Annotated in this window: 99 protein-coding genes, 1 other RNA gene and 1 pseudogene (2 of these 101 only partly in view); 52 read left to right on the top strand and 49 right to left on the bottom strand. The window is 32.2% G+C overall.

Annotated features, from left to right (window positions below; translation table 11 throughout):
- The 4 genes in view from hemN to BLW23_RS08035 are tightly spaced (at most 16 nt apart) and all read right to left on the bottom strand, a layout consistent with a single transcriptional unit that may run on beyond the window.
- On the bottom strand, positions 1–982 hold the 5' portion of the coding sequence (gene hemN / locus BLW23_RS08020) for an oxygen-independent coproporphyrinogen III oxidase (RefSeq protein WP_093668725.1). It extends 380 nt beyond the left edge of the window; the window shows 982 of its 1362 coding nt (coding positions 1–982); it begins with the start codon at positions 980–982; the stop codon falls past the left edge of the window.
- Between the two features lie 16 nt (positions 983–998).
- The gene (deoD, locus tag BLW23_RS08025) at positions 999–1697 is read right to left on the bottom strand and encodes a purine-nucleoside phosphorylase (protein WP_093668726.1); all 699 of its coding nucleotides are present in this window, start codon (positions 1695–1697) and stop codon (positions 999–1001) included.
- Between the two features lie 15 nt (positions 1698–1712).
- Positions 1713–2378: a deoxyribose-phosphate aldolase gene (gene deoC / locus BLW23_RS08030; protein WP_093668727.1), complete on the bottom strand. Its 666-nt coding sequence runs from the start codon at positions 2376–2378 to the stop codon at positions 1713–1715.
- A gap of 7 nt (positions 2379–2385) precedes the next feature.
- Complete coding sequence (locus BLW23_RS08035) at positions 2386–4761, bottom strand: heavy metal translocating P-type ATPase (RefSeq protein ID WP_093668728.1); 2376 nt, start codon at positions 4759–4761, stop codon at positions 2386–2388.
- A 105-nt stretch (positions 4762–4866) separates the two neighbouring features.
- Between BLW23_RS08035 and BLW23_RS08040 the strand changes: the two genes are divergently transcribed.
- From BLW23_RS08040 to BLW23_RS08070, 7 genes are all read left to right on the top strand, one after another.
- Positions 4867–5559 (top strand): Crp/Fnr family transcriptional regulator, encoded by a 693-nt coding sequence (locus tag BLW23_RS08040; RefSeq protein WP_093668729.1) that lies wholly within the window; start codon positions 4867–4869, stop codon positions 5557–5559.
- A 201-nt stretch (positions 5560–5760) separates the two neighbouring features.
- Positions 5761–6321: an RNA polymerase sigma-70 factor gene (locus BLW23_RS08045; RefSeq protein ID WP_093668730.1), complete on the top strand. Its 561-nt coding sequence runs from the start codon at positions 5761–5763 to the stop codon at positions 6319–6321.
- Positions 6322–6402: 81 nt separating this feature from the next.
- On the top strand, positions 6403–7374 hold the full coding sequence (locus BLW23_RS08050) for a FecR family protein (protein WP_093668731.1): 972 nt from the start codon (positions 6403–6405) through the stop codon (positions 7372–7374).
- 89 nt (positions 7375–7463) lie between these two features.
- Positions 7464–10841 carry a TonB-dependent receptor gene (locus BLW23_RS08055; protein WP_093668732.1) on the top strand — a complete coding sequence of 1126 codons (3378 nt, stop codon included), beginning with the start codon at positions 7464–7466 and terminating at the stop codon, positions 10839–10841.
- A 13-nt stretch (positions 10842–10854) separates the two neighbouring features.
- Positions 10855–12234, top strand: coding sequence for a RagB/SusD family nutrient uptake outer membrane protein (locus BLW23_RS08060; protein WP_093668733.1), 1380 nt, complete (start codon positions 10855–10857; stop codon positions 12232–12234).
- Positions 12235–12326: 92 nt separating this feature from the next.
- A complete protein-coding gene (locus tag BLW23_RS08065) occupies positions 12327–13427 on the top strand; it encodes a hypothetical protein (RefSeq protein WP_143032127.1) in 1101 nt (366 codons plus the stop codon).
- Positions 13428–13601: 174 nt separating this feature from the next.
- Positions 13602–15452 (top strand): S8 family serine peptidase, encoded by a 1851-nt coding sequence (locus tag BLW23_RS08070; RefSeq protein WP_176829778.1) that lies wholly within the window; start codon positions 13602–13604, stop codon positions 15450–15452.
- Between the two features lie 122 nt (positions 15453–15574).
- On the opposite strand, the gene BLW23_RS08075 is transcribed toward BLW23_RS08070, so the two are convergent.
- The 13 genes from BLW23_RS08075 to BLW23_RS08130 all read right to left on the bottom strand — a co-directional run bounded on the left by BLW23_RS08075 (position 15575) and on the right by BLW23_RS08130 (position 28292).
- The gene (locus BLW23_RS08075; protein WP_093668736.1) at positions 15575–15871 is read right to left on the bottom strand and encodes an immunity protein Imm33 domain-containing protein; all 297 of its coding nucleotides are present in this window, start codon (positions 15869–15871) and stop codon (positions 15575–15577) included.
- A 202-nt stretch (positions 15872–16073) separates the two neighbouring features.
- Positions 16074–16454, bottom strand: a complete 381-nt coding sequence (locus BLW23_RS08080; protein WP_093668737.1) for a DUF7668 domain-containing protein — start codon at positions 16452–16454, stop codon at positions 16074–16076.
- Positions 16455–16486: 32 nt separating this feature from the next.
- Entirely contained in the window at positions 16487–16678 is a 192-nt protein-coding gene (locus tag BLW23_RS08085) for a hypothetical protein (RefSeq protein ID WP_093668738.1), read from the bottom strand.
- A gap of 41 nt (positions 16679–16719) precedes the next feature.
- Positions 16720–17112 (bottom strand): DUF2750 domain-containing protein, encoded by a 393-nt coding sequence (locus BLW23_RS08090; protein WP_093668739.1) that lies wholly within the window; start codon positions 17110–17112, stop codon positions 16720–16722.
- 128 nt (positions 17113–17240) lie between these two features.
- Positions 17241–18293 carry a PLP-dependent cysteine synthase family protein gene (locus tag BLW23_RS08095; protein WP_093668740.1) on the bottom strand — a complete coding sequence of 351 codons (1053 nt, stop codon included), beginning with the start codon at positions 18291–18293 and terminating at the stop codon, positions 17241–17243.
- A 457-nt stretch (positions 18294–18750) separates the two neighbouring features.
- Positions 18751–19887 (bottom strand): mycothiol transferase, encoded by a 1137-nt coding sequence (locus BLW23_RS08100; RefSeq protein WP_093668741.1) that lies wholly within the window; start codon positions 19885–19887, stop codon positions 18751–18753.
- 200 nt (positions 19888–20087) lie between these two features.
- On the bottom strand, positions 20088–20789 hold the full coding sequence (locus BLW23_RS08105) for a DUF4369 domain-containing protein (RefSeq protein WP_093668742.1): 702 nt from the start codon (positions 20787–20789) through the stop codon (positions 20088–20090).
- 272 nt (positions 20790–21061) lie between these two features.
- Complete coding sequence (locus tag BLW23_RS08110; protein ID WP_093668743.1) at positions 21062–22456, bottom strand: DUF819 family protein; 1395 nt, start codon at positions 22454–22456, stop codon at positions 21062–21064.
- 24 nt (positions 22457–22480) lie between these two features.
- Complete coding sequence (locus tag BLW23_RS08115; protein WP_093668744.1) at positions 22481–23134, bottom strand: DUF2490 domain-containing protein; 654 nt, start codon at positions 23132–23134, stop codon at positions 22481–22483.
- A gap of 130 nt (positions 23135–23264) precedes the next feature.
- Positions 23265–26492 carry a VPS10 domain-containing protein gene (locus tag BLW23_RS08120; RefSeq protein WP_093668745.1) on the bottom strand — a complete coding sequence of 1076 codons (3228 nt, stop codon included), beginning with the start codon at positions 26490–26492 and terminating at the stop codon, positions 23265–23267.
- 324 nt (positions 26493–26816) lie between these two features.
- The gene (locus BLW23_RS08125; protein WP_093668746.1) at positions 26817–26981 is read right to left on the bottom strand and encodes a type II toxin-antitoxin system antitoxin; all 165 of its coding nucleotides are present in this window, start codon (positions 26979–26981) and stop codon (positions 26817–26819) included.
- Positions 26982–27259: 278 nt separating this feature from the next.
- Positions 27260–27418: a DUF4177 domain-containing protein gene (locus BLW23_RS23170; RefSeq protein ID WP_176829779.1), complete on the bottom strand. Its 159-nt coding sequence runs from the start codon at positions 27416–27418 to the stop codon at positions 27260–27262.
- A 13-nt stretch (positions 27419–27431) separates the two neighbouring features.
- Positions 27432–28292 (bottom strand): SPFH domain-containing protein, encoded by an 861-nt coding sequence (locus tag BLW23_RS08130; protein ID WP_093668747.1) that lies wholly within the window; start codon positions 28290–28292, stop codon positions 27432–27434.
- 113 nt (positions 28293–28405) lie between these two features.
- Between BLW23_RS08130 and BLW23_RS08135 the strand changes: the two genes are divergently transcribed.
- The 3 genes from BLW23_RS08135 to BLW23_RS08145 all read left to right on the top strand — a co-directional run bounded on the left by BLW23_RS08135 (position 28406) and on the right by BLW23_RS08145 (position 30463).
- Positions 28406–29185 (top strand): S1/P1 nuclease, encoded by a 780-nt coding sequence (locus tag BLW23_RS08135; protein ID WP_093668748.1) that lies wholly within the window; start codon positions 28406–28408, stop codon positions 29183–29185.
- A 155-nt stretch (positions 29186–29340) separates the two neighbouring features.
- Entirely contained in the window at positions 29341–29844 is a 504-nt protein-coding gene (locus BLW23_RS08140) for a TlpA disulfide reductase family protein (RefSeq protein ID WP_093668749.1), read from the top strand.
- 4 nt (positions 29845–29848) lie between these two features.
- A complete protein-coding gene (locus BLW23_RS08145) occupies positions 29849–30463 on the top strand; it encodes a thioredoxin family protein (RefSeq protein ID WP_093668750.1) in 615 nt (204 codons plus the stop codon).
- 43 nt (positions 30464–30506) lie between these two features.
- On the opposite strand, the gene BLW23_RS08150 is transcribed toward BLW23_RS08145, so the two are convergent.
- Together BLW23_RS08150 and BLW23_RS08155 are read right to left on the bottom strand one after the other, a co-directional pair.
- Entirely contained in the window at positions 30507–31115 is a 609-nt protein-coding gene (locus BLW23_RS08150) for an aspartyl/asparaginyl beta-hydroxylase domain-containing protein (protein ID WP_093668751.1), read from the bottom strand.
- A gap of 79 nt (positions 31116–31194) precedes the next feature.
- Positions 31195–31953: a hypothetical protein gene (locus BLW23_RS08155; RefSeq protein WP_093668752.1), complete on the bottom strand. Its 759-nt coding sequence runs from the start codon at positions 31951–31953 to the stop codon at positions 31195–31197.
- A gap of 222 nt (positions 31954–32175) precedes the next feature.
- Between BLW23_RS08155 and BLW23_RS08160 the strand changes: the two genes are divergently transcribed.
- Both BLW23_RS08160 and BLW23_RS08165 read left to right on the top strand, forming a co-directional pair.
- Positions 32176–32670 carry a YybH family protein gene (locus BLW23_RS08160; protein ID WP_093668753.1) on the top strand — a complete coding sequence of 165 codons (495 nt, stop codon included), beginning with the start codon at positions 32176–32178 and terminating at the stop codon, positions 32668–32670.
- A gap of 51 nt (positions 32671–32721) precedes the next feature.
- Positions 32722–33516: an RNA polymerase sigma factor gene (locus tag BLW23_RS08165; RefSeq protein ID WP_093668754.1), complete on the top strand. Its 795-nt coding sequence runs from the start codon at positions 32722–32724 to the stop codon at positions 33514–33516.
- 22 nt (positions 33517–33538) lie between these two features.
- On the opposite strand, the gene BLW23_RS08170 is transcribed toward BLW23_RS08165, so the two are convergent.
- Genes BLW23_RS08170 through tsaD form a run of 3 tightly spaced genes read right to left on the bottom strand, consistent with a single transcriptional unit; the run spans position 33539 to position 35157 of the window.
- Positions 33539–33850: a Crp/Fnr family transcriptional regulator gene (locus BLW23_RS08170; RefSeq protein WP_093668755.1), complete on the bottom strand. Its 312-nt coding sequence runs from the start codon at positions 33848–33850 to the stop codon at positions 33539–33541.
- Positions 33851–33854: 4 nt separating this feature from the next.
- Positions 33855–34103: a cyclic nucleotide-binding domain-containing protein gene (locus BLW23_RS23895; RefSeq protein ID WP_410529749.1), complete on the bottom strand. Its 249-nt coding sequence runs from the start codon at positions 34101–34103 to the stop codon at positions 33855–33857.
- A 22-nt stretch (positions 34104–34125) separates the two neighbouring features.
- Positions 34126–35157, bottom strand: a complete 1032-nt coding sequence (gene tsaD / locus BLW23_RS08175; RefSeq protein WP_093668756.1) for a tRNA (adenosine(37)-N6)-threonylcarbamoyltransferase complex transferase subunit TsaD — start codon at positions 35155–35157, stop codon at positions 34126–34128.
- 116 nt (positions 35158–35273) lie between these two features.
- Here tsaD and BLW23_RS08180 point away from each other — a divergent pair, with 116 nt between their 5' ends.
- The 5 genes and pseudogenes from BLW23_RS08180 to BLW23_RS08200 all read left to right on the top strand — a co-directional run bounded on the left by BLW23_RS08180 (position 35274) and on the right by BLW23_RS08200 (position 44371).
- Positions 35274–39737 carry a translocation/assembly module TamB domain-containing protein gene (locus tag BLW23_RS08180; RefSeq protein WP_255362767.1) on the top strand — a complete coding sequence of 1488 codons (4464 nt, stop codon included), beginning with the start codon at positions 35274–35276 and terminating at the stop codon, positions 39735–39737.
- A gap of 12 nt (positions 39738–39749) precedes the next feature.
- Complete coding sequence (locus BLW23_RS08185; RefSeq protein ID WP_093668757.1) at positions 39750–40673, top strand: polyprenyl-phosphate transporter; 924 nt, start codon at positions 39750–39752, stop codon at positions 40671–40673.
- 33 nt (positions 40674–40706) lie between these two features.
- Positions 40707–41713 (top strand): annotated as a pseudogene (locus BLW23_RS08190) (DUF368 domain-containing protein).
- Positions 41694–42449 (top strand): shikimate dehydrogenase family protein, encoded by a 756-nt coding sequence (locus tag BLW23_RS08195; protein ID WP_093668758.1) that lies wholly within the window; start codon positions 41694–41696, stop codon positions 42447–42449. Before BLW23_RS08190 ends, BLW23_RS08195 begins: the two are co-directional and overlap by 20 nt.
- A gap of 86 nt (positions 42450–42535) precedes the next feature.
- On the top strand, positions 42536–44371 hold the full coding sequence (locus BLW23_RS08200) for a DUF349 domain-containing protein (RefSeq protein ID WP_093668759.1): 1836 nt from the start codon (positions 42536–42538) through the stop codon (positions 44369–44371).
- 57 nt (positions 44372–44428) lie between these two features.
- Here the strand turns inward: BLW23_RS08200 and BLW23_RS08205 are convergent, their stop codons facing one another.
- The 5 genes from BLW23_RS08205 to BLW23_RS08225 all read right to left on the bottom strand — a co-directional run bounded on the left by BLW23_RS08205 (position 44429) and on the right by BLW23_RS08225 (position 49426).
- Positions 44429–45649, bottom strand: coding sequence for an IS4 family transposase (locus tag BLW23_RS08205; RefSeq protein ID WP_093667314.1), 1221 nt, complete (start codon positions 45647–45649; stop codon positions 44429–44431).
- A 145-nt stretch (positions 45650–45794) separates the two neighbouring features.
- Positions 45795–46154 (bottom strand): TfoX/Sxy family protein, encoded by a 360-nt coding sequence (locus BLW23_RS08210; protein WP_093668760.1) that lies wholly within the window; start codon positions 46152–46154, stop codon positions 45795–45797.
- A gap of 5 nt (positions 46155–46159) precedes the next feature.
- The gene (locus tag BLW23_RS08215) at positions 46160–46675 is read right to left on the bottom strand and encodes a DUF4136 domain-containing protein (protein WP_093668761.1); all 516 of its coding nucleotides are present in this window, start codon (positions 46673–46675) and stop codon (positions 46160–46162) included.
- Between the two features lie 106 nt (positions 46676–46781).
- A complete protein-coding gene (locus BLW23_RS08220) occupies positions 46782–48254 on the bottom strand; it encodes a S8 family peptidase (protein WP_093668762.1) in 1473 nt (490 codons plus the stop codon).
- Positions 48255–48436: 182 nt separating this feature from the next.
- Entirely contained in the window at positions 48437–49426 is a 990-nt protein-coding gene (locus tag BLW23_RS08225) for a M28 family peptidase (RefSeq protein WP_093668763.1), read from the bottom strand.
- A gap of 74 nt (positions 49427–49500) precedes the next feature.
- Between BLW23_RS08225 and kdsA the strand changes: the two genes are divergently transcribed.
- The 9 genes from kdsA (at position 49501) to BLW23_RS08270 (ending at position 56317) form a co-directional block, all read left to right on the top strand.
- Positions 49501–50319, top strand: a complete 819-nt coding sequence (kdsA, locus tag BLW23_RS08230) for a 3-deoxy-8-phosphooctulonate synthase (RefSeq protein ID WP_093668764.1) — start codon at positions 49501–49503, stop codon at positions 50317–50319.
- A gap of 43 nt (positions 50320–50362) precedes the next feature.
- Positions 50363–51316 carry a transglutaminase domain-containing protein gene (locus tag BLW23_RS08235; protein WP_093668765.1) on the top strand — a complete coding sequence of 318 codons (954 nt, stop codon included), beginning with the start codon at positions 50363–50365 and terminating at the stop codon, positions 51314–51316.
- Positions 51317–51344: 28 nt separating this feature from the next.
- Positions 51345–52325: a transglutaminase domain-containing protein gene (locus BLW23_RS08240; protein ID WP_093668766.1), complete on the top strand. Its 981-nt coding sequence runs from the start codon at positions 51345–51347 to the stop codon at positions 52323–52325.
- Positions 52326–52409: 84 nt separating this feature from the next.
- Entirely contained in the window at positions 52410–53021 is a 612-nt protein-coding gene (locus tag BLW23_RS08245; protein ID WP_093668767.1) for a hypothetical protein, read from the top strand.
- A 9-nt stretch (positions 53022–53030) separates the two neighbouring features.
- Positions 53031–53327 (top strand): winged helix-turn-helix domain-containing protein, encoded by a 297-nt coding sequence (locus BLW23_RS08250; protein WP_093668768.1) that lies wholly within the window; start codon positions 53031–53033, stop codon positions 53325–53327.
- Positions 53328–53370: 43 nt separating this feature from the next.
- Positions 53371–53835 carry a Coq4 family protein gene (locus BLW23_RS08255; RefSeq protein WP_093668769.1) on the top strand — a complete coding sequence of 155 codons (465 nt, stop codon included), beginning with the start codon at positions 53371–53373 and terminating at the stop codon, positions 53833–53835.
- A gap of 83 nt (positions 53836–53918) precedes the next feature.
- A complete protein-coding gene (gene creD, locus BLW23_RS08260; RefSeq protein WP_093668770.1) occupies positions 53919–55304 on the top strand; it encodes a cell envelope integrity protein CreD in 1386 nt (461 codons plus the stop codon).
- Between the two features lie 10 nt (positions 55305–55314).
- Entirely contained in the window at positions 55315–55692 is a 378-nt protein-coding gene (locus tag BLW23_RS08265) for a ribosomal maturation YjgA family protein (RefSeq protein WP_093668771.1), read from the top strand.
- 265 nt (positions 55693–55957) lie between these two features.
- Entirely contained in the window at positions 55958–56317 is a 360-nt protein-coding gene (locus tag BLW23_RS08270; RefSeq protein ID WP_093668772.1) for a dihydroorotase, read from the top strand.
- Positions 56318–56556: 239 nt separating this feature from the next.
- Here the strand turns inward: BLW23_RS08270 and BLW23_RS08275 are convergent, their stop codons facing one another.
- Both BLW23_RS08275 and BLW23_RS08280 read right to left on the bottom strand, forming a co-directional pair.
- A complete protein-coding gene (locus tag BLW23_RS08275; RefSeq protein ID WP_093668773.1) occupies positions 56557–56772 on the bottom strand; it encodes a DUF3820 family protein in 216 nt (71 codons plus the stop codon).
- Between the two features lie 22 nt (positions 56773–56794).
- Positions 56795–58000 (bottom strand): NAD(P)-dependent oxidoreductase, encoded by a 1206-nt coding sequence (locus BLW23_RS08280; protein ID WP_093668774.1) that lies wholly within the window; start codon positions 57998–58000, stop codon positions 56795–56797.
- 386 nt (positions 58001–58386) lie between these two features.
- Here BLW23_RS08280 and ssrA point away from each other — a divergent pair.
- Positions 58387–58783: a transfer-messenger RNA gene (ssrA, locus tag BLW23_RS08285) on the top strand.
- A 315-nt stretch (positions 58784–59098) separates the two neighbouring features.
- On the opposite strand, the gene BLW23_RS08290 is transcribed toward ssrA, so the two are convergent.
- Positions 59099–59524 carry a hypothetical protein gene (locus BLW23_RS08290; RefSeq protein WP_143032128.1) on the bottom strand — a complete coding sequence of 142 codons (426 nt, stop codon included), beginning with the start codon at positions 59522–59524 and terminating at the stop codon, positions 59099–59101.
- A gap of 921 nt (positions 59525–60445) precedes the next feature.
- Here BLW23_RS08290 and BLW23_RS08295 point away from each other — a divergent pair.
- From BLW23_RS08295 to BLW23_RS08305, 3 genes are all read left to right on the top strand, one after another.
- Positions 60446–61207: a DUF481 domain-containing protein gene (locus BLW23_RS08295; RefSeq protein ID WP_093668776.1), complete on the top strand. Its 762-nt coding sequence runs from the start codon at positions 60446–60448 to the stop codon at positions 61205–61207.
- A gap of 516 nt (positions 61208–61723) precedes the next feature.
- On the top strand, positions 61724–62251 hold the full coding sequence (locus BLW23_RS08300; protein ID WP_143032129.1) for a hypothetical protein: 528 nt from the start codon (positions 61724–61726) through the stop codon (positions 62249–62251).
- Positions 62252–62344: 93 nt separating this feature from the next.
- Positions 62345–62836, top strand: a complete 492-nt coding sequence (locus BLW23_RS08305; protein WP_093668778.1) for a GNAT family N-acetyltransferase — start codon at positions 62345–62347, stop codon at positions 62834–62836.
- Between the two features lie 572 nt (positions 62837–63408).
- On the opposite strand, the gene BLW23_RS08310 is transcribed toward BLW23_RS08305, so the two are convergent.
- Complete coding sequence (locus BLW23_RS08310) at positions 63409–64173, bottom strand: hypothetical protein (RefSeq protein ID WP_093668779.1); 765 nt, start codon at positions 64171–64173, stop codon at positions 63409–63411.
- A 40-nt stretch (positions 64174–64213) separates the two neighbouring features.
- Entirely contained in the window at positions 64214–65281 is a 1068-nt protein-coding gene (locus BLW23_RS08315) for a hypothetical protein (protein ID WP_093668780.1), read from the bottom strand.
- A gap of 175 nt (positions 65282–65456) precedes the next feature.
- Between BLW23_RS08315 and BLW23_RS08320 the strand changes: the two genes are divergently transcribed.
- From BLW23_RS08320 to BLW23_RS08350, 7 genes are all read left to right on the top strand, one after another.
- Complete coding sequence (locus BLW23_RS08320) at positions 65457–65981, top strand: RNA polymerase sigma factor (protein ID WP_093668781.1); 525 nt, start codon at positions 65457–65459, stop codon at positions 65979–65981.
- A 58-nt stretch (positions 65982–66039) separates the two neighbouring features.
- Positions 66040–66945: a FecR family protein gene (locus tag BLW23_RS08325; RefSeq protein ID WP_093668782.1), complete on the top strand. Its 906-nt coding sequence runs from the start codon at positions 66040–66042 to the stop codon at positions 66943–66945.
- On the top strand, positions 66932–69541 hold the full coding sequence (locus BLW23_RS08330) for a TonB-dependent receptor (protein ID WP_093668783.1): 2610 nt from the start codon (positions 66932–66934) through the stop codon (positions 69539–69541). Before BLW23_RS08325 ends, BLW23_RS08330 begins: the two co-directional genes overlap by 14 nt.
- 310 nt (positions 69542–69851) lie before the next feature.
- Positions 69852–70526 (top strand): ArsR/SmtB family transcription factor, encoded by a 675-nt coding sequence (locus tag BLW23_RS08335; protein ID WP_093668784.1) that lies wholly within the window; start codon positions 69852–69854, stop codon positions 70524–70526.
- A 118-nt stretch (positions 70527–70644) separates the two neighbouring features.
- A complete protein-coding gene (locus BLW23_RS08340; RefSeq protein ID WP_093668785.1) occupies positions 70645–71760 on the top strand; it encodes an MBL fold metallo-hydrolase in 1116 nt (371 codons plus the stop codon).
- Positions 71761–71780: 20 nt separating this feature from the next.
- On the top strand, positions 71781–72980 hold the full coding sequence (locus BLW23_RS08345; RefSeq protein ID WP_093668786.1) for an MFS transporter: 1200 nt from the start codon (positions 71781–71783) through the stop codon (positions 72978–72980).
- Positions 72981–72983: 3 nt separating this feature from the next.
- Entirely contained in the window at positions 72984–74123 is a 1140-nt protein-coding gene (locus BLW23_RS08350) for a cysteine desulfurase family protein (protein WP_093668787.1), read from the top strand.
- Positions 74124–74180: 57 nt separating this feature from the next.
- Here the strand turns inward: BLW23_RS08350 and BLW23_RS08355 are convergent, their stop codons facing one another.
- From BLW23_RS08355 to BLW23_RS08375, 5 genes are all read right to left on the bottom strand, one after another.
- Entirely contained in the window at positions 74181–74654 is a 474-nt protein-coding gene (locus BLW23_RS08355; RefSeq protein ID WP_093668788.1) for a hypothetical protein, read from the bottom strand.
- A gap of 408 nt (positions 74655–75062) precedes the next feature.
- On the bottom strand, positions 75063–81425 hold the full coding sequence (locus BLW23_RS08360; RefSeq protein ID WP_255362768.1) for an alpha-2-macroglobulin family protein: 6363 nt from the start codon (positions 81423–81425) through the stop codon (positions 75063–75065).
- A gap of 186 nt (positions 81426–81611) precedes the next feature.
- Positions 81612–83669, bottom strand: a complete 2058-nt coding sequence (locus BLW23_RS08365; RefSeq protein WP_093669380.1) for an OmpA family protein — start codon at positions 83667–83669, stop codon at positions 81612–81614.
- A 13-nt stretch (positions 83670–83682) separates the two neighbouring features.
- Complete coding sequence (locus BLW23_RS08370; RefSeq protein WP_093668790.1) at positions 83683–84639, bottom strand: PorP/SprF family type IX secretion system membrane protein; 957 nt, start codon at positions 84637–84639, stop codon at positions 83683–83685.
- 1 nt (position 84640) lies between these two features.
- Positions 84641–88186 carry a gliding motility-associated C-terminal domain-containing protein gene (locus BLW23_RS08375; protein WP_093668791.1) on the bottom strand — a complete coding sequence of 1182 codons (3546 nt, stop codon included), beginning with the start codon at positions 88184–88186 and terminating at the stop codon, positions 84641–84643.
- A 223-nt stretch (positions 88187–88409) separates the two neighbouring features.
- On the opposite strand from BLW23_RS08375, the gene BLW23_RS08380 reads away from it, so the two are divergent.
- On the top strand, positions 88410–89762 hold the full coding sequence (locus tag BLW23_RS08380) for a UDP-N-acetylmuramate--L-alanine ligase (RefSeq protein ID WP_093668792.1): 1353 nt from the start codon (positions 88410–88412) through the stop codon (positions 89760–89762).
- On the opposite strand, the gene BLW23_RS08385 is transcribed toward BLW23_RS08380, so the two are convergent.
- The gene (locus tag BLW23_RS08385) at positions 89746–90816 is read right to left on the bottom strand and encodes a nucleotidyltransferase family protein (protein ID WP_093668793.1); all 1071 of its coding nucleotides are present in this window, start codon (positions 90814–90816) and stop codon (positions 89746–89748) included. The genes BLW23_RS08380 and BLW23_RS08385 overlap by 17 nt on opposite strands.
- A complete protein-coding gene (locus tag BLW23_RS08390) occupies positions 90806–91915 on the bottom strand; it encodes a hypothetical protein (RefSeq protein ID WP_093668794.1) in 1110 nt (369 codons plus the stop codon). Before BLW23_RS08390 ends, BLW23_RS08385 begins: the two co-directional genes overlap by 11 nt.
- 99 nt (positions 91916–92014) lie before the next feature.
- Between BLW23_RS08390 and BLW23_RS23175 the strand changes: the two genes are divergently transcribed.
- The 3 genes from BLW23_RS23175 (at position 92015) to BLW23_RS08400 (ending at position 93279) form a co-directional block, all read left to right on the top strand.
- Entirely contained in the window at positions 92015–92179 is a 165-nt protein-coding gene (locus BLW23_RS23175) for a DUF5522 domain-containing protein (RefSeq protein WP_176829780.1), read from the top strand.
- Positions 92180–92237: 58 nt separating this feature from the next.
- The gene (locus BLW23_RS08395; RefSeq protein WP_093669382.1) at positions 92238–92945 is read left to right on the top strand and encodes a DUF4197 domain-containing protein; all 708 of its coding nucleotides are present in this window, start codon (positions 92238–92240) and stop codon (positions 92943–92945) included.
- A gap of 136 nt (positions 92946–93081) precedes the next feature.
- On the top strand, positions 93082–93279 hold the full coding sequence (locus BLW23_RS08400) for a Lacal_2735 family protein (protein WP_093669384.1): 198 nt from the start codon (positions 93082–93084) through the stop codon (positions 93277–93279).
- Here BLW23_RS08400 and BLW23_RS08405 read toward each other — a convergent pair.
- Together BLW23_RS08405 and BLW23_RS08410 are read right to left on the bottom strand one after the other, a co-directional pair.
- Positions 93262–94056, bottom strand: a complete 795-nt coding sequence (locus BLW23_RS08405; RefSeq protein ID WP_093668795.1) for an ABC transporter substrate-binding protein — start codon at positions 94054–94056, stop codon at positions 93262–93264. The two genes, BLW23_RS08400 and BLW23_RS08405, sit on opposite strands and share 18 nt — an antisense overlap.
- Before the next feature lie 48 nt (positions 94057–94104).
- Positions 94105–94896, bottom strand: a complete 792-nt coding sequence (locus tag BLW23_RS08410) for a LytR/AlgR family response regulator transcription factor (protein WP_093668796.1) — start codon at positions 94894–94896, stop codon at positions 94105–94107.
- A gap of 403 nt (positions 94897–95299) precedes the next feature.
- Here BLW23_RS08410 and BLW23_RS08415 point away from each other — a divergent pair, with 403 nt between their 5' ends.
- Positions 95300–98521, top strand: coding sequence for a SusC/RagA family TonB-linked outer membrane protein (locus BLW23_RS08415; RefSeq protein WP_093668797.1), 3222 nt, complete (start codon positions 95300–95302; stop codon positions 98519–98521).
- Positions 98522–98538: 17 nt separating this feature from the next.
- On the top strand, positions 98539–100029 hold the full coding sequence (locus tag BLW23_RS08420; RefSeq protein WP_093668798.1) for a RagB/SusD family nutrient uptake outer membrane protein: 1491 nt from the start codon (positions 98539–98541) through the stop codon (positions 100027–100029).
- A gap of 298 nt (positions 100030–100327) precedes the next feature.
- On the opposite strand, the gene pyrF is transcribed toward BLW23_RS08420, so the two are convergent.
- Positions 100328–101140, bottom strand: a complete 813-nt coding sequence (gene pyrF, locus BLW23_RS08425) for an orotidine-5'-phosphate decarboxylase (RefSeq protein WP_093668799.1) — start codon at positions 101138–101140, stop codon at positions 100328–100330.
- Between the two features lie 63 nt (positions 101141–101203).
- Between pyrF and BLW23_RS08430 the strand changes: the two genes are divergently transcribed.
- The 7 genes from BLW23_RS08430 to BLW23_RS08460 all read left to right on the top strand — a co-directional run bounded on the left by BLW23_RS08430 (position 101204) and on the right by BLW23_RS08460 (position 105694).
- A complete protein-coding gene (locus BLW23_RS08430) occupies positions 101204–102280 on the top strand; it encodes an ABC transporter permease (RefSeq protein ID WP_093668800.1) in 1077 nt (358 codons plus the stop codon).
- A gap of 188 nt (positions 102281–102468) precedes the next feature.
- The gene (locus tag BLW23_RS08435) at positions 102469–102939 is read left to right on the top strand and encodes a TlpA family protein disulfide reductase (protein WP_093668801.1); all 471 of its coding nucleotides are present in this window, start codon (positions 102469–102471) and stop codon (positions 102937–102939) included.
- 16 nt (positions 102940–102955) lie between these two features.
- Positions 102956–103477, top strand: a complete 522-nt coding sequence (locus BLW23_RS08440; protein WP_093668802.1) for a TlpA family protein disulfide reductase — start codon at positions 102956–102958, stop codon at positions 103475–103477.
- Positions 103478–103527: 50 nt separating this feature from the next.
- Positions 103528–104286, top strand: a complete 759-nt coding sequence (gene tpiA / locus BLW23_RS08445; protein WP_093668803.1) for a triose-phosphate isomerase — start codon at positions 103528–103530, stop codon at positions 104284–104286.
- A 5-nt stretch (positions 104287–104291) separates the two neighbouring features.
- Positions 104292–105125 carry a 50S ribosomal protein L11 methyltransferase gene (gene prmA, locus BLW23_RS08450; protein ID WP_093668804.1) on the top strand — a complete coding sequence of 278 codons (834 nt, stop codon included), beginning with the start codon at positions 104292–104294 and terminating at the stop codon, positions 105123–105125.
- Positions 105126–105132: 7 nt separating this feature from the next.
- Positions 105133–105408 (top strand): ATP-dependent Clp protease adaptor ClpS, encoded by a 276-nt coding sequence (locus BLW23_RS08455; RefSeq protein WP_093668805.1) that lies wholly within the window; start codon positions 105133–105135, stop codon positions 105406–105408.
- Position 105409: 1 nt separating this feature from the next.
- Positions 105410–105694, top strand: a complete 285-nt coding sequence (locus tag BLW23_RS08460; RefSeq protein WP_093668806.1) for a hypothetical protein — start codon at positions 105410–105412, stop codon at positions 105692–105694.
- Between the two features lie 364 nt (positions 105695–106058).
- Here the strand turns inward: BLW23_RS08460 and BLW23_RS08465 are convergent, their stop codons facing one another.
- From BLW23_RS08465 to BLW23_RS08485, 5 genes are all read right to left on the bottom strand, one after another.
- A complete protein-coding gene (locus BLW23_RS08465; protein WP_093668807.1) occupies positions 106059–107450 on the bottom strand; it encodes a TolC family protein in 1392 nt (463 codons plus the stop codon).
- 38 nt (positions 107451–107488) lie between these two features.
- A complete protein-coding gene (locus BLW23_RS08470; protein WP_093668808.1) occupies positions 107489–108847 on the bottom strand; it encodes an HlyD family secretion protein in 1359 nt (452 codons plus the stop codon).
- Between the two features lie 11 nt (positions 108848–108858).
- On the bottom strand, positions 108859–110517 hold the full coding sequence (locus BLW23_RS08475; RefSeq protein ID WP_093668809.1) for a peptidase domain-containing ABC transporter: 1659 nt from the start codon (positions 110515–110517) through the stop codon (positions 108859–108861).
- Positions 110507–111187: a TetR/AcrR family transcriptional regulator gene (locus BLW23_RS08480; RefSeq protein ID WP_093668810.1), complete on the bottom strand. Its 681-nt coding sequence runs from the start codon at positions 111185–111187 to the stop codon at positions 110507–110509. The genes BLW23_RS08475 and BLW23_RS08480 overlap by 11 nt, the downstream gene beginning before the upstream one ends.
- A gap of 214 nt (positions 111188–111401) precedes the next feature.
- Positions 111402–111833 carry a DUF6265 family protein gene (locus BLW23_RS08485; RefSeq protein ID WP_093668811.1) on the bottom strand — a complete coding sequence of 144 codons (432 nt, stop codon included), beginning with the start codon at positions 111831–111833 and terminating at the stop codon, positions 111402–111404.
- A 79-nt stretch (positions 111834–111912) separates the two neighbouring features.
- On the opposite strand from BLW23_RS08485, the gene prfA reads away from it, so the two are divergent.
- Together prfA and rpsU are read left to right on the top strand one after the other, a co-directional pair.
- Positions 111913–112989 (top strand): peptide chain release factor 1, encoded by a 1077-nt coding sequence (gene prfA / locus BLW23_RS08490; protein WP_093668812.1) that lies wholly within the window; start codon positions 111913–111915, stop codon positions 112987–112989.
- Positions 112990–113296: 307 nt separating this feature from the next.
- Positions 113297–113485, top strand: coding sequence for a 30S ribosomal protein S21 (gene rpsU, locus BLW23_RS08495; RefSeq protein ID WP_093668813.1), 189 nt, complete (start codon positions 113297–113299; stop codon positions 113483–113485).
- A 67-nt stretch (positions 113486–113552) separates the two neighbouring features.
- Here rpsU and BLW23_RS08500 read toward each other — a convergent pair whose 3' ends face one another.
- Both BLW23_RS08500 and BLW23_RS08505 read right to left on the bottom strand, forming a co-directional pair.
- Positions 113553–114749 (bottom strand): IS256 family transposase, encoded by a 1197-nt coding sequence (locus tag BLW23_RS08500; protein ID WP_093667472.1) that lies wholly within the window; start codon positions 114747–114749, stop codon positions 113553–113555.
- A 165-nt stretch (positions 114750–114914) separates the two neighbouring features.
- A protein-coding gene (locus tag BLW23_RS08505) for a zinc ribbon domain-containing protein (protein ID WP_093668814.1) crosses the window boundary here: on the bottom strand, positions 114915–115343 show its 3' portion. The gene runs 342 nt beyond the window's last position; 429 of the gene's 771 nt are visible here — the last part of the coding sequence; the start codon falls outside the window, past its right edge; it ends in the stop codon at positions 114915–114917.

A 115343-nucleotide genomic window follows, 5' to 3' on the forward strand; every position in this document is an offset into this window, starting at 1 on the left:
ACGACATGCCCAAACCAATCATTAATTGAGTTTTATTAGCAGTATATCCCATAAAGTTTCGGTGAAGGGTTTTGTTTTCAGCGGCCTTATACAAAGTATCCGTTGGAAGCGCAAAATGATCCATACCAATTTCAGCATACCCCATTTCGGCAAACAATTGCTTGCCTAACTCATACAATTCACGTTTTTCTTCGTTTTTTGGAAGGTCCTTTTCATTGAAGCCTCGCTGTCCAACACCTTTAACCCATGGTACATGTGCATAACTGTAAAAGGATATGCGGTCAGGTTGTAACTCTTTTGTTTTATTAATTGTATGAATTACATTTTCTTTTGACTGAAATGGCAATCCAAAAACCAAATCATGACTGATGGATGTATAACCAATTTCACGAGCCCATTGGGTAACCTCCGCTACTTTTTCAAAAGGTTGAATTCGGTGAATAGCTTCTTGCACTTTAAGATTATAATCTTGAACACCATAGCTTACTCGAGTAAAACCCAAATCAAACAATGTTTGAAGTTGTTCTTTTGTGGTATTGTTAGGGTGTCCTTCAAAGCTAAATTCATGATTCGGATGCTTTTTTGCTTGTTTAAATAAACCATCTATTAACCTTTTTAACTCATTCTCTGCAAAAAAAGTTGGGGTTCCACCTCCTAAATGAATCTCTTTAATTATTGGAATTTCATCTACTAAATCAACATATAATTGCCACTCTTTTATTACAGTATCAATATAAGGTTGCTCTACCTCATGTCGTTTGGTAATGTGTTTATGGCAAGCGCAAAATGTGCATAAACTTTCACAATAAGGTAAATGAATATACAAACTAACACCTTCTTCTTGATTACTTTCTTTAAATGATTGTTTGAATGTTGAAAGCCATTTTTCTTCTGAAAAAGTTTCGTTATCCCAATACGGAACCGTTGGGTAGCTTGTGTATCGTGGTCCAGGTATGTTATACTTTTGAATAAGTGATGTCATTTTTAGTAGGTATAAATTAGGTAATGTTTAAAGCGATACGAACCATTTCTTTAAAGGTTTGTTCTCGTTCTTGAGCAGATGTTTTTTCTTTCGTAACTAGGCTGTCGGAAATTGTAAGAATAGATAGCGCATTTACATTATATTTTGCAGCTACCGTATACAGCCCAGCGGTCTCCATTTCGACACATAAAACTCCAAAATCAGCCCATTTCTTATAACTATTGAAGTCATCTGCATAAAACTCATCAGAACTTAAAACGTTTCCAGCTTTTATGGTTAGATTATTTTCTTGGGAATAGTTTAAAGCTTTTTGAAATAACTCGAAACTTGCAGTAGGAGCAAAATCAGCTCCGTTAAACCGAATTTTATTCAATCCAGAATTACTCGATGCGGCCATAGCAATTACAATATCTCTAATTTTAATATCTTTTTGATAAGATCCGGCAGAACCAACACGAATTAAATTTTTAACCCCAAACTCTTTAATCAACTCTGTTGTATAAATTAAACAAGAAGGAACTCCCATACCAGTTCCTTGAACAGAAATTCTCTTTCCGTTAAAAGTACCTGTAAAACCAAGCATTCCTCGTACTTCATTATAGCAAACTATATTTTTTAGGAAACACTCAGCAATCCATTTTGCTCTTAAAGGATCTCCAGGAAGTAATACAGTTTCGGCTATATCATCTTGTTTCGCATTAATATGTAAACTCATGCCTCAACATTTATATTAATATTCATTTTTAAAAGAAACACCTTCCGTGGCTAAAGCAACTCCAGAGGAGGTTCCAAGACGACTAGCCCCAAAATGAATAAACTTTTTAGCAGTTTTAAGATCCTTAATGCCACCGGCCGCTTTTATTTGAATTTGATTATCTACAATTTCTTTCATTAATAGAATATCTTCTGCGGTTGCTCCACCAGTTCCAAAACCTGTTGAGGTTTTAATAAAATCTGCTTTAGCATTTACTGCTAATTCACTTGCTTGCTTAATAAGTCCAGAAGTAAGATAACAGTTTTCTAAAATTACTTTAAGTACCTTGTTTCCAATAGCCTTTTTTATCTTAGAAATTTCGGTTTCAACATATTGATGGTTTCCTTCCAATAGTTTACCAATATGAATTACCATGTCTATTTCATCGGCTCCATCCATAACAGCCTGTTTCGCTTCAAATACTTTAGTTTCAGTGCTCATTGCTCCAAGAGGAAATCCAATGACTGCTGCTATTTTTACAGAAGTTGTTCCAAGAGACTTTTTTGCTGTTTTTACATGGCTTCCGTTAACGCAAACTGCATAAAAATTATGATCTTTTGCTTCGTTACATAATTTAATAATATCGTTTTTTGTAGCAGTAGGTTTTAGGTTCGTGTGATCGATGTATTGATTAATTTTCATAAGGCATCTATTTTACTTTTTTACCAAGTATATTGGTTGCAATGGTGGAAAATACCACAATACTAATTGAACTTAAAGGCATTAAAATTGCGGCAACAACAGGTGTTAATTGCCCGGTAACTGCAAAATATAATCCCACAACATTATAACAAAGTGATAGGATAAAACAGTATTTTATAATTTTGATAGCCACCTTTGAAACCTTTATATAGTTGGCTATTTCACTAAATTTTGAGGCATCTAAAATAGCATCACATGCTGGTGAAAATACATTAATATTTTCGGATATAGCAATACCGACATCACTTTGAGCTAAGGCTCCAGCATCATTTAAACCATCTCCAACCATCATAACATGTTTGTCATGTTGTTGTAAGTTTTCAACATAATGTAGTTTGTCTTCTGGTTTTTGATTGAATAGTAAAGCAGTAGAATCAGGTAATTCCTTTTTTAAATAAGATTTCTCCCCTTGATTATCTCCGGACACTATCGCTAAATCATAATTTTCATTTAAAGAGTTAAATACCTGTTTGACTTCTTTTCTGTAGGCATTTTTGAATACGAATTGCCCTTTGTAATTATCATTAATACTTATATGAACAGAGGTGTCTAAGTTGTTTACTTCGGACTGTTTTTTAACGAAAGAAGAAGAGCCAATTTTAAAATTGAGTTCTTTGAAATTGGTTTCAATTCCTTTACCAACAAATTCTTCATAAGTTTCTACTTGAACAGTGTTTTCTGTTGGCATTGAGTTGTAAAGCATTCTACTCAAAGGGTGATTTGATGAGCGTAATGATCCTTTTAAAATTGATTTTTGATTTTGGTTTAGGGCTTCACCATTGTATTGAATGGTGTTTTCTTTATTGGAGGTAAGAGTACCTGTTTTATCAAAAATGATACTATTAATAGTTGCTAGTTGTTCAATAACCGTTGCATTTTTTAAATAGAATTTTCGTTTTCCGAAAATTCTCAAAACATTACCTAATGTGAAAGGAGCTGCCAAGGCAATTGCGCAAGGACAAGCAATGATCAGTACAGCGGTGAATACGTTTAAAGCCTTTTCTGGTTGATATAAAAACCAAAATAAGCCGGCACCAAAGGCTATTGTTAAAACAGCAATCGTAAAGTTTCTGCCTATTTTATCCGTCAAGGTTTTGAAAGCAGAGGTTTTATCCTTTTTGAAAACGTCATTACTCCAAAGTTGGGTAAGGTAACTCTGGGAAACAGAATTTAAAACTTCCATTTCAATGCTACTTGATAATTGTTTACCTCCAGCATATATTTTATCTCCCGATTTTTTGCTCAAAGGATCAGCTTCCCCTGTAACAAAGCTATAATCTATTTGAGCATTTCCTTTTATAAGTATACCATCTACAGGAATTAACTCTTGATTTCTAATTAAGAGGCGATCCCCCTTTTTTATATCATATATTTGAACACTTTCTTCTTTATTTTCCTTTGATAACTTAGTAACTGCAATAGGGAAGTACGATTTGTAATCGCGTTCAAAAGATAAAAAGTTGTATGTTTTCTGTTGGAAGAATTTTCCTAATAACAAAAAGAAAACAAGTCCAGTTAAACTGTCAAAAAAACCAGTTCCTAAATCGAAAATGATTTCTGTAGAACTTCTAACAAATAAAACAAAAATACCTAAAGCAATAGGCACGTCAATATTTAATATTTTAGTCTTTAAACCTTTGTAAGCAGAGACAAAATAATCAGTACTTGCATAAAAAACAACAGGAAGAGAAAATATAAACATTAGCCATCGAAATAGTAGCTTATATTGTTCAAGCCAAAATTCTGAAACTTCAAAATACTCTGGAAACGATAAAAACATTACGTTACCATAGGCAAATCCAGCAATACCCAATTTATAAATTAAACTCCGGTTGACTTGCTTTTTACCAACTTCGTAATCTTCCAAACTAATATAAGGTTCATAGCCAATTGAACTTAAGAGAAGAACAATTTCTTTTAAATCGGTAAGAGTCGAGTTGTAGGTTACTCTTACCGATTTTTTCGGGAAATTTACTAAGGATGTTGAAATGTTTTTTTGAAGTTTATGCAGGTTTTCCAGAATCCAAATGCATGAACTACAATGAATATGAGGAATGTACAAATTAACTACTTGTACGTTGCCATCATTGAATTCAACTAGTTTTTCAATAATTTGTTCATTTTCCAAGAAGTCGTATTTTCCTTTGCTTTCCTCAGGAACCGCTCCAGGACTATTTTCAAAGTCGTAATAACAAGTTAAATCGTTCTCTGAAAAAATTTCATAAACGGTTTTACAACCATTGCAACAAAATGACTTATCATCGACTATTATGGTTTCTGTTTCACATTTATTGCCACAGTGAAAACAATTTGTATTTTCCATTTTTTTACTCGATTGCCTGTAGCAAAATTATAGGTATACGTTGTTTTAAAATATGATATTTGTCAGCTTTTTAGTATCTTTGATTAATCCCAAAAATGGCATGATATGAGCGGTAAATGTGAGCAATGTATTGTTCGGAAGTTCAATTCACTTAAAGCACTGACTAAAGATGAATTGGTTAGGGTTTCAAGTTGTAAAACCAGTAAGTATCTTAAAAAAGGAGATATGTTATTTGATGAGGGAGAGCATATTAATGGAGTATACTGCATTAAAAGCGGAGTTTGTAAGGTTTCTAAAATGAGCGATAATGGGAGAGATCAAATTGTAAACCTCGTAAAGCATGGTGATTTGATAGGAGAACGCAGTTTGGTAAATAATGAGGTCTCAAATTTAAAAGCGGTAGCTGTGAATGATATGGAGGTATGTTTTATACCTAAAGAAGAAGTGCTTAGAGATTTAGAGAAGAATCCTAATTTTACAATGTCGGTTTTGAAAAATATGGCAATATCATTAAAAAATGCAGATAATGTAATCGTTGATATGGCGCAGAAAACTGTAAAACAGCGTTTGGCCGCAACCTTATTGTTTTTAGAAGATCAGTTTGCAAGAGATGAAGAAGGTGATGTAATGGAAATGAATTTTTCTCGTGAAGATATTGCGAATATTATAGGTACAGCAACTGAATCTGCGATTCGATTATTATCGGAGTTCAAAAAGAAGAAACTCATTGAATTAAAAGGGAAAAAAATAAATGTCATAGACAGAAAGAGTCTGAGAGAATTAGCTGAAGGCTTTTAAAAAAAAATAAAAATATTTTATACCTGCTAGAAGCTCAATTTTATTGAGCTTTTTTTGTGAAATTGAAAATTTGAAAACATAAAAAATCCTATTTTATATATTAAAATCCACAACTACGCATTATTTTTTTTAACTTTATATTAACTTTTTGAGAAATTGTTTCTAAAAAGTTGGTGGAATGTTAACTAAATATAAGCTTCAATGGGGGATAATTTGCTTATAAATAGATTGAATATTGGTGATGCTGAAGACTCAAAAACCATTTTCAATTTATACTATCCAAGACTTTTGTTTTTTGCCAAGAGCTATGTAAAGCATCATGAAGATGCAGAAGAGCTTGTGCAAGATGTTTTTGTGAAATTATTTTCTAAAAAAGAACCAATTAAAGTCAAGAAAAATTTGAATGGATTGTTGTTTACAATGACGAGAAACTCTTGTTTGGACTTTTTAAGAAGAAAGAAACGAACACTTTATATTGATGATAACATTCTTCAAAAAGAATATGCTATTAATTACAAAGCAATAGGTGATGATGATAGTATGCGTATGATAGAAGAAGAGTTAGAAGATCAAATTCGTATAGCTATTGAACTACTTCCCGAAAAGTGTAGAAATGTATTTGTGAAAAGTCGCTTTGAAGGAGCTAAAAACAGAGAAATTTCTGAAGATTTGAACATTTCGATTAAAACCGTAGAAAACCATATAACAAGGGCCTTGAAACATATGAAAGAGAGGTTAGGAGATTATCTTTATTTCTTTTAGTTAAAAAAAAACAACTTTTTTTTAGGGGTAGGTTAAAAAATTAACGTCACTATTATAAGTATGTGAAATATTTAAATAGTAATGTTGAAAATTGATATCATTAAATATTTAGAAAATAAATGTTCAGAAGAAGAAAAAAGAGCAGTTATTAATTGGGTAGCATCGTCCGATGTAAATCAAAAGTCATTTAATAAAATTAAAGCTGAATATGTAGCTTCAAAATTAAAAGAAGTTTCAACTCATGGAAATAATTCAGTTTATACAAAAATATTCAAAAAGAGAAAGAAAATTTCTTACTATTTGGCGGGCACCGCTTCCGTCGTGATCCTGTTAATTTCTTTTGTCTACTTTAATCTACAACAACAGGGGAATCATATGAATACTGAATTCTCCGATCAAAGCATCAACAAAATAGCAACCAATAGAGGAGATCAATATAGTTTATTATTGCCCGACGGTACTACGGTAATATTAAACTCAGATAGTAAAATTTCCTATCCAAAACAGTTTTCAGGACCAATAAGAGAGGTTACATTACAAGGAGAAGCCTATTTTGATGTAATGCACAATCCAGACAAACCGTTTGTGGTTAAAACAAGCGATTTAGATATTCGAGTATTGGGGACTACCTTTAATATAAAATCCTACTCAGAGGATAAAACAATTCAGGCAACTTTGGTGTCAGGGAAAGTAGAAGTGTTTAAAAAGGAGAGTAGCTCGAAGTTAGTACTAAAACCATCGCAAAGAGCTACATTAAATAAAGATCAAAATAAAATTACACTTGATAAAGTGGTTGCAAAAGACATCATTTCTTGGAAGTCAGGAAGACTGGTGTTTAAGGAGGCATCATTGGAAGATGTATTGAAAGATATTGAACGAAAATACAATGTGTCTTTTGAGGTAAAATCAGATAGGCTGCTGAAATATAAATATACCGGAAGTTTTGATGATTTGAAGGTGGAAGAAATTATGGAAATTCTAGAAATTTCTTCACCAATCTATTTCGAGAAAAATATAAATAATCCTAAAATTAACATATTCATGAAAGAATAGCCTTTAAAAACAAAAGGAGAGTGCTGCAACACCCTCCTACATTGTAATCTTAATCAATTCAGTTAAAATAATTAAAATCACACAAAATTATGAAAAAAAACAACGTAACGTTTTTTTTAATAGGAAATTCATTTTTTAGAATAATGAAAATTTATACTTTACTTGTTAGTATAACCCTCATAAAGGTGATGGCATTGGATGGATATTCTCAGAAATTGAGTCTGCATCTAAAAGATGTTGAACTAAAAGAAGTCTTGAGTGCTATAGAAAACAAATCGGAGTATAAATTCTTCTATAATTCCTATTTAATTAATTCTTCAGAAAAAAGAGACATCAAGGTTAATAATGCTGAGGTAAAAGATGTCTTGGATGGACTTTTCAAAGGAACTGTTATAAATTATAAAGTTCTTGATAAACAAATAGTATTGTTTTCAAAGTCAAAGGAATACAAGAAAATATTAGATTCCTCCTTTTTTAGAGCCCGAGATTCTATTTTTCGTAGCAATATTCTTAATAATACCGCTATTAATAGTGTTGGCGTTGATGATTTATTCGATCAGGGCGTCAAAGTAAGTGGTGCGGTAAAGGACGAAGAAGGAAGTCCTTTTCCAGGAGTAACTGTTGTCGTTAAAGGAACTATTTTTGGAGTAGAAACGGACTATGATGGTAGGTTTGAAATAAATGCACAAAAAGGAAATATTCTGCTTTTTTCATTTACTGGGTACAAATCTCAAGAAGTAATATACAATGGTCAAAAAGAGATAAACATTACTCTTAAAGAAGAAGCAAACTTACTTGAAGAGGTAATTGTAACAGGATATGCTAAACAGCAAAAGGAACGAGTTACAGGTTCCGTAGAAACTATAAAAGTAGAAAACTTAATTAACAATCCTAGAACTACTATCCAAGAAAGTATTCAAGGTAATATCTCGGGAGTTCAGGTGGTTTCGAGCTCTGGGCAACCAGGAAGTACTCCCAACGTGCGTATTAGAGGTATTGGTTCTTTTGAATCAGCTTCACCGTTGTATGTGATCGATGGACTGCAAACTAAAAGTGCTTCCGTAATGACTACTTTGAATCCGAATGATATTGAAAACGTAACGGTTTTAAAAGATGCGTCAGCAACATCTATTTATGGAACAAGTGGATCGAATGGTGTTATCGTTGTAACAACAAAATCTGGAAAAAAAGGAAGAACAAGAATCAATGTAAGTTCTCAAACAGGTTTTTCAACACCTACTATTGCCGAAAAATTTAAACCCTTAAATACTACGGAGTTTCAAGAGTTATTTATTGAAGGGGTTAGAAATGCAAATTTAGCATCAACAAACAGTGAAGCTTTAACCTATTTAACAGATAGAGGCTTTAATCCAGAGGTAAACACTGATTGGTTAGATTTATTAACTCAAAACGCAACATTTCAACAACACAATGTATCCGTTAGTGGAGGAGGAGAAAAAACAAGCTATTATTTATCAGGAGGTTTCTATAAGCAAGAAGCTGTTATCTTGAATTCTAATTTAGAAAGATTTAATTTCTTGTTAAAAGGATCTCATGATATTAGCGATAAAGCAAAAGTATCGTCATCAATAAGTTTCAGTAAAAATACGTCAAACGTAAGACCCGATGCGGGAGCATTTGCAAATCCTGTAAGAGCTATATATAGATTGAGACCTGATATTTCACCGTACAATGAAGACGGAAGTTATAATCTTGGTTTTAACGGAACACATAATCCAGTAGCTCAGGCGGAAAACGAAATCAGAAAAAATATTCGAAATAGAGTAGCTGGTGTTTTGGATTTCTCTTATAAGTTCAATGATTATTTAACGTATGAAGGTAAGTTAACAGCGGGGTTTAATTTTACCGATAACTTTGAAAGATTACCTAGTGGATATGGTTCAGGAAGACATGTAAATGGTAGAGGAGATCAAGAAGGACAATACCTAACTCGTTACTTAATGAGAAACTTAATTCGTTTCGATTATAGTTTTGGAGAGAAGCACGATATTACATCTTTCGCTGGATATGAGGTGCAAAAGATTAACAGTAAATCCTACAATTTAAGAGTAGAGAATATTCCAGATGAGTTTGAAGATTTAGCGGCTGGAGCAACTCCTTCACAAGCCTCAGAAAGTAGATCAATTGAAGGGAAAAATTCGTTGTTTTTTAATACTGAATATGCTTATGATAAAAAGTATTTACTAAGCGGATCCATAAGAAGAGATGGTTCAAGTAAATTCGGTCCAAAGAATAAACATGGGGTTTTCTGGTCAATGGGATTGGGATGGAATATTTCCAAAGAATCATTCATGAATTCAGTGAATTTTGTAGATGATTTAAAATTGAGAGCTAGTTACGGTAAAATTGGGAATGATGGAATAGGGAACAATAGATTTATTACCATACTATCTTCAGGATCTGATTATAACGGTCAGGTGGCATCAGGTTTATCAATTGGAAATCCAGATATTAAATGGGAAGATAGTTTCCCTTTAGATATCGGTTTAGATTATTCACTCTTTAATGGTAGAATTTCAGGATCGTTTGATTGGTATAAAAGAGTTGGTGAAGACTTATTAATGTCAGCCCCCGTTTCAGGATTGAACGGAACGTACACACTAACGAGTAACGTAGCGAGCACAGAGAATAAAGGGTTCGAAATTACCTTAAATACAAGAAACGTAGAATCAAATACCAACGGGTTTTCGTGGAGAACAAATTTTACCTTCAGTAGAAATACAAACAAAGTAACCAAACTAATCAATAATAATGCTCCACAAGAAGGCAGCACTAGTATAAGAGCAGTAGGTGAAGATTTTTACACTTTTTATTTACCGATTTATGCAGGGGTAGATCCTTTAAATGGTGATGCTCTTTGGTATAAAGATGAAACAAAAAGTGAAGTAACTAATAATTATGGAGACGCGAAACAAGCTATTGTAGGAAAAGCAACCCCTGATTTTTATGCTGGGTTAAGAAATACTTTTTCTTATAAAAATATCTCTCTGAATGTTCAGTTTTACACATCTTGGGGAGGGAAAATTTATGATACTTGGTCAAGGTTTACCAATTCTGATGGGTCAAGGTCATTATCTACAAGTGGTAATGTAAGCAGAGGCACTTACGAAAGACGCTGGCAACAACCAGGAGATATTACAGATGTACCAAGGTTTGTATATGGAAATACACAGTCTGGGCGTTCATCAATGTCTTCGTCTAGATTTGTTTATGACGGTAGTTATGTTCGATTAAGAGAAGCGGAACTGGCGTATACTTTTGGAGAGGATTTAAAATCGCACTTAGGAATTAGTTCGTTGAGAGTTTTCTTAAAAGGGAACAACTTATGGACTTATGTAAAGGATAAACGATTGGAAAGAGATCCAGAAGCAGGAATCGATGGTCGATTGAACCAAGAAATACCTATTGGAAGAACGGTGTTTTTAGGAGTAAATGTTTCATTTTAATTAGAAGTAAACCATGAAAAAATATATATCAATATTCATAGTAATAGTTACATTTTTAGGATGTAATGAATTAGATAGTAGGTTGTCTACCTCTATTGATGCTGAAAAAGCTATTGTAGATATCCCTACATTGAAAGCTTCTGTTTTAGGAAGTTATAATTCTTACCAAAGCGCTAGTTTGTATAACAGAGGTTTATTGGTAATACCTGAGTTAATTTCAGAAAACTCTTTTATAGATGCCTTTGATAACACAGGTCGATTTCTTGACTTTGATAGTTTTGATGTTATCAATACTGATGGAGATGTTTCTGATGTGTGGGTAGCGTTAGGAAGAATCATTTCGCAAACTTCGTATACGATTAGAAAAGCGAGAGAAGTAAGTGTAAAAGAGAATGAACTTGCTGAGAAAAATCATTTAATTGGAGAAGCACATGCTTTAAGAGCTTTTGCTTATCATATAATGCAACAGTATTTTTGTCAACCTTATAATTTTACTTCAGATGCTTCACATTTGGGAGCTCCATTACCTGATTTCGATTTGTTAGGTGGTATTGAAATCGTGTTTCCTGCGAGAAGTACTTCCAAAGAAGTGTATAATCAAATTGTTGCTGATTTAAATCAAGCAGCGAGTTTAATGTCTGGATTTACAAATCCAAACGTATATCGATTAGGATTAAACGGTGTTAATGCACTTTTATCTAGAGTGTATTTGTCAATGGAAAACTGGGAAAAAGCAGACGAGTTTGCTGATAAAGTATTAGGAAATTATTCATTAATGTCTAACGGAGAGTATGTAAGTTCTTGGAACAACGATTTTTCTTCGGAATCCATCTTTTCTATTTATAATGATGATCTTGATAACAGTGGAACTAGTAGCATGTATCAATTGTGCTTAATTTACTTGGATTTGTTTGCAACACCCGATTTTGTTAGTACGTTTTCAACTACCGATGTAAGAAGTAATTTATATCCAATGAATACAACGTTAAATGTAAATACGATAACCAAGTATACTTCTCGATTTAGTAATACTCCAGTGATTAGATTATCTGAGATGTACTTAATAAAAGCAGAAGCAAATGCAAATATTACTGGTAAAGAGATAGATGCACAAAGTGCATTGTTTACAATTATGCAACGTGCTGATGTAAATGCGGTAATGCCAACTGAAACGGGGCAGGCATTAAAAGATAGGATACTATTAGAGCGCAGAAAAGAGTTGGCTTTTGAAGGCTTCCGCTTATTTGATTTAACTAGAAATAAAAAATCTTTTGTTAAGTACAGACAAGATGCTGCTTTTATCAATATTACGCCTGGTGAGAAAACGATTATGCCGATTCCTGCTAGGGAAGTAAATGCAAATCCTAATATGCAACAAAATCCAGGATATTAATAAAGTAAATGTCATGGTCGTTAGCAACAAGGACAATGCAGAAAAAGGAGCTACCATGACTGTTTTTTATTATTTAAAACATAAACAAACATATGAAAATTTATAAATTATATATATGTGTATTCATGCTTTTGGGAATGCTGGCATGTAATACTGAAAACGACGTTATTTTACCTTCTTCTTACCATTATATTTCATTTGAAAAGTCAGAGGTAAGAGCAAAGGAAGGAGAAACAAATACGGTTCTTGTTAAATTTTTTAGATCATCAGAATTGTCAAACGAGGAACTTACCTTTAGTTATAGTATATCCTTTCCTGAGGGAAAAACTGCTGCTCAAGAAGGAGTTGATTATAGTTTGCCGAATGGTTCAGGAACAATTAAACTTCCTGCAGGGAAAAGCGAAGTAGAAGTAGAGCTACTTACAGTGAATGATAATACGAACTCTGCGGGCGATCGTTATATTCAATTCGATTTGGAATCTGCTGATAATATGACTTTAGGAAGCCCTGCGGACGCCGAGGCTAAAAGTGTAACTGTTATTATAGGAGAAGATGATTTGGCAACAATTGCCTATACTAGTTTTGAAGAGGTACCAGCTTTTGTAGGCGATATTTATTATAATAAATCAGGAACTGAGGTTTTAGAGAATACACAAGTGAGTGATCCTAATTCTACGGATCCGTACGTTGATTTTACAGCTACAGGAGACGAATTAGGTTTTGATTCTTCTTTTTTATCAAGTGATGTTGGAGATGATGGTGTTGAGAGAATAGGAGTGTTTAAAAATGAAAATTTAGACACGGAACCAGACGATTTTGAAGCGAGGTTTGTGAAAGGAATGCAAGGATTTGTTACTTCCGATTTAGACGGAACCATAGAAATAGTTTTTGATCAGGTTACCAGTTTAAATTCCAATATGACAGGTGTTGTCTTGGAAGCAAATATTTATTTTGGAAATACATCTTATGAAACAGGTGAAGGGATAGAGATATTTTATAAAACAGCTGATGGATTAGGTGATCCAATTATATCTTATGTAGAGTCAACGATTGAAAAAGGTATATGGATTAGTGCTTCTGGAAGCATTCCTGCAGATAAATTGGTGCCTGGAAATATTGTTGTTAGAATGAAAAATTCAAGTAATTCAGAAATGATATTTCTTGATTATATAGCAATTAAAGGAATTCCTTAAAAATATTTTAATTAGTGATCTAGGCTGTTGAACTAGTAGAAGTATTTAGACGTTGAAATTCCATCAATTATCATATGTTTTTATTTCTGATTTAATTGTTTGTTTTTGCTACTCAACAGCCTTTTAATGTGTGTAAATATGGTGTATAAGTACTGTTTGGTTAATTTTTTTCTGTTGGTACTGTTTTTTACAAATATTTGTAAAGCTCAGAATGCAACCGATAGAGATCATATTAAAAAAAGGAGCAATCTTGAAGAACTTAGAAAGCTCCAAGAAAGATTTAATGAGAACAATAACCGCTTACAGAAAAAAGCGAAAACACTTGGATATAAAACCAAAGTGTATGAAAATGGAGTTGCTAAAATGACGTTAGAGACTATAATAAATGGTGTTCCATTTTATAGCTCTGATGATAATTTAAAAGCTGCAACTTCAAGCAAGGTTGATAGAATTTGGAATGGAGGAGATAGTGGATTGAACTTAACAGGAAAGGACGTAATTATCGGGCATTGGGAAAATTCAGGTTTACCCTTGACAAGTCATGTTGAGTTTGAAGGACGTGTAATTCATAAGGAATCTCTAAGTAGTTCTAGTCATGCAACGCATACCGCAGGAACCATGATTGCAAAAGGCTTAGATACTGAGGCGAGAGGAATGGCTTCAGAAGCAAAAATACATGCTAGAAACACGGAAAATGATGAAGCTGAAATGGCTTCATTCGCTGCGGATGGAGGTATTTTATCTAATCATTCTTATGGTCAATCAGCGTCAAGTAGTCTCAGTACAAAATATTATGGTCATTATTCTGAGAGCGCTAGTGAATGGGATGAAATAGCGTATAATGCTCCATATTATTTAATCTGCAAATCGGCAGGGAATAATAGAGATAATGGTTATAATGTTAGAGATAATGGCTATGATATCCTATTAAAAAAAGCCACAGCTAAAAATATTTTGGTGGTTGGAGCTGTAAAAGATATTGCCGAATATTCTGGACCTCAATCGGTTCAACAGACCGATTTTAGTAGTTACGGCCCAACTGATGATTTTAGAATAAAACCAGACCTTATGGCTAATGGTCATAGGGTATATTCGACAAATAACGGAGGAAACAATTCGTACGATGATAAAAGTGGAACATCAATGGCAACACCTGTGGTGACAGGAACAGTAGCTTTATTACAGCAATTATATCATCAGAAGAACAATAGTTATATGAAATCTGCTACCGTAAAAGCACTGCTAATTAATAGTGCTAATGAGCTCGGAGAACACCCAGGGCCAGATTTTGCAAACGGATGGGGGCTCTTAAATGCTGAGGAAGCCGCGACTCAAATTACTGAAAACGAAAATACATCGTTAATTCTGGAAGAAATGATAGAAGACGGTGCTAGTTTTACACGAAGTATTGAAGTCGATGATGAATTAGCTTTATCCATTACGTTGGCTTGGACAGATGTCCCTGGGACTCCTATCTCAACAGATATATTAGAAGAGGATCAAAGTGATAGAATGTTGGTAAATGATCTCGATATTAGAATTACAGGAAACGGAGAGGAATATAAACCTTGGACTTTCCAAAGTACTTCTAGTTTTACTAATGGAGCGACCAAAGGAGATAATTTTAGAGATAATGTTGAGAAAATTGAAGTGCCCGACATTGAGCCCGGAACTTATACCGTTTCAGTAACTCATAAAAACAACTTAGAAGAAGACGAACAAGATTTTTCTTTGGTAATTAATGGGGTTTCAGAAGGTTCTTTAAGTACTGGTAATCTCAATAGCTTTCTTGGCAAAATAAAAATCTATCCAAATCCAAGCAATGGACTGGTAAATATTAAAATCATCGATTCTAGCATTACTCTAGAAAAAGTAGAAGTATATGATGTAAAAGGGAGTATGATTCTAAAAACCAAGACTTATACTGATAAAGAAGATGTTTTAAGGTTGCCTAATGCAGGGATTTACTTTGTGAAAATAGTTACAAAAACTAAAATTTTTCATCAGAAAATAATTGTACAATAATAGCACTTGTATGAAGGGTTCGAGTGTTATTAAAAAAGAAGGTCCAATATCATGGACCTTTTTTTGTTTTGTTGTTACTTCGGGTTTATCTAATCTATATAAAGAATATTGAATAAACCTTTCTATAATTGCTCAGGAGCATCTACAATTTTCCATTTATTATTATCCTTTTCAAAAGAAAAGCCATAAGGAGCTAGAAGGTTCGTTTTTAAACTATCGTCTATAGCTATTAACTGGTCAGCTGTTACAAGTTTAAAATTATCATGATTATCTAAAAATTCTTCTTCTTCATCCCCTGAAAACACTCTCCATCCGCTGCCACCCTCTTCTCGAGGTTCTTCTCTATACATCCATTTAGGTGGGTATTTATCCTGTAGTATTCGATTACTGATAAATATTGCTCCGATATTAAGTTCCATATTGTTTAATTGATAGATGATATCTATTGGAAAATTTATAAATAACCACGCTATAAAAACTTATAACGTGGCTATATCTATTGTTAAATTTAATTTTGCTGCCTACTCATAACCGCCACTAGAAAGGATTCTAGCCTTTACTCTGGCATTCTATGCGCCATCGGGGGCTCGCGCTATCTTGGAGTTACTGCATAATCCCTATTTAAGGAACGTAAACCAGCTGAATGTCAATTAAATATTCGTTATTATTTTTTCTTATTTCAGCACTCAAAACTAGATCGCTTAACCCTTCTTCTTTTGTGTAAAGGTCTATAAGTACATTCCAATATTCGCCGTAATAAATATAAACTGATGAATTCCAAGTTTCATTTGGAAGTTCGATTAGTTCTTCTCCATAATCTTCAATGTATTCTTTGATTTGTTTAGCAGTCTCATTTGAGACAGGATTCACATTTTTTATTTCTGAACTTAAGTTATAATCCTTATTCACAAAAGCTTTTATAATTTCTTCAAAACTGGGTCTCCATACGTGTGGAACGGGTAGTTCGTTTTCCTCATTTTTTTCAACTTTAATTTCAATCATTTTCTCGATTTTGATTAATTTTCAGACTTAACTTACTTCCACTCTTGCCATTCAAATTCTTTACTTTCTCTCCATAAACCATTACCATTTATTAAGTCAATAGCTGGTATTAGAGAATCATCAATACCAATCATTGCACCTAAAGGCACAACCCTTACATCTTCATCTGGTATATCTGAGGAATCACCAACAAACATCTCCCAATAATCATCTTTCCATCTCATAATCTCTGCTATGGCTTTACCTTTATTACTTTTCTAGTTACTTACTCATGCTTTTCTAATTCAGCTTCTAGTTCTTTCTTTAAATTTTCTCCTTTTAAAACTAAAGCTTCCCTATTTTTGTTGTAAAAAACTCCAAAATAAACATTCTTTAAATCGGGATCATCAAGAAACTCATCAATAAAAGAGTAAACAGATATCGAAGAAGGTTTAGCTCCCATTTCCTTATGTTCGTCAAAAGCACAGAATTCAGCTAAATCTTTATGCGACCATAAAGGGAAAATTTCATCCCCGTCGGCATCTTTGAAAATAACCCATTCATTTTTACCAACAGAAAGCCCCCAAACTTCTTCAAAGTCTGCACAATAACGAATAAAATATTCAACTCTTTCTTCGTTATTTAATTTCAATAAATTCTCTATTTGTTTTGGATGCATTTTTTTACACTAAACTTCAATTTTAAATGTTCATAATCTGAATTGGTTTTAAGAAATAGAATGAGTTTTTTAAGGTGTCAAGGGGATTAAATAGTTTGATTAAAAGAAACTATAAAACTCCTTAAATTTTAAGAGTATTTTTCTAATTCTTGAAGATAAGGAGCAATGTCAATGTTTTCTTTTTTCAACCAATCATCATTATAATAAGTATTGGTATAACGATCACCACTATCACATATCATTGTAACGATACTACCAGTTTGATTAGCATCCAATAATTCTTCCGCTAAATTAAGGGTAGCATATACGTTAGTACCTGTTGAGCCTCCGCATTTACGTCCTAAAACAGCTGATAGCCATCTTAACGTGGCTATTGAAGCAGCATCTTTTACTTTCATCATTCGATCAATAACATCTGGTTGAAAAGAAGGTTCTACTCTTGGTCTTCCAATACCTTCAATTCTCGATCCAATTTTCGAGGTTAAATGCTCGTCACGAGTTTGGTAGTATTCATAAAAAACAGAATTTTCTGGATCTGTAACTGCCAATTGGGTTGCCAAGTTGTATTGAGGATTATATTTTATGTAGCGTCCTATGGTTGCTGAAGTTCCTCCTGTACCAGCGCCTACAACAATCCATGAAGGAATTTCGTGTCTTTCATTACTCATTTGATCGAATATACTTTCCGCAATATTATTGTTACCTCTCCAATCCGTAGCTCTTTCGGCATAGGTAAATTGATCCATATAGTAACCATTCATTTCACGGGTCAATGATTCAGCTTTATTGTAAATTTCGGTGGACGGTACTTTTACATATTTACCTCCATTAAATTCTATGAGTTCTATTTTTTCTGGAGAAGTAGATTCTGGTAATACTGCAATAAATGGCAGTCCAAGTAGCCTTGCAAAATAAGCTTCTGATATGGCAGTACTCCCCGATGAGGCTTCAATTATTGTGGTATCGGAATTAATTTTCCCATTGCATAACCCGTACAAAAATAGCGATCTTGCCAATCTGTGTTTTAAACTTCCACTAGGGTGTGTTGATTCATCTTTTAAATAGATATCAATATTTTTAAAATAGGGCAGATTTAACTTTATGAGATGCGTGTCTGCCGACCTGTTAAAATCGGCTTTGATCTTGTTTATCGCTTCCGATGTCCATTTACGGTTTTTCATTTGATTAAATTTAGTGCAATTTATAGGATTGGGTTATTAGTCGTTAATTAAAGCTTGTGTTAATGGTTAGGGTTGTTATGAATTATAAATGTAACTAAAAATCTTTATTTTAATGATTAATACCTGTTTTGATAAGAAGTTATACCAGTTGGTGTTTGAAATTACTGTAAAAGAAAAAAAGAACGTTTTATTGCGGTAATTTTAAATTACAAATGGTATTAGAATGCTTGATAGAGGTTTTTCGTATTTATGAGGTATACATCTGTTATGATAATGATAGAGTATGGAGTTGAAGATTCGAATGAATTTGGAAGTGTTATGAAGATATTTGAAGTACAATATGTCTAAAAAGATAAAGTACAGAAGCTAAAAATCCAACAGGTGAATCTAAACCCATAAATAGAAACAAATACGTAGAAATAAAAAAGCCCAACGTTAATTGGACTTTTTTATAAGTTTAATTTTTAATCTGCTTTTTTAAATTGACTTTATTATCGAATTTAGGAAGTCTTTTTTTCAAAAACAAAATCTGACCTAAATGACTTGATTGGTGCTCCATTACATGAAACCAAGCATAGTGGTTGGAGATTCCCTTTCCTGCGTTGGTGGAGTTAAACCAAGCATCATCGCGTTTACGAAGCTCTTCAACAGTTTTTTCTCTAACTTTGGTATAAACATCTAAATAATAACTAATCGGTTTTCCTTTTAGTAGGTTTCTTCCTGCGTCGTCTAAGTCCATTCCTGCTCCCAATAGTTCCTCATTTTCTTTGTCTTCATAAGAAGTACCAAAGGTATATTTTTGATAGTAAATTTCCGCGGCAGCTAAGTGCATTACCAAAGCTCCTATTCGATTGGCATTTTCATCATGTAAATGATCCGTTTGCTGTTGGTCTAGAACTTTAACAATTCTCTCAACTCTTGCTTTTAAATCCTCTAACATGGAAATCATGTTTTCTATTTGAGGAATTTCAGTTTTATCTTTTCCAATTTTGCCATATTCGTTTTTCGGTAGCTCAATTCCTGAACCTTCAATAAGTAATGATTTTTTTCCTTTATAAGCGTCATTACTTGATAATAGAGTGTATTCTTTTACGCGTACAACTTTGTTGCCTCGAATTGCTTCGCTCCAACTTCCAATAACATTGTTTTTAACGTGACTCTCGAAGCCTGCATTGGCTATTGGGAAGTTTTGAAACTCTCCTTTATCGTTTTCTATTAGTAATCGGAAATTATCAAAGAAGAACTTACCGTTATACAAACAAAGTCCGCCAAAATTAAGACTTTTTGAATTTTTGTTGATTGTTCCTTCAACAACATACTCTCCCCACGAATTGGTTCTTATTGGTCGATCGCCCATATTGTCGAAAAAGCCACTTTCTGCATTTTTAGTATCGACTCTTACCCACAAGCCAGCCCAAGCTTTTTTATCACCTGGCTCTACTTTTACATTGGCAATTAACTTAAATTTCTTTTTCGATGTTGCACTTACTTCTACTGATTGAACGAAAGAAGTCCAGTCTCGCGATACTTCCGTTGTTTGCCCGAAGGTTGTTTTGAAAAATAGTGCTGCTAAAACAAATAAAATTTTTTTCATGTTTGATTGTTTGGGTTTTAATTATAGTTTTTCGGTTTTCGTGAGCAAATTATAATACCAGTAACGTCAATTTGTAAATGGTATAAAATCATTGTTTTTAATGAAACTTGTATAAAGGGAGTTTAAAAAAAACAACCCATTGGGTTGTTTTAATATTAGTTAGAATAAATAATGAAGTTTATGTTACAGTGAAACATAAACTATTTTTCATCATTCTTTATTTTTTCTATAAAGTTCTGTAGTTTTTTACCATAGCCAGAAGATTTTACTTTATCAGATAAACTATTGTTAATGGTATCTAATAATTTTATGTTAGCATCGTAAAGTTCCGTTAAAGCAATATACGGAGCAGCTTCACTATTAGCATTGGCGATAGCAAAGTTAGTAGCAAACAAAAATCTTCTACGGATTATTTTATTTTTTTCTTTATTTACGTCGTCAAGTAATAATTCATCATTTTCTTTTCTAGCTTCAAATTCTTTCTTGATTAATTCAAGACGTTGATTATTGAATCTCTGATCAACTTCTCTAAACTTATTCATAACAATTTGATTTTGAGATCCAATTATTTCTGGTCTGAAACCAAATTCTTCAAGTTTATCGGTGATAGAAATTTCTCCTTTTTCTCCAAAAAATAAAAGACGTTTATCATTTGTATTTCCATTAAATGTTAAATAATACATTTCTGGAGACTCTACATTATCACTTAAAATAAAAGTATCACTACCTAAAAGGGCAACTGAATCTACTGTTACAATAACAGTATCTTTCATTTTTTGAAGGTAAAGAGTTCCTTTTTTCAAACCTTTAATTTGGCCTTTAACAATCATATTTCCTTCTTTTTTAGAAGAACAAGCTATTATTAAGAATGCTGTTATGAATGTTGCTAATACTTTTTTCATGTTTTTATATAGAGTTTGTTGCTATAATAAGCGAATGTTACATAATTTAAGGAATGCAAATATGCAGAAATTTTGTGTATTTCTTATGTATGTCGATATAAATAGCACATATCTTTGAAATTAATGCTAGTTATGATTTCAAACACCAACTGGTATTAACACTAGTTATGATTTGAAATTATACGATTTGTGATTAATAATTTCGTGTAAATTAATTGAATAGTATTTCTGTAACTTTTGAGTTTGCTCAGTTATTTTATAGTTAAAAGGGGTTAACTAACCCATTTCATCATTAAAGCACAGGCAAAGGCTCCATAAGTTCCAAGGGCATAACCTAATACAGCTAAAAGAACACCTACAGGAGCTAATGAAGGATGAAAAGCACCAGCAACTACAGGAGCTGAGGCGGCACCACCAATGTTTGCTTTAGAACCAACAGCCAAAAAGAAGTAAGGAGCTTTAATCATTTTGGCGACTCCAAATAGTAAGGTAACATGAATAATCATCCAAACAAAACCAATTGCAAACAGGCTTATATTTTCAACAATGGCATTCAGGTTCATTTTCATTCCGATAGAGGCAACTAAAATGTAAATAAATATTGAACCAATTTTACTAGCCCCAGCACCTTCATAATTTCTCGCTTTAGTAAATGAAAGAAAAACTCCAATAGTGGTTGCTGTAATGATCAACCAAAAGAAAGAGCTTCCCAAGCCAAAGTCAATTAACGAAGGAAGATTTTCTTTAATCCAACTTCCGAAGTTATCTCCTACCAAATGACCAATAGAAGTAACACCAAAAGCAATCCCCAATAGTATCATTAAGTCATTAAAAGTTGGAATTCTAGAGGTTTCTAAAGTAAATTTTTCCATTTTATTTTTAAGGTTTGTAATAGATGAGTTGTCAGCTTTTAACCATTTGTCAACGGCATCAGAATTGGCAACTCCTAATAATAAGAAAGCCATCCAAACTTCTGCAACTAATACGTCTACCACAGCCATAATACTAAACAAACTATCTCCAACTTCCCATTGTTCTTTCATTGCTAATTGATTGGCACCACCCCCAATCCAACTACCAGCAACAGTAGAAAGTCCTTTCCATAATTCAGTTCCTTCAACATTGGTTAAAATATCAGGAGCTACAAAATTGAAAAACAAAATAGCTAAAGGCCCACCAATCATAACACCAACGGTTGCCGTTAAAAACATAATTAAAGCTTTCGGACCCAATTTAAAAACACCTTTTAAGTCAATACTTAAGGTAAGTAACACCAAAGATGCAGGTAATAAAAGTCTTGAAGAAATGTAGTAGATTTTGCTACTTCCAACAAAAGCCGCATATTCTTTATAAGGAATATTATTACTTAGCACAAACTCTTTTAAGTCCTTTAAATTGGTAACTCCTTCAATGTGAGTATAAGTAGTTTTTAAATGAGCAATAGTGGCATCTACATCAATCCATTTGTCGGCAATTATACCTAAAGAACTAAAAATAGAAGGGATAAAATAACATAAAAGTAATGCAGGTACTATTTTATAAAATTTGGAAAAACTACCAACTTTTGAAGTATAGAAAATCGCGGACAGAATTGCACAAAGTATACCAAAAATAATGGTGTCATTTGCAAAAAGTGGTAAGTCGTTATTGATTTCGGCAATGTTCATATTTAAAATTGTTTTTGGTGTTGGTTATTTATGAAGTTTGGTGTTGAAAATTACTCCAAGCTGAACTCTATCTAGGCCTATATTTTTATCTGAAATATTCATGTATCCTACTTTAAGCTTAATATTATTCGAAGCTTTATAAGTAATTCCTCCACCTATCCAATTTTGAGCATAAGTTTCTCCTTGGAAATTAAAAAAGACTTCATCGAAAACAAAAGCAGATAATGTTTTTGTTATTGGGTAACTTAAACCTAATTGATATCGAATCCAATGTTGTGTATCTTTCTCAAAAAAGCGATGCTCAAGTCTAAACCTATGATTTAATCCAAGCTTAGATATTTTGTGTTTTATATTAAAGTCTTCATAGAGTCTATGCTCGTCTGCGTTACCCCCATCGAGATCAAAGGTGGTATCGGTATTTAAATAAGCATATCCACCAGTAACACTGAAAGTTTTGTTGATTTTATAGTTTGCACCAACACGATAAAGATACTGTTGTAAATCGTTGGTTATGTCAAACATTCTAAAATGTGCTAGAGATTTTATCGTCCAGTTTTCAGACAGCTGAAAACTTCCTCCATACATATACCAAACACCTAACGACTTTTCTGGGTTTTTCTGAGAGAATATGTTTAGGCTGGTACAAACAAAAATTAAAAAGATTACTTTCTTCACCATATTCGATTTAGATTAAAACTGTGGGACTATTTCTTTGATATAAATAAGGCAACTTTCAAATAAACAAATCCATTTTATTTCATAAAAAAAATCCTCCAATGTTGTTGGAGGATTTCAATATTACGATAAATTAATTTAACGAGAAAGTTTCGGTTTTTTTGAAAGGTGATATAGTTATTTCTTCAACTTCTTCACGATACTTCTTCCAGTCATTTGAGAAGAATTTATTGGTCCCCTCTAGGGCTTTATTGAAGGCCTCTTCAAATTGAATAATTAATCGGGCTTCTGTATTCGTTTGCTTTCCAAACCTGCTGCCAACATACCAATTTGCTGATCTTAGGCGTTGGTAAATGGTAACATCTGGATTTCGTGTAATCCCTTGGCGTTTGTCAACTTTTCCTAAGTAAATTGAAGTTAAAGAATCTAATTGTTTAACAATGTTTTTCGAATTGTCAATAACGTCTTTGTACTTCTCTTTATCTTCTTTTGTTAGTTTGCTCTTATAATCGTTAGCAATTTTTTTACTTTCATTTAATTGCTTCACGATATCTGCAATGGTCTTTTGATATCCTTCAAGTTTCTTATAAGCATTGTATTTTTCGTCAATAGCTTCCTTTGATAGCTTTAACCTTGGGTCGTACTCGACAGTAATATTTTGTTCTGAAGTTTTGTCTCCGAACGTCGCTTTTACCCTGTATGTCCCAGGCTTAACATCAACACCAGAAGGTTCTCTTTTTGACTTTCTTGTTCTTCTAGAAGGACGATCGACCCCTTTTTCATCCATATACCAAGTAAGTCTATGAATACCATTTTCTTCTGGAGTTTTTCTTTTTAAAGTTCTAATTAAGCGATCACCATCAAAGAATTCAAACTTAATTGAATCAAATTTAATTTCAGGTTTCTTTTCTTTAGTATCTTCAGAAGTAGTTTCCTTTTTAGTTTTCGACTTCTTCTTAGATTTCTTATCGGCTTCCTTAGTATCTTTTTTAGGTTTGTTTAAGTAATAGGCAATACGAGCGCCAAACCCTCTATTTTCTCCGTTATACAAAGCATCACCCCCGAAGCGACTTCCTGTAGGTTGTTGGTAAGAAGCCTGGTATCCAGTAGGAGGTGTGAATAATGTAATATTACTCGTTAAAACATCATTTTTTTGAGCTATTTTTCTCAAAGGCCTGATATCGTCTAAAACCCATGCAGCTCTACCAAAAGTACCAATAACTAAATCATGTTCTCTAGGGTGAATTACTAAGTCCTTTACAGAAACTGTAGGGAATCCGTTAGTCCATTTAGTCCACTTTTCTCCCGAGTTAACTGATACATAAAGTCCGTCATCAGTTCCTAGAAATAAAAGATTAGGAGTTTCAATATCTTCAACAATACATAAAGCATAGCTCTCAACATCACCTTCTTTTACTATTCGTTTCCATGTTTTACCATAGTCTTTAGTTCTAAAAACATATGGAGTATAATTAAATCGTCTATAATCATTCGCTACTAATAATGCTTCACCTTTATTTTTGTTAGAAGCTTTTATTTGAGTAATCCAGCTATTTGCAGGTAATCCTTTAATATTAGTAGAAACATTGGTCCAGTTTACACCGCTGTTTTTGGTAAAATGAACTTGACCATCATCTGTAGCTGCCCAAAGCATGTCCTTTTCCATAGGAGAAGGTTCAATAACCAAAATAGTACAGTGATTTTCTGCTCCGGTAGCATCCATGGTTAAACCTCCGCTTTCCGATTGTTTTAATTTGCTTTTATCATTGGTTGAAAGATCAGGAGAAATAACTTCCCACGTTAACCCTTTATCTGTTGATTTATGAACAAACTGACTTCCGAAATAAATAGTTGAATTGTCAAAAGGATCAATATTTATGGCAGAATTCCAGTTAAAACGTAATTTTACATTAGCATCCGGATGTGTTGGTCGAACAGTATAGTTATTTCCTGTTTGGTAATCATATCTTGAAACAAACCCTTGCTGACTCATCGCCCAGCCGTAACGAGAATCGTCTTTGTCAGGAACAACATCAAAACCATCTCCAAAACCTATTTCTTGCCAATAAGAGTTTCTGATACCTTGAACTTTCCATACATAAGCTGGACCTCTCCAAGAGCCGTTATCTTGCATTCCTCCATAAACATTATATGGATATTCGTTATCTACATTAATATGATAGAATTGAGCTACAGGTAAGTTTCCAATAAAGCGCCAAGTTTTTCCTTTGTCATGAGTAATATTAAGTCCACCATCATTTCCATCAATCATAAATGAACCATCTTTTGGATGAATCCACCAAGCATGATGATCAGGATGTACTCCATTTGATACGCCATAAGCAGGCATTAATTGTTTAAAGCTTTTACCTCCGTCTTCTGAAGTATTTATATAGGTGAAAATTGAATATAATTTGTTTTCGTTTTGAGGATCAACGTAAATTTCAGAGTAATAAAATGGACGATTACCGATACCACTTTTATCATTTATTTTTTTCCATTTGAATCCACCATCTTCACTTTTATATAATGCATTTTTTTTTGATTCAACCAACGCATAAATAACATTGGGGTTTGATCGGGAAATGGCAACACCTATTCTTCCTAAATCTCCTTTAGGAAAGCCTTCTTTATCGGTCATTTTCTTCCAAGTATCTCCGCCATCATGGGTAATGTATAGTCCACTACCTTTTCCTCCAGATTTAAAGAACCAAGGATCACGCTTATGTTCCCACATTGCAGCAATTAATTTGTTAGGGTTTGAAGGATCCATAACCAAATCAGCTGCTCCTGTTTTTATATTATTGAATAAAATTTGTTTCCAAGTTTTACCTCCATCAATGGTTTTGTACACACCTCTTTCTTTGTGCTCTCCCCAAGGAGATCCAATTGCTGCTACATAAACAACATTAGGATTCGTTGGATCAATTACGATACGATGAATGTGTCGTGTTTTTTCAAGACCCATCGATTTCCAGGTTTTACCAGCATCTAGTGATTTGAAAATACCATAACCTCCATTTAAACTGTTTCTTGGATTTCCTTCACCAGTACCCACCCAAACAACACTTGGGTTAGATTGTTGAATGGCTAAAGCTCCAATAGAAGCCGTTACTTGTTTTTCGAAAATGGGCTCCCATTTAACTCCTCCAGAAGTAGATTTCCATACTCCTCCAGAGGCCGTTCCAGTATAAATTATGTCTGGATTTTTTAAGACAACATCGATAGCAGTAACCCTACCACTCATGCCGCCAGGGCCTATGTTTCTAGGTTTCATGTTTTTTACTAGATCCATAGAAAACTCTTGCGCTATCACAAAAGAGCTTATCAACAGAAATAGCACAGATAAAAGTTTTTTCATGTGTTGATTTTTATAGGTTTTAACGTTAATTGTAATCTTGTATTCATAATGATATGAACTGTAAACATACAAGTTTCGTTAAAAAGGTTTAATTAGTGTGAATACATAATTATTTCGAGATACATCTGCGAGTTAATTAAAGCAAAAATTAAATAATTTTAGTACAAGTGTATTAGTATTTAAATCTCACTTTGCGAGTAAAAGTATTAATTAAACTTCTTAAAAAAATGTTAACAGGTGGATTTGTAGGGTGTTAAAAAAGTGAAGAGTTTCATTTTTAGGAAGAAAGTAAAGAAGGGAGATAATGTTTTCTGAATTAGAGTACTATTCTTCCTCTTTTTTGGGAGCTCTTTTAGATTCTTTTAAAGCCTTCATTAACATCCACTCGATTTGTCCGTTGGTGGAACGGAATTCATCAGCGGCCCATTTTTCAATTGCTTTGAGCATGTCTTCATTGATTCGTAACGCAAATGCCTTTTTTTTCGCCATAATTTTTTTTATAAAATCCAGTTTCTGTTAATAGTCCTTTTTAAGTAGAGAAATCTTTCTTTTTTTTCGAAGGATTTAAGGGGTATCAGAAGTTTAAAAAAAGCACAAGATAAAATAAGTATCAACGAAGTTAAAGAAAGACGTTTAGTAATATTGATTTTATAATATAGAAGTTCTTTAATAATGATGATAAAGACTATTGAACTTACGACTAGTGCAGTCGTAAGCCATGTCTTGGTGAACTTTTCCTCTTTCCTGAATATTTTCATGTTAAATAATTAACGATTTTTATCTCTTTCTAAAACGATATTTGTCCAGCCCTCTCCCAAATGCTTTAAATTCCACCCTTCTCTTGCGTATTGATTTAGGAGATCTTCAAGTTTTTGATATCTATTTCTTAGCCCCAGTTTCGGCATGATAACTTTATATTCTTTCATTTGTTCGTTTTTATTAATGATTAAGAGTTCCAGTGTTTACAACTGGCGAAGCTTCTTTGTCTCCACATAGTACAATCATTAAATTACTAACCATTGCTGCTTTACGGTCTTCATCAAGTTCCACAATTTCCTTTTTATTTAACTCCTCCAAAGCCATTTCTACCATACTAACAGCTCCTTCAACGATTTTATGTCTGGCAGCAACAATAGCAGTAGCCTGCTGTCTTTTTAGCATAGCGCTTGCAATTTCTTGGGCATAAGCCAAATACCCAATTCGAGCTTCCAAAACCTCTATTCCAGCAATGGATAAACGCTCTTCTAGTTCTTTTTCTAGAGCATCGCTAACTTCGTTAACACTAGAACGTAATGTAATATCTTCCTCATGATCTTCATCCGCGAAGTTGTCATAAGGATACATACTAGCTAATTTTCTAACTGCCGCATCGGTTTGAACGCGAACAAAGTTTTCATAATTGTCAACATCGAAAGCTGCTTTATATGTTTCGGTAACTCTCCAAACTAAGATGGTACTAATCATTACAGGGTTACCAAGTTTGTCATTAACTTTTAGCCTTTCACTATCAAAATTACTTGCTCTTAAAGAAATTGTCTTCTTTTTATATAGCGGGTTAGCCCAGAATAGACCATTTTGTTTTACGGTTCCTACATATTTTCCAAATAGAAGAATAACCTTTGAGGAATTAGGGTTGACTAAAATAAAGCCAAAGAAAAGAATAAAGCCAACCAGTGTTGCTAGAAGGTATACTGGGGTTTCCTCTCTTATGCTCATAAAAATACCTCCAAAGAATAAAGTAATAGCTATAAAAATTAATAAATAGCCATTGGCTGGTTTGATGATTTTTTCTGCTTTCATAAATATTTATTTAATATGATATTAATTTGATGTCATAAAGATATAAAAATATTTTTTAACTAAGCAAATTTTTATAAACTCTATTTTATAACTTAGCCGAAAATCAATTTAGTATGGAGGGACGTTTCTTAATTGTTGTTTTGAGTTTTATTTTAACTATTGAAAGTTTTTCAAATAATACATGGGGGCCAACTGGGCATAGAGCTACAGGGGAAATAGCAGAAAAACATTTGACAAGGAGAGCTAAGAGAAAAATTCAGAAATTATTAAAAGGTGAGAGTTTGGCCTTTGTGTCAACATTTGCTGATGAAATAAAATCGGATAGAAAGTATAGTAAGTTTTATCCGTGGCATTACGTAAATATGTCAACGAATAAGACCTATGGGATAAGTGCAAAAAACAAACGGGGCGATTTAGTAACCGGTATTGAGTATTGCATTGAGGTTTTGAAATCAAAGAAAAGTTCTGAGGAGGATAAGCGGTTTTATCTCAAAATGCTAGTTCACTTTATAGGTGATTTACATCAGCCTATGCATATAGGAAAAAAAGAAGATAAAGGGGGGAATACAATTCAAGTGCAATGGCATGGTAAAGGAACCAATTTGCATAGAGTTTGGGATGAAGACTTATTGAATCAATGGGGTATGAGCTATTTAGAACTGGCAAGAAATGCTGAACATTTGTCAAAGGAAGAGTTAAAGAAAATAAAGAGTGGTACCGTTGTCGATTGGGTTCATGATACACATGAATTAACCAAGAGAGTTTATAATTCTGCGGAATCAGGCGAAAATTTGCGTTATCGATATTCCTACGTGTACATGCCCATTGTTCGAGAGCAATTACAAAAAGGAGGAGTTCGACTGGCTAAGTTGCTAAATGATATTTTTGGATAGTTGTTAGTATTCTTATTGAAAATTAATAGAAGGTAGAGCTAAGGTTTTACCTTTTTTATTTCCTTGATTTTATACATTTTTGCTTGTTAATGTTTTGTTAAGTAGTATCGAATGGGATTTAATTGATTATTTTTAGAGGTAACTAATGTTTTGTTATGCTGAAAAAAAATATCTGCTTTTCTATTGTGTTAATGATGTTGTTTTGTACTGAGGTAAAATCTCAGGAAAACGAAGAGTTTAAGGTTAATGTTCTAAACTATGAACAATTAAAACCTTTGTTAAATAAAAAAGATAGTAAAATATATGTAGTAAACTTTTGGGCAACTTGGTGCGTTCCATGTGTGAAAGAACTTCCTGCGTTTGAGAAATTAAATAAAGAATATAAAAATAAAAATGTAGAGGTTATCTTGGTGAGTCTTGATTTGGCGCGTCAAAAGGAAAGAAGTGTAATTCCTTTCTTAAAAAAGAAGAATATCCGATCGTCAGTTTTAATATTTAACGATTCTAACGAACAGTTTTGGATAGAAGATATAGCGAAAGAATGGACGGGATCGATACCTGCGACTATTATATATAACAAAAAGAAAAGAAAATTCTATGAACAATCATTTGACTATGAGGAGTTAAAAAATGAGTTACAAACCTTTTTAAAACAATAAAATCATGAAACTTTTAAAAACTGTTTTTTTACTTACATTGGTAACAATGTTAGCGTCGTTTACAACACAACCTCCAAAAGGGTATAAAGTAGGGGATATTGTCGCGGATTTTTCTTTGAAAAATGTTGATGGCAAAATGGTTTCTTTGGCAGACTATAAACAGGCGAGAGGATTTATCGTAATTTTTACATGTAATATGTGCCCTTACTCCGTAGCTAATGAAGATAGAATAATTGCTTTGGATAAAAAGTTTAAGAAGAAGGGATATCCTGTAATTGCAATTAACCCTAATGATCCGGCCGTAACACCAGGGGATAGTTTTGAAGGTATGCAGAAGAGAGCTAAAGAAAAAGGCTTTACGTTTCCATATTTATTTGATGAAAAACAAGAAGTGTATCCAGAATACGGAGCAACTAAAACACCTCACGTTTATATCTTAAACAAGAGAAATGATAAATTAATAGTAGAGTATATAGGGGCTATTGATGATAGTTCATTGGATGAGAAAAAAGTAAAAGTACCTTTTGTGGAAAATGCTATTTCTTCTATTATGAAAGGAGAGAAACCCGCAAAGACATATACTAGAGCTATTGGTTGTAGTATTAAAACTAAAAAATAAGAAGTAAAAAATAAAAATCCCGAGAATTACTCTCGGGTTTTTTTTATTGGTTTATATTTTCTTTAATAATGTTTCTTAACCATTCATTTGGAATCATGTCTATAGTTAAATTGACCCTTTCTTCCTCTCCATAATTGGTTATCATATGAGGATCATTTAATTTTAAATACCAACATTCACCAGGTTGCATATTTACAGGAATGTTGTTAAGGTAAAAGGTTACTTTTTCATTACTAATTATCGGAATTGTTAAGCGAACGACAGATTTTTCCACTTCTAAAGCTAATGTAGGATCGGTATGTTCCTTTACTACTTGGCCTGGAGCAAGTCTTAATAATCGAACTAAAGTGACCTTTGTATTTTTTTTGAAAAAAGCAACAATACTTGTCAAGTACTCCGAGTCCTTTAGTTTTTCTGTATCAAGCCAAGCTGTCCATGAGCCATCAGCGTAATCATCAGCCGGAGGAGGAAAAGGAATACTAGAGTCCACTAAATGAGCAGGTGATCTCAATGGAATGGCATCGTAGTAGTCATAATATGATAGATGTTTTTGTTTGAGTATTTCAAACTCCTCAAGCATCTTTTTAATATCAAAATTAAAAGGTAGTTTAATTCTATCCGTACGTACATCTATAGATTGTGTTTCAGACATCGTTTGTGAAAGTTAGTAGTTGTTGGTTGAAAGCTAAGTTACAGTAAAATATTAAAAAAAATAAATGTATATGAAATGTTTATACGAGTTTGTATAATATAGGTTGTGCTCCCACCTTGTTTGCATAAAAATTGTCTAAGACATAAGATTTGAAAGTTTTTTTGAAGATTAAATGCGGAACGATATTCCATAAATTATCCCAGCGGCAATGGTTAATAATGGTGTATTTCGAATCATCATTCGGTAATAATAGAGTGGAGTTGTTAAGTTTTGTTTCTTTCTCAAACCAACCAGCCGTATATTCCCATACTAACAGATTTTGAATGGTGCTTTTAGCATAAAAATAATTAAACAAGAAAATACCTTGCTTAGTATGATCAACAGGGCCTATTTGTCGAACGTTTGAGGCTTGAGTAATATGCGAATACGAAGACTTCATTTTTATTGTAGAGACTAGTTTATCGTATGTTTTACTCTTGAGCAATTTTTTAGCATTTTCAAGGGAATTTATTTCAATCAAAATAACAACATCAAATTTTGCTAAATGTGTTTTACTAATATTTTCTTGAACATATTTTCCTCGTCCTGGGGGAATTATAATGGCACTGAAAACCGAGTAGTTGATAACTCCTGCTTCCTTCTTAATTTTTTCGGCTTGATGTTTACAGAATTTCAATACTGATTTTTTGCATGAAGATTTTCCTAAGAAAAAAGGAAAAGATGTTTTATCAATTTCTGCGGCAATATGAAGATATTGACTTGTGGTTGCTTTTACCAAAGTTACTTTTGGATAGTTTAAATGTTTGTTCACAATAGTTAAAGGTGATTGAGTGTTCATAGATTTGTGTTTATTAAGAATGTTTCAAATTTCCTTTATGAAAATGGTATTCTTTTTTACATATGATAAAAAATCAGAAATCCTTTAAAATAGCTTTTGATGGTTAATTGGAAGTGTGGAAATGACTTTATTAAAAAAAAATGGTTTAAAAATTCACAGTAGACATTTTTTACTGTCTAATAATGTATAGTCGAAATTCATTGATTATAAAAAAAGAAACAAATGTTTACAATTAGAAATTATTTTTTAACCGTATTGACTTTGGGATTCGTTTCTCTTAGTAATGCTCAAACAAACAAAAAAATGACAGCAAATTTTAATGAAGATCAGAAGAAAGTGTATAGTACAATTCGTAAAATGGTTAGTGCTTTTCAAAACAAAAACATTGATGGTGTACTTTCAACATATGAAGAAAACGCTGTGGTTATGTTCGAACCTCAGAAACCTGTTCAAGGAAAAGAAAATTTAAGAAAAGCTTTTAGTCAGTTTGTAATGTTCAATCCGACCTATAAATTCGGAGGACATGAGATTTATATTTCGGGGAATATCGCAAAACATATTTCACCTTGGAGCATGGTGGGGAATCTTCCCGACGGAACAGAGATAAAAGAAAGTGGTTTGTCTATAGCCATTTTAAGAAAGCAAGCCGATGGGAATTGGTTAATGATTCAAGACAATCCGCACGGGCAATATTTGTTAGAAAAGTTTAAAAAATAAAAATAAACTCGCACGGATCTGTAAAAGGATTCGTGTGAGTTAAAACAAAGTATGAACGAACTACAATTAATAAAAGAAAGTTTAGAGGGGAATAAGAAAAGTTTGGCAAGTTTAATTAATTCTATACAAGAATATGTTTTTAATATTTCCTTACGATTTTTGTGGGATAGACTGGATGCTGAAGATGCCACTCAGGAAATTTTGGTCAAAGTGATAACCAATTTGAGTAAGTTTGAAAATAAGAGCAAGTTCAAAACTTGGGTATATCGAATTGCAACAAATTATTTAATCAATCTTAAAAAAACAGAAACAGAAAAAGTGTTGGTTTCTTTTGATATATATGCAGAAGATTTAAAAACTTTTAAAGGGCCTAAAGAATATAACTTACCGGATAAAGGGTTGTTAGAGAAAGAACTTAAAACAAGCTGCACTTTAGCAATGTTACAGTGTTTAAGCAGAGAACATAGAGTAGCCTTCATTTTAGGAAGTATTTTAAAGTTAAAAAGCACTGTAGGCGCTGAAGTAATGAGTATCTCTCCAGAAAATTTTCGAAAACGTTTAGAGAAATCAAGAAAGGTGTTAGGTAGTTTTTTAAATACGAATTGTGGTGTTTATAATCCGAAAAACTCATGTAGATGTAACGCGAGAGTTAATAGTGCTTTAAAATGCGGTCGAATTGTAAAGGGAAACCTAAATTTTGCAGATAAAGTAGAGCCTTACAATGAAGAAATGGAAGAATTAGGTTCGTTGTCAGGAATTTATCAAAATCACGGTTCTTTTAAAAATAATATGGATTTTGTAGGTAATTTAAATGAACTTATACAAAGTAAGAAAATACTGCAGTAGTAAAATTTTGAAGAAATAAAAGCTATTTAGCGCGGATTCTGCTAAGGGAAACCTGAGTAATACCTAAGTAGTTCGACAAATCGCCTAAGCTTACTCGTTGCATTAGAAAAGGGAAGTTTTTCATAAAGTTCTCATACCTGTTTTTGGCTTCCTCTTCTAACATTTCACTAATTCTTTCCATCATGTTTTTATTAGCCATGGTCATAAATTTTCGATAAAAGGTTTCGATAGCATGGTGGTGTTTGCATAAAAGTTCAAACTCAGTAATACTAATTTGAATTAAGGAAGTGTTTTCAATAGCAATAAGTTTATATTTCGATTTTTTTCCGGTCATATAATTATCTAGATTGGTGAAAAGTATGTTTTCCGAAAAAAAAACGCATTATAAAATCTTTGTCTTCAGATGAAAAGCATAGTTTGGTTAACCCTCTTGTTATAAAGTATAGGTGATTGCAATGTGAATTCTCTCTTAAAATAGGTTCGCCTTTTTTGAAAGATTTAGTTTCAAAGTTAACATTGCGTAGCGCTTTCTCCGCACTAATGTCAAGAGTAGATATTTGATGACAGAAATTTATAAATGCTTCCATAAGTTTTAACTGAGAATAACAACTAAAGTTCGGAAACTTTTAAGCGAGCTTTAGCCGTAACCGAAACGTCCGAATATTCCTTTTTCAAATATTTCAAATAACCACTAATGGCTATCATTGCGGCATTATCAGTTGTGTATTCAAATTTTGGAATATAGGTTGTCCAGCCCCAATGTTTTTCAGCTAGTTGGAGACGTTTTCTGATTTCAGAGTTTGCAGAAACTCCACCAGCAATAGCAACGTGCTTTATTTCTGTATGTTTAACGGCATTTTTTATTTTTTCCATCAATATTTCAATAATGGTATATTGAATTGAAGCGCAGATATCATAAAGGTTTTCTTTAATAAAATCAGGGTTTTCTTTGACGCTTCTTTGGATGAAATATAAAATTCCTGTTTTTAAACCGCTAAAACTAAACTTTAAATCACCAACTTTTGGTTTCGTAAATTTAAAAGCTTTTGGATTTCCATGTTGGGCATATTTATCGATTAAAGGGCCTCCAGGGTAAGGGAGACCAAGAATTTTAGCTGATTTATCAAAAGCTTCTCCTACAGCATCATCAATGGTTTCTCCCAGAATTTCCATATCAAAATGATCCGTGATTTTTACAATTTGAGTATGTCCTCCGCTAATAGTTAAGCATAAAAAAGGAAAAGGAGGGATTTTACTATTTTCTTCTTTGATAAAGTGAGCCAAAATATGTGCCTGCATATGGTTCACATCAATTAAAGGAATATTTAAGCCTAGAGCCAATGATTTTGCAAATGAAGTGCCAACAAGTAAAGAGCCCATTAAGCCTGGGCCTCTTGTAAAGGCTACAGCATTTAAATCTTTCTTTGTAATACCTGCTTGTTCAATAGCTTGTTGCACAACAGGAACAATGTTTTGTTGATGAGCTCTTGAAGCAAGTTCAGGCACAACGCCTCCGTATTTAGCATGAACTTCTTGATTGGCTACAATATTACTTAATACTTTACCATCACAAACAATAGAAGCACTTGTGTCATCACAAGAGCTTTCAATACCTAAAATGTATGTTTTTTTTGTGCTCAAAATCTAAGAATTTCTAGCAAAAATATTCATAATGTGTTAGAAATTCGTTAAAAACTAACTTTCTTTGTAATAAGGCAAATTTTTTGATGTTAGGTAATTACATTTGTTAATTAGTAGTGAGTAAAAATAAAGGTATTAAAAGACTTAAAAACATAGTGTTAAAAACTATCAAGTATGTAGTGATTTTGTTACTACTACTTGTGTTGATATTGTCGCTGCCAATAACTCAAACAAAGATTGGTAAATATGCTACTGATTATGTAAACGAGAGTTTCGGAACTAATATTGTTGTAAAAAAAATAGATTTATCTTGGTTGGGAAGTGTCAATTTAAAAGGAATTGAGATACGAGATCATCATAAAGATACTTTAATTTTTGTTGATAATTTAAAAACCTCTTTACAGAATGTAAAGAAAATCGTTGATAATAAAGTTAATCTTGGGGAAGCTTCTTTGTCAGGAGTTCAATTTCACTTAAAAACATACAAAGGGGAAAAAGACGATAATCTTGCAATTTTTATTGATAGTTTTGAAGACGGTACCCCTAAAGATAGTTTGTCAACACCTTTTATTCTTAAAAGTGATTTAATTGAATTAGAAGGATTAAATTTCAAGCTACTCGATGAAAATAAAGAGGAACTCTTACAATTTTCAGCAAATAATACTTCAGCGCAACTTAATAATTTCTCCATTGTTGGACCTGATGTTTCTATGGAAATTAGAAACATGCAGTTTACGGAGAATAGAGGAGTAAATATTACAAATTTGAAAACCGATTTTCTCTATACGAAAACTCATATGCAGTTTGATAACACAATTCTTAAAACTGATAATGACTCTAGAATAGATGCGGATATTAAATTAACGTACAAAAGGGAGTATTTAGCTGATTTTAACGATAAAGTAAAGATTAAAGCTAACTTTAAGAAAAGTGATCTTGCTGTAAGAGATTTAAATAAATTGTATAATGAGCTGAATGGTGATGATATGATTCATTTCACAGGAAAAGTGAAAGGAGTATTAAACAATTTCAGTGCTACCAGAATAAAAATGCATTCCAAAAAAGGAATGAGAATTATAGGAGATCTTGGTTTTGTAAACGCTTTAAATACGGATCGTGGTTTTATTTTTGATGCAGATATTAAAAATATTACAGCAAATTATTATCAGTTAAAAAGTGTTTTACCTAATTTGTTAGGACGAACACTACCCTCAGAATTTCAAAGGTTAGGTAATTTTACCATGATTGGATTGGTAAAGGTAACTCCAGATCAAATGGAAGCTACGCTTACAGTGAATTCTGATATTGGAACAACTATTTCGGATTTACAGTTAACAAATATTGATAACATTGACTCTGCGGATTATGAAGGGGAAGTCATTTTTGAGAATTTCGATGTAGGGATTTTTGCAAATGATCCTTTGTTAGGGAAAATATCTTTACGAGCGGAAGTAAAAGGTAGTGGTTTTGATGTAGACAATATTAATACGTCAATATTAGGAACTGTTGGTAGTTTGGAATTTAATAAATATCAATACAACGATTTAATTGTTAACGGTCAATTCGAAAAAAAGAAGTTTAAAGGAGAATTGGAATCGAGAGATGAAAATTTTGTAATGTATTTTCAGGGCTTGGCAGATTTTTCATCTGCAACAAATAAATTTGACTTTGAAGCCGATATGACAAAGGTTGATCTTAAAAAAACAAACCTTTTTACCAGAGATTCAATTTCGGAACTGAAAGGAAGGTTAGTGCTTGATATATCTGGAAATACTTTTGATGATATCGTTGGAAATGCAACTTTCGAAAACTTTAAGTATCAGAATCAGAAAGATCAGTATAATTTTAAAAAATTTACGGTAAACTCGGCAATTAAAGACAGTATAAAAAGTATTGAAATTAACTCAGATGATATTGTCAAAGGAAAATTAGAAGGGAAGTTTTTATTCAATGAATTATGGCCAATTACGCAGAATGCTTTAGGAAGTGTATATACCAATTACGAACCGCTTGAAATATCAAAAAACCAATTTTTAAAATTCGATTTTAGAATATATAATAAAATTATAGATGTATTTTTCCCTCAGATTTCAATAGAAAGAAATACACGTTTAAAAGGTCGAGTTAATTCGACTAACAATTCGATTAAATTAGATTTTTCGTCTCCAAAAATAAACGCTTACGGCAATATTGTTGAAAAAATAGCACTTAAACTAGATAATAAAAACCCAATATTTAACACTCACTTAACCGCAGATAAGATTAATACGAAGTATTATAAAATTGATAAACTTAACCTTCTTAATAGAACAGAAAGAGACACATTGTTTTTTAAGTCTGAGTTTAAAGTAGGAAGAGAGCGAAAAGAAAATCTAGAACTTAATTTATATTATACAATTAACAGCGATAAAAAAGGAGTGTTAGGGTTTCAGAAATCTGAATTAAGTTATAAAGGTTTTGATTGGGTTGTAAATCCAAATGGTGATAAAAAGAATAAAGTTACTTTTAATATTCACGACAATGATTTTACTATCAGTCCATTTGTGTTGGTTTCCAAAGATCAAAAAATAGAAGTTGAAGGAAATATAAAAGGCTTAGTAGATCGTGATTTTCAAGCAAATTTTGAGAATGTAAAGCTGGAGAGTTTTCTGCCAACCATTGATAGTTTAAAACTTAACGGAAAAGTAAATGGAAAATTAACATTTAAACAAACAGAAGAAGAGATAAGTCCTAGGGCAAATGTTCTGGTGAATAATTTCAGAATAAATGATTTTGAACAAGGTGATCTTATTATGCATGTTATAGGAGATAACTCTTATAACAAATTTGAAGTAAGTATGGCTCTAAACAACCGGAAAGCTAAAAGTATTTTTGCCGAAGGGAATCTTGATTTTTCTGCTAAACGACCAGAAATGGATCTCGCTATATCTCTACAAGATTATGAAATCGACGCTTTTAGCCCTCTTGGTCAGGAAGTTTTGTCTCGCTTGAGAGGAAAAGTATCTGGAGATTTTAAAGCGAAGGGGTTTGTAGGGAACCCTGATTTTAATGGAGTATTGAGGCTTGAGGATGCTGGTTTAACGTTCCCGTATTTGAATGTTGATTTTGACTTAAAAGGGGATACAAATATAGATCTGGAAGGGCAGCAGTTCAAGCTTAATAATATGGTTTTAGAAGATACTAAGCATCGAACAAAGGGAAATCTTTCCGGATATATTGCTCATGAAAACTTTGATCAATGGTTTTTAGATTTAGATATTAAAACCGATAATTTACTGATCCTTGATACTGAAGAAGATGAGGAAGTACCATATTATGGTACTGGTTTTTTAAATGGATTCGCAGAGATAACTGGACTAACTAGTAATTTAGATATTATAGTAAATGGTAAGACTCAGCCAGGAACTGTTTTTGTGATTCCTTTGAGCGATATTAAAACTGTTGATAATTATAAATTGATTCATTTTGAGAAGAGGGTAAATGAGGTAGAGGAAAAAGAACGACTAATTGAAGATATTAAAGGCTTAGATTTAACAATTGAATTAGAAGTCACAAAAGATGCAATAGCTCAGGTAGTTATTGATAAGGTTTCAGGAAGCGAGTTAAAAGGTAGCGGTCACGGAAATTTAATTATTGATATTAATACTCGAGGAAAGTTTCATATGCTAGGTGATTTTAAAGTAGACAATGGCTTGTATAATTTTAGGTATGCCGGAATTACAAAACCTTTTGTTGTGCAAAAAGGAGGTACTATTTCATGGAGTGGTAGTCCTTATGACGCAGAATTAGATATAACCGCGGTTTATAGTACGAAAGCAAACCCAGCGCAAATATTAGATAATGTTAGTTCTAGCAGAAAAATTCCTATAGATTTGTACACTAAAATTACTGGAGGTTTATTTAGTTCAAAACAGGAGTTTGATATTAAAATTCCGAATGCAAATTCTACCGTCAGTTCCGAGCTAGAATTTGTTTTAAATGAAAATGATTTAAATACAAAAATGCAACATTTTTCATTTTTATTGGCTTTCGGAACTTTCTATAATGAAGAAGCCATTGGAACTAGTGCAACTACAGGTTTAACAGGAACAGCTTCTGAAATTGCTTCGAGTATATTGTCGAGCATGTTAAATAGTGAAGACAATAAAGTACAAGTTGGAGTTGGGTATGTGCAGGGAGATAGAGGCAATGTTGAAAATCAAAATAATATTGATGATCAAGTAGATGTGTCAGTAAGTACGCAGTTGAGTGATAAAGTTTTGGTAAATGGAAAGGTTGGAGTGCCTGTAGGAAACAACACTCAAACGAATGTGGTTGGAGAAGTAAAAGTAGAGGTATTATTAAATGACGAAGGAAATTTAAGAGGTACTGTATTTAACAGACAAAATGATGTACAGTATTCAATAGATGATGAAGGATATACTCAAGGTGTTGGTTTGTCTTACCAAGTAAATTTTAATAATCTGAAAGAGTTAGGGCAAAAACTAGGCTTAAAAAGTAAAAAGGAAAAGAAGAAAGACACAATTGTTAAAAAAGAAAAGAAATTAGTTCATTTTAAATCTAGAAAGAAAGAAAAATAATAACCAAACTTTATGAGTAGATCATTAAAAGACTATTTAGTAATTGGATTGAAAGGTATAGCAATGGGAGCTGCAGATGTAGTACCAGGAGTATCAGGAGGAACAATTGCTTTTATTTCAGGTATATATGAGGAGTTGCTTACGTCAATAAGTAATATTAATCTAGGTCTTTTTAAAACCTTAAAAAAAGAAGGATTAAAAAAAGCATGGGAAAAGTTAAACGGAAACTTCTTACTTGCGCTATTCATTGGTATACTCACAAGCGTTTTTTCATTGGCCAATGCGATAAAATGGTTATTGAAAAACGAGCCTGTGTTGTTATGGGCTTTCTTTTTTGGACTTGTATTAGCGAGTATTTTATATATAGGGAAGCAGGTAGAAAAGTGGAATTTAACTGGAGTTGTTTTGGGTGTTTTAGGAGTTGTTCTAGGATACGTAATTACGATAGTGCCATCAATAGGTGGACAAGAAGCAGGTTATTTATTTCTTATTTTCTCAGGAGCGCTTGCGTCATGTGCTATGATTTTACCAGGTATTTCTGGTTCATATATATTGCTATTGATAGGAGTTTATCCTTTGGTAATGAAGGCTCTTTCAGATAGAGATTTAGTGTTGATATCTGTTATAGCAGTTGGCGTTATTATTGGGTTAACAACTTTTTCAAAGTTGTTAAAATGGTTGTTTTTAAATTATAAGAATGAGATGTTAATTTCTTTGACAGGAATTATGTTAGGGTCATTGAATAAAGTTTGGCCATGGAAAAAAGTACTTACTACGTATATTGACCGTCATGGAGAAGCTAAACCTCTTCTAGAAAAAAGTGTTTTACCTTATAATTACGACGGAGACCCGCAGTTATTTTACGCTATAGCCTTGTCAGTTTTAGGATTCAGTTTAATTATTTTATTAGAAAAAATAGCAACAAAAAAGCAATAGAAATACGTAACTTCGTGGTTCCAACTAAAACCAATGCATCAAGAGCGTACATTTATTGAGAAAGTCAATTTATTCTTAAAAGGATTGACAATGGGTGGGGCGAATAAAGTCCCAGGAGTGTCAGGAGGAATGGTTGCTTTTGTTATGGGGTTTTATGAAGAACTGATATTTACCTTTCAACGAGTAAATGCAAAAGCGTTCAAACTTTTGTTTAATGGTCGTTTCCAAAGTTTTTCACGATATACAAATTTACAGTTTTTAGTATTGGTGATGGCTGGTAGCATGTGTAGCTATTTCAGTGTATCGTTGATATTGGATTATTTTTTAAAAAACTATGAAATTTATGTCTGGGCCTGGTTTTTTGGAATGATTATAGGTTCTATATATTATATTTCAAAAGACTTTGGCGATTGGAGAATAAAAAATATCATAGCATTAGGTATAGGTGTTTCTGTAGGAATCGCTATTAGTTTTATGACTCCAGCGAAAGAAAACGACAATTTATGGTTCGTTTTTCTATGTGGAATAATAGGTGTTTCGGGAATGACTTTACCAGGATTATCAGGGTCTTTTATTCTTATTCTTTTAGGTAATTATGTACTTCTTCTTGTCGATAGTGTTAATGAGTTGGGGGTATAATTACAAATGTTTTATCTGGAAATTTCGATTTTATTGAAGATCCAATAAGGATGAGATACTTGAAAATTATTGGAGTTTTTACAGCAGGTTCTGCTTTTGGTTTAGTGTCAATCTCTCATGTTCTGGGATATGTACTTAAAAGATGGCATCAAATTGTAACTGCGGTTATTATTGGTTTTATAACAGGCTCGTTGGGTAATGTCTGGCCTTGGAAACAAACCATATATAAAAAGGAAGGAACTCAATTTTTACTAGATAAGAAAGGAAATAAAATAGTTGAAAATTACGAACGATACATTCCTGAAATCCAAGAAACCGAAACATTAATTTCTATTGGTTTTATTGCTTTTGGAATCGTGTTAATTTTAATAATAGATTTTTATGGAAGAAAAAGGAACTAAGAAATTATTTGCGCTTATAGGTAAAGATATTTCTTACTCTTTTTCAAGAGGGTATTTTGCAGACAAGTTTTCTAATTTAAAACTTGATGATCATAATTATGTGAATTTTGATTTGCAATCTTTAAAAGAACTAACCAATAGGATTTTAGAGAATAAAGAAATTTTAAAAGGAATGAATGTAACCATTCCTTATAAATTGGAAATTTTCGATTTTCTCGATAAAGTAGATCCACAGGCAAAAAAAATAGGGGCTGTGAATACCATTAGAATAGAGAAAAATGGCAGACTAATTGGATTCAATACAGATGTGTTCGGATTTCAAAAATCGTTAGAACCTTTATTAAAGAAACATCATAAACACGCACTTATTTTGGGCACTGGAGGTGCTTCTAAAGCAGTGGCTTATGCATTGGAAATCTTAAAAATTGAGTTCTCTTTTGTGTCGAGAAATAAGAATGGTGATTTCTTAACATATGATGAATTGAATACTGAGTTACTGAGTAAGTATTTTTTAATTGTTAACTGTACACCGTTAGGAACTCACCCAAATATTGAAAGAGCTCCAAAAATTCCATATTCATGCATAAATGAGAAGCATTTGTTGTATGATTTAATTTATAATCCTTCTGAAACTACCTTTTTAAAAAAAGGAAAAGAACAAGGAGCAGCGATTAAAAATGGATTGGAAATGCTTGAGTTACAGGCTGAAAAAGCTTGGGAAATATGGAATAAATAATATATAGATAATTAAAAGAAGGTGTGCATTTGCCTAAGAATGCTTATCTTTAACCTCTAATTAAAAGGAACTTAAACATTGTAGACATGTTAGAAAACAAGGAAGAAAAGATCGAAGACTCAATAAAAATTGAAAAAGTAACTGATGCTGAGAAGGCTGTAAATGAAGTTGAAAATGAAGTAGCGCATGAATCCGAAAAATCTGCAGAGAAGCATGAAATTCCGATGTTGGACTACGGAGCAATGGAGTTTGATAAATTAGTAGAGGAACTTGAAAAGTTACTCAAAGCACATCCTGTTCAGCAACTTAAGAATAACGTCGAAGCTATTAAAACATCATTTAATACTAAATTTGGTAAGCTTTTAGCTGAAAAGAAAGAAGCATTTTTAGCGGATGGTGGTAATTCGATCGATTTTAAGTTTTCTAGCCCTGTTAAAACGGAATACAATAAGCTTTTATCTGAATATAAGAAAAAAAGAGACGCTTATTATTCACAATTAGAAAAGCAATTAAAAGACAATCTTGAAAGAAGAAATACGTTAATTGAAGGCCTCAAAAGACTAATAGAGGAAGGAGACGTGAAAACAATGTACAATGACTTTCAAGAGATTCAGAAAAGCTGGAAAGAAGTTGGTCCAGTGCCAAAAACAAGATATAACGATACATGGAGAACCTATCATCATCATGTTGAACGTTTTTATGATTTATTGCACTTAAATAAAGATTTTAGGGAACTCGATTTCAAACATAATCTAGAAGAAAAATTAAAGTTAATTGATAGAGCAGAGGCTCTTGATAATATACAAGATGTTAATTTAGCTTTTAAAGAGTTGCAAGAGTTACATCGTTTATGGAAAGAAGATGTAGGGCCTGTTGGGAAAGAGCATAGAGAAGATGTTTGGAACAGATTTAGCGAAGCTACAAAGAAAGTTCATGATAGGCGCCATATACATTTTAAAGAGCTCAAGTCGAAATATCATGATATGATTGAGGCGAAGTTAAAGGTAGTTGAAGAAATCAATAACTATGATGCTTCTGGAAATAAAACTCATAATGATTGGCAAAAGAGTATTGTAGAAATTGAGGCACTTCGAAAAAAATACTTTGATATTGGTAAGTTACCTTACAGTAAAAGTGAGGCTGTTTGGCAACAATTTAAAGCGGCAACAAAACGTTTTAATACTGAAAAGAATACTTTTTATAAATCGGAGAAAAGTGCCCAGAGTGATAATTTAAAAAAGAAAATGGACTTGGTTGAGTTGGCTGAGAGTCTCAAAGATAGTGATGATTGGGATGAATCAACAAATACAATGAAGCGCATTCAGTCAGATTGGAAGAAAATAGGTCATGTTCCAAGGAAATATTCTGATGAAATATGGAAACGTTTTAAGAATGCTTGTAATCATTATTTTGATAGGTTACACGAGCGTAAAAACGAAGCGAATAAAGAACAACTTGTTTTAGTTGAAGCGAAAAAAGAATTTATAGAAGGTATTAAAGCTGAAGAAAATTTAACATTAGAGAATGTTGAGGAAGCAATATCTAAATGGAGAAGTTTAGGAGCATTACCTAGAAACGCTCGCCATTTAAATGAAAAATTCAATAAAGCAATTGATGCGCACTTGGTTAAATTAGATATGGGGAAAGCCGATATCGAATTAATGAAGTTTAAAAATATTATTAATGGGTATCTAGCGCAGGAAGATTACAGAAAACTAGATAGTGAGCAGTTGTTCATAAGAAGAAAAATAGATGAAAATGTTCGCGAAATGCAACAGTTAGAAAATAATTTGAGCTTTATTTCAAACGCTACTGAAGATAATCCTTTAGTGATTGGTGTAAGAAATGGAATTCAAGAGTTTAAAGACGGACTTGATATTTGGCAGTTGAAGCTGGATTATTTAAAGAAATTAGATTATTAAAAAAAAAACTGGGATTAAGATCCAGTCATGGTCGGAAGAAATTCCGACCATTTATTTTTAAGTTTCAAAATGATCTAAATTTCCATCACAAATTACCACAATCATAGCAATGGCTAAATTTCTGAGTTCCATTTTAAACCTTCTTTTAGCCGTTTTATACCCAATATTGTTAGCTTTTTTATAGATTGCTATTAACATTGCTACAATTAAAGTCATATATAGAACTACTTTGATTCCGTTTTTATTCAAAGATACTAAGTGACTTACATTTAGTTCTTGCTTTATAAAGCGAAAAAAGACCTCAATATCCCATCTCTTTCTATAGGCTTGCGTAATTTCCTTAGCAGAGAGATCAAATTGATTAGAAATAAAACAAAATTCTTTGTGATCTTCAGTTTTTGTTTTTGCAACAATCAAACGTAAAGGAGTCTTTACTAACTCTTGTTTATAGTGAATATTTCCTCTCTTATTATTTATAGCTTTACCAGTATACAGATATACTTTACTATCTTTTATAAGGCTTAACTCTCCTAGGTCAGAGTTTTGATTTTTATCGAGTAAAGATTCCAATTCTACATATTTTCTATTTTCTTTTGCTCTAGCAATAAAATAAATATCATTACCACTAAAATCTTTCATGGTTCTGGTAGATTGAAGACCTCTATCAATGACGTAAATATTTTTATGATTTTTGTGTTGTTTTACATGATCCATTATAACTTCAGGCAAAGCCATATCTTCACTGGAATACTTAGGTTCTGTAAACACTTTAAACTCACAAGGCAATAAACCATCAAAGGTAATAGTATATTTAACAGATTTCTTACCATTTTTATGATCAATTCCTTCTAATAATTTACTAGCAGCTTCACTAACCATCGAGCTATCCACATGAACTAATTGATGTTTTTCGTTATTAGAAGTCATTGGATAAGCATCGTGAAACTGGCTATAAATGCATTGATATATTTGAGCGAAATAATCGGAATCAATTTTAGATAACCTTTCTGAGATAGAACTTCTTCTGATGGATTCTGATTTATCTAAATTGAAAAGAGTTTTAAACAGAGAATCATTAAAAGTATCTTCTAAGGTACGTTGACTTAATTTTTCGTTTTCTACAATACCATAAAGCAACAAATAAAACATTTTTTTACCATGAAGCACTTTGGTGTAATAATCCACATTAGTTGTGGATGATAATTTAGATAAAAGAGCTTCTGGAATAATACCTAATAATTCTTTTACGGATATTTTATGATCTTTAAATACTGACATAATAGCTTAATTATCAGTATATAAGATACAGGAAACAATACTCAAAAACAAGTTAAACAGCTGAAAAACAGCAGGTTAAAATAATTTTTTTTTATTTCTTAGAAACAAAAAAAGTCGGAAGAAAAATCTTCCGACCATGACTGGATTAAGATCCCGGTTTTTTTTTCTTCTTTTTACTAATTTTTGCTTTTGGATTAAAATCTAAGGCCAGTTGAAGCCAATAGTGTAAATCATCATCTAAATCAATGGCTTCATCTCTTAAAAAAACAAAACCTTTCATTGGACGTCCTGTAAAGTTCATTTCGTAGCATCCATCTTTTGATAATGCTTCGTCATATATTTCAGGATCAATTCGAGCCATTACTTCATTTTGTAGAACTCCTACGCACATTTTTTCATTTATCATAAAACACAATCCTCCGAACATTTTCTTTTCATTGAAGCGAGTGTTTTTAGTGTTAAAAAAAAATGAAATTCTCTCTGCTAAAAATTGATCATATGCCATAATAATTATCTTTTTGGAGGATACTTTCGAAAAACTTTCTTAATCGCAATTCCGAAATGTTTTTTCTTAGCCGATGGAGAAAGATTTGGACTTATTTGGCTTAGGACAGATCCTTGCCATACTAGTTTGTTACTCCCAGCATCTACTAAATCGATAGTTATATTCTGTTTAATATCTCCATCTCCAAGAGATATGCCAGAGATACCGATTCCAACATTATCACCTCCCATTCCTAGTCCGATAGTTGTGTTGTTATTTACATCCCATTTTTCAGACACAAAATTAACAAAAACATCGGGATTTTCTGAATAGACCATTCCTTGTAAATTTAACTGTCGGGCAATAATATTTTGAACTCTATTAACATCGAGTTCATTTAATCCTTTACCAACATCATTAAAAAAGTTATACGTTTTGTACTTCGTAAAATCGGTATAACTATCATAATCATAATTTGTTCTATTAACGGTACAGCTAATAGTTAATACTAATAATAAGGTTAAATAGATAAGTTTTTTCATGGTAGATAGTTTTGAGCAGTTGATCCAAAAACCGTGCTGCAAAAAGTTAAATAAAGCATAAAGCCCCGTTTAAACGAGGCTTTTATCTTATCATAATTTATGAAGCTTATTGCACTGCTTTCAGGGCATTGATGTTTCCATGACCGTACTCCGAGTTTTTAGACGGATAATAGTCAGATGACTGCTTCATTTTTTGTAATACTTGAGCTCTTGACCAACTTGGGTGCTTAGACCAAACTAGTGCTGCAATTCCTGCTGTGGTTGCAGTAGCGATTGAAGAACCTCCTTCGTAATCTGATTTACCATTATAATAACTTAAAACAGGTACTTTGTTATCCGTACCATTAGTACGTTGCATTTGAATTGTGAAATCAATTTTAGAACCAGAATGACAGGTGTCACAATTGTCATAAACCCCTTCTTTTATACCTGTAACAGCAACAGTTTCATTCATAGAGGCAGGGAAAATAACTCCGAACCAAGTCGTGAAAGTAGTAGAGGTTCCTCCGGCAGCAATAATCATTTTACCCCTGTTATAAGCATATTTAACTGCGTCTTTAACTCTGCTAATGCTAAAAGGTGATCCTATAGACATTGATATAACCTTCACATCACTTCGCTTTCCTAAAGCAGTTAATGCCTCGGCAACACCTCTTTTTTCATGATAGTCATCGATTATTACATTTTCAACTGCTCTATAAGAAACTAAATTAGCATTATAGGCTACTCCAACAGGTAGGTTATTATTGTTTCTTGGAGCGGTAGCAACAGAAGCCATACTTGTTCCATGACCGCATTTGTCATTAACTCCATCGTAGTTATTAGACCATGGCCACCAAGAATCAACGAAAGTACCATATTTTTGAACAGTTCTTCCATTAGAATAACCATCATTAAAATATTGGTTCATCCATTTTTGTTGAGGAGAAAGTCCTGTATCGATTACAGCAATAGTTATACCTGCACCTGTACTATGATTCCAAGCTTGAGGTATTTTGTGTAAATCAAAAGACCATGGTACTCTAGCTCCAGGAGCAACTGTTCTGTAATCACTACTGCTTAAGTTTTGTTGTCTGTACCCGCAACCTTTTGATGATCGTACTTGCTCATTTTCAAAAAAGCTATAGTCGGCGGGTTCTATATAGCGAACACTGCTGTCATTTAAAAGGGCAGTTAAGGTTTCTTGATTATTAATTTTTACATCTATAACATTAATGTTGTCATCAGCGTAAATTTCATTTTTCCCTTTTGAAAATGCTTTTTCTGTTGAATTAATTAAGGTTAAAATGTCTTGTTTAATTGTTTCTGAAGTTGGACTTCTTTCAAAATTATCTTTTGTCGAACCATATCCAACAGTTAAAATGTCATTACCATGTTTTAACGCACTATATATAGTATGCACGTCTTGATCTGACCAAAGGAAGTCTCCTGAAGATTCAATAGATCTCTTAATAATGTCATTAATTTCTTTTTTCGTAAGTAGTTCTTCTTGTTGAATGTTTGATTCTTCAATAGATTCGTTGTGTGAACATGAAAACATCGCAAGGATGATTCCAAGACTCAAAATGTGTTTTTTCATAATTGAGAAGAGTTATTTTGTTGATTTTCACGAATATATTAAAAAAACAAGACAAAAAAGGTTTTGAGTATAAAAAAAATCTTAATAAAATGTAAATTTCACAAGCTAACGCTTAAAATTTTACAAATAAAAAAGCAAAGACTTGATCTTTGCTTTACATTTTATTTATACTGTAATTTTGACTACTCGGTCAATTTTATTCTAGTTGGAGTATCGGTTCCCTTAATAATACTTTCGGTTCCCTTAGCAACGGCTTTGACCGTTTCGGTAAGTACTTGTATATTTAAAGTCTCAGCTTCGTCAGATACTTTATGGTAATGTTCATCGGTATCAATCGACGTTGTTGAAAAAGTATGAGAAGGTACACCCAATTTAGCCAGTGAAGCATTATCGGATCTGAAGAATAGATTAAATTTGGTGTATGGGTCTGGAAATAGTTGATAGTCGGTTCCTTTTAGGTTCTTTTGGATAATTTTTCCAAAGTCTGATCGATTAAAACCTGTTAACCATGCAGTTTTTGGTCCTGTTTTTGGCTGCTTTCCAATAAGCTCGAGATTGATTCCAGCAACAAATTGTTCTGGGTCAATGTTTTTGCCGAAGTAATTTGAACCAACTAAACCTATTTCTTCTGCTGTAAAGCAAACAAATAATATACTTCTCTCATTGTTTCCTTTTTGAGCATAATATTCTGCCAGAGAAAGCACTCCAACGACTCCGGAAGCATCGTCATTGGCACCATTAAATATAAGATCACCTTCTCCATCTTTTTTCATACCTAGGTGATCATGATGTGCCGAGACTATAACGAATTCATCTTTCTTTGAACTTCCTTCAAGCATCCCAATAATATTACTCATTTCTATGTTATCATGAATAAAATTTTGACGGTAGCTATTTAAATCTTTAAACGTTTTTAAACCAATACGTTTGTATTCGTTTTCAATATACTTTGTCGCTTTTTCCATTCCTTCAGTACCAGGTTTTCTACCTTGCATTTCATCAGAAGATAAAGCGTATAAATGTTTCTTTACAATAACGGATTCTATTTTCGCTTTTAAAGAATTTTCATTTTCTATGTTCGCTGGTTTTTCTTCTGATTTTGTTTGAGCTATTTGCTTGCACGAAAGAAGTGTTAGTAATAGTGTTGAAAAAATGAGGGTAGTTTTCTTCATGTTAATTTGATTTTGTAGACTACAATATAAGCTAATTTTATTTCTTATTTTTGCAGCAAAATTAAATCACAAATATGCATTTATCGGAAATTCCTAATATAAAACATAGTAATTCTGGAAACTTTTTTCTTTTAGCTGGACCTTGCGCAATTGAAGGAGAGGAAATGGCTCTTAGCATAGCAGAACGAATTATAGAGGTTACAGATAAGTTGGAAATACCTTTAGTTTTTAAAGGTAGTTTTAAAAAGGCGAATAGAAGTAGGGTAGATAGTTTTACAGGAATTGGAGATGAAAAGGCATTGAAGATTTTAAAAAAGGTGTCGGAAACATTTAATGTACCAACCATAACAGATATTCATGAAGTATCTGATGCGGCAATGGCTGCTGAATATGTTGATGTATTGCAAATTCCAGCGTTTTTGGTGAGGCAAACGGATCTTGTTGTTGCCGCAGCAAAAACAGGAAAAGTGGTAAACCTTAAGAAAGGTCAGTTCATGAGTCCAGAGGCAATGAAACACGCCGTTAAGAAGGTGCATGATTCAGGAAACAAGAAAGCTTGGATTACCGATAGAGGTACTATGTTTGGATATCAGGATATGATTGTGGATTTTAGAGGAATTCCAACAATGAGACAATTTGCACCGACAGTTCTTGATGTAACACATTCGTTACAACAACCAAATCAAACAAGTGGCGTAACCGGAGGAAGACCCGATATGATTGAAACTATTGCCAGAGCAGGAATAGTGAATAATGTAGATGGTTTATTTTTGGAAACTCATTTTGATCCTGCAAATGCAAAAAGCGATGGAGCAAATATGTTAGACTTGAAGCATCTTGAAAAATTATTAGGTAATTTAGTTGCTATTAGAAAAGTCGTTAAATCATTATAGGCACAGTTTTTGTATTTGTCATTAAAACCAGTAACCCTATCAAATGATAAAACAACTTTTAATTGGTATTTTACTAGTATCTTTCGCTGTAAACGGGCAACGGAGTATAGACTGTAAGGCCGTTACTTCAAAATACCCGAGTGATCTTTCTGCAAAGCGTTTAGCTGCGAAAATTTTAAAAGACTTTTCTTCAAATGAAGAAAGGTCTGAGGCTGCGTTTTGTTGGATAGCGAACAATATTAAGTATAATTTGTTTGCTTATAGCGATCCTAAAAGAAAAGTTATTGGTTTTAGATACCGTGATGAAGAAGAAAAAAGAAGAAAGCTTTTAGCAATTAAGGACAGTATTGTTGATCATACTTTAAAGACCAAGAAGGCTGTATGCGAAGGCTACGCTCAAACGTTATCAAAAATTTACACCCATTTAGGGTTAGAGAATGTAGTTGTTAAAGGTTATGTTAGAAATTCAACCTATGATATAGGTAATGAGCAGCAAATACCGAATCATGCATGGAATTTGGTGAAAGTGAATAGTGAGTGGAGAATAGTTGATGCTACTTGGGCTGCAGGGTCGGTTATAAATGGAAGATGGCAGCAAAGCTATGACGATTACTATTATGATATTCCAAGAGAACATTATTTAAAAACACATTTTCCTGAAAATAGGCGATGGAAATTTGGAAGTAGACTTTCTAGAGAAGAGTTTTATAGTCAACCTATTTATACTACAGAATTTTTACGAACTAATCTTGAACTGATAGAACCACTTCAAGGAATTATAGCTAAAAGAAAAAGTAAAGAACTTACGCTTAAAATAAAAAACTTAGATTCAGTTCAAAGAGTTTTATATGGAATAAGCACCAATAGATATGCTCAAAAGCCAGAGATAACTTACAAGGACAGTATCGGTTACGTGAAAGTAAAGTCTTTTAGAAAGAGTAATCGACTTTTTCTTGTAATTGATGGTAAAGTTCATGTGGAGTTCAAATTGATTTAATTTCGTTATTTTAGAGAAAACTTTACATATGAAAAGGATTATTCTCTTAGTTTTCTTATTATCAACTACTTTATTGTGCTCTCAAAAAAAAGGGACTGATTCTTCTCTTGAACGAGTGGATAAAATAATACTTTCCTATAGTAATGTTTCATCTATTGATAATCTGTACAAAAGAATTGACTATGATTTTAATACTAAAATAGAAAAGGCAAGAGCTATATTTACTTGGATTGCTTTTAACCTTAGCTATAATGATTCTAATGTAATTCCTTCACCTGAGTTATTAGCTTATTATGGAGATGATTCGTTTGAAAGATTAAAGGAATACAAGAATAGGCGTGTCATTGAAAAAGCTTTTGCGAATCGAAGAGCGGTTTGTGCAGGATATTCGCTGTTATTTAAAAAATTGTGTGATTTAATGAAAATCGAAAATGAACTGATTCGAGGATATACGAAAACTTCAGTCCACAAAATAGGAATCATTCCTAGAAAAAAGAATCATGTTTGGAATGCCGTTAAAATTGATGACAGATGGTTGCTTATGGATGTTACTTTTGGTTCTGGACATGATTATAGAGGAGTTTGGCAAAATGAATTGGATACAGAATATTTTGATTGTTCAAAGGAAAAAATGAAAGTAACACATTTTCCTTCTGAAATTTTGTGGCAGGAGTACTTAGGTCACAACAAATTGGAGGAGTTTTGCAATCAACCATTTTATATGGATACGTTTGTGAAATCGAATTTAGCGATAATAAGTCCTAAAAACGGCGAAATAAAAGTCAAAAAGAGTGACAGAAGGGTAAGTTTAAAACTTAAAGGAATAAAGAAAGGAAGTACTGTTCTGTGTACGTATTCAAATGATGGAGTTGTAAGAAAACCTAAAATTTCAAAGGAAGTAGAAGGATTTAAATATTCATTTAAAAAGCCTTTTCAAAATACTTTCTTAAACCTTTATATCGATAATACGCTGGCTGTTCAATACAAAGTACTTATAGAAAAAGATTAGCCATATTTCATATTAAAAATTTAAAAAATAAATCTTGTAGAATACAAATAAAATTAGTTACTTTGTTTTTCAAAGTACTTTATAATGGATAAAGAAAAATATTTACAAGACATTACTGAAATTAAAAACCTAATGAATAAATCATCAAGGTTTATTTCTTTAAGTGGGTTGTCTGGAATTTTAGCTGGAATATATGCATTACTAGGAGCTTGGTATGCGCATTGGCTTGTAAACTTCGAAGGAAAAGGGTATTTAACATTGCATGGTGCTTTGTTTAAAAAGTGTTTGTTGATTTTAATAGGAGTGGGCGTGTTAAGTATTGGAACAGCAATATTATTAACGACTCAAAAAGCAAAAAAGAACAACGAAAGTATTTGGGATGCTACAACGAGAAGGTTGTTGTTTAATTTTTTAGTGCCTTTAGTGGCAGGAGGAATTTATATTGTTATCATGTTAAGTCAAGGTCGTTACGGACAATCAGGATCTTTGATGTTATTATTTTATGGAATATCCTTATTTTCGGCCTCAAAATACACACTTGGTTATGTAAAATACCTTGGGTTGACTGAAATTTTACTGGGCTTAATAAGCGCTTGCATTCCTGGATATGGTTTCTGGTTTTGGGTGCTAGGTTTTGGAATAATGCACATTGTATATGGAGCGTTAATGTATATTAAATACGATAAAAATAGTTAAATAAGTTTTTTGAAAAATTTACTAGGAAATATAAACAAAGCTTTTGATCATCGAATTAGGCTAGGAATTATGTCTATTTTAATGGTGAATGAATATGCCGATTTCAATACCTTGAAAGAGCTTCTTGGGGCTACAGATGGTAATTTAGCAAGTCACGCGAAGGCACTGGAAAAAGCAGTATTTATACGTATTGAAAAACAATTCGTTGGAAGGAAACCTAATACAAGATATTTTGCTACTGATAAGGGGAAAGTGGAATTTCAAAAACATATTGAGGCTTTAGAAAAACTAATTCATATTAAATAAATTTTTTTATAAACAAACTTTGAATTTCAAAGTACTTTAAATTATGAGAAAGAGATTTGTTATTTGGTTGTTTGAAAAAACACAAAAAGCGTATTTAAAACTTAAGAAAAAGAAGGCCTGGAATACGACGAAGGGAGAATTGCTTCAATTGCCCAGAGGGACACTTGGAGGGGCATTGGGTGAATTTTTAAAAAAGTACAATTTCGATCTCATTCCAAAAACAGAATCACATGATATTTTTCATGTATTACTGGGATATGGAATTCAAGTAGAAGATGAAATTGCATTACAATTTGCCTGTTTTGGAAATGGGAAGAGGAGTTTGTATTTGTTAATGAGTCTCATTGCTGGCGTTTTTTTATTGCCAGAATATGCGAAATACTATAAAGCATCTTATGTCTATGGGAAGGAATGTATACCATTTTATAAGGCTAATTATGAAAAATTACTACATGTTCCCATTTCTAAATTGAGAGAAAAATTTTTAATAATACCAGTTGGTGTTTGAAATTACTGTAAAAGAAAAGAGAACGTTTTATTACGGTAATTTCAAATCGAAAATGGTATAACAAACACAATAAATACATATTAATGGAAAAGTTACAAGCACAAGGAGGAAAGTTTGGAAAATGGATAAAAACATCCATCACTGCCAGAATGTTTATGATTGGAATTTTAATTATTTTATTATTAATACCACTATCTTATATAAAAAAAATGATTTATGAACGCAAAGGGCGTCAAAAGGAGGTGGTAGAAGAAATAAGCAATAAATGGGGAAATGAGGTGTTGTTTTATGGACCAATGTTAAAGGTGCCTTATAAAACGTACCAGGTAAAAAAAATATATAATAACTCATCTAAAGAATATCGAGAAGAACGAACCGAAGAAATTAAGTACGCTCATTTTTTCCCAGAAACACTACAAGTAAAATCAACTATAAATCCAGAAGAGAAGAAGAGAGGGATTTATAAAACGGCTGTTTATAAAAGTGGTATTCATGTTTCTGGTAATTTTGAACAACCGGATTTTAGTGAAATAGAAGTAAAAGATGAAGATATACTTTGGGAAAAATCGAAACTAATTATAGAGGTATCCAATTTAAAAGGAGTGAATAGTTTAGTATCGCTTCAGCTTCATAAAAACAAGTATGCCTTTAATGCTAAGCGCGATAGTAAAGAGAATTCTAATGGGTATTATCGTTCTGTGAAATTACATACTTTGGAAAGTAAGTTTCTTGAAAAAGATGATTTACCATTAACAAAAAGATCTGAATTTAAGTTAGACCTACAAATAAATGGAAGTAAACAAATCCGTTTTATTCCTGTTGGAAAAGAAACGAATGTTGAAATTTCATCCAATTGGAAAACAGCTAACTTCTTGGGAGAATATTTACCTTATAATTCAGATAAAATTACAGATGAAGGTTTTCATGCTAAGTGGAAAGTATTAGCTATTAACCGACCATTTTCTCAACAGTTTTTTTCAGGAATACCCGACTTAAGAAATTACGCTTTTGGTGTTAATTTTATGATTCCTGTAGACGAATACCAAAAAAGTGAGCGATCGGCTAAGTACGGGTTTTTAGTTATAGGGCTAACATTCTTAGTGTTTTTTCTCATTCAAACCATGAGTAAAATAATCATTCATCCGTTTCAATATTTAATGATAGGAATTGCGTTGGTATTATTTTATACGTTGCTTATTTCAATATCTGAACATAGTAGTTTCTTTTTAGCATATATTGTCGCTTCAATAGCGGTGGTTTTCTTAATAAGTTTGTATTCAAAATCGATTTTTAATAATTATAAGTTTCCAGTACTTGTAGGGATGTCATTAGGCATGTTATATGTGTTTATTTATATTATCATTCAACTTGAAAGTTATGCATTATTAGTAGGAAGTATTGGTTTATTTATGATATTAGCTATTGTGATGTTTGCTTCGAGGAAAATAGATTGGGAGAATAATAATTAATGAGGAAAGCATGTTTACTTTTAATAAATATTATTTTTTAAGTTTTGTTATTCTATTATTAGTTGAAATAGGAATAGCTCAGTTGAGTGGTTTTATCAGACATACATTTGGAGATTTTTTAGTAGTCATTTTATTGTATTGTCTTGTAAAATCATTTTTCAAAGCCGCATCAATATCAATAGCATTAGGTGTTTTAGTTTTTTCTTTTACAATTGAGTTTCTCCAATTAACTCCTATTTTAGAGTTAGTAGGGCTTGAGGAAAATAGAATGGCAAAAATTATTTTCGGTGCTACATTTAGTATCTACGATTTAATAGCATATTTCCTGGGAGTACTTTTAATTATCATAGTGGAAAAAAGAGCTAACTTTTACGGTAATTTCAAATAGTAAATGGTAGTATGCTGTTTTCCATGTGTTTGTGCTGCGTTGCGAAAAATATTCGTGCCAAGGTTGTTCAATATTAGCATATTGAGAATTATAAAATGAAAACGGTGTAATTGTTATAATCATGTTTTTGAGGTTCGAAAATTTAGAATCTTTTAAAAAGAAAGAGAATATTTAAAGGTAAATTGCAGTTATCTGTTATTCAATTGGTTGTACACGTTTTGAATTTTCTTTAATTTTGTGCAACTTAAACTAAAAAACAACTATTATGAAGAATTATATATTGTTAGGCCTTTTTATGGTCATGATTTCGGGTATTGGATATGCTCAAAGTTCAGAAACTTCAATCAAAGTAGGAGATGTATTCCTAGTTGGCGAAGTTGCTAATGATAATTATACGCATATTAAATTTCCTAAAGACAATTTCATTGTAAAAAGAGGAGGTATTGCTAACTACAGTAAGGTAAGAGGGCAAAAAGTTGAGGTAACTTCAATTAAAGAAAACAGCAAAGGCGATTTAATAGCTACAATTAGCTTAAGCTCAAAAAAGTATTTTTTTAAAAGTCATAAATATGTTAAAGTTAACATTGCCGATGCTCTTACTAGTAAAGAATTATTAAAAATATAGAATGCTATTAAGGTCTTATCCTATTATTCAAGTTTAGTTTGTGTATAAGATAAAATTCGATTGGTAACTTATCTAGTGTTACATTAGTTGGTTTTTCTGATAAAGAATAAGAAGAAAAGTATCGAATAGTTCTCGATAAATCTTTCAGAAGATCGATATTCAAACTGACAAACGGTCCTGAAATATGGATGGATCTGTAGCTTAGCTAAGCTATAAATAATAAAAAAATCAGAGGTCTTTTAACCTCTGATTTTTCTTAATATATCTTCAAGTCCATTTAATTTTAATTCATAAACCAAAGTCATCATTTGACCCAGTTTACCATTGGGAAACCCCTTGTTTTTGTACCAAACAATATAGTATTCAGGGATTTCTATTAAATAAGTACCTTTATATTTACCAAAAGGCATTTTCATATTCGCAGTATCTATTAAAAACTGTTTGTTTGTATCCATGTAATTTTAAAGGCAGAATTAGCTATTCTTTGCTATCAACATAATTTTGAAGATAAGCATAACGCTCTGTTAATTTTCCGTTATTGGTCATTTGTGCGCGTGCTAAAATACCATCTTTATCGTTATTATAAAAAGCAGGAATAACATGTTCTAAAAACATATCGCCAAAACCTTCACTTGCATCCTTAGGTAATTCACAAGGTAAGTTATCAACGGCCATTACTGTAATGGCATTGTCATTTTTAAAGTCTACTTCATTTTCATTTATAGGATCATAACCGTAAATAGGATCAGCAATAGTTGAAGGTCTAATCGTTGAAGCCACTGGGCCGTTTACATCACATGAAATATCGGCAACGTATTTTATATTGAATTCATTTTTCTTTGCATCTTCACGGGTAAATAAAAAAGGTGCACCATCACCGTAAAAGTGACCAGCAATGAAGAAGTCCGTTTCCTTAGCATATGGCATAAAATTACTTTCATAACCAGTAGGATTATCATAGAAAGCAAATTTGTCTCCAACTTTGCCATCAATACGTCTGTTATATTCCATAACATCAATCAAGCAATAAACAGGCTCTGTAAATTTGGAAGTTAAATACAAGGCATCGCTTACTTGTTTAATACCTAAGTGATCCAAAATCTCTTTCGCACCAAAAGCAACTTTACCAGAACCAGATAAGGCTATTTTTAAGTTTGGAACTGTAATTTTGTCCAATTCTTTTTTCATTGCATTTAAATCAGCTAAAGTTTCTACTTTAGGTAATTCAAATAACCCTTCTTTTAAACCAATAGCTCTAAATCCATTATAGGCCCCAACTAATCCAGCATAGCGACCAAAACCAATGAGTCTGGCACCATTTTCCTTAATAATAGTTTCATGATCAATTAAATTGATGTTTTTTTCAAGAATTACTTGTAGCAACTTGCGATTATAAGGCTGTTTCTTTATGGTATGTGAAAAGAAAAAATAGGTTTTGTTTGGAATTAAATGATCAACCGGAACTTCTTTTACCCCTAAAAGAACATCGCAATCAGAAAGATCATTGGTTACCTCAAATCCTACCTGACTATATTCATCATCTGAAAAAACTCGAATATCTGAACTTTCTATAACAATTGTTGCTTCTGGAAACTTTTGTTGAAATTCTTGCAATTTCTGAGGCGAGAAAACAACTCTTCTATCAGGAGGATTCTTACGTTCTCTTATAATTCCAAATTTCATATTTATTGTATTAAAATTAAACAAATAAAGATTTAATGTTATTATTTATAACAAACATTGCGAAAATACTTTTTTTTGAATGATTTTACAAGTCATCTGAAGTAGATTTTTAAGTAAATGATTATAGCTAATTGGCAACAGATCATAACAATCAATCTGAACCTGTTTCAGGTTCTCGTCACACATATTTTTGTAACATGAAGAGATTTGGAAATAAATTCGGAATAACGGAAATCGCTAACATTTTTTAAGTAATAGAAAAAGTGAGGAAGACTTCAATAAAAGGAACTAGAAAAAAGATCTCCTGAATTGTAGTATTTGTTTATATTTGCATCCGCTTGTTTTTGTACTTTTTTTTAGAATACAAAAAGAATCTTTGACATATTGGGGACGACTGGTTTTGACAGCAAGGTCAGTGATAACGTAAGCATACCGAGGAGTGAAATGACAACTCGTAAAACTTATTTCAACTTTTTAAACGGCGAAAATAATTACGCTTTAGCTGCTTAATCCGAATTATAGTAAGATTATAAGCCTCGGCGCACTAGGTGCGCAAGCTAAATGTCCACGAAAAGCCTTGGTTTATGGCGTTTCACTTTTGGGCATCGTAAAAATAAACATAGAAAACTTAGCACTTCGATAGGTTTTTGAAACTAAAGGAGATAGGCTTAAAGTAGGCAGTTTTTGGTCAGCTTTAAGATGAAAACTAAACAAAAACTAAGTATGTAGAAAGCCTTTGAGCTGCTTGTTTGGACCCGAGTTCGATTCTCGGCGTCTCCACATTTAAAAACCTCAATCATTTATGTTTAAATGGTTGAGGTTTTTTCTATTATAATTGTTGATTCTACTTTCTCAGGTTAGCGCTCGACTGTGTCGAGTGCCGTCAAGGATGAGTACAACTGAACATATCGCACTGATATAGTAAGCACTCGTCGGAGACAAGCGCTAGCCTCTCGGAACATGTTTCATTTTCTCATCAAGTATGTTTGTTTTACAGATAGTCGCAACTGAATATACCATGCTAATGCAGTAAGCATTCATCTAAGATGTACACTGGTAAAATGAAGAGAGTTGTGTACTCGATTGTGTTGTCGTTTTTTAATATTTGTACAAAATACTTTCATCACTGTTAGTGATATTCAATCGAACTTGGTTTCCTTCAACTTGTAAGTTTGAAATGTCGAAGGATATTTCTTTTATTATTAACGCTTCGCATAATTCGTCATTTTTTAAAGACAATCTTAAATTCCTTTGAGGTGGGGAAGATTCTATAATATTTTCTGAGTCAATCAACTTCAAGACCCAAGTATCTCCGCTACAACCTCCTGAACTGAAATTAATTTTCAAACGGTTATCGTTTATATCCAGACTGTTAATTGTTAGTTCGTCAGAAGGGGCATTTGCATATTGTTCTTTGCTTATAATAGTTTCAAAGTTATGATTCATTGAGTTTTGGTTGTCATTGTTTTTTGAGCAGCTCAAAATTGTCAGACCGATTAAAGTAGAGAATAGTAATTTTTTCATTTTAACATGATTTGGTTTTATTATAGACGAACCTTGTGTCATATGGTTGCGTCAAATGCACTATAATTTTAAATTATCGCGATAAAATGCCTTTTTACATTTTTCTTCTTTAGAAAAAGAAACTAAAGGCCAACGCTCAAGGGAGGGGAGTGCCATAAAGGATAAGCACAATTGAGTATAACATACTCATATAGTAATCACTTGCCAGAGGCAAGCGTTAGCCTCTCGGAACTTGTTTTAGGTTCTTATCAAACACATTTGTTTTATAGTATTATGAATTCCGAAATAAATTCGGAAGTACACGTATATTATCGTCAGGTTTTTTAATAGAACATAAAAAAAGAGTTCATTTTGATGAACTCTTTTTTAGCACAATTTGGGTTAAAGGGGAAATAAATATTTTTCTGTTTGTTATTCAAATTTACCTGATTTATTACTCTCTTTTAATTTTTTTAGATGTTGTAAAGCAGTTTCCTCTTTGAAGTTCCTATATCTATAGATAGGTGGAAATATTGGGGAATTAAATATTAAAAAAAGAAAGAATCCCCAAACTATCAGGGAAGAATAGTTAAAGTGTATGGTTTTTGTATAGGTTTATATTTTTATGAATACCAACAAACCTCTTTAATTTTGTTTTTCCATTAAAAGTTTATTTATAAGGCAAAATATCAATTCGAGTGAGCTATTAAAAATAGATATTCATATAGTTTAGTATGAAGATTAGTTGATGTTTGGAATTACTGTAAAAGAAAAAAAGTGTTTTATCACAGTTACTTCAAATTACAAATGGTATATAGATTTATCTTAAAGATGATCGTTTATAAAATCATTCGAATTGATATTTTTTTAAATGAGTTCATTTAAAAAAATAATTTTTTAGAGGTTGTTATCAATAACAGTGAAGTAAAAGCAAAAAATACGATGAAGAGAAGTCTATTCTTTTTAATTTTTTCTCCCTTAATGCTTTTGGCTCAAATAAATGAAAGTGATTCTTTGAAATTTAAAGGAAAACTATCATTAACAGGGTTTTGGCAAGATGGAAATGTTGAAACCCTTATTTTTAGAGCAAAATCAGATGTTAGCATAAAACCTTGGCGCAACTGGGTTTTTAAATCGCAAAATTCTTTTGTTTATCAGGAATTCGGAAAAGAGAAGGCCGATGAAGATTTTTTGAGCTTGAATTTTTTATACTTAAATCCAGAGAAAAAGCTCTATCCGTTAATTTTAGCAATTGCAAGTACAAATTTTAGAAGAGAAATAGATGTTCGTTATTTAGTGGGAGCGGGAGCAACTTATCAAATTTTACAGGGTAAAGACAATTGGTTAAAGCTTTCTTTAACGGGAGAGTATGAACATACAAACTTTTCAGAAACGGGGTTTAATTATGCTGAGTATGATACGAATGAAAATATAAGAACCGCTCGAGGAACATTATGGGTAAACGGAAAGTATTCCCTATTCAAAAAAAGAGTCATTCTTACCCATGAAAGTTATTTTCAACCTTCCTTGGAAAAGAGTAATAATTTTAGATGGCGGATGGATTTAGGTATGGAACTACCTGTATGGAAATTCTTAAACTTTAAAGTGAATTACTTGCATACGCACGAAAGCATTGTCATTAAAGACCAGAAGCAACAAGATCGTTTTTTAACTTTTGGTTTGACTCTAAAAACTTATCAATAACGGTAATTTCAATTTGTAAAAGGTATAATATCTTAAAAAGGGGAAGAGCCCTGAGAAGGGCTCTGCTAATATTAAGGGGAAAACAAATGTTTTAAGGGGAACAAAGATTTTTTGATTTTTTGTTTTGATTACACCGTAAAACTACAACGGATTAGACCTGTATTTTTCTTTTTTAGTTGGGTTGTGTTCCTTTTCACGCGAGTATCGTTCATCTATAGATTAATAGCTAAACTGTAGATGAATGGTTTTTTTATTTTGAGAGTGTATTTATTTTTTGAGTATCTTTTGATAACTTTATACAACGAATAACAAATATTAAACATATGAAAGGCAGATGTTTGAAATAATGATTAGAATACTATCGAGTTAAATTATTTTGAATGAAATGAAGGATAATTTTGTGTCGAGAAATTCTTGCTACTATTGAATACTGTTCTTGAGGATAGCTAGATATCCATGAAATTTTAAACATTAAAGATTATCGGCGACTATTGAAAAACAATTAAAAAGATACACATGAAAAATAAAGTAAGGAACCTGATAGGTCCATTATTAATTTGTTTTCTATTCATCAATTGCTCAGAAAACGGAAGTGAAGATTGCACCAAAACCATTACGATACCCCAATTTTATATGGTAAATGGACAAACATATAATTACAGTACAACTCAAGAAGTACCTTGTGACTTACCAGATATACAAGAACCACAACAAATAGATTTACCACCTCAGTTAGAAAGTTTCACCTATGAAATAATTCGATTTGAGTATACTCCAGATACAGGGAATAACACGTCAAGATTGCAATTTGAAATAAAGCTTATGAATAATAGTGATGCAAATGTAAATGGCTTCCCATATTTAACAATTAAATCCGATGGACTTCAGTTTAGCACAAGTTATTCATCAAGTGCTTCGGAGCCTTGTTTGAGTTTGGCTGCAAATTCTTTTTGTACAATGACATTTGATACAGAGTCTTCATTAGATTTAGGAGCTCCAACTTCAATGGAACTTTTAGATATTGTGTATTATTTAACCAACTAATAAATCTAAACACACCTAATTCAGTTTTAACATTTAGTTTGGAATGAAATTTTGAAGATTTTCTAACTTCAAAACCTCTAAAAAGAACTAATTATGATTGTTAAAAGTGACCATGTCGAAGACTTTAATACCATTTTCGAAATTATTAATGATGCGTCCATTGCATATAAGGGAATTATACCGAAAGACCGATGGAAGGAGCCTTATATGTCTAAGGAAGAACTCATGGTTCAAATAGAAGAAGGTGTTGAGTTTTGGAGTTATGTTGAAAATGGCAAAATTCTGGGCGTTATGGGAATTCAATTTAAAAGTGATGTTACCTTAATAAGGCACGCTTATGTGCGTACTATGGCTCGAAAAAAAGGAATTGGAGGGAAGTTGTTGAGTCATTTAATTGAAATAACTGATTTCCCAGTTCTTATAGGTACTTGGGCTGATGCATCTTGGGCGATTTCGTTTTATGAAAAGCATAAATTTAGAATAGTATCTAAAAATGAAAAAAATAACTTGTTAAAAACATATTGGTCAGTCCCTGATCGACAAATCGAAACATCAGTAGTTTTGGCGAGTAGTGATTGGTTTTAAGTTTCTTGTAGTTAGTGTTTTAGTTGTTTTTTTAGAGTTTTGTGCCTTTTGTAATAGTAGTAAAAAACCTATGTGAATTCGGGATATTGAGTAGTACTTAACTAGGGATTTTGCCTATTTTATAAACCAAAAAAACAAATTACTATTGTACTATATTGTTACGGCTGAAAAGAGTAAGTATATTAATACTTTAAATAGTAAGAGTAATTATTAATTAATTAATTTTTAGCTCGTTAACAAAGTTGTTATATGTATGCATATTGTTACCGTAAAGAGCCCTATGCAAGTTGGGTTCTTTAATGGTAATACTTTTTTAAAATTCATATACCAAGTAATGTTAGAAACAACTGCAAAAGAAAATGAATAATTTCTTCTTTTTATTCTGAAATAGAGAGATGAAAAGTGTTTTATTAGGAGTGTTTCAAGTTGCATATGGTATAATACATCTAAGCTTTTTTAGCAGTTTGTAGTCTATATAAAAAAACCAGTTAATTTTAAATTAACTGGTTTTTAATTATGACATTCAATCAAGGGGAAACAGTTTTAACTGTCCTTCAAAGTCCGGGGAACTTTTATTCGTCTAATAAGTCGATGGCTGTTTTAATAGCTTCTACAATAGCATCTGCTAATTGATTGTTTCCATCTGCGTCAGAAGGACTAATTTCAATAGTTCCATCATTGTTTCCATCAGTAGCAGTAGTTAAGTCAACTCCAGTAGTAAGGTCAAATACTTGATTTAAATCGAAATCGATTACAATACTTTCTTCAACTTGAGAAACTTGAATATCTAATTCAGGGTTTTCAAAGTCAATTTCAACTTCTTCTTCAAAGTTATGCCAGAAGATAAAAGGAGTTCCTTGAATATTTCCTTTAATTAAAATTGATTTCTCAAATAACAAACTGTTTTCATTTGTGCTTGGAGCAAATTTAAACTCTAACTCTTCAAATTGACCAGTTGGTAATTCAACATCTAAGAAAGTAACTTGGTTTTCTAATAAGTTAATTTCAAAAGGACCATTTAATTCAATTTCATCATCAAATCCTAATACTCCATCATCATCCCACTGATCATCGTTAGCAGCTGAATCTTCATTATCTTCAACATCTAATTCTAATTCAAACTCTTTTACGTTTAATAAGAATTTAGTTATTTCAAAATCAGTTTGATCGGTAGCACTTCTTCCTGCTGTTTGGTTTAAAGTACTTTTTGCACTTACACTCAAACTTCCTTTATCGTTAGGGACATCCTCATTTTTGGAGCAGCTGATTCCAACAAAAGCCATGGCAGTTAATAAACAAGCTGTTTTTAAGTTTTGGTAAGACATTGTAATTTTCATGTTTAAAAAAATTTAAATATTTGTATTAATTATTTTGGGGTTATATATTCTTGGCAAAAATTAATTGGTCATCGCCATTTCTTAAGTCTATTTCATATTCATCTGACTCACGAGTTATTTCGTGAACTTTCCAGTTTTCGTTAAAATCAGGTAAGTCGTTAATTGCAATGGTAAGTGTAATATCGTTTCCTGTTCCTGAGAGTTCCCAAGTACCATATAAGTGATCATTGTTTATGAATACTTTTAAAGTACCATCTTCTTTGAACCAGAATATGTGGTTTTGATATTGTTCTTGCAAGTCGTTTCCTTGTCGTTCAAGTGTGTAAACTTTCAACTCTTGGAATTCTCTAAAGAAGTTTTTTACATCTTCTTGAGTACAATCGTCGCAATCATCGTCGTTATAATCATTATCGTCATCCTCATCACAATCGTAAGTAGCGGCTTCAATTAACCTTTCTAGGTCATCTATATTGCTAGCATAAACATACTCACCATTGGCTTTTTTCAGTTTTATTGGAAAGTCAAGAGTTACAATAGTATTCTCATCAATATCCTTGATAAAGTTGTGTAGCATTTCATCATTGGTAATAGACACCGTTCCAATTTGCTCATTTGATGCATTGAACAATGAAGCACCAACAGGATATACGAAATCAATACATTCTATGTCACCATCATTTTCATTCTCACCATTGCAGTCTTGTTTAAAGTTTTCGAGTTCTTCGATGTTATTTACTTCAATGACGGTATAATCAATCAAAATAATTTTAATAGGAAAAGCTATGGTTATTGTATCATTATCATCAGTAAACTCGTCAAAAATATCTTCTATGTCTTGGTAACCAGTGTCATCAGATATAACAAGTTCAACTCCATTAGCAATTACGGTAATAGGTAAATCGATGGTAATACAGTTTGCTTGATCGATGATATTATCTTTAGACCCATCTTTTAAGGCTGTTCTCTCTAATAGAACTGCTGCTTTAGAAAAAGGTGTAATAGCATCTGTAATTGGTGGATCAATAGTAATAGTTTCTTCGGTTCTACAAGAAGAGAACAAAATAATTCCTGCAAATAGAATAGCGATGGTGTTTTTTAATAATCTCATAATGTTAAAGTTATAATATTGGTTAAAAGCAATTAACGAGCTTTAAATGTTGTATGCTTGTCGTTCGACTTCATAATAGAAACAATTCACTTCAAAAATGTCCCGAATTTTTTTTTATTTTTTTTTATTTTCTAACTTTGTTAATTGATAATTACCCCCTAAAGCCCTATAAAAATTGGCAAAAAGTTTATATGAAAATATTTGTGATAGCTTAAGGTTTTCTAAATTTTATGAAAGCTACGCACAAAGTTTGAGTGATATCTTATCTTATAAATATGGATCGCTATTGAATCCTACTGATAAAGTACAAGATGCATTTATTAAATTATGGGAAAATTGTTCTAAGGTAACACCTGATACTGCTAAATCATATGTGTATACCATAGCGAATAACTTAATGTTAAATGCAATTAAACATCAGAAGGTGACTTTAAATTACACCAAAATTGGACAGAAGGACTACACCAATGAATCTCCGGAGTTTTTAATGCGGAAAGAACAGTTTTTACAACAATATAAAAATGTGTTGGACGGATTAAAACCAGAACAAAGAGAAGCCTTTTTATTAAGTAAGGTTGAAGGCAAAACACATAAAGAAATAGCGGAACTTTTAGGAGTAACAAAAAAGGTGGTTGAACATCGTATTTACGGTGCTTTTAATACCTTAAAAAATAAACTGGAAGATTTTAAATTAAAATAATCATAAAATTTACGGGACTTTAAGCTCCTTAGTTGTTTTATAAGTAGAACGTCAAACAATGGAACAAGAGTATTTAATAAAAAAGTGGTTGAATAACGACCTTGACCCGCAGGAGCAGAAAGCTTTTGATGAGCTTGAAGAGAGTGCTTTTTACAAAGAAATATTAGTGGAAGGGAAAAGATTTAAAAATCAGAACTCAACTAAAGTTATTCCATTTGAGGAGTTAAATAAGCAACTTAAACTGAAATCAACTCAAAATAAAAATTGGGTATACACACTATCCAAAGTAGCTGCTGTAGTGGCTATTTGTTTTGGAGTATATTTTTTCATGTTTCAAAATAATTCGGTTGAATACAATACTTTGTTAGCTCAGCATCAAGATATAGTTTTACCTGATGAATCGGAGGTAGTGTTAAATGAAGAATCAACCCTGACTTTTGATAAGAAAACATGGAAAAATGAAAAAAAATTACATTTAAAAGGAGAGGCATTTTTTAAGGTAACAAAAGGACAACGTTTTGATGTTCTCACGGAGCAAGGAATGGTAACGGTATTAGGAACCGAGTTTGACGTGGTTTCGCGTAATAATGTTTTTAATGTTATTTGTTATGAAGGTTTAGTAAGTGTTACGTATCAAAACAAAGAAGTAAAACTACCTCCTGGACATGCTTTCAAGGTAATTGAAGGTAAAGCAGATGAGTATTCCATTGCTTTATCCGAACCTCAATGGTTGCATAATATGAGCGTATTTAAGAACGCTCCGTTATCGGAAGTTTTAAAAACTTTAGAGAGAGAATATGACGTTAAAATTAAGACAGTTGGTGTAAATACCAATATATTGTTTACTGGAGCTTTTGAGCATGGAAATATAGAAAATTCATTGAAAGCAATTACGGAAACACTCCATTTGACTTATGAAATCGAAGCGAAGGGATTGGTAGTTATTAAAAATGCTAAAGATTAGTTATAGCAACTTGAAATACTCCTTGAAAGAACCCAAACGTTCTAGCAGACAGGTTACAAATAAATGGCTAGAAGTTTTAGAACCTAAAATATTTGGGAATCTAAAACTTTTTTTTGTATTCATGTTTCTGATTCTTTTTAGTGGAAATAGTTATTCGCAACGTGATGAATCTCGATTACCATTGATGGAAGTTATAGAAAATATAATGAAAGTTCATGGTGTTCAGTTCAATTATCAAAGCAGTTCTTTAGAAGGAGTAAAAGTAGTTCCATTAAAAGAAGAAAGTTCTTTGCCTAAGAAATTAGAAAATTTACAACATCAAACTTCATTTCGATTCTCAAGAGTTGGATCGAAGATTATTTCTGTAATAAAAACAACGAAAATTTGCGGGTTTGTCTGGGATAAATATATGAATGCTCCGCTTGAAGGAGCGACTATTCAAGCTGAACATGGGTATACGGTGAGTAATGAAAAAGGATACTTTGAATTGAACAATGTTGCTTTTAATGAAGAGGTTGAGGTGCGATTTGTTGGGTTCAAGCCAAGTAAGGTCGTAGGGAATTTTTTCGCTGAAAAATCTTGTAAATCGCTTTATTTAGAAGAGGAGGTAGAAGTAGTTACACCCGTTGTTATTAAAGGGTATTTGGTAAATGGAATAGATAAAAGTAGCGATGGAAGTTTAGTGATTGACTTTTCTCGGTTTGCAACACTTCCTGGATTGATTGAAGCAGATGTATTGCAAACTATACAAGCATTGCCAGGTATTCAAAGTACGGATGAAACAGTTTCAAATATTAATATTAGAGGGGGATCTCATGATCAGAACTTAATTCTGTGGGACGGAATCAAAATGTATCAATCTGGACATTTTTTCGGTTTGATATCTAGTTTTAATCCTCAGGTTACGAAAAGAGTTTCAGTAGTAACCAATGGAACAGATGCATCCTTTACAGATGGAGTGTCTGGAACCATTCAAATGATGACGGATAGAAAAATTCAAAGAGAATTTAAGGGAAATATAGGGGTAAACTTTATAAGTGCTGATGCCTTTTTAGATGTTCCTCTCGGACAAAGATCTTCAATTCAGTTGGCAGGACGAAAGTCTATTAACGATTGGTTGCAAACCCCTACTTACGATCGCTATTTTGAAAGAGTAACACAATTAACAGAAATTGCTAGCAATGAGGAAAATGTAATTAATTCCAATCAAGACTTTGATTTTTATGATACGTCAGCAAGATGGCTTTATAATATATCAGATAAGGACAAACTAAGAGTTAATTTTCTTTGGGTTCACAACGATTTATCTTTTAATGAAACCGCTAAGGTTACTGGGATTTTGACAACTAGAGAAAGTATACTCAATCAAAATAGTCTGGCAGGAGGAATTAATTATAGCAGACAATGGAATGACGATTTGTTGACAGAATTAAGTATTTACGAAACCGATTATAAGTTAAAGGCAATCAATGCTAATGTAAGAGAGCAGCAGCGATTTTTACAAGAAAATATAGTATCTGAAACGGGAGTTAAACTGAACAATTTTTATCATTTAAATGATTGGAGACTGAACGCAGGATATCAATTTATAGAAACTAAAATTACAAATCTAAATGATATCGATGACCCTAGGTTTGTAAGATTAAAATCCTTAGTTACAAGAGAAAATGCTTTGTTTTTTCAAGGAGATTATAGAAACGAAACAACAGGGTTGTCTATAAAACCAGGAGTTCGTTTGAGTCATATTGAGAAGTTTAAAAAAACTTTTATAGAGCCTAGGCTTAGTATTAGACAGCAATTTAATGAGCATTTTCAAGTCGAGCTACTAGGGGAGTTTAAACATCAAAACACAACTAAAACCGTAAACTTTCAAAACGATTTTTTGGGAGTTGAAAAGCGAAGGTGGGAGCTGGCAGATATGGATGCTGTTCCTATTATAAAAAGTAAACAAATATCTCTTGGAGGTGCTTATAGCAATAGAGGTTGGTTGGTAGATGTAGAAGGTTATTATAAAGATGTTCATGGAATTACTACCCAAAGCCAGGAGTTTACCACCAAGTATGAATTTGAAAAAGAGGAGGGTAGTTATCATATTTTAGGTTTTGATTGCTTATTACGTAAACAATTTAAAAATTTAAATACCTGGTTGAGTTACTCGTTTATGAAAAATAACTATCGGTTTGGAACATTGCCGGAATTTGAGTTTGCTAGTAATTTTGATAGTACGCACGCATTGACTTTTGGTACTGCGTATACTAAGGATGATTTAAAACTTTCATTAGGTTTTAATTACAGGACAGGAAAACCGACATCGGTGCCGTTGATTGGTGAAGAAGTATCTAATAATATTGTGAATTATGATGACGCCAATAGCATAAGGGTATCGGATTATATGAGGGCAGATGCTTCCGCTACTTACAATGTTAGAATTTCAAAAGGTTGCAGAACAGAAATCGGAACATCTATTTGGAATTTATTAGATAAGAAGAATAAAATCTCTAATTATTATCAAATAAACTCCCAAGGAATACCAAACAAGTTTTCGAAGTTCTCCTTAGGAACTACTCTTAATTTAATGGTTAGAGTGCATTTTTAATCGCAGGGCGATAGCCAAGGGTTTAATTCCCCGAGGCTTGCCTCGAAAAGTAAAATTATGATTCCGATGGATACCCCGTATGCTTGCATCGGGGTAGTTCATTTTTTCTTACTTTAACGTCATCTCGAACTACTTTATTCTTTTCTTTATTGGTTCAATTACCCGGATAATACTTGTTAATATTTATTAGTTTATTCTGAAAAATACGCAGTTTAAAATACTTGTAATTAGTGACTTGTTTTAAAATTATAGCATTTTTATTGAAATCATATTCAATTATTCAATATATTTGTTGAATAATTGAATATGTATGGAATCAAAAGATTTTAAAAATACAGTTTATCAAGAATTATCAAATGTGGCAAAAGCACTTGCAAATCCTTTTAGATTGAGAGTTCTTAATTTGCTAGCTCAAGATGATTATTCGGTGGAACAAATAGCGAACAACATTCATGTTTCTATCGCTAATGCCTCACAGCACCTTCAAGTACTTAAAAAGGTAAAACTTGTTAAAACAAAAAAGAAGGGGCATTTCATTATTTATTCATTGGCAAACAATGATGTGTTTACTTTGTGGAATGCGCTTCAAAAATTCGGATTAGAAAACAGTTTAGAAATACAATCTACTTTAAAAGTATTTCAACAAGAAAATTTTGAAAGTGTTGAATTTATTACCGCAGATGAAATAACAAAAAGCAATAACATTTCAGATTTGTGCTTTTTAGACGTACGTCCTGAAAAAGAGTTTAAAAAAGAAGCTATAGCGAATGCAATATGCATCCCTATTGATGATTTAGAAAAAAAACTATCAACATTACCAAAGAATAAACAAATTGTAGTGTACTGTAGAGGTCCATTTTGTGTGTTTGCAGATAAAGCAGTTCAACAACTTCAAGCGAAAGGTTTCAACGCAATTCGTTTAAAAGAAGAGGTTTTAAGCTGGAAAGAAAAGGGACTTCCCGTATCGAAATATCAAGAAAATTAAGATTACCAAATATTTTTAAAACATAAAAAGTCTTACTCTACTAATACCATTTGATGTTTAAAGTTACAAATGGTATAACTACTGGCTATTACACTTTAGAACTTTAAAATATTGATAAATGAAATTCAAAAGTAAAAACACAATAACTGTACAAGAGCTTAGAAAGTTACTTGAAAGCAAAAGTCCAGTTAAAATTTTGGACGTTAGACCCAAGGAGGAAAGAGATGAATGGAAAATTATAGAAAGTACTTTTGTAGATGTCTATGAAGAACTTAAAAAAGGCAAAAGAAAACTATTTAAAAATATTAAGTTCCCTGAAAATGTTCCAGTTGTTACTTTATGTTCTGCGGGGAAAACAAGTATGATTGCCATGGAACAGCTCCGTGAAGAAGGTATAGAAGCTTATTCATTGGAAGGAGGAATGCGGGCTTGGACTACCGCTTATAGTATGGCTGAAACTAAGGATAAAGAAGGGACAACTGTTCTACAAATACGAAGAACAGGAAAGGGCTGCTTGTCTTATATGATTGAAAATAATGGAGAGACCGTAGTTATTGACCCATCATTAAATATTGATGTTTACCTGTCTATTGCTGAAAGTAGAGGATGGAAAATAAAATATGTTTTAGATACGCATATTCATGCCGACCATTTTTCAAGAGCATTGGAACTGTCATCAAAAATCAATGCAAAACTACTTTTTCCAGAGCAGAAATTGTTAAAGTACACTTACCAAGCTATTGACAATGGAATGATTATAAGTTTTGGAAAAACAACATTAAAAACAATTCATAGCCCTGGGCATACACAAGAAAGTTATTGTTATTTAATTGGAAATAAATCTTTATTTACTGGAGATACATTGTTCACAAGAGGAGTTGGAAGGCCTGATTTAAAGGCTTCTCAAGAACAAGCAAAACAAAAAGCAAGTCTGTTGTTTGAGTCTATCCAAAAAATTATCGGGTTAGATCCTGATATAATAATATACCCCGGACATATTAGTGAACCCATTGCATTTAATGAAATACTCATCTGTGATACGTTGGGGAATATCAAAGAATCTGTTGACTTGTTGAACTATTCGAAAGATGATTTTATAACAAACGTACTTCGAAATATACCTGAAACACCTCCGAATTATCAGGCTATAGTAGAGTTGAACAAGGAAGGAAAAGCTAAAGAAAGTGAATTGATTGAGTTGGAAGCAGGTGCGAATCGTTGTGCGATTTCTTAATGTAAAAGGATAGAGGAGAGATGAGAGAAAAAACAATTTTAGGCTTAAAAGAAAACTGGAAACAGTTTTCATTATTACTTATAGTAAATGCCTTTGTAGGGGGTATGGTTGGATTGGAAAGAACAATTTTACCTGAACTAGCAGAAAAACAATTCTTAATTACAGCAACTTCTGTTTTGCTATCCTTTATTATCGTTTTTGGTATTGTAAAAGCAGTAACCAATTACTTTACGGGAGTTTTAGCTAATAAAATAGGAAGAAAGAAGTTACTTGTTATTGGTTGGTTAGTAGCAATACCAATTCCATTTATACTTATGTATTCGGAGAATTGGAACTGGATTATTTTTGCCAATGTTTTACTCGGAATCAATCAAGGATTGACTTGGTCAAGCACAGTGGTTATGAAAATTGATTTGGTAGGAGAAAAAAACCGTGGTTTTGCAATGGGACTTAACGAGTCTTTTGGATATCTCTCAATAGCTATTGTAGCTTATACGACCGGATGGATAGCTGCAAATTATGGTTTGAGGCCTTACCCGTTTTATCAAGGAATTGGCTTTGTTATTTTAGGAATACTAATGAGTGTTTTTTTGATAAAGGATACAGCAAAATACGTTGCTACTGAAAGCAAAACGACTAAGGTTAAAGAACATGAAAATGTTTTTTGGAATGCGACATGGAAGGATAAGAACTTAGGATCTATTTCTCAAGCAGGATTCGTTAATAATTTAAACGATGGAATGATCTGGGGAATTTTACCTGTGATTTTGGCTAATAGAGGTTTTAGTTTGAGTGATATTGCTTTAATTGTAGCGATTTACCCTGCTATTTGGGGGGTAGGTCAATTGGTAACAGGGAAGTTATCGGATCATTACAATAAAAAAAATATGTTGTTCTTAGGAATGGTATTACAAGGTGTGTCCTTAATTGTAATGTTTTGGGCAGTTCATAAGTTTTCGTTTATTCTACTTTCTTCTGTACTCGGCATTGGAACTGCCATTGTATACCCAACATTTCTTTCAGCAATTGCTGATCATACTAATCCTGGTCAACGAGCAGAAAGCATTGGCGTTTTTAGGTTGTGGAGAGATTTAGGGTACTCATTTGGAGCAATAATAACCATAGTAATTGCTCAATTTTTAGAGGTAGACTTTACCATTTTATGTATTGGAACTCTAACGATGTTTTCTGCTTTTATTATTAAATTAAGAATGACGTAAATTATGAAAACACCATTTATCTATTTAGATTATAATGCATCTACTCCAATTGACTCTAGGGTTGTGGATGAAATGCTACCTTATTTGACTCGTATTTATGGGAATCCATCGAGTATCCATAATCAGGGAGTAAAAGCAAAAGAGGCTGTTCAGAATGCGCGTCAACAAGTGGCGAATTTAATAGGAGCTAATTCTGATGAAATAATATTTACCAGTGGAGGTACTGAAGCCAATAATCATGCGATTATTGGAACTGCAATGGCCAATAAAGTAAATGGAAACCATATTATAACTTCGGCTATAGAACATCCAGCAGTTACTGAAGTTTGTAAGTATTTAGAAAGTCGAGGTTTTTCAATTTCTTATGTCGATGTTGATAAGGAAGGAGTTGTTAAGTTGGAAGAATTAAAAAAGGCAATTACCAATGAAACCATTTTGATATCTATTATGCATGCCAATAATGAAATAGGAAGCATTCAGCCTATTGAAGAAATAGGAAAGTTAGCAAGAGAAAAAGGTATTGTTTTTCATACAGACGCATCACAATCAGTAGGAAAAATTGAAGCAAAAGTCGATCAGTTGCATGTTGATTTACTCACAATTGCAGGTCATAAAATTTATGCACCGAAAGGAGTTGGGGCACTTTATGTTCGAAATGGAACGAAGTTAAGCAATCTGATGTTTGGAGCTGGGCATGAACAAGGTTTACGACCAGGTACCGAAAATGTAGCCCAAATTGTAGCTCTAGGTAAAGCGACTGAAATTTCTAAGGAAGAGTTTGCTAAGAATATGGAGCAAATGAAAAATATACGGGACTATTTATTAGAAAAGCTACAAAGTTTAAATATAAAGTTCGTAGTTAACGGAAATCTTTTGAAATGTTTGCCCAATACTTTAAATGTTAGTTTTAAAGATTTGGATGCAAACGCATTGATTTATAAGCTAAGAAATAGTGTAGCCTTATCAGCTGGATCTGCCTGTCATTCTGGAGAAGTAAAACTATCAAATGTAGTTAAGGCAGTCTTAACGGATTTTGACTATGCAAATGGCACCATACGATTTTCAGTAGGGAAAAGCACTTCAAAGAAAGAAATAGATGAGGCCATAAGTTTGTTTAAAAACTATTTCATAAGGAATTTATGAAACTAAAAAAACCTTCAAGTTTTACTTGAAGGTTTTTTATAATACGTTTCTCTATAATTAAAATTGATAACGAATCGATAAACCGAAATCAGCTTCGAAACCATCATAAGAATCACTAAATCCGAATTCTGGTCTAAAGTCTAAGGAAATTAACAACGGAATATCAAAATTGTATTCAATCCCGACAACACCAGCACCAAAAATAAATGTGTCAGAGTTATTCGTTGCTTTAGTTTTCCAGCTTCCTAATCCACCACCAACACCAGCGTACCAGTTAAAACGGTCTTCAAGTTGCCAAACCCATTGGTACAAACCAGCAACTTTAAAAGCACTATATGAACTGTTTCCTCTAATACCAAGATCAACTTCTAAACGATTGTTATCGCTTAATTTTCTCTGGTAAGATAATTCTCCTCCAAATCCGTTGTTCTCTCCAAAACGAATACCTATTGCATTTTTAGAGGTGTCTTGAGCGTTTGCAGCAAATACCGATAACGTTACAAAACCGATGAACAATAACAGTTTTTTCATATTTAAAAATATTTAATAGTTTAAGTGAAAATACATTTCAAAATTGATGCCAAAAATACATGAATTTTTTTCATTTAAAATGAAACGAAAGTGAAATAAATTGTGTTAATCGATAAAACCTACTCTCAAAATCAGAGGAAAAAGTTGATAGCCTCATTGAACATATTCACAAACTGATGGAAAGAATAATACGATTTGTGATTAAAAATTTCGTGTAAATTAATTGAGTTGTTTTTTCATTATACGAGGCAAAAAAAACAAAGCATAGCCTTAGCTACGGTTTCTTTTTTAACGTATTAGAATGTAAAAAGAAGCTGTTCATATGTGAAATATTTTCTTTTAAATTGTATAACACCTCACAGGTCTCAAAAACCCGTGAGGTGTTATTTGATATATCGGAGTCTATTCTTACTTCTCTATTGAAATTCGAATTCCATTTGAATGACTAGTAAACTCTGGTGCGTACATACTCTGAATACTTGTAATCCCATTGCTAAAATTACCTGCATTATTAGCTCTAACATCATATTCGAAAACATACACTCCTTTAGGTAATCGACTGAAAAAGAAATTTGTTGCCGCATCTTTAGTACTTTGGTAATAACCTAAACCGTCTTGCCATTTGTATTCTGAAAGTACATTGATAGGTTCAACACCACTGGCTCTCATATCTTTCATATGAATAAAGTCCATATCTCTATCTGAACGAAGCTCAATTCTTATCGTTAGTAGATCGCCAACTTTTAGCGTTGTTTTATTTGTGATTTCAATTAACTTTTTACCAGTATCTGAATTAACCTTTTTGAATACTTTTTTCTTCAGTTGTAAAGGCGTTTTAGCCGAAGTAATTTTATCTAAATCTTCGAAGTATTGCCAATACAATCCTCCCCAAGCAACCGTTTCGCCTTTTGAGCTCATGGTTACCGTTCCCATACCTTTTTGAATTGCTTCTCCGCTCCAAGAGGTTTTATAATAACCAGTTCCTGCTTCTAACTTAATCTCAGGATTTTGTTCTGGGTTTATAACTTTTTTTCCAACGGTAACATCTACCAATTCTGTAGAAGATAACCAATCACTTCCTTGTAGTAACAAAGCGTAAACCGCTTCTGTAGTGGCCTTGGTTGTTTTCCATTGGCTTACTTGCTTGTTTTTAAGTAGCCAAATTTTTAGGTTGTCTATTGTTTGTGTATCATTTTCTATTTCAGAAAAAGCTTCGATTAACAATGCCTGAGTTTCAATAGGAGCTTGATGCCAATACCAACCTGGTTTATTGGCTTTCCAATACATTCCCATTTCTTCTGAGGTAATGCTGTTTTCTTTTAAAGATTTAAGAATTTTAGAGGCCGTTTCCTTCTGATTGCTACGATGATTGATAATGGCCATTAAACCTTGACTGTATAAATCTGTTTTTTTCCAAAACCTTGATGTTTGTTCTGTATAAAACGAAATGGCTTTTTTAGTATCTGAATTTATTGTGATATCAGTGTAAAAACTACGCGCATACAAGTACTGAACAATAAAATTACTTAAATGATCTTTTTTTAAATATTCGATAGATTTTTTTTCGCCATCTCTTTCTTTAATTTTATGAGCCTCCTTCTGAACATCTTTGTAAATATCTCCAATTTCTTTATCAAGGAATCGAACCGATTTTTTGATAAGGTTGTCTGCAATATTATCGAAATTAGATATTCCTAGTTTTTTTAAATGACCAAATCCACTAGCAATATGAAGCGTGATATAAGAGTTTGGGTAATATCCACCTTTAAACCAAGGAAAACCTCCATTGCTCAATTGCATGTTTTGTAACTTACGAATAGCAGATTGTTGTTCATTACTCAATTTGTTTAAATCGAACAACAAAGCAATTCGTTTCTTCTGCTCCGTTTCTGATTGTGCGTCACGTAACCATGGAGTTTCTTGAATGATCAATGATTTTAACTCCTGATTCTTTTCTAGGTTGCTTAACAATGCTTCGGACGATTTCCATTGATTGAATACTTCTTGAATTCTTGGATTTGAATTTGCGATATGACTCGCCAAGGTATTCGCATAAAATCTAGCAAAAATTTGTTCGCTACACTCATGTGGATACTCCATTAGATAAGGAAGTGATTGTACCGCATACCATGCTGGATTCGAAGTAACTTCAAGAGTTAATTGATGATTTTTTAAGCTTGTTGAGGTATTGTTTTTTAGTTTGTCTAAATTAAAGGTCTTGCTTTCTTTCGAACGTACCCACATTGGTAAGGTTTCTGTTACTAAAATTCTATTGGATAGTACAGGTAAAGCGTTTTGTTCACCATCGCTAAAATCGCCTGCTTTAGCTACTATTTTGTACTGAACAGCATCAATAGTCTCAGGAATATATAAACTCCATGAAACCTCAGTATTTCCATTTATATCTACTGAAAAAGATTGTTCTTGTACTGAGTTTTGTAAAAGATTGATTTCTTTTCCAGAAATAGGGTTTGTTAATATAAGTTTAGAGATTCCTGAAAGATTTTTATCAGATAAATTTGAAACTTTCGCACTGATGGTGATTTTATCTCCATGACGTAAAAATCTCGGTGCATTAGGTGTAACCATTAGTTCTTTCTGCGTAACTGTTTCTAAAGTTTTAGTTGAAGAATACAAATCTTTATTATGCGCTAATAATTGAAGTTTCCATTTGGTTAAAGCTTCAGGAACTGTAAAGTTAAACGATATGTTTCCTTCAGAATCAGTAGTTAACTGCGGGTAAAAGAAAGCAGTTTCCTGTAAATTCTTACGTATTTGAACACCACTGAAATCAGTTTTTTTCGGATTTCCACCTTCATTGTTTAAAGGTGCTGGAGCATTTACTGGAGCGTCAAACTCTTCTTGCACATCTTCAGTTTCAACTAACATTACAGTACTTTCTGCCATACGAGCCATTTTTCTTCTTGGTGAACCAGATGAATAACCTAAACCAACAGCAACAACTTCATCTAAATTACCATCAGCTTCCATTTGAGCAATAATATGGTTTGATTCATCTACTTTCTTTTCAATGGTTTTCATTCCAACAAAACTAAATACTAAAATGTCTCCTTTATTCACGTTTAGGATAAATCTACCATCAAAATCGGTCTCTGTTCCGTAGGTAGTTCCTTTGATAAGAACGGTAGCACCAGATAATGGTCCAGATTCGTCTTCTACAATACCAGATATCTTTTTATCGAATTTCGTTTTTTGAAATTTTAGGGTTCTTACATATTCTCTTTGAGACCATTGTTGGTTGTTTAGGTTTAACCCAAACCAATTGTACTTCGTATAGTTAGGCTTATAATTTAAAGGACGAGCCCTGTCAAGATTTTTTACATTGAAATTAGTGTTCCCAAAACTCACACCAGCGTTCGCATTGTTATACGATCGGTAGATAGGTTTTTGTATTGGGGAGAAATTCCATTGATGAGGTTTAAAAGCATCTAAAGAAGCATCATACATTCCTGCTAATAATTCGGCTGTCACTTTTTCTTTTTTAGGACCTTTTACCGTAAAACTCCATGTTTGCTTTTCTCCTGGTTGTAATTTGTCTCTAAACGTATTTGTGATAATTTCTAAATCTGTTTTCGGATAAGGAACAGCAATATCTAACTGCCCTTTTTGAAAACTGTTATATTGCACGAAGTACCATTCAATTCCAAATCCACCTAAGTCTTCTTCCGTTACTGGGACTGAGAATTTCTTTCGATTTTTATTTAAGTGAACATAATGTTTTTCAAAGATGTTTTGGTTTTTCTCAATCAATAAAACCAAACTAATATCTTCTGAGTTACTGCTAACAGTAATGGTAGCTGTATCGCCAATTTTATATTCTTTTTTATCTGCAATAACCGAAATTAACTGTTGATCAAAAGGTAATTCGTCTTTTAAAGAAGAAAGTGTAAAGAACTGTTTTGCTTCAACAGTTTGACCAAATTTGTCCTTCGTTTTTAAAATGGCGACATATTTTCCTGAAGCCCATTTTTTCAATCCTTTGATTGTTTGTTCGCTTTTATTGGCCGTATTAAATTCCGATGAGAAAACTTTTAAGCCTTTTTCCCAGTGTAAATAATTGTCTTCATTTGTATAAGCATCATGAGGATACTTTGTGCTGAATTCTTTTTTCGAAATAACTTGATAATCTGGGGCATTCCAAGGACGTTTTCTTAATACTTGTTGAGGTGCTTTTAATTTAAATATGTTAACAGATCCTGAACTTTCGATGTTTTCACCATTTAAGTTTTTAGTGGAAAAACTAATATTGGTTTCGTTATTAAGTTTATTTATGTTGTTTGGTATTTCAATATCTGCAAGTAAGGCATGATAGCCAACTTTAACTTCGGTAGTGGCACTCCTTGTTTCACCATTAATATCAGTCACATCGGCTGTAACTTCATAGGTGAATACGGGTTGTGTTTTTTTATCAGCACTATCATCTGGAATAGCGTTAAATACAATTGAAAAGTTTCCAGATTTGTCGGTGGTTACTTTACCTTGAAGGATCTCTTTCGGATGAGAAGTAAAATAAGGTTTGTACCAATACCACCATCTTGGATAAACTACTTTTCTATGCACGCGATATACAACTTTAGCATCGGTAATTGAAGTGCCTGCAAAAGACTTCGCAAATCCTGTTACTTTTACTTCATCGTTAACTTTTATCGTTTCTGTAACCGGTTTAAAGGCTGTTTCAAATTTAGGGCGTTTATATTCTTCTACAGAAATATACGTATTATTTCTCCTGTTTTCAATAGAGGCTTCAATAACGAATTGCCCACTTAATCCTTGGCTAGGTAAAATAAAGCTTGAAGAGAATGAACCGAATTCATTGGTTTTTAATTCAATTTCTTTAACGGTTTGATAGTTCACATCTTTTAAGGTTACTGTAATTACTTTTTCGGCCTTCACCGTCGATTTGTTTTCAGTAGTTTCTAACGAAATCCCTTTAAAATAAACCGTTTGCCCTGGTCTATATATACTTCTATCTGTAAATAAAAAGGTTTCTGTATGTGTTCTATTTGAATTATTGGCATTTCTATGTTTTGGATTTATATAAAATCCTGTAAAAATAGCTTCGTCGTCTTTGTAATTTATAGTTGCTGTTACGTTCGCATAATATTCTCTATTTGGAGCAAAAGTAAATTCTCCGTTCTTGTTCGTTACAAAATTCCTGTTAATAGGTCGATTGTGACGACTTCTAGTGTCGTTTGAAAGATTCACCTTTGCGTTAATCAAAGGAGCACCTGTATTTCTGTCAACAACTTGATAATTATTTTCTTGTTGATGGTTTAAAACAAAAGCAATATTGGTAACCTGAATGTTGGTGAAAGCAAAAGTTGAGTTTTCTTTAAATTCTTTTTTAGGAGAAGCCAAAATTACATAATTACCCCTGCTTAGTTTTGGAAGTCCAATTTCTGTAGTATGTTTTTGGTAATCACCTACCGATTTTAGGGTTGAATTCCATTCCTCAATCTTTGGAAGTTTTTTGAGAAAGGCATATTGTTTTTCTGTATTGTATATTTTATGTAAACGCTCAATTTGATCTATATCGATTTTATGAATCGAAAAATACAATTCAGAAACATTTTTATAACCAACTAAAACTCTAGAGTATTCTGAAACAGAAATGTGCTTTTCAGCAATAATGTTGAGTTCTGTTTTGGTAATATTGTTTTTTAAAGACTCACATTTTTTTGCTCCTAAACTTTTAGGAAACTTCTTGAGAATATCATTACAAATAGTTAAAGCTTCTTTATTTTTGAATTGATGAGTTTCGTTTTTTTCAGCATCATAACTATTGGCTAACTCATTGTATATTTTGGCTACTTGATAGGCATATAAACCTGATACTTCATTATTATGATAGCGTTTTTTTTCAGTGTTCAATGCTTCTAAAAACAATTTTTGTTTGTTAGGATAAGTACCGTGTTTATTCACAAATGCTAAACGTTCAATATCATAGTTTACCAATGCTGGTAAGTTATTCTCCTTACTATGAAATTGCAATAATTTTTGGTAGGTTTTTAATGCATTGAATTGAAGAGATAGACTATCTTTTGAAGTGAGGTTTAATTTTGAAAAATTCTTGCTATTACCAATATAATGTTTGTTGTCTATTTTAAATTCATAGGTAGGTTTTGTAATGGCAGTTTCAGAAGTTTTATAAAATTCTAACGAATTATAAGCAAGAAAATCGAATAACGTTGGTTGTAAAGACTTTGTGTCTTTAGTCATTTGTAAAATATCCGAGAATTCAGAAATTTTTATTTTTTGAAGCTGAGATGAATGTTCTAAAGAAGCTTCGAAGTAGCTATGGATTTCGTGAAATAAGGTAGTTAAGTCCCAGGTTCTGAAATCATCTTTATCAGCTTTTATAGTAGTTTGAGTTCTATTATAAAACTTCCATCTGTTTTGATTAAAATATTGCCAGTATAGGTTTGCCAATACGTTTTCGAGTACATTTTTGGTAGGGAAGTTACTCGTAGTAATATGTTCTTTAAATTGATTAATAATTTTAAGTTGAGCATCTTCCTCAAGAGTTAAGGAGAACTTACTTTTATAAAACAAAGCTTTAATCAACTGCGATGTATTGTTTTGTTTTTTTGCCTTGGTGTAAATTCCATCAACTATTTTTAACGCTGATTTAGGAAGGTTGTCAACTTCAAACTTATAAACTTGATCCCAAGAGTTCGTATACTCGTTTTGAGCATTAATAGTGGTTGAGAATAAACAAATCATTATTAAAATGGGTGTTAGTCTTTTCATCTGTTTCATTTCTTTACATTTTTTCTATACATGCCGCTTCTGTTGGCTATGTATTTATAACAAAGTAAACGATTATTTTCGATAGTCATTTTGTAAATGAGTAAAATAAGTGCTTTGTTTAGTGAAAGTACCTGTTCGTTTAGTTTGTATAAACAATAAGCGAGCCAAAAGGCTCGCTTATAAAGGTTAATATATTTTTTTGACAACAAATTCGCATCGCCTATTCAATTCGTGTTGTTCTTCTGAGCAGGCATTTTTCGTTTTACATTTAATCAAAGGTTTATCTTCTCCATATCCCATTGCTATAATTCTATCAGGCTCAATACCTTGGTCAATCAAGTAATAACGAACGGAGTTTGCTCTTTTTTGAGATAATTCTTTATTATATCTATTATTACCACGCATATCAGAGTGTGTACCGATTTCAACGATCATGTCGGGATACTTCTTCATTAAATCGATAACTGTTTTAGAAGCTTTTTTAGCATCACGTCTTAAATACCAAAGTTTATAATCAAAGTTAATTTCCTCTGTTCGAATAACTAATTCTCCATTTTCTTTTGCAATATCTTTTTCTTGAGCAATAGCTTTCTTTATATTTTTCTTACGATTAAGTTCAAGTTGCTGAGCTTTTTTCGCTCTTAGTTCATGTTCTTTTTGCTGTTGTAGTGCAAGTGCTTTTTTGCGTTCCTCTTCGAGTTTGAATAATGATTTCAATGCTAAGGAAGCATCATTAACCTTTTTTCGCTCTTCTTCTAAGTTAAGCACTACTTTTTCTTTCGAGTAGCCATCTTTGGTAGCACTAATAACATAGTTTGAATTACATGCTGCGTCAAATTTAAAGTAACCATCATCATTCGTGGTTTGTTTAGCTATAATGGCACCTTCTTTTTTTAAGATAACTAAGGCGTTTTCAAGCGTAAGTTGCGAATCTATATCCGTAATTGTACCTGCAATAAATTGAGCGCAGTTTTCTATAACCAAAGGCTTTTGCTCTACGATTTTATAAATATCATCATTACCCTTACCTGTTAAACGATTTGATGAGAAATAACCTTCTTTAGTAGTAGAATTAATATTGAAAGAAAAATCATCATATCCTGAATTAATAGGAAGCCCTACATTGTCTGCTTCAGATATTGAACCCTCAGTAATTTTTGCAGAGAAAACGTCTAGCCCTCCGAAACCATTGTGACCGTTAGAAGAAAAATAAAGGTTATTATTTCTATCTACAAAAGGAAACTGTTCTTTTTTATCGGTGTTGATTTTTGGGCCAAGGTTTTCAGGGAGTCCTAAACTTCCATCAGCTAATATCGCTACAGAATAAATATCAAAAGAGCCGAATCCTTTAGGCATATCTGATGCAAAGTATAATGTTTTTTCGTCGGCACTTAATGCCGGATGTTCAGTAGAGTAGTTATCGTTATTAATAGATAAAGGAGTTATATTTTTCCATTTTCCATTTACGAACTCAGCTTTAAAAAGTTGAACATGGGTTATTTTGTTTTTATCTTTTTTTCGTTTACCGTTTGAAAAGTTGTTGCGAGTGAAATAAGCGGTTTTACCGTCACGAGTAAATATGATATTCGATTCGTGAACTTTGGTGTTAATTTCAGGAGAAAAAGAACTTATGTCTGATAACTTTCCTGTTGAAGCTTTGTACAAATCTAAGTATTGATTACCTGTCCATCCATATTTTTTATGTACACCATCTTCTAGCTTTTTAGGTGCAGCAAATATTAAGGTGTCTCCTTTTTGGATAGCACCAAATTCAGATTGATCTGTATTGATAGATAAATTTTCAATGCTAAATCTATCGCCAATCGCTTTTACATTTTTAAGATACTTTATTGATTTTTCAAGAGTAATTAACTTGGTAGAATCATGTTTTTTATAATAAGCTCTGAGTACGTTATTTGCTTTGTTATAATCGTTTTTAGCTTTTAAAGTTTCAGCATATCTGAAATATGTTGTTTCATTGATTAATCGCTTATAATTTTTTACTAAATATTTGTAGTAAACCGAAGCTTTACTATACTTGGCGATATAAAAATAGGAATCGGCAATATTTTTTAAGGCTTCAAAAGAATATCCATTATCTAAAGATTTCTTATAAAAAGGAATGGCCTCACTATAATAAGCTCTTTCGAAGTATTTGTTAGCTCTTATTAGGTTTCTATCAACTTGGGCATTTAAACAAGTAAAGTAGAAAAATGTTAGTATAAATAAAATTCTGTTCTTCATAATACATTCTTTTTTAGAAAAATCTTGGTGATTTGTCAAATCCTTTCTTCAATCCAAAAGTATCAAAGTCAAAAAGTATAAATACCTCATGACTTCCTGAATTGAAGTTGCTTAAATTTGAAGTAGTAAAGTCAAAAGCATAACCTACCGATAGGCTAGAAGTAGCGCGAAAGTTTAGCATGGCACTATACGAATCATTGATTCTGTATGATACACCTCCTTCAAATCTATTATTGAATAATACATTTAATGAAGTATCTAAAACCATTGGAGATCCTTTAACTGCTTTTAGTAAAAACGAAGGTTTTAATTTTACAATATCACTTAACTTATATACATAACCTGCATTTACAAATAAGTGAATTTCTTCACCACCGATATTCCTGAGGCCGTTTCTTTCTTCAATGTGTTTTGAATTGATTAAGTTCGGAGCTGAAATACCAAAATAGTAATCATCTGTAAAGTAAAACGCGCCAATACCAAAGCTAGGAAGTGTAGAATTTTGATTAACGAAAGCTACGTCATCAGATAAGAATCCTGAAGTAACATCGTTATCAGGGAATCGGAAATCACTGAAATTTGTAGCTAAACTTGTAAATCCAGCCTTTAAACCTAATGATAGTTTATGGTAATCATCAAGTTGTAAAATATAGGCGAAATCCGCATAAAAGTTTGTTTCTTTTAAGGTACCATCGCCAATATCATCGTTAATTAACGAAAAACCAACTTCAAACTTTTCAGATAATGGTGTATGAGCAAAAAGCGTATATGTCTTTGGAGCACCTACAGCATTTGTCCATTGTGATCTGTGCATAAAACCAAAATTAATAACACCCAAATCGTTGGTAGCATACGCTGGGTTAAATATACTTTGGTTTATGGTATATTGAGTATACTGAGGGTCTTGCTGGGCTACCAAAACATAAATTGAGTTTATGAATATGGTAGCTAAGAGTAATAACTTCTTCATATTATTTACTTAAATAAATTCTTCCTTGTTTTGCTGGCTTATTATCTTTGTTATACTGGAGTATGTAGAAATATACACCACTGGTTACTTCATTTCCTGAGGAGGAATTTTTACCATCCCAATTAGGAGAATTTTGGTTTCCTTGAAATAATTTTTGTCCGTATCGATTGTAGATTTCTAGTGTATAATCTGGATAGAAATAATTGATGTGTGGAACAAAGAAGTTGTCGTTTACACTATCACCATTAGGAGAGAAACCATCAGGTATAAAGAAGTCATAATCTTCAGGCGAACAATTGTTGAGTGAAAAGGTTAATGGCAGTCTTTCACTTTCGCAACCTGAAGCTTCGTCGAAGCTAACAATGTAATAAGTGATATTTTCTTCAATAACTGCTGAATTGTCTATTTCGTTTCCACCTTGTTGTGCGTCATACCATATTAATTCGAAGGTTCCAGTATCTGAAATAGATTCTTCAAACATAAATAAAGTAGTATTGTCCAGAGCGCATAAAAGAGTAGATCCATTTAACTGTGGAGCAAGAGGAGTAATTATTGTTGGAATAAACTCTAATCTATTTAATCCTTCGCAGCCATTAATACTTTCAACAGCAAAATAAGAAGTACCGCTAATTAATGGAGTAGAGTCATTTAGTTGATTACTTCCCGTTAGGCTATCATACCATATAATTGTTCCAGAGTTGACAACTGCATCTAAATTGGCAAGAGTCGGAGCATCAATAGAACAAAAAGTAGGTGTTGTATCATTACTAGTAACATCTTCTGGATCCACAAAAGTAATAGTTACCTCTGATCGTTCTGAGCTTTCACAGTTATTGTTTGGATTCGTAGAACTTACATAGTAGGTAGTTGCATCAGTCAAAACAGTATCAGTACTTAAAGAAGTATTAGAAGTTTCACTATCGTACCACGTTAAATTGGTACCTTGAGTAACTTGAATATCATTTAAAGTGGGAAGGTCGGGGTTAAAATTAGGTAAACAGAACGATTGATTTGGGTCTAAAACGGGTTTCTCTGGAATTCCACCAATAGAAAAAGTCTGTCGTACCTCAAATTCAGTATCGTCTCTACATGGAGTAGTATCATTTTGAGTACTTTCTAAGATAACTTCGTAGGTGTCATCGTCCAAATTCTCTAAATTTAAATTAAAACTTGAATTTCCACCTGTAAAATTAATTGTGTTTCCGATTAAAACTTGACTTGTAGTTAAATTTGTAACACTATAAGTAATAGTATATTCACCATTAGCTAAAATAGGAGCATTAATAGTTACTTCAATATTTGAAGCATCACAAGTATTATCGATAGCAAGTCCTAAGACAATATCGTCGGGCTTTCTTCGAACCACAAAATCTTGATCAATACATCCTGTACCATCTTCGGGAGTGGCAGTAAATGCTATATTATAGTTATTGTTATTTATAGGGAAACTAGACATGTCGAGCGTTAATATTGCCTCTCCACTTGTAAAGCTAATACTTTGATCATTTACTGTTGATACCTGGTTTGTGATTAAATCTGTAATGGTATAATTTAGTAAATGAGTATCGTTTGAAAGCGCTCCAGTAGTATCGATTAAGCCAGATATTGTTGCATCAACCGAGTCGTTTTCGTAACAAATGTCAGGAATATTAATACTTGTATTATAAATAACAAAGCTATCCTCGGCAACAGTAAAATCATTACACTCGATAATCGTCATATTGGTTATTTCCTTTGTACGAATTCTATAAATACCGCTTGGTAGGCTTGTTGTTGCAAGCGAAAACTGATGATTTTGAATGTTGTTAGAATTATCTGAGATGCTAATATTGGTTTCTGTTTGTGTAACGACAGGAGCATCTGAAGCATCTAAAATTTCGTATTCAATATCGTAAGTCATTTGTAGAGGATGAACTCGTTGATGTTCGATATTAATGACTAAGGAATTTTCTGTACATTGGTTTTCAACTATGAAAGTACCTGTAATCTGTGGATTTCTTCTTATTGTGAAATTTTGATTGATACACCCTAAACCATTATCAGCAGCATCGTTAAAAGTTATTGAATACTGAGTGTTTTCAAAAGGGAAGTTTGTAAAATCGAGAATTAGAGTCCCTTCTCCATTTGTAAAGTTTACATTCTGATCGGTGATGACAGATTCTTCATTCGAAGTTATATCTGTAATAGTATAATTAACTAGTTGATCACCATTTGATAAGTTACCATTTAAATCAACCATATTTGCGATGGTGGTCTCAATTGAGTTACCGTCATAGCAAATATCGGGGATGTTTATATTCGTGTCAAAAATCACAAAACTACTTTCTGAAACTGTAAACGAACCGCAAGTAGCTCCCTGAATATTTTTAATTTCTTTTGTTCTAATAGTATAACTTCCTGAAGTTAAAGTAGTATTAGGAAGTACTACTTCATGTGAAATAGTAGTGTCGGCAAAGTCTGCTATTTGAATACCGACTAAAGTACCCGAAAAAGCAACTTGATTGTTAGTGTCAATAATTTCATATTCGAGATCATAACTCATAAAGACTCCATTGGGTCTTTGATGTTGAATTTCAAATGTTAAAGAATCTTCTAAACATTGGTTTGGTACAGAAAACGAAGCTGATAGTTCTGGTATTTGAATAAGAACCGAAGTTGTTTCTTCCGAACACACACCATGAGTGGGGAAAACAGTATATTCAAAACGATATTCGCCAGGCCCTAGTCCCGGCGTCGTAAATATTTCTTGAATATTGATTTCTGAGTCATCAACGGTAGTAATTTGACCAGTTTGATTGATATCTGTCCAAATTCCGTTCAAATCTCCTCCAGCCAAATGATCAAATAGATTTACATTGGTCATGGTTGACAAGTCTTCAGACGAACAAACAGATATGTTTACACCTAAACCAGGTTCAGGAGTTCTGTGTATTTCTAGTGTAACTTGTGCAGACCTAGCGGGACAAGTATCAATGGCGTCAACAGTGTAAATAAATGTATATGTTCCAGGTCCAGCTGCGGTAGCATTAAAGGTACTTTCGTTAAGAAAAGCAGAAGGAGTTCCAACATCAGTACTCCATGTACCGTTAAAGTCCGCAGTTAAACTAGTTAAATTGTTATCGAGGAAATTGAACAAATCAACTGTTGAATTACTACTACAGGCATTAGCTCCACCTCCAGTATTGTTCTCACCTGGATATCCTCCAAGAGATACGGTAACATTAGCTGTTTCTGGGCAATTTGGATGTGAATAAATAAATACATAAACACCAAACTGATTAATAGCCCAGAGATTGAGAATACCAGTTTCACTGGAAAGTGCATTTTTTACAACAGGGTTTTGGGCCGTCCAAGTACCACCTGTATTGGGAGAACCATTTAAATGGTTAAAAAGATCGAAATTTTGGTTGTTTGGGTCGGTTTCTTTATCACATATAGTGATTGAGCCGTCCGCACCGGTACATTGCGATTGAACAATGGCTGGGGAAAAACCCAAAATTAATAAAATGAATAATACAAAAGCATTATTCTTAATTGAGTATACCATAGTTTTTGAATAACTTAAAAAATGAGTAATCCTAAATTAATAATTCGGCAAAGAACTTAAAAATTAAGTTAGAATTAATAACGAATATACAATTTTTTAACATTTGTAAAAATCTGATTATGAGTTTTGTATATTGTTTAAGTAGTAGTTGACTCTAAAAATACTAATAAAATCGAGAACATAAAAGTCATTTTCTTCAGTATATTTACAAAAAATAGGCAATATGAACGTACATTTTATAGCTGTAGGAGGAAGTGCTATGCATAATTTAGCAATAGCTTTACATAAAAAGGGATATAAAGTAACAGGAAGTGATGATACCATTCATAACCCTTCGAAGTCTCGTTTAGAAAAGTATGATCTTTTGCCTAAAGAGTTCGGGTGGTTCGAAGAGAAAATTACAAAGAATATTGATGTTGTAATTTTAGGAATGCATGCAAAAGAAGATAATCCAGAACTATTAAAAGCTCAAAATTTAGGATTAAAAATTTATTCTTACCCGGAGTTTTTATATGAGCAATCTAAATTAAAAACTAGAGTTGTTATAGGTGGCTCTCATGGAAAAACAACGATAACTTCAATGATTTTGCATGTGTTGAACTATCATGATATTGAAGTAGATTATATGGTAGGGGCTCAACTAGATGGCTTTGAAACCATGGTACATTTAACTGAGCATAATGATTTCATAGTTTTGGAAGGAGATGAATATTTAAGCTCACCAATAGATAGAAGACCAAAGTTTCATTTATATAAACCCAATATAGCTTTAATAAGTGGTATTGCTTGGGATCATATTAATGTGTTTCCAACATATGATAACTATATAGAGCAATTTTCAATTTTTACAGATTCTCTTGTAAATGGAGGTATGATGGTGTATAATGAAGAAGATGATGAGGTTAAAAGAGTCGTGGAGTCTTCTAAAAATTCAATAAAAAAATATCCTTACCTAACACCAGACTACTCTATTGATGATGGTGTTACTTATATTGATTCTTCTGATGGACCATTACCTTTAGAGATATTTGGGAAACATAATTTGCAAAATTTGGCAGGAGCGAAGTGGATTTGCCAACATATGGGAGTTGATGAGGATGATTTTTATGAAGCAATTGAAAGTTTTAAAGGAGCAAGTAAAAGGTTAGAAAAAGTTGCTGAGAGTAAGAATACGGTTGTTTTTAAGGATTTTGCTCATAGTCCAAGTAAAGTGGAAGCAACAACAACTGCTGTTAAAAATCAATATAAAGATAGATCGTTATTGGCCTGTCTTGAACTTCATACCTATAGTAGTTTAAATGCTGAATTTTTAAGAGAATACGAAGGGACTTTAGATAAAGCGGACGAAGCTGTTGTTTTTTATTCGCCAAAAGCGGTGAAAATAAAGAGGTTAGAAGAAGTCACTAAAGAGCAGATAGCCAAAGCGTTTAATAGAGAAAGTTTAACTGTTTTTACTGATCCAGAAAAATTTAAAGAGTTTTTGTTTAATCAATCATTGGAGAGTAGAACGTTATTACTAATGAGTTCAGGGAATTATGGTGGACTTAATTTTGAAGAACTTAAAGCTTTAGTTTAGATTTTATTCTATTTACTAAATATTTTCTATGGGATTTATTTCTGAAAAGAGCCAGAAAAAAAAATATCCTAGATCTGTATTTAAAAAATGTTTCCCATCGTTTTCTGTTTTTAACACTTTTTTCAGGATTGTATAAATAAGATAATTGTTTTTTTACAAATTCCTTATTTTTAGTAGTAACGCTGTTTGAATTTATTATTTGATTTTTGAGATTTAATAATTTTTCAGAACTTAACGCAAAATTATTGATATATCTTGAATATTGATTATTTAGTCTTGCGAAGACTTTTTTTGAAGAGATAATATTAGAGAGCAAAAAAAGATCATAAGTGTTTCTTAGAGAAGGGGTTTTAAACCATTGTCCGAAATCATTAATTTGTTTATTGTAAGAAGTCATTAAAATTTGATCCGAGTACGATAAAACTTTAATGTTTTTTTTGATGTTCATTAAATTGTTATTTATATGCTTGTAACCAAAGATAGAATCTTTTGAAATCATTCTGTAATGAATTTCAACGGCGGCAATCTTGTTTTCTTTAGTGATTTTTGGATAATGCCTGTTTACAATAGAGTTATCGATTGTATTGTTTTTTTTGAAGTAGCCATTTTTGTCCAAGCAATTAATTGTGCGCTCAAAGTTGTTGGGGGAAACTAAAAAATCAATATCTCCAACCATTCTTTCGGCAATATCCTCGTAAAGTCCTTCTAACAAATTACCAGTTCCTTTTAAAAATATTGGAGTGATATTATGTGATAAAAGGAATTCGTTTATTTCTTTTGCTTGTTCTATTATTTGTTTATTTCTTTCCCTATTAAGATCCGTAATGTGTTTCATATAGGAAACTAAGTCTTCGGGTAAAAACTTTAAGAACTCACATCGCTTAAGATTACAGTACAAAGCAGGAAATACATAATGAGTTGTGCTTAATTTAACTACGTTATCCCAATCTACTTTCCCAGAAGTCAACATCTTCTTAACTAAGTTCTTATTCTCTTTGTTATGGCTAATGGTGAGACATTTGCCAACAAAAAATAGCGTTTCTTTATAATTCATCCGCAAATAATTTTTTAGATGTTGCAATCATTTTTTCGTTGTTTGAATAGATTAAACTATAACAAGTTAACTCTTCGAACCAATCAAGGAAATTTTTGGCGTTTTCGGGATGTGGTGAGAGCCATGAATCTGGAATAAGTTGTTTAAAAGCTTCTAATTTAGATATTTTGTTAAGTTGTAATTCACTATCCTTTTCATATTTAATAAACACTAATTTTTTGCACTCGATCTGCTTGTCCAAAATACCTTTTTTTGGAGGTAAATAGCGAACAATTTTATTTAATTTTTCAAAATGATATTCTGCTTGATTTTGTAATTCAGGATAAAGGGTAAGCAGAACTGGTAAACTATTTTTTTTTATTGAAATAGCTGAGGGAAAACTGTGTACGGTCCTTGTTTTAGATAATATTGGAACGAAATCATCCGCCAAGCAAGAGAATCCATTTGCTTGTAACAGGGCAAGGGAAGTGCTTTTTCCATTTCCAGAATCTCCTAAAAATAAAATACATGAATCATTATCAGCTACAGCGGAGGCATGAAAAATCCCCATCCATTCATTTTCGTCGTGTTTATGAGTATGTTCGATAATTTTCATAGAAAATTTACCTTGAAAATAATGACTTTCACTTTTTATCCAGGAACCAATATTTTCGTTATCAACAAGGAAACTAATAATATCGTTTTTTAAGAAAACGGTATATTTATGATCAATAGATATTTGAGAGGTAACTTCTAAATGAGCAAATTTTGGATGTATCAGAGAAAGCTCATATTCGGATAAAAATTCAACTAAAAATATTAGACCATTTATTTTGTAATACTTTTCAAAATCAAAATAGTTAGGAACAGGCTGAAGTTCTATTTTTGGAGTATCGCTATCTTCTTTTTTTAACAATAAACGAACATCATCTATAAATGTTAGTGCTTCATTATATGGGATGTCAATATTACTTTTCAACAATTCAATTATACAATCAATATCAGTGTTTTTTTCTAATTCTAGTAAAATTTCAGAAACAATATTTTCAACAATAATATATTGATTTTGTTCTTTTAACCAAACAATGGTTTTATCTTCTATTTGAGTTGTTAAAATCATAATGAACAAAAATAACGAAACCTTTATAATAAGCTTAACGCTCGTGAAAATATAATTAATAGTTTAACTTTTTAATTATAATGATAGTATTTTTGTCAGATGTACAACAAAAGAATAGAATTGGAAGAAGGCGACTATTATTTTAATGATAAAGGGTACAAGGTTTTTACAGAGAAGTTTCATCTTAGAAGAGGGTATTGTTGTAAGAGTGGTTGTAAACACTGTCCTTATGGTTATGATAAAAAAACGGATAATTTTAAATAAAAGTGACTATATGAAAAAAATGTTTCTAACTTTAATATATAATATAAAAGAGAATAATATGAAAAAATATATGATTTTACTACTGGTGCTTCAGTTTATTGGTTGTAGTGAGTTACAGAAAGTGGTTAACCAAATACCTACTCAGGGAGCTTTAACACAAGAGCAAATTGGGAAAGGTTTACGAGAAGCACTTGATAATGGAATACAGCACCAAGTGAGTAAGTTAACGGCTGTAGATGGGTTTTATAGAAATGAGTTGGTTAAAATTTTGTTGCCAGAAGAATTAAGAGTTGTAGATAAAGGATTGAGGAAAATTGGGCTTGGAAGGCTTGCTGACGAAGGATTAAAGGCGATTAATAGAACTGCAGAAGATGCAGTAAAAACAGCAACCCCAATTTTTATTGGAGCCGTTAAGGATATAACTTTTGCCGATGCAAAAAATATTCTTTTGGGAGAACAAAATGCTGCAACTGCCTATTTACAAGGAAAAACAAACCAAAAACTTTACGGAGAGTTTCAGCCTGTAATCAGAAGATCATTTGCAAAAGTGGGAGCAGATAAAATTTGGAATAACTTGATTTCGAAGTACAACAGTATTCCATTTGTAAAGAAGGTGAATCCTAATTTGACTGATTATGTCACAAAACAGGCTCTTGATGGTGTTTATACAATGATTGCGGTTGAGGAAAAAGGTATAAGAGATAAAGTGGGTTTAAGAAATACGGCACTTTTGAAAAGAGTATTCGCTTTACAAGATAAAATTTAAAATATAATACTGTTTAGTATAAAAACCCTCATTAAATATTGAGGGTTTTTGCGATTTTTGAAAAAAAAGAGGGCTTTCTAATTGTTTGTAAACCAAAATATTGTGTACCTTTATGAGGTCGTTTAAATTTAAAAAAATGTTACGAGTAAATCAAATACATAGGTACAGAAAGCATCTTGAAGAAAGATATGGTAAACTGGTTGAAAGAGCGAATGATTATAAGTATATTGATGAATGTAAGAGTGATAGATCTGCATTTAAAGCAATGAAGATATTGGAGAAATTAAATAGAATCAAATATCTTGATAAGGAACTCTCAAATCCTTTGATGTAATTGTTTAAAATAATCGAAAGCTTTTAGAAGTCTACTACCATACCAAGAAAACATTTCACCATCAACAAAAATTGTCTTTGCATGATGAGTGAACCTTCCTATTTCGAAGGCATGTTCTTCCTTGAAAGGGTATGGTTCAGAGGACAATAATATGAGTTCTGGATCACCTTCAAGTCTAATTCTTTTTAATTCTATTTCTGGATATCTAGCTTTATCTGAATAGATATTTTCGAAATTATTCATTTGTAAGAGGTGGTTAATAAAGTTATTATTACCAGCAACCATCCATGGATTGCGCCAAATGAAGTAAGCAACTTTTTTTTGCGGTTGAGTAGATATAAACTTTTTGAAGTTATTGGCTTTAAATTGTAGTTTACCTATAATATGTGTGCTTTCGGTTCTGCAGGAGAATAATTTACCATATTGTTTAATCAAACCTACGACATCATTTAAGGTGTAAATATCTGAAACATGAGTTGGAGCGATGAGTTCACACATTTCAACAATTTTTTTTGTGTTCTCTTCTTTATTACAGAGTATAATGTCGGGTTTTAATTCTTTGATTTTCTCAATCTTTATGTTTTTTGTGCCACCGACAACTTCTTTAGTATTCTTAATATGGGCTGGATGAACACAGAATTTAGTAATTCCTACTAGCTGGTTTTCTAAACCAAGATCAACCAATAGCTCCGTTTGACTTGGAACTAAGGAGATAATTCTTTTTAAAGGTTTTGAGACTACAATATTCCGTCCGATTTGATCTGTAATTGATTTCACTTTAGTTCTGTTAATATTGAGTAAAACTACAAAATACGATCGTTTTATTTATCTAACCCCCATTAATTCCTGAAATTCCTTTTTGTAACCTTTACTTACTCTAAATATTTTGTTATCATTAGTTTTAACATCTGTTTCCCCATAATTTGACGTAATTACTTCATCAACATAATTGGAGTTAATGATAGTCGATCTATGAATTCTTATAAAATCTGAAGAATTAAGTCGGTTTATGATACTTGATAAAGATTCCCTAAGTAAATACTTTTTATTATCGATAGTGAAAATTTCTAGATAGTATCCCGAAGCAGATATATATTTAATAGAGTTGGTATCAAGGAATATAACTTTATTACCTGTTTTTATATTGATTCGTTTGTTATTTGACGAATGAGGTACAACGTTTTTTCCCTTGACAAGATCAAGTATGTTTTCTAAGTTGTCTTGAAAATTGGCAAGTTCCTCTTTTCTTTTAAACTCAATAATTCTGTTTAAAGATGCGAAGAAACGATCTCTTTTATATGGTTTTAATATATAATCAAAAGCAAAATAATCGAATGCTTTAATGGCGTATTCGTGATGTTTTGTTACAAAAATAAACATAGGTTTTTTTAAAAGAGAAATGTTTTCTATGATTTCAAAACCTGAAACCTTATTAATTTCTACATCTAAAAAAACAACATCTGGATTTAGTGTATTGATTTTTTCAATAGCATCTTCTGCGTTAGATGATTCATCTAAAATTTCTATGACACTATGTTGTTGAATTAGTTCTTTTACTTTCGCTGTAGCAATTACATCACTTTCTATGATAAAAGCTGAAATATTCATTTTCTTCATTTCATTTTCTTCTTGAAAAAAGAGAAAATAGAAAACCTGTAAGCAGGATTATTCAATAACTCTTAAATCTCTGTAAATGTATTATTTTCAAATTGTGACTATAGCAATTGAGAAGATAATTTACATTGGGGGTTATACTAATTATTCTATCGGGGATATTGTCTTTATATCATTCTATCTATAAAGGCAAAATTAAGGAAGAAAGTTCATTAAAAAAGGGAGAAATGGAGATATTAAAGAAATATTAACATCTATTCAGTAAGTTTTAAGTTAATGAGATGTTTTTTTATATCCTAATTATGTTTTTTCACATCAAAATTGAAGTTGTTTACATCAAATGAATGTTAACAGAAGGTTACTACCTATAGTTTTATAGCTGTTAATAATAATTCAATAATTTACAATGAAAACAAAGTTTAATGGAATTTTAACGCTGTTCTTAGCGTTAATTGTGCAGATAACTTTTGCACAAGACAAGACTGTTTCGGGAAGCGTCTCTGATGAATCAGGACCTTTGCCAGGAGCAACCGTTTTGAAAAAAGGTACCACGAATGGTACTGAAACTGACTTTGACGGAAATTATTCTTTAAAAGCTAAGGCAGGAGATATTCTTGTGTTTAGTTTCGTAGGAATGAAAACTGTCGAAAGAAAGGTAGGTACATCAAATAATATAAACATAGTACTTGAAAATGATAGCAGTTTATTAGAAGAAGTTGTTGTTGTTGGTTATGGTACTACTACAAAACAGTCATTTACAGGTACGGCTAAAGTTGTAAAGGCGGAAGCACTAGAGGCTAAATCGGTATCTAACGTTTCTCAGGCTTTAGTTGGTGAAGTTGCTGGTGTAAATGTAATTAATACTTCAGGACAGCCAGGTACTGCAGCTACAATTCGTATTAGAGGATTTGGTTCGGTAAATGGAAATAGAGATCCTTTATATGTTGTCGATGGGATTCCTTTTTCTGGATCTATTAACTCTATCAACCCATCTGATATTGAGTCAACCACTGTTTTAAAGGATGCCTCAGCAACAGCTATTTATGGTTCTCGTGGGGCAAATGGAGTAATTATGATTACGACAAAAACAGGTAAAGTAGGGACAAGTTCAATCGAAGTAGATGTTAAAACAGGAGTGAACTTTCAGCTATTACCTCGTTATGATGTGATTACATCTCCGAACGAATACATAGAATTAGCTTGGCATGCTATTGGGAATAGAACCTTAGATTTTGACCCTAATAATGATCCAGTTGCCTACGCAAATAATTACTTATTTTCGAGCCGTGGAATTAATCCAGATTATAATTTTTATAATACCAATAATGTAGCGGATATAATAGATCCGTCTACAGGAAAGGTAAGGCCTAATGTTGATAGAAAGTATACACCAGAAAACTGGAGAGATTTTGCGTTCCAATCTTCAATGAGAACAGAGGCAAATGTAAAAATGAGTGGAGGTAATGAGGATACCAAGTATTTCAGTTCATTTGGTTATTTGGATGATAAAGGTTTTTCTGTGAATTCTGGATACAAACGTTATGCTACAAGATTAAGTATTTCTCATAAGCCTAAAGAGTGGTTAACAGCAAAAGCTAATGTTGGATATACTTTAGGAAAACAAATTACAAATGGACAGGCAAGCGATTCAGGTAGTGTTTTCTGGTTTGTTGAGAATATACCATCTATTTATCCGTTATTTTTAAGAGATGCACAAGGCAATATTGTTGAAGATACTAAGTACGGAGGAAATCAATATGATTACGGTGCAAGAGGTTTTGGAGGTATGACGAATGCTGTAGGTAATGCTCACCTTAACTTTGTAGGGAATGATCGCCACTCTTTAAATGGGAATTTCTCTTTTAAGGTAGATTTATTAGATGGATTAGAGTTCGAAAGTCAATATGGAGCTCAATACTATAGCAGAATAGCAGATAATATTCAAAATCCGTTTTATGGATTCGCAGTAGAGCAACAAGGGTCTTTGTTTAAAAGGAATTCAAGTGCTCTAACACAAAATTTCTTAAATATCTTTAGATATAATAAAACTTTTGGAGATCATACAGTATCGGCTCTTTTAGCACATGAAACGAATCAAAGAGAGTTTCAAACATCGGCAATAAGTAAAAATAAAGTAGTGAACTTGTTTAATGGGTTGAATGATCCAAATAACTACGTGGTTAACACCTCACCTGCGACTGGGTTCAGAACGAAAACTGCATTAGAAAGTTACTTTGGACAAGTAACTTATAATTACAGACGTAAATACTATTTAACTGGATCGTTAAGACGAGATGGATCTTCTAGGTTTTTCACAAATAAATGGGGGACTTTTGGTTCTGTAGGAGCATCATGGGTATTGTCGGAAGAAGATTTTGTGTCAAAAGTTGGTTTCATCGATTTCTTAAAGTTAAAGGCTAGTTATGGTATTGTTGGAGATCAAGCTGGTGCAGCTATCTATTCTGGACAGGACACTTATACAATCGGAAACTTAGGAGGAGAGATTTCTTTAAGACCTAATGCGGCGCAAAATCCGTTGTTATCATGGGAAACTTCAAAAATGTTCCAAACGGGATTAGAGTTTACTTTATTTAATAATAAGATAGATGCTTCTTTAGATTATTATGTTAAGAATGTAGATAATTTAATTTTTGAGAAAAGATTACCTCCATCATCTGGTAACGCTATCTTGGATGTAAATGATGGATTGTTAAGAAATTCTGGTTTTGAATTCGATATTACATCTCACATTATCGATAAGCAAAATTTTAAATTAGATTTCGGAATTAATGGAGAAATGTTCTCTAGTGATATAGTTGATATGCCAATTGATCCATCTACAGGAGAGCAAAAAATACTAGATATAGCGACTGTATCGGGTATTGATTATGGACGTGCAGCAGGAAGAGGTCTTTGGGATTTCTATATGAGAGAATGGGCAGGAGTTGATCCTAATACAGGTAAAGCAACTTGGTCTCAGTATTATCATGATGCTAATAATAATGGAACAGTCGATGCAGGTGAGGGAATAACCAGTCTATATGAATACCAGCAACAAAACCCTAATAATACTGTAACGAAAACTACAACAACAACGTATGCCGATGCCACGCAGAAGTATATTGATAAGTCAATTATACCAACAGTAAGGGGAGCGTTCAGATTAAACGCCAAAATTCATGATTTTTCTATTAGTACTTTATTCGGGTATAGTTTAGGAGGTTATGCTTATGACGGAGTGTATGCAGGTTTAATGGGAACTAGACAAATAGGATCGAGCAATTGGCACGCAGACATTAGAGATAGTTGGAAAAAGCCAGGAGATGTAACAGATATTCCACAGTTAATTAGTGATAGAGATTTACAGTCCAATTCAATTTCATCTCGTTTTGTAACTTCAACAGATTATTTATCATTAAATAATGTTAGAATAGGGTATACTGTACCAAGAAAATTTATCGAAGCATCTGGATTAGGGGCATTAAGTTTATGGGTATCAGGAGATAATTTATTCTTATTAACTTCAAGAGATGGATTTAATCCTACTACCTCTGAAACTGGAGCATCAAGTACATATAGATACCAACCTTTATCTACGTTAACATTTGGAGTAAGAGCTAGATTCTAATTTTAAAAAATAAGAGAATGATAAAAAAATATATAAAACCAATTATATTTGGAGCTGTTACACTTATGGCTATTGGGTGTAGCGAGAGCTTCTTAGAAGAAACTCCAACAGAAACGATATCAGTGGATGATGTTGGTCAGACTGGAGAAATTTATCCAGAAATAGTTGAAGCCGTTTTAAGAGGGCTTTATGAAACCACTTTTCAAACTCAAACTGGGGGGTTAAATACTCATGAGGATTTTGGACAAAAAGGATACGATGTTATAACGGATATTCTTTCAGGTGACATGGCGTTATCAAGAAATACCTATAATAGATATTCTAGTATTGCTCAGTTAATAGCTACTAATGATTTCACGTTTGCTAAGCCGAACTATATGGCGTGGAGATATTACTATAGAATAATTAATCAGTCAAATTTGGTTATCAAGTCTTTAGGAGGAGATGATTTGAATATAACAGAGACAAATCGTGCAGCCCTAGGTCAAGCTAAAGCTATGAGAGCATACGGGTACTTCTATCTAACTCAATTATATGTTACTGAATATACTGAAGCAACTAGAGTTTTACCAATCTACTTAGAAGGTAATTCTGATGCTCAGCCTCAGGCTACTACAAAGGAAGTATATGATCTTATTATTAAAGATTTAGATGAAGCTATAATTTTATTAGATGGCTTTAATAGAGATTTTCATTATCAAGTTAATCAGAATGTAGCTAAGACTTTATTGGCTTATACATACGCTTCAAAGGGTACTAGCGTTGATAACATTAAGGCTAGAGAACTTGCTGAAGAAATTATTCAAAGTGGACAGTTCCCAATTACAACAAAAACCCAATCTACAGGTGGTTTTAATAGTGTATATAATAACCCTAGTTGGATGTGGGGAGTAGATATTACTAGTGACAATAGTTTAGGCTTGGTTTCTTGGTGGGGACAAATGGATTATTTTACATTTAGTTATCAGTCTTTTGGAGATCATAAAACTATTGATGAAAGCTTATATGGAGCTATTGATAATAACGATGTAAGGAAAACGCAATTTCATTATGAGCCAGGGAATACTAAACATTTAATGCCATTAAATAAGTTTTATCATGAGGATAGAAACTTCAGAGGGCAACGAATTATTGAGTCTGATTATGTTTATATGAGAATTGATGAGATGTATTTGTTGTCTGCTGAATTAGCAGCTAAGGAAGGAAATGAAGCAGAAGCTAAAAATCGTCTTAAAGATGTTTTATCTCAAAGATTTGACAATGCTACAGATTACGCTTATGTTGATGGATTAGCAGGCGAGGCTCTTTTAGATGAAATTTACTTGCAAACTCGAATCGAGTTTTGGGGTGAAGGAAAGAGTTATTTAGCTTTAAAGAGAAATAAAGAAACTGTGGTAAGAGGAGCTAATCACCTATATTTAGTTGGAGAAGCAATTAATCATGACGATGAAAGGTTAACTCTTGAAATTCCTCAGTCAGAAGTTCAAAACAATCCATTTATGAATTAAAGTTTAATCAAAACTTTTTAATAAAGAAAAAGCTGAAATCGAAAGATTTCAGTTTTTTTTTGTAAAACACTAAACTTTAAAGAAAAATTTCTTGTTTAGGACGCTATGTCAGATTGTTAAAGTTTCATAAAATGAGCAAAATCCTTTGTTTTAAATCAAAACATCAGGTATTCAAATCAAAATACATAGCGGCAAAGACTAAAGAAAGTACCTTTGACCAATATACCATTACTTTGTTCTCATTGGTATATTGTTTGAATTAATTAAATAAGTCAAGGAGTCATTAACCTTGACTTTTTTATTTTAAAATGATTTCCATTTGCTTTTGAAGAGATTCAGCTTGAACTGCCGCTTTTTCTGCAAAATCATGGCCGTTTCCAGCATAAATAATTCCTCTTGAAGAATTAATTAATAGTCCAACTTGATCATTCATTCCGTATGTACATACATCTTGTAAATTTCCCCCTTGAGCACCAACTCCAGGAACTAACAAAAAGCTATCAGGAATTATTTGTCTAATTTCTGCTAAGTATTCGGCTTTGGTTGCACCAACCACATACATTAGGTTTTGAGAGTTTTTCCAACCTTTGGAGGTTTCTAATACATGTTTATATAATTCTTGATTTTCAACTTGTTTCGTTTGGAAATCGAAGGCACCTTCGTTTGAAGTTAGCGCTAACATAATAGTATGTTTATCATTAAAAGCAAGAAAAGGTTCTACAGAGTCTTTTCCCATATATGGAGCAACGGTGACACTATCGAAAGCTAAATCCTCAAAAAAAGCTTTGGCATACATGGTTGAAGTATTACCTATATCTCCTCTTTTTGCATCGGCAATGGTAAAGATATTAGGATAGTTATTGTTAAGGTATTGAATCGTTTTTTCAAGAGCTTTCCATCCTTTTATACCATAAGCTTCATAAAATGCTGTATTTGGTTTATAAGACACGCATAAATGATGTGTTGCATCAATAATAGCTTTATTAAATGCAAAAATTGGGTCTTCTTCCTTTAAAAGATGCTGCGGGATTTTATTTAGATCGACATCTAAACCAATACATAAAAAAGATTTTTTCTTTTTAATTTCAGATACAAGTTGTTGTGTTGTCATGAGTTCTTATAAAAGTTAGGCAAAAGTAAGCAAATTTGGGAGTTTCTGTTATCTTTGTTTTCAATGTTTCAATATATATTAAACAAGGTTTTTTATGGGTTTTTGACGTTATTCGGAGTGGTAACGGTCATTTTTTTTCTATTTAATGTGCTCCCAGGAGATCCAGCTAGGATGATGTTGGACCAACGTGAAGATTCCAGTCAACTTGAAAGTATTCGAAAGAAATATGGGTTTGATCAACCTATAGCAATTCAATATTTATATTATTTGAATGATATATCTCCTGTATCATTTCACAGTTCTTCGAAAGAAAGTTATACATATTTGAATAAAAGGAAGTATAGTTTCGTTACTTTAGGTAAGTTTGGAGAGGTTAGTATAGCGTTGAAAACACCTTATTTAAGGCAGTCATTTCAAAAAAATGGTAAAAACGTTTCAGATGTTATAAAGGAAACTATGCCTAATACTTTTGTGTTAGCCGTTTCGGCAATATGTATAGCAATAGTTTTGGGCTTTTTTTTAGGTGTTGTTTCCGCGGTTCATAAGGATACAATATTTGATAAAATAGTGGCAGTAATTAGTACTTTAGGAATGAGTATTCCATCTTTTTTCTCCTCTATTTTGTTCGCATGGTTTTTTGGTTTTGTTTTGCATGACATTACTGATTTAGAAATGACGGGTAGTCTTTATGAGGTTGATGATTTTGGGGAAAGTGTTCATGTTAAATGGAGTAATTTAGTGTTACCTGCGCTTGTTTTGGGAATACGTCCACTGGCAGTTGTAATTCAATTAATGAGAAACTCTTTACTTGAAGTTTTGAGTCAGGATTATATTAGAACAGCGAAAGCAAAAGGTTTAAATAGATATCAGATAATTAGAAGCCATGCCTTTAAAAATTCGTTGAACCCTGTAATAACTGCTATTTCAGGTTGGTTTGCTTCTATGTTGGCTGGAGCAGTTTTTGTGGAGTATATTTTTAATTGGAACGGTTTGGGTAAAGAAATAGTAAATTCGTTAAATACATTAGATCTTCCCGTTATCATGGGAAGTGTATTTGTGATTGCTACAATTTTTATAACTATAAATATTTTGGTTGATATTATCTATACTTGGCTTGATCCAAGGGTCAAGCTTAAATAATATTTTCCTATTCTGACGTTTATATCAATGAACTCGTTTAAACTTTTTGAGTTTAAGCGAAAATTAAAGGTTTTTTTAGTCTCATAGCAGAGTTACGAGAAGAAAAAAAGGAGAAAATAGAATTAAAAAGACTAATTTTTTAGCAAATTGAAAATGTTTAAACGAGTTCAATATAATAACTACTTAGAATGAGAATATTAATACTGTTTTTATTTATACTAACTGGTTGTGGAACTTTTCACCCAGACAGATTCAATAAGTCTTCATTAAACGAGAAGCTTCTTTCGGTAGATCGAGAGTCGGTTATGTTTTCTGAGATATTAGAACATGATAGTAGTCAGAAAACATTGATACATATTTACGCCAGTTATTGTCCATTCAGTCAAAAGAGTTTGGAAGAAATAGCACTTTTTCAAAAAGAAAATAAAGAAGTAAATTATATTTTTTTGTCAGTTGATCATTCTTATTTCGACTGGAAAAGAGGTTTAGACAATATTCCTGTTAAAGGACAACATTATTATATACCAACAAAAGGTAATGGAGGTTTAGGCGATTTTCTGAAGCTTAAAGAAATTCCAAGGTTTTTGATTTTAAATGAAAATAAAGAGATTAAGATGTTTAAATCTTCCAAAGTGTCAAAAATAAAGGAGTTATTGTGAAATAATAATAATAGCAATGAATAAATCAAAGAATCATTATTTAGGGGTAAGAGAGTATATTTGGATACTCTTCTGCTTTACTTTTTTAATAGGATGTTCAAAAAGAAATGAAACAGATTTTTCGAAAAAAGCACTGCAAGATATTCTAGTTACAAAAGCTGGAGATTCTATAAAAGTTGAAGATGTTTTTGCCTTGAATACTGATAAAAAGTTGGTTTTTAATATTTGGGCATCTTGGTGCAAAGATTGTTTGAATAGTATTCCTAAAAATAATACTCTTATGAGAGAATATTCAGACTTCCATTATATAAACATATCAATTGATAAAAATTATATGGAGTGGAGTAAAGCTTTGCATAAATATGATGTTTTTGGAGATCATTACTATTTACCATCTGGTTGGGATGGCGATTTTTCTGAGTTTTTACAATTAGATTGGATTCCACGGTATTTGATTGTAAATGAGGATAAAACAATAGAAGTTTTCGATTGTACTCGTTTGAAAGAAAACGTTTTAGATAATACCTTAAAAAATTGATGTACTTTTGTTAACAACAAACTTCAGTAATTATTATAAAACTTTATACAGTGAGAAAAAACATCGTTGCAGGTAACTGGAAAATGAATAAAAACCTTAAAGAGGCTAAAGAACTTATTAAGGGAATTAAAAAAGGAGTGTCAGCTAAAAAAGCTAAAGGTAAAAGAGTAATTATAGCTCCAAGTTTTATAAACCTAAGTTCTGCTGTAAAAAGAACTAAGAAATCAATAATTCAAGTAGCTGCTCAAAATATGCACGAAGCTAAGAGTGGTGCATTTACTGGAGAGGTTTCTGCTGATATGCTTTCTGAAATCGGAATTGAAATTGTAATATTAGGTCATTCGGAAAGAAGAAGTATCTTTGCAGAATCTAATGAACTATTAGCTAAGAAAGTTGATACGGCACTAGCAAACAATTTAGAAGTAATTTTTTGTTTTGGAGAGTCGTTAGAAGATAGAAAATCAGAAAAACACTTTGAAGTTGTAGAAACGCAACTAAGAGAAAGTCTTTTCCATTTATTAAAGGAAAATTTTTCTAATATTATTTTGGCATATGAGCCAGTATGGGCAATTGGTACTGGAGAGACTGCCACACCAGAGCAGGCACAAGAAATGCATGCTTTTATTAGAGAAGTATTAGAAAAAGAGTATAATAAAGAATTAGCAGATTCTGTTTCTATTTTATACGGAGGAAGTGTGAAGCCAGCAAATGCTGACGAAATCTTCTCAAAACCTGATGTTGATGGAGGTCTGATAGGAGGAGCTTCTTTAAAACCAAATGACTTTTTAGCGATAGTTGAAGCTATTTAATCTGAATGGATAATATTTATACTGAATATAACTTTACAATATCACCAAAGGAACCAGGAACTGAGATTTTAATTGCAGAACTTGGTTCTATTGGATTTGAAAGTTTTGTTGAAAATGAAACAGGAGTTGTAGCCTATATACAGAACAACGACTGGAATGAGAATATGCTCGATGATATATTCGTGTTAAATTCAAAAGAATTCGATATTGAATATTCACATAAAGAAATTGAACAAACGAATTGGAATGCTGAATGGGAGAAAAATTTTAAACCTATTCGGGTAGAGAATAAAGTTAGTGTTAGAGCGCCATTTCATGAAAATCCAAATTTAGAGTTTGATATTGTTATTGAACCTAAAATGAGTTTTGGAACTGGTCACCATGAAACAACCTATATGATGTTGCAACATCTACTAGATTTGGATGTTAGCGATAAAAAAGTGTTGGATATGGGGTGTGGTACAGGAATTTTAGCGATATTTGTCGAAATGAAGGGTGCTAAGCCAATTGATGCTATTGACATTGATACTTGGTGTTATACAAATTCCTTAGAAAACGTAGAAAGAAATAATTGTAACAATATTTCTGTTTTTGAAGGAGATTCTTTGTTATTAAAGGATAGAAAATACGACTTAATAATAGCGAATATTAATCGAAATATCTTGTTAAATGATATGGCGGTATATACGGACTGTTTAAAAGAGAATGGTACATTATTATTAAGCGGATTTTATCAAGAAGATATTTCAATCATTGATGATGAAGTGAAGAAGCATAAATTATTGTTAATTAAGACTATAGAAAGAAATAATTGGGTAGCTTTGCGCTATCAAAAATAGTGACAGAATGAGTACAATTGAAAAAATTCAAGAAGAGCTAGATGTTTTAATAAAAGAAACTAGACAACATGAAATTATCTTGTACAATGATGATGTAAATACGTTCGATTTTGTAATAGATAGTCTGATAAGTGTTTGTGAACACACTCCAGAACAAGCAGAGCAATGTACCATATTAGTACATTACAAAGGGAAATGTTCAGTTAAAACAGGTGGTATTAAAGAATTGAAACCAAAATGTTCTAAATTATTGGATTTAGGGCTTTCGGCTGAAATAGTATAGAATGGAGAACATTTTTAAGTATTATGAGTTTTCTGATTTTTTTGAAGATAAATCAAAAACTTTTTTAGGAGATTTAATATGTTATTCAGAATTAAATGAGGAACATTTTTTAATTTTTGAGAAAAAATATTTAGAAGGATCTGACATATATAATTTATATGTGTCAAAATATAACTCAAAAAGAGATATAGGGGGTAAGAAGCCAGAAATACTGGAGCTTTTAGTGGAAAATTACGATAAATCTATACCTGATCACAGGATTGTTTTAAGGGAGTATTTGTACTAGGAAATAGTGGAATAAAAATTTTTTTATTTTTTTTGTGACCTTTCAAATAATAGTGTGTCAAACAAATGTAACCAACAAACAAAAAGGGTTTGAAAGTTACAAAAGTTCATTAAATATAGAAATTATTAGTAATAGTTTGTTTTCCCTAAATTAGAATTCATATTTTAGCGTTATGAATTCATTATCAAAGGCTTCTCTGAGTAAGATTTACTTATGTTAATGTTCCCTGAAAGGAGAGTTCTTTTTGAGTAGAAGAAACAAAATATACATTTATATAAAAATATTTACAATAGTAGTAGTTAGTTTTTATACTAAGTTTGGTTAGACGAAAAGGCCTTGGACAGTTGTTCAAGGTCTTTTTAATTTATAGTGTATGCTGATTTAGTACTTTTAGTAATTCGGATTTAGAAATGAAGTATTTGTATTGAGTATTGATATACTTAAGTTGATTTTCAATGAGCTTAACTTCACGATAGTTTACTAAAAAGAGCGAGCCTTCACCTAAGCTGAATTTACGTTCTTCACTTTGGACTAAGTTTTTGTAATCAATCACTAAGTTACTTAAAATATTATACTGTTCTTTGTATGAGTTTATTTGTTGAACTGTTCCGTCAATTTTATTGGTTAAGTTGATTCTTGTCGAAGAAATATCAAAATCAATTTCTTTAATTTTAATTTTAGCTAGCTTTAAATCTCCACGTTCTTTTCTCAGGAATAGAGGGATGCTTACGTTAAGTCCTGCTTTATAATTAGAATTATTAAAGGAGTTTATGCTTCTGTAATCGGAAGATAAAAAGTTGTACTGAAGGTCTACTTTAGGAAGTAAGTTGTTTAATTTTAGTTTTTTGTTAATAATTAAACTCTTCTTCTTTAATTGCAGTTTAACCAATTTAGGGTGATCTTCAATGTTAAAATCTACTGCATCTGTTATAGAACTGGTTAATACTTCGTCTATAAGATTTACCGTTTGATTATCCGGAACGACGTTGTCGGTTAACTCAAGAGGAACATCGTTATTTAACCATAGATAATTAGAGGCCTCTAGTTTGGATTTAATATAGCCGATTTTGGCTTTTTCCAAATCAAGTAACCTATTTTTATAGTTTATACTAGCCTCTAAGGTGTCTACGGCTGGCTTATCTCCTGACTCAAAGCTGCGCTTTATACTTTGCAATCGTATTTTAGCGTTGACCAAATAATCAGTATATACTTTTTTAGTTTGGTGATTTTTTAACCATTTAAAATATGTATTTGTAGCTTTAAATAAAATTTTGTTGATTAAAATTTTCTGTTGTTGTACAGATTGTTGATTGTATAATTTCGCTTGTCTTAGCGAAGCCATTCTTTTATTGGTTAAAAGCCCTTTGGCTAGTGAAATTGATACACCAGCACTGTATAAACCTTCTTTAGGAGTTTTAAACTCTGGGTTCAAATACACACCATCGTTACTTTCATAATTGGCTTTAAACTCAATTCCATACCATGTAGGTATTTTGAAAGTGCTATTGAGTTTGTTATAATATTCCGTTCCTTTAAAATTTTTTCGATTATAGTCTACTTCAATTTTGGGGTCAAAAGCGCCACGTGCTTTAAGTAGTTTAGCTTCTCCTTTTGAAGATACTAGTTGTGCCTGTTTTAAAATAGGGTGGAACTTTTTTACATAGCCTAAATACTCTTCAAATGAAAGTACGTTTGAATTGTCTTGAGAAAAAACAATGGAACTAATGAAACAAAAAACGAGTATTAACTTCTTCATTGATATGTACGAATTTAAAGCTAAGTAATTGACTTAAATTATTTTTTCTTTTTTTTCTTGGTATCCGATTTAATTTCAGGTTGATAAAAGTTCGGAGGGAAACTGTTTATTTGTCTCCATAACTCATACCAAATAGGAACATTTTCAAGTAAGGCAATGGTTCTTGCACCCGAGCCCACTCTAATAGCAGTAGGCCATGATTCTGTTTTTTTGTCGGGAGATAATAAAACTCTAAACATTCCATTACTACTAATGAAATTTTCTATGGCTATAACTTCAGCTCCATAGGTACCATAAGATATATTGGGCCATCCGCTAAATACAATGGCTGGCCATCCATCGAATTGAACTCTAACTTTTTCGCCAATATGAATTAGAGGTAAGTCAATCGGACGTACAAATATCTCCACAGCTAAATCGTAATTGGCTGGCATGATACTAACCAATTGTTCTCCTTCTTTAAAAGTTTCACCTAAACCAGACTTTATTGCTTTGTTAATAAAGCCATCTTGAGGCGCTGTGACATATAATAAGCTACCTCTTTTTTTATAGTTGGCTAAATTTGTTTCTAACTTTGATACTTGAGCTTCTCCATTAAAAGCGCTCGATTGAGCAGTAAATAAAGTGCTTTGTGCTTTTGAAAGTTTATCCGCGTAAGTAGCTTTTAGTGTTGATATAGCTAACTCGGCGTTCATAACCTTGTTTTTTGATGTTAGAAGTTTGTTTTGTTGTGAAATCAATTTTGCATTGGCTTCTTGAAGTTTTCCTCTTTTTTCTTCCACATCTTTCACCGCTTTTAGTCCTTCTTTTTGAAGTGTAACAACACGATCAAATTGAATTTTGGCGATTTCATTTTTTATTTTTATAGCTTCTAAATCAATACTATCACTCTGAATCTTTAAGTGAGCTTGAATTAACTTGTTTTTGGCTTGATTTAATTTTAAACCTCTTTCTTGTTGTATTGCATTTATTTGATTTTGTAAGGCTAAAATTTTGTTTTTATAAGCGACAACAGATGATGATTTAGCATTGAGCTGAACTCCTGTTCTTTCAGCAAGCTTTTCATCGAAATAATCACTTTTAATTTCAGAAATTCTTAGTATGGTATCACCTTTTTTAACAAAATTACCTTCTTGAACAAACCATTGCTCTATTCGTCCAGGAATTTGTGATTGCAAGGTTTGTGGTCTTTGACTTGGTTTTAATGTTGTTACGTTTCCTTTGCTCGTAATATTTTGAGTCCATGGAAGAAACATAATAATGAAAAGAATAACAATAAAAACAAGTAAGAACTTTTTAAACCTTTTATGATATTCTTTGGTGAAAATTTCCTTTCCTGATTTAAGAGAGGTAAGGTCTATGTATTTTGATATTTTATTTTGAGATATATTCAACATGAGCGCTTACTTTATTTTTTTAAACTTCCATTCTCTAAGACGATATGCTTGTTACATTTGTCTTTCCAAATAGGATTACTACTCACCACAACTAAACTCCATGGTTGCTTAGGACTGGCTAAAAACTCAATAATTTTTTTCGTTTCGTCCTTTTTAAATTGGTCTAAAGGGTCTTCTAATATTAAAACTTTAGGTGCTTTCGCAACAGCTCTCGCTAAAACAATTTTCTTTGAAATAGTATAGGCAACTTGCTTACCTTCTGGTTTTAATATGGTATTTAATCCTTTTGGTTGTAATTTTATATAATTAGTTAAACCAACATTGTTAAGTATTTCAAAAATTTGATCATCTGTAATGTTTGGATCTCCAAAAGAGATGTTTTCTCTAATAGTTCCTTCAAAAGGAGTTTCTTCGGATAAGGAGAGTCCTAATTTTCCTCGATATTCCTTAATGAAAAGACTTTCTATAGAAAGATTATTGATAAAAATGTTTCCAGAAGTGGGAAGGTTTACTCCTGATATTAGTTGCAATAAACTAGATTTTCCGCTACCACTTTCGCCTTCGACAAGAATTCTATCTTGTGGGTTGATAGTTAATGAAACTTTATTGAGTATTGGTCGGTTCAAATCCTTTACTTCGTAAGTTGCTTCATGTAATTCTATTGTTAAATTGTCTTCATGAGGAATAACTTCTCCTTCTTGAGCTTCTAAAGGTTTATCATTTACCTGTCCTAATTTCTCAATAGAAGTTAATACATCGTAATAAGATTCTAGCCCTAGAATTAGTTTTTCAACAGAAGTAATAATTAATAGGATTATAATTTCAGCGGCAACAAATTGACCAATGTTCATTTTTTGATTTAGTACTAAAAAACCTCCCATAAAAAGTAAACCAAAGGTTACAAGTACTTTAAAACCTATCATTTTCTTGTATTGAAGAACTAAAATTTTGAAGTGATCCTCTCTTGCATCAAGATAATCAGAAACAAAATTATCACATTTTTGAAGCGCTAAGTTTGTTTTTCCAGAAACTTTAAAGCTTACCACAGCTCTTGCTACTTCTTGTAGCCAATGGGCAACTTTATACTTGTGTTTTGATTCTTTTAAGCTGGTATCTAGCCCTTTTTGAGCGGTGTACTTGAATACAGCATAAATTAGAACTACCAGTAGTAAACCGAAAAATATAAAAAATGGGTGATAAAATGATAAAAGTACCAGAGCGAATATGATTTGTAGGAATGCCGATGGTACGTCAATTAGTAATTTTGAAAGCCCTTTTTGTATAGTCAGTGTATCGAAAAACCGATTTGCCAACTCAGGAAGGTAATAATTTCTTAGCTCCTTCATTTTTATTTTAGGAAAACGATAGCTTAATTCAATTGAAGCTCTAGTGAAAATACGTTGTTGGATAGTTTCGATAATTCTCATTTGCATGAGTTTTAAAACACCTGAAAACGCAACTCCACAGGTTACAAGGATGATTAAGATTACCCAAGACGCTGAAACTTGTGCTCCTTGAATTAAATTGATAATTGCTTGAATTCCAAGAGGGAGTGATAGTGCTACAATTCCCTCAAAAATAGCAAAATAAGCAATTTGTAAGATGTCTTTTCTCTCCAGTTTAACTAGTCCTAAAAAACGTTTCCAAGGAGTAAAGGTGTTATTTGTCATTTACTAAAGTGTTAAGGGTTAAGTTGGTTAAAAAGTCAGTAGGAGTTATAGTTTCACTACAACTGGTTATTGATGGAAAATGTAATTTCATATAATGCTGATGTAGGGCGCTTTCTGTAATAGTTCCAGCTAAGCTTAAAGCATATTGATACGTGTTGTTAAAAGAAAAAATAATTTCAGCCAATCTTTTTACAACTCTTTTGTAAGCCATAAAATAACCGACTTTATTTTCCGAATCTACGTCTTTAGTTAAATAAGATTTTGAATTCTCATTAATTACAATTTTGTTTAATAACACTTCATTGATATGTCCGTAATTGTTATCTTGTTTCGTAGTTCTGGTAACGACTTCTATTCCTTTAATAAGCTTTTCTTTGGAGTCGTTAATACTATAGGTTTCCATTACTAATTGATATTCGATCCACCCCCAATACCATGAAGTTAAGTATATTAAAAGTTTATGCTTGCTTTCGAAGTATCGATAGATAGAGCTTTCATTGGAGCCTATTTTTTGCCCTAATTTCTTAAAATTAAAGTTTTCAAAACCTATCTCTTCAATTAAAATAATGCTATTCTCTATTATTCTCTTACCCAAGTTAGATGATTCAGGGTCTTTGATATAGGTGCCTTCAGGGGTGAAAATTTTAATGTTGGAAAGTAAATTTTTCATACTTAAAATAAATTTTCGCAAAAATAATAGTATTACTTTTAATATTGTGAAGATTGTTGTTAAAATAAAGTCAAAGTTTTATTAATTAACATTTTTATTCAATGTTGTTGTAGGCATAAATTAAAGAGTAAGGCTAGTATTATGCTCTTTTTTATAAATTAATTTGACGAGAAATGTTATTCTTTCGTTAGGAGGTTATTAGGTGTGAATAAGATTATTTAAGCCTTGCGAACGCAAAGTCTATTTTAATAGTGTCGCTAGATATTCTAGCATATAGCTTTTCTTCGTTTTTCCAGTATTCTATCTTTTTAGGAAACTTATTCTTTTCATTTTGACAGGTAAAAGAAGTGTCTGTTTGACTTGTGAATAAAAAATATGTAGGCAATTCATTAACTCCAGTAACTTTTAAATTGAAGATGCCATTGATTTTTTCAATCTTCAGAATTTCTTTAAAAACAGTATCTTGTTTTTTAATGGTGTACCCTAAGCCATTTAAATTGTTGTCCCAATTTTCAAAGGATTTTGTATTTGAAGTATTAGTAACTCTAATCCATGTTCCAATTAAGAATTCAGGTTTTTCCGATTTAACTTTAGAATTACATGAAATCAATACGAATATGAGATAAAGAATAGAAAGAGTTCTCATAAATCATTTGGTTTTAGTTGTTTGTAGATTGCTCAAATTTAAAGAAAAATTGTAAATTCGCAGTCCAAGATTTGATGCGATGCTAGATAAATTACAAATTGTTAAACAACGTTATGATGAAGTGTCTGATTTGATTATTCAGCCAGATATTATTTCTGATCAAAAACGATATGTTCAGCTAAATAAAGAATATAAAGACCTAGGTAAGGTTGTTGAAAAAGCGAATGAATATTCAGGTTTACTGGCGAATATTGAGGAGGCTAAGGAAATTATCTCAGATGGGAGTGATGCTGAAATGGTTGAAATGGCTAAGATGGAGATAGATGAAGCAAAAAATCGTATACCAGAGTTAGAGGATGAGATTAAGTTTTTGTTAATTCCAAAAGATCCTGAGGATGCTAAGAATGCAGTTGTTGAATTAAGAGCTGGAACAGGTGGTGATGAGGCAAGTATATTTGCAGGTGATTTATATAGGATGTATTCTAAGTATTGTGAAAGCAAAGGGTGGAAGGTTTCTATCGTCGATTATAGTGAAGGGACAAATGGAGGGTTCAAAGAAATACAATTTGAAGTTTCAGGAGAGGATGTGTATGGAACATTAAAATTTGAAGCTGGTGTACACCGTGTTCAGAGAGTTCCTCAAACAGAAACACAAGGTAGAGTTCATACTTCAGCAGCAACCTGTATGGTTTTTCCGGAGGCGGAAGAGTTTGATGTGGAGATTAATCCTAAGGATGTTAGAATAGACTTTTTCTGTTCTTCAGGTCCTGGAGGTCAGTCAGTAAATACTACATATTCAGCTGTGCGTTTAACACATATTCCTACAGGATTGGTAGCACAATGTCAGGATCAGAAGTCTCAGCATAAAAATAAAGAAAAGGCCTTTAGAGTGTTGCGTTCTCGTTTGTATGATTTAGAGTTAGCTAAAAAGCAGGCGGAAGATGCAGCAAAAAGAGGTTCGATGGTAACCTCTGGGGATCGTTCTGCAAAGATTAGAACGTATAATTATCCACAAGGAAGGGTTACAGACCATAGAATAGGATTAACATTATATGATTTACAGAATATTGTAAATGGAGATATTCAAAAGGTTATAGATGAATTGATGTTAGCGGAGAATACTTCTAAGTTAAAAGAGTTAGGAGAAACAATATAAAAGAAAGCCCAAATAAAGGGCTTTTTTTATTTTAGTTATTGGTTTGTATTACGATTAAATATTCCTAAATTGCGCCCGATTTGTGTTCTATCTCGAAATTAGGAAATATCTAAGAATTTTATTCTCTTCTGGGGCAAGCAAAATTTTCATAGTACATTTTTGAATTTTCTTATTTTATAGAATTAAAAGCCTTTTGTCAATTATTTAAATGAATAAAGGTTTGTGAACTTTTGGTGTATAAAGTAGTAAACCATTGAATAGTTGCAAGAGCCCAAATGAAATAGTATATAATTAAAAATTTTAAAGTATGTTAAAAATTATAGTGAAGGAAGGTGAGAATATTGATAGAGCTTTAAAGCGTTATAAGCGTAAGTATAGAGACGTTAAGGTTCTTCAACAATTAAGAGAAAGAAAGCAGTACGTTAAGCCTTCAGTTTTGAGAAGAGCTGAAGTTAAAAAAGCTGCTTATAAAGAACAACTTTTTAAAGAAGATTAAAAAGGACTGATTTCTAAAGACACTATCCTAAAAAGTGTGTAAGTTCAAAATATCAGGGTTAGGTTATTTATAGCCTAATCCTTTTTTCAAATATAGCTAAAAATTGATTTAGAATTATGCCCCAATTTCTAATGGGCATTGTCCACTTTTTAGTACTTTCTCTTAAAGCTAAATATACCGATTTGATAACAGCGTCATCTGTCGGGAAAGAGAGTTTGTTTTTAGTGTATTTGCGTATTTTCCCATTAAGATTTTCAATAAGATTAGTGGTGTAAATAATAGTTCTTATTTCAATTGGAAAATCGAAGAAAACAGTGAGTTCATCCCAGTTGTTTTCCCAACTTTTAATAGCATACGAATATTTAGCTTCCCATTTATTTTTAAAATCTTTTAAAGCAGCCTTTGCGGCTTCTTTAGTTGGAGCTGTATAGATTTGCTTCATATCTTTAGTAAACTCTTTTTTATCTTTCCAAACCACGTATCTACAAGAGTTTCTAATCTGATGTACTACACATATTTGTGTGGTAGAATTAGGAAACACTGTCTTTATAGTATCTGTAAATCCGTTTAAATTATCGGTTGCAGTAATCAGTATATCTTGCGTTCCTCTGGCCTTAATATCAGTCAAAACACTCATCCAAAAAGCAGCTGATTCATTTTTACCTAACCACAAACCTAGTACTTCCTTTTTACCGTCGGATCTAAGGCCTACAGCTATGTATATAGTTTTGTTAATAACCTTAGAGTTCTCTCTAACCTTGAAAACAATTCCATCCATCCAAACGATTAAATAAGTAGCTTCTAAAGGTCTATTTTTCCATGCTACAATGTCATTAGTAATGCTATCTGTGATTCTTGAAATCGTTGAAGTAGAGATGTTAAAGTCATATAGCTCTCGGATTTGCTCCTCTATATCAGAAGCACTCATTCCCTTAGCATACAAAGAGATGATAAGATTTTCAACACCATCTGTAGTACTTTCTCTTTTCTTTACCAACATAGGATTAAAAGATCCTTCACGGTCTCTTGGGACTTCTATTTCTGTTTCTCCTAAAGTTGTTTTTAACTTCTTCTTTGAATAGCCATTTCGAGAATTAGAGTTAGTGCTCTTTTGATGTTTCTCGTAATCTAAATGAGCTGATAACTCTCCTTCTAAAATCTTTTCAACTCCTCGTTTGTGAAGTTGTTCTATAAAGCTAGTTAACTCTGAGCCATCTTTAAATTGTTTTAGAAATTCGCCGTTCAATAAATCTTCTGGTTTCATAAATGTGTAAAAATTAAAGTTAATGAATAAAAAAATCTCGGGGTTGAATTCAACCCCGAGATTTTAAAACTTACACAGTTTATGAAATACTGCCTTTCTAAATATAAAAAGCTCTATCAATTATTGATAGAGCTTTTTATATTTAGATTATTTTCTTGAATTAATTTAAGAAAACAAGTTGTCAATTTTTTCACGTTCTTCTGCTGCTAAACCAGCATCAACTAAAATTCTACCACTATGTTCGTCAATTGTAATTTTTTTACGATTAGCAATTTCTAATTGAATTTGTGGTGGAATTGTAAAGAATGATCCTCCAGCAGCACCTCTTTCAATAGAAACAACGGCTAAACCATTTTTCACTTTATTTCTAATACGAGTATAAGCTTTCAATAAGTGGTTGTCGATTGAATCAGAAAACTCTTGAGATTTTTGCTTTAATAATTCTTCCTCTTTCTCAGTTTCCTTCAAGATAGCATCTAACTCACCTTTTTTGTGAGATAAGTGAGTTTCTTGTTGAGTTAACTTAGCTTTTGTATTGTTAATAACCTCGTTCTTTTGAGTTATTTTTACCTTGTATTCTTTGATTCTCTTTTC

Source organism: Tenacibaculum sp. MAR_2009_124 (genome assembly GCF_900105455.1).
In the GTDB taxonomy this organism is placed as follows: Bacteria; Bacteroidota; Bacteroidia; order Flavobacteriales; family Flavobacteriaceae; genus Polaribacter.

Coding starts and splice junctions, on each gene's coding strand:
- BLW23_RS08140 (WP_093668749.1), top strand. CDS start 29,341: ATGCTGAAAAAAAATATCTGCTTTTCTATTGTGTTAATGATGTTGTTT.
- BLW23_RS08475 (WP_093668809.1), bottom strand. CDS start 110,517: ATGACAAATAACACCTTTACTCCTTGGAAACGTTTTTTAGGACTAGTT.
- BLW23_RS08465 (WP_093668807.1), bottom strand. CDS start 107,450: ATGAAGAAGTTAATACTCGTTTTTTGTTTCATTAGTTCCATTGTTTTT.
- BLW23_RS08355 (WP_093668788.1), bottom strand. CDS start 74,654: ATGAAAAAACTGTTATTGTTCATCGGTTTTGTAACGTTATCGGTATTT.
- BLW23_RS08045 (WP_093668730.1), top strand. CDS start 5,761: ATGGGGGATAATTTGCTTATAAATAGATTGAATATTGGTGATGCTGAA.
- BLW23_RS08265 (WP_093668771.1), top strand. CDS start 55,315: ATGTTTACTTTTAATAAATATTATTTTTTAAGTTTTGTTATTCTATTA.
- BLW23_RS08160 (WP_093668753.1), top strand. CDS start 32,176: ATGTTTACAATTAGAAATTATTTTTTAACCGTATTGACTTTGGGATTC.
- pyrF (WP_093668799.1), bottom strand. CDS start 101,140: ATGACAACACAACAACTTGTATCTGAAATTAAAAAGAAAAAATCTTTT.
- BLW23_RS08155 (WP_093668752.1), bottom strand. CDS start 31,953: ATGAACACTCAATCACCTTTAACTATTGTGAACAAACATTTAAACTAT.
- BLW23_RS08290 (WP_143032128.1), bottom strand. CDS start 59,524: ATGAAAAAATTACTATTCTCTACTTTAATCGGTCTGACAATTTTGAGC.
- BLW23_RS08080 (WP_093668737.1), bottom strand. CDS start 16,454: ATGATTGAAATTAAAGTTGAAAAAAATGAGGAAAACGAACTACCCGTT.
- BLW23_RS08370 (WP_093668790.1), bottom strand. CDS start 84,639: ATGAAGAAGTTATTACTCTTAGCTACCATATTCATAAACTCAATTTAT.
- BLW23_RS08035 (WP_093668728.1), bottom strand. CDS start 4,761: ATGGAAAATACAAATTGTTTTCACTGTGGCAATAAATGTGAAACAGAA.
- BLW23_RS08075 (WP_093668736.1), bottom strand. CDS start 15,871: ATGGAACTTAATATCGGAGCAATATTTATCAGTAATCGAATACTACAG.
- prmA (WP_093668804.1), top strand. CDS start 104,292: ATGGATAATATTTATACTGAATATAACTTTACAATATCACCAAAGGAA.
- deoD (WP_093668726.1), bottom strand. CDS start 1,697: ATGAGTTTACATATTAATGCGAAACAAGATGATATAGCCGAAACTGTA.
- BLW23_RS08305 (WP_093668778.1), top strand. CDS start 62,345: ATGATTGTTAAAAGTGACCATGTCGAAGACTTTAATACCATTTTCGAA.
- BLW23_RS08395 (WP_093669382.1), top strand. CDS start 92,238: ATGAAAAAATATATGATTTTACTACTGGTGCTTCAGTTTATTGGTTGT.
- prfA (WP_093668812.1), top strand. CDS start 111,913: ATGCTAGATAAATTACAAATTGTTAAACAACGTTATGATGAAGTGTCT.
- BLW23_RS08200 (WP_093668759.1), top strand. CDS start 42,536: ATGTTAGAAAACAAGGAAGAAAAGATCGAAGACTCAATAAAAATTGAA.
- BLW23_RS08120 (WP_093668745.1), bottom strand. CDS start 26,492: ATGAAAAAACTTTTATCTGTGCTATTTCTGTTGATAAGCTCTTTTGTG.
- BLW23_RS08345 (WP_093668786.1), top strand. CDS start 71,781: ATGAGAGAAAAAACAATTTTAGGCTTAAAAGAAAACTGGAAACAGTTT.
- BLW23_RS08280 (WP_093668774.1), bottom strand. CDS start 58,000: ATGAAATTTGGAATTATAAGAGAACGTAAGAATCCTCCTGATAGAAGA.
- BLW23_RS08365 (WP_093669380.1), bottom strand. CDS start 83,669: ATGAAGAACAGAATTTTATTTATACTAACATTTTTCTACTTTACTTGT.
- creD (WP_093668770.1), top strand. CDS start 53,919: ATGGAAAAGTTACAAGCACAAGGAGGAAAGTTTGGAAAATGGATAAAA.
- BLW23_RS08225 (WP_093668763.1), bottom strand. CDS start 49,426: ATGAAGAAAACTACCCTCATTTTTTCAACACTATTACTAACACTTCTT.
- BLW23_RS08135 (WP_093668748.1), top strand. CDS start 28,406: ATGGAGGGACGTTTCTTAATTGTTGTTTTGAGTTTTATTTTAACTATT.
- BLW23_RS08095 (WP_093668740.1), bottom strand. CDS start 18,293: ATGAAAAACCGTAAATGGACATCGGAAGCGATAAACAAGATCAAAGCC.
- BLW23_RS08145 (WP_093668750.1), top strand. CDS start 29,849: ATGAAACTTTTAAAAACTGTTTTTTTACTTACATTGGTAACAATGTTA.
- BLW23_RS08130 (WP_093668747.1), bottom strand. CDS start 28,292: ATGAAAGCAGAAAAAATCATCAAACCAGCCAATGGCTATTTATTAATT.
- BLW23_RS08335 (WP_093668784.1), top strand. CDS start 69,852: ATGGAATCAAAAGATTTTAAAAATACAGTTTATCAAGAATTATCAAAT.
- BLW23_RS08275 (WP_093668773.1), bottom strand. CDS start 56,772: ATGGATACAAACAAACAGTTTTTAATAGATACTGCGAATATGAAAATG.
- BLW23_RS08215 (WP_093668761.1), bottom strand. CDS start 46,675: ATGAAAAAACTTATCTATTTAACCTTATTATTAGTATTAACTATTAGC.
- BLW23_RS08390 (WP_093668794.1), bottom strand. CDS start 91,915: ATGATTTTAACAACTCAAATAGAAGATAAAACCATTGTTTGGTTAAAA.
- BLW23_RS08165 (WP_093668754.1), top strand. CDS start 32,722: ATGAACGAACTACAATTAATAAAAGAAAGTTTAGAGGGGAATAAGAAA.
- BLW23_RS08375 (WP_093668791.1), bottom strand. CDS start 88,186: ATGGTATACTCAATTAAGAATAATGCTTTTGTATTATTCATTTTATTA.
- BLW23_RS08300 (WP_143032129.1), top strand. CDS start 61,724: ATGAAAAATAAAGTAAGGAACCTGATAGGTCCATTATTAATTTGTTTT.
- BLW23_RS23175 (WP_176829780.1), top strand. CDS start 92,015: ATGTACAACAAAAGAATAGAATTGGAAGAAGGCGACTATTATTTTAAT.
- deoC (WP_093668727.1), bottom strand. CDS start 2,378: ATGAAAATTAATCAATACATCGATCACACGAACCTAAAACCTACTGCT.
- BLW23_RS08055 (WP_093668732.1), top strand. CDS start 7,464: ATGAAAAAAAACAACGTAACGTTTTTTTTAATAGGAAATTCATTTTTT.
- BLW23_RS08410 (WP_093668796.1), bottom strand. CDS start 94,896: ATGAAGAAAATGAATATTTCAGCTTTTATCATAGAAAGTGATGTAATT.
- BLW23_RS08220 (WP_093668762.1), bottom strand. CDS start 48,254: ATGAAAAAACACATTTTGAGTCTTGGAATCATCCTTGCGATGTTTTCA.
- BLW23_RS08325 (WP_093668782.1), top strand. CDS start 66,040: ATGGAACAAGAGTATTTAATAAAAAAGTGGTTGAATAACGACCTTGAC.
- BLW23_RS08315 (WP_093668780.1), bottom strand. CDS start 65,281: ATGAGATTATTAAAAAACACCATCGCTATTCTATTTGCAGGAATTATT.
- BLW23_RS08085 (WP_093668738.1), bottom strand. CDS start 16,678: ATGAGATGGAAAGATGATTATTGGGAGATGTTTGTTGGTGATTCCTCA.
- BLW23_RS08185 (WP_093668757.1), top strand. CDS start 39,750: ATGAGTAGATCATTAAAAGACTATTTAGTAATTGGATTGAAAGGTATA.
- BLW23_RS08170 (WP_093668755.1), bottom strand. CDS start 33,850: ATGACCGGAAAAAAATCGAAATATAAACTTATTGCTATTGAAAACACT.
- rpsU (WP_093668813.1), top strand. CDS start 113,297: ATGTTAAAAATTATAGTGAAGGAAGGTGAGAATATTGATAGAGCTTTA.
- BLW23_RS08455 (WP_093668805.1), top strand. CDS start 105,133: ATGAGTACAATTGAAAAAATTCAAGAAGAGCTAGATGTTTTAATAAAA.
- BLW23_RS08040 (WP_093668729.1), top strand. CDS start 4,867: ATGAGCGGTAAATGTGAGCAATGTATTGTTCGGAAGTTCAATTCACTT.
- BLW23_RS08195 (WP_093668758.1), top strand. CDS start 41,694: ATGGAAGAAAAAGGAACTAAGAAATTATTTGCGCTTATAGGTAAAGAT.
- BLW23_RS08500 (WP_093667472.1), bottom strand. CDS start 114,749: ATGAAACCAGAAGATTTATTGAACGGCGAATTTCTAAAACAATTTAAA.
- BLW23_RS08240 (WP_093668766.1), top strand. CDS start 51,345: ATGAAAAGGATTATTCTCTTAGTTTTCTTATTATCAACTACTTTATTG.
- BLW23_RS08090 (WP_093668739.1), bottom strand. CDS start 17,112: ATGCATCCAAAACAAATAGAGAATTTATTGAAATTAAATAACGAAGAA.
- BLW23_RS08060 (WP_093668733.1), top strand. CDS start 10,855: ATGAAAAAATATATATCAATATTCATAGTAATAGTTACATTTTTAGGA.
- BLW23_RS08105 (WP_093668742.1), bottom strand. CDS start 20,789: ATGAAAAAAGTATTAGCAACATTCATAACAGCATTCTTAATAATAGCT.
- BLW23_RS08100 (WP_093668741.1), bottom strand. CDS start 19,887: ATGAAAAAAATTTTATTTGTTTTAGCAGCACTATTTTTCAAAACAACC.
- BLW23_RS08270 (WP_093668772.1), top strand. CDS start 55,958: ATGAAGAATTATATATTGTTAGGCCTTTTTATGGTCATGATTTCGGGT.
- BLW23_RS08235 (WP_093668765.1), top strand. CDS start 50,363: ATGATAAAACAACTTTTAATTGGTATTTTACTAGTATCTTTCGCTGTA.
- BLW23_RS08295 (WP_093668776.1), top strand. CDS start 60,446: ATGAAGAGAAGTCTATTCTTTTTAATTTTTTCTCCCTTAATGCTTTTG.
- BLW23_RS08440 (WP_093668802.1), top strand. CDS start 102,956: ATGAATAAATCAAAGAATCATTATTTAGGGGTAAGAGAGTATATTTGG.
- BLW23_RS08480 (WP_093668810.1), bottom strand. CDS start 111,187: ATGAAAAATTTACTTTCCAACATTAAAATTTTCACCCCTGAAGGCACC.
- BLW23_RS23895 (WP_410529749.1), bottom strand. CDS start 34,103: ATGGAAGCATTTATAAATTTCTGTCATCAAATATCTACTCTTGACATT.
- BLW23_RS08400 (WP_093669384.1), top strand. CDS start 93,082: ATGTTACGAGTAAATCAAATACATAGGTACAGAAAGCATCTTGAAGAA.
- BLW23_RS08420 (WP_093668798.1), top strand. CDS start 98,539: ATGATAAAAAAATATATAAAACCAATTATATTTGGAGCTGTTACACTT.
- BLW23_RS08360 (WP_255362768.1), bottom strand. CDS start 81,425: ATGAAAAGACTAACACCCATTTTAATAATGATTTGTTTATTCTCAACC.
- BLW23_RS08110 (WP_093668743.1), bottom strand. CDS start 22,456: ATGAACATTGCCGAAATCAATAACGACTTACCACTTTTTGCAAATGAC.
- BLW23_RS08415 (WP_093668797.1), top strand. CDS start 95,300: ATGAAAACAAAGTTTAATGGAATTTTAACGCTGTTCTTAGCGTTAATT.
- BLW23_RS08115 (WP_093668744.1), bottom strand. CDS start 23,134: ATGGTGAAGAAAGTAATCTTTTTAATTTTTGTTTGTACCAGCCTAAAC.
- BLW23_RS08380 (WP_093668792.1), top strand. CDS start 88,410: ATGAACGTACATTTTATAGCTGTAGGAGGAAGTGCTATGCATAATTTA.
- BLW23_RS08050 (WP_093668731.1), top strand. CDS start 6,403: ATGTTGAAAATTGATATCATTAAATATTTAGAAAATAAATGTTCAGAA.
- BLW23_RS08350 (WP_093668787.1), top strand. CDS start 72,984: ATGAAAACACCATTTATCTATTTAGATTATAATGCATCTACTCCAATT.
- BLW23_RS08205 (WP_093667314.1), bottom strand. CDS start 45,649: ATGTCAGTATTTAAAGATCATAAAATATCCGTAAAAGAATTATTAGGT.
- kdsA (WP_093668764.1), top strand. CDS start 49,501: ATGCATTTATCGGAAATTCCTAATATAAAACATAGTAATTCTGGAAAC.
- BLW23_RS08245 (WP_093668767.1), top strand. CDS start 52,410: ATGGATAAAGAAAAATATTTACAAGACATTACTGAAATTAAAAACCTA.
- BLW23_RS08210 (WP_093668760.1), bottom strand. CDS start 46,154: ATGGCATATGATCAATTTTTAGCAGAGAGAATTTCATTTTTTTTTAAC.
- BLW23_RS08150 (WP_093668751.1), bottom strand. CDS start 31,115: ATGTCTGAAACACAATCTATAGATGTACGTACGGATAGAATTAAACTA.
- BLW23_RS08310 (WP_093668779.1), bottom strand. CDS start 64,173: ATGAAAATTACAATGTCTTACCAAAACTTAAAAACAGCTTGTTTATTA.
- BLW23_RS08340 (WP_093668785.1), top strand. CDS start 70,645: ATGAAATTCAAAAGTAAAAACACAATAACTGTACAAGAGCTTAGAAAG.
- BLW23_RS08255 (WP_093668769.1), top strand. CDS start 53,371: ATGAGAAAGAGATTTGTTATTTGGTTGTTTGAAAAAACACAAAAAGCG.
- BLW23_RS08430 (WP_093668800.1), top strand. CDS start 101,204: ATGTTTCAATATATATTAAACAAGGTTTTTTATGGGTTTTTGACGTTA.
- BLW23_RS08485 (WP_093668811.1), bottom strand. CDS start 111,833: ATGAGAACTCTTTCTATTCTTTATCTCATATTCGTATTGATTTCATGT.
- BLW23_RS23170 (WP_176829779.1), bottom strand. CDS start 27,418: ATGAAAGAATATAAAGTTATCATGCCGAAACTGGGGCTAAGAAATAGA.
- BLW23_RS08330 (WP_093668783.1), top strand. CDS start 66,932: ATGCTAAAGATTAGTTATAGCAACTTGAAATACTCCTTGAAAGAACCC.
- BLW23_RS08470 (WP_093668808.1), bottom strand. CDS start 108,847: ATGTTGAATATATCTCAAAATAAAATATCAAAATACATAGACCTTACC.
- BLW23_RS08460 (WP_093668806.1), top strand. CDS start 105,410: ATGGAGAACATTTTTAAGTATTATGAGTTTTCTGATTTTTTTGAAGAT.
- BLW23_RS08385 (WP_093668793.1), bottom strand. CDS start 90,816: ATGAATTATAAAGAAACGCTATTTTTTGTTGGCAAATGTCTCACCATT.
- BLW23_RS08065 (WP_143032127.1), top strand. CDS start 12,327: ATGAAAATTTATAAATTATATATATGTGTATTCATGCTTTTGGGAATG.
- BLW23_RS08125 (WP_093668746.1), bottom strand. CDS start 26,981: ATGGCGAAAAAAAAGGCATTTGCGTTACGAATCAATGAAGACATGCTC.
- BLW23_RS08435 (WP_093668801.1), top strand. CDS start 102,469: ATGAGAATATTAATACTGTTTTTATTTATACTAACTGGTTGTGGAACT.